Source organism: Novosphingobium profundi (genome assembly GCF_018491765.1).
In the GTDB taxonomy this organism is placed as follows: domain Bacteria; phylum Pseudomonadota; class Alphaproteobacteria; order Sphingomonadales; family Sphingomonadaceae; genus Novosphingobium; species Novosphingobium profundi.
The window spans coordinates 228,125-337,500 of record NZ_JABWCU010000001.1 but is presented as its reverse complement, the minus strand read 5'-3'; the positions used below and the strand labels follow the sequence as shown (position 1 = coordinate 337,500).

At 64.3% G+C, this 109,376-nt stretch carries 129 protein-coding genes, 1 tRNA gene and 1 pseudogene (2 of these 131 running past the window's edge); 52 read left to right on the top strand and 79 right to left on the bottom strand.

Annotated elements, in window-relative coordinates; translation table 11 throughout:
- The 30 genes from HT136_RS01720 to HT136_RS01580 form a co-directional block, all read right to left on the bottom strand.
- Positions 1-369, bottom strand: partial view of a hypothetical protein gene (locus tag HT136_RS01720; protein ID WP_214197112.1) — the 5' portion only. 21 nt of this gene lie to the left of the window's left edge; the window shows 369 of its 390 coding nt (coding positions 1-369); the start codon lies at positions 367-369; the stop codon falls past the left edge of the window.
- A gap of 14 nt (positions 370-383) precedes the next feature.
- Complete coding sequence (locus HT136_RS01715; protein WP_214197109.1) at positions 384-632, bottom strand: hypothetical protein; 249 nt, start codon at positions 630-632, stop codon at positions 384-386.
- 2 nt (positions 633-634) lie between these two features.
- Positions 635-2,566 (bottom strand): hypothetical protein, encoded by a 1,932-nt coding sequence (locus HT136_RS01710; protein ID WP_214197108.1) that lies wholly within the window; start codon positions 2,564-2,566, stop codon positions 635-637.
- Between the two features lie 3 nt (positions 2,567-2,569).
- A complete protein-coding gene (locus tag HT136_RS01705; protein ID WP_214197106.1) occupies positions 2,570-2,980 on the bottom strand; it encodes a DUF6950 family protein in 411 nt (136 codons plus the stop codon).
- Positions 2,980-3,570 carry a hypothetical protein gene (locus HT136_RS01700; protein WP_214197104.1) on the bottom strand — a complete coding sequence of 197 codons (591 nt, stop codon included), beginning with the start codon at positions 3,568-3,570 and terminating at the stop codon, positions 2,980-2,982. The genes HT136_RS01705 and HT136_RS01700 overlap by 1 nt, the downstream gene beginning before the upstream one ends.
- Positions 3,567-4,157, bottom strand: a complete 591-nt coding sequence (locus tag HT136_RS01695) for a hypothetical protein (RefSeq protein WP_214197102.1) — start codon at positions 4,155-4,157, stop codon at positions 3,567-3,569. The genes HT136_RS01700 and HT136_RS01695 overlap by 4 nt, the downstream gene beginning before the upstream one ends.
- Entirely contained in the window at positions 4,154-7,141 is a 2,988-nt protein-coding gene (locus tag HT136_RS01690) for a phage tail tape measure protein (protein ID WP_214197100.1), read from the bottom strand. The genes HT136_RS01695 and HT136_RS01690 overlap by 4 nt, the downstream gene beginning before the upstream one ends.
- 54 nt (positions 7,142-7,195) lie before the next feature.
- The gene (locus tag HT136_RS01685) at positions 7,196-7,342 is read right to left on the bottom strand and encodes a hypothetical protein (protein ID WP_214197098.1); all 147 of its coding nucleotides are present in this window, start codon (positions 7,340-7,342) and stop codon (positions 7,196-7,198) included.
- A gap of 113 nt (positions 7,343-7,455) precedes the next feature.
- The gene (locus HT136_RS01680; protein ID WP_214197096.1) at positions 7,456-7,959 is read right to left on the bottom strand and encodes a hypothetical protein; all 504 of its coding nucleotides are present in this window, start codon (positions 7,957-7,959) and stop codon (positions 7,456-7,458) included.
- On the bottom strand, positions 7,956-8,390 hold the full coding sequence (locus tag HT136_RS01675; protein ID WP_214197094.1) for a phage tail protein: 435 nt from the start codon (positions 8,388-8,390) through the stop codon (positions 7,956-7,958). Before HT136_RS01675 ends, HT136_RS01680 begins: the two co-directional genes overlap by 4 nt.
- Positions 8,391-8,400: 10 nt before the next feature.
- Positions 8,401-8,829 carry a hypothetical protein gene (locus HT136_RS01670; protein ID WP_214197092.1) on the bottom strand — a complete coding sequence of 143 codons (429 nt, stop codon included), beginning with the start codon at positions 8,827-8,829 and terminating at the stop codon, positions 8,401-8,403.
- 1 nt (position 8,830) lies between these two features.
- The gene (locus HT136_RS01665) at positions 8,831-9,259 is read right to left on the bottom strand and encodes an HK97-gp10 family putative phage morphogenesis protein (protein WP_214197090.1); all 429 of its coding nucleotides are present in this window, start codon (positions 9,257-9,259) and stop codon (positions 8,831-8,833) included.
- Positions 9,259-9,525 (bottom strand): hypothetical protein, encoded by a 267-nt coding sequence (locus tag HT136_RS01660; RefSeq protein ID WP_214197088.1) that lies wholly within the window; start codon positions 9,523-9,525, stop codon positions 9,259-9,261. The genes HT136_RS01665 and HT136_RS01660 overlap by 1 nt, the downstream gene beginning before the upstream one ends.
- A gap of 65 nt (positions 9,526-9,590) precedes the next feature.
- Positions 9,591-10,172 (bottom strand): head-tail connector protein, encoded by a 582-nt coding sequence (locus HT136_RS01655; protein ID WP_214197070.1) that lies wholly within the window; start codon positions 10,170-10,172, stop codon positions 9,591-9,593.
- 23 nt (positions 10,173-10,195) lie between these two features.
- Entirely contained in the window at positions 10,196-10,534 is a 339-nt protein-coding gene (locus HT136_RS01650; protein ID WP_214197068.1) for a hypothetical protein, read from the bottom strand.
- A 63-nt stretch (positions 10,535-10,597) separates the two neighbouring features.
- The gene (locus HT136_RS01645; protein ID WP_214197066.1) at positions 10,598-11,905 is read right to left on the bottom strand and encodes a phage major capsid protein; all 1,308 of its coding nucleotides are present in this window, start codon (positions 11,903-11,905) and stop codon (positions 10,598-10,600) included.
- A 36-nt stretch (positions 11,906-11,941) separates the two neighbouring features.
- On the bottom strand, positions 11,942-12,619 hold the full coding sequence (locus tag HT136_RS01640) for an HK97 family phage prohead protease (RefSeq protein ID WP_214197064.1): 678 nt from the start codon (positions 12,617-12,619) through the stop codon (positions 11,942-11,944).
- Positions 12,609-12,899: a hypothetical protein gene (locus HT136_RS01635; RefSeq protein ID WP_246543242.1), complete on the bottom strand. Its 291-nt coding sequence runs from the start codon at positions 12,897-12,899 to the stop codon at positions 12,609-12,611. The genes HT136_RS01640 and HT136_RS01635 overlap by 11 nt, the downstream gene beginning before the upstream one ends.
- Positions 12,896-14,179, bottom strand: a complete 1,284-nt coding sequence (locus HT136_RS01630) for a phage portal protein (RefSeq protein ID WP_214197062.1) — start codon at positions 14,177-14,179, stop codon at positions 12,896-12,898. Before HT136_RS01630 ends, HT136_RS01635 begins: the two co-directional genes overlap by 4 nt.
- Positions 14,176-15,771, bottom strand: a complete 1,596-nt coding sequence (locus HT136_RS01625; protein ID WP_343222078.1) for a terminase large subunit — start codon at positions 15,769-15,771, stop codon at positions 14,176-14,178. The genes HT136_RS01630 and HT136_RS01625 overlap by 4 nt, the downstream gene beginning before the upstream one ends.
- 110 nt (positions 15,772-15,881) lie before the next feature.
- Positions 15,882-16,397, bottom strand: a complete 516-nt coding sequence (locus HT136_RS01620) for a hypothetical protein (protein ID WP_214197060.1) — start codon at positions 16,395-16,397, stop codon at positions 15,882-15,884.
- Positions 16,398-16,469: 72 nt separating this feature from the next.
- Entirely contained in the window at positions 16,470-16,709 is a 240-nt protein-coding gene (locus tag HT136_RS26695) for an HNH endonuclease signature motif containing protein (protein ID WP_425516870.1), read from the bottom strand.
- 281 nt (positions 16,710-16,990) lie between these two features.
- On the bottom strand, positions 16,991-17,464 hold the full coding sequence (locus tag HT136_RS01610; protein ID WP_214197057.1) for a hypothetical protein: 474 nt from the start codon (positions 17,462-17,464) through the stop codon (positions 16,991-16,993).
- Positions 17,465-17,821: 357 nt separating this feature from the next.
- Positions 17,822-19,501: a DNA primase family protein gene (locus HT136_RS01605; protein WP_214197055.1), complete on the bottom strand. Its 1,680-nt coding sequence runs from the start codon at positions 19,499-19,501 to the stop codon at positions 17,822-17,824.
- Positions 19,502-19,526: 25 nt separating this feature from the next.
- Positions 19,527-20,219 (bottom strand): GapR family DNA-binding domain-containing protein, encoded by a 693-nt coding sequence (locus HT136_RS01600; protein ID WP_214197053.1) that lies wholly within the window; start codon positions 20,217-20,219, stop codon positions 19,527-19,529.
- Complete coding sequence (locus HT136_RS01595) at positions 20,216-21,499, bottom strand: CHC2 zinc finger domain-containing protein (protein WP_214197051.1); 1,284 nt, start codon at positions 21,497-21,499, stop codon at positions 20,216-20,218. The genes HT136_RS01600 and HT136_RS01595 overlap by 4 nt, the downstream gene beginning before the upstream one ends.
- Positions 21,486-21,659, bottom strand: a complete 174-nt coding sequence (locus HT136_RS01590) for a hypothetical protein (RefSeq protein WP_214197049.1) — start codon at positions 21,657-21,659, stop codon at positions 21,486-21,488. The genes HT136_RS01595 and HT136_RS01590 overlap by 14 nt, the downstream gene beginning before the upstream one ends.
- Before the next feature lie 41 nt (positions 21,660-21,700).
- The gene (gene dnaN / locus HT136_RS01585; protein WP_214197047.1) at positions 21,701-22,942 is read right to left on the bottom strand and encodes a DNA polymerase III subunit beta; all 1,242 of its coding nucleotides are present in this window, start codon (positions 22,940-22,942) and stop codon (positions 21,701-21,703) included.
- Between the two features lie 50 nt (positions 22,943-22,992).
- A complete protein-coding gene (locus HT136_RS26455) occupies positions 22,993-23,121 on the bottom strand; it encodes a hypothetical protein (RefSeq protein ID WP_281423352.1) in 129 nt (42 codons plus the stop codon).
- The gene (locus HT136_RS01580) at positions 23,118-23,645 is read right to left on the bottom strand and encodes a hypothetical protein (protein ID WP_214197045.1); all 528 of its coding nucleotides are present in this window, start codon (positions 23,643-23,645) and stop codon (positions 23,118-23,120) included. The genes HT136_RS26455 and HT136_RS01580 overlap by 4 nt, the downstream gene beginning before the upstream one ends.
- An 89-nt stretch (positions 23,646-23,734) precedes the next feature.
- Here HT136_RS01580 and HT136_RS01575 point away from each other — a divergent pair, with 89 nt between their 5' ends.
- On the top strand, positions 23,735-23,911 hold the full coding sequence (locus HT136_RS01575; RefSeq protein WP_214197043.1) for a hypothetical protein: 177 nt from the start codon (positions 23,735-23,737) through the stop codon (positions 23,909-23,911).
- A gap of 1 nt (position 23,912) precedes the next feature.
- Here the strand turns inward: HT136_RS01575 and HT136_RS01570 are convergent, their stop codons facing one another.
- Together HT136_RS01570 and HT136_RS01565 are read right to left on the bottom strand one after the other, a co-directional pair.
- Positions 23,913-24,116: a hypothetical protein gene (locus HT136_RS01570; RefSeq protein WP_214197041.1), complete on the bottom strand. Its 204-nt coding sequence runs from the start codon at positions 24,114-24,116 to the stop codon at positions 23,913-23,915.
- Positions 24,116-24,547, bottom strand: a complete 432-nt coding sequence (locus tag HT136_RS01565; protein ID WP_214197039.1) for a phage regulatory CII family protein — start codon at positions 24,545-24,547, stop codon at positions 24,116-24,118. Before HT136_RS01565 ends, HT136_RS01570 begins: the two co-directional genes overlap by 1 nt.
- Before the next feature lie 382 nt (positions 24,548-24,929).
- Between HT136_RS01565 and HT136_RS01560 the strand changes: the two genes are divergently transcribed.
- On the top strand, positions 24,930-25,292 hold the full coding sequence (locus HT136_RS01560; RefSeq protein WP_214197037.1) for a helix-turn-helix domain-containing protein: 363 nt from the start codon (positions 24,930-24,932) through the stop codon (positions 25,290-25,292).
- Here HT136_RS01560 and HT136_RS26690 read toward each other — a convergent pair.
- The gene (locus tag HT136_RS26690; RefSeq protein ID WP_425516869.1) at positions 25,289-25,663 is read right to left on the bottom strand and encodes an NINE protein; all 375 of its coding nucleotides are present in this window, start codon (positions 25,661-25,663) and stop codon (positions 25,289-25,291) included. The two genes, HT136_RS01560 and HT136_RS26690, sit on opposite strands and share 4 nt — an antisense overlap.
- A gap of 243 nt (positions 25,664-25,906) precedes the next feature.
- On the opposite strand from HT136_RS26690, the gene HT136_RS01550 reads away from it, so the two are divergent.
- The 15 genes from HT136_RS01550 to HT136_RS01480 all read left to right on the top strand — a co-directional run bounded on the left by HT136_RS01550 (position 25,907) and on the right by HT136_RS01480 (position 34,855).
- The gene (locus HT136_RS01550; protein ID WP_214197035.1) at positions 25,907-26,179 is read left to right on the top strand and encodes a hypothetical protein; all 273 of its coding nucleotides are present in this window, start codon (positions 25,907-25,909) and stop codon (positions 26,177-26,179) included.
- The gene (locus HT136_RS01545; protein WP_214197033.1) at positions 26,176-26,673 is read left to right on the top strand and encodes a hypothetical protein; all 498 of its coding nucleotides are present in this window, start codon (positions 26,176-26,178) and stop codon (positions 26,671-26,673) included. The genes HT136_RS01550 and HT136_RS01545 overlap by 4 nt, the downstream gene beginning before the upstream one ends.
- Positions 26,666-27,133 carry a hypothetical protein gene (locus HT136_RS01540; RefSeq protein WP_214197031.1) on the top strand — a complete coding sequence of 156 codons (468 nt, stop codon included), beginning with the start codon at positions 26,666-26,668 and terminating at the stop codon, positions 27,131-27,133. The genes HT136_RS01545 and HT136_RS01540 overlap by 8 nt, the downstream gene beginning before the upstream one ends.
- Complete coding sequence (locus HT136_RS01535) at positions 27,130-27,324, top strand: hypothetical protein (RefSeq protein WP_214197030.1); 195 nt, start codon at positions 27,130-27,132, stop codon at positions 27,322-27,324. Before HT136_RS01540 ends, HT136_RS01535 begins: the two co-directional genes overlap by 4 nt.
- Before the next feature lie 236 nt (positions 27,325-27,560).
- Positions 27,561-28,577, top strand: a complete 1,017-nt coding sequence (locus HT136_RS01530) for a DUF6551 family protein (RefSeq protein WP_214197028.1) — start codon at positions 27,561-27,563, stop codon at positions 28,575-28,577.
- Between the two features lie 184 nt (positions 28,578-28,761).
- The gene (locus HT136_RS01525; protein ID WP_214197025.1) at positions 28,762-28,944 is read left to right on the top strand and encodes a hypothetical protein; all 183 of its coding nucleotides are present in this window, start codon (positions 28,762-28,764) and stop codon (positions 28,942-28,944) included.
- Between the two features lie 3 nt (positions 28,945-28,947).
- On the top strand, positions 28,948-30,378 hold the full coding sequence (locus HT136_RS01520) for a ParB/RepB/Spo0J family partition protein (RefSeq protein ID WP_214197024.1): 1,431 nt from the start codon (positions 28,948-28,950) through the stop codon (positions 30,376-30,378).
- Positions 30,375-31,073, top strand: a complete 699-nt coding sequence (locus tag HT136_RS01515) for a DNA methyltransferase (RefSeq protein WP_214197022.1) — start codon at positions 30,375-30,377, stop codon at positions 31,071-31,073. Before HT136_RS01520 ends, HT136_RS01515 begins: the two co-directional genes overlap by 4 nt.
- Positions 31,066-31,380 carry a hypothetical protein gene (locus tag HT136_RS01510; protein ID WP_214197020.1) on the top strand — a complete coding sequence of 105 codons (315 nt, stop codon included), beginning with the start codon at positions 31,066-31,068 and terminating at the stop codon, positions 31,378-31,380. Before HT136_RS01515 ends, HT136_RS01510 begins: the two co-directional genes overlap by 8 nt.
- On the top strand, positions 31,377-31,676 hold the full coding sequence (locus tag HT136_RS01505) for an HNH endonuclease (RefSeq protein ID WP_214197018.1): 300 nt from the start codon (positions 31,377-31,379) through the stop codon (positions 31,674-31,676). Before HT136_RS01510 ends, HT136_RS01505 begins: the two co-directional genes overlap by 4 nt.
- On the top strand, positions 31,673-31,978 hold the full coding sequence (locus HT136_RS01500) for a hypothetical protein (RefSeq protein WP_214197017.1): 306 nt from the start codon (positions 31,673-31,675) through the stop codon (positions 31,976-31,978). Before HT136_RS01505 ends, HT136_RS01500 begins: the two co-directional genes overlap by 4 nt.
- The gene (locus tag HT136_RS01495; RefSeq protein WP_214197015.1) at positions 31,971-32,981 is read left to right on the top strand and encodes a phage Gp37/Gp68 family protein; all 1,011 of its coding nucleotides are present in this window, start codon (positions 31,971-31,973) and stop codon (positions 32,979-32,981) included. Before HT136_RS01500 ends, HT136_RS01495 begins: the two co-directional genes overlap by 8 nt.
- Positions 32,974-33,678 (top strand): hypothetical protein, encoded by a 705-nt coding sequence (locus tag HT136_RS01490; RefSeq protein ID WP_214197014.1) that lies wholly within the window; start codon positions 32,974-32,976, stop codon positions 33,676-33,678. Before HT136_RS01495 ends, HT136_RS01490 begins: the two co-directional genes overlap by 8 nt.
- Complete coding sequence (locus HT136_RS26685) at positions 33,570-33,959, top strand: helix-turn-helix domain-containing protein (protein WP_425516867.1); 390 nt, start codon at positions 33,570-33,572, stop codon at positions 33,957-33,959. The genes HT136_RS01490 and HT136_RS26685 overlap by 109 nt, the downstream gene beginning before the upstream one ends.
- A complete protein-coding gene (locus HT136_RS01480) occupies positions 33,845-34,855 on the top strand; it encodes a tyrosine-type recombinase/integrase (RefSeq protein WP_214197010.1) in 1,011 nt (336 codons plus the stop codon). The genes HT136_RS26685 and HT136_RS01480 overlap by 115 nt, the downstream gene beginning before the upstream one ends.
- A gap of 162 nt (positions 34,856-35,017) precedes the next feature.
- Here HT136_RS01480 and HT136_RS01475 read toward each other — a convergent pair whose 3' ends face one another.
- From HT136_RS01475 to HT136_RS01370, 22 genes are all read right to left on the bottom strand, one after another.
- Complete coding sequence (locus HT136_RS01475; protein WP_214197008.1) at positions 35,018-35,608, bottom strand: hypothetical protein; 591 nt, start codon at positions 35,606-35,608, stop codon at positions 35,018-35,020.
- Complete coding sequence (locus HT136_RS01470) at positions 35,605-36,111, bottom strand: glycoside hydrolase family protein (RefSeq protein WP_214197006.1); 507 nt, start codon at positions 36,109-36,111, stop codon at positions 35,605-35,607. The genes HT136_RS01475 and HT136_RS01470 overlap by 4 nt, the downstream gene beginning before the upstream one ends.
- 25 nt (positions 36,112-36,136) lie before the next feature.
- A complete protein-coding gene (locus HT136_RS01465) occupies positions 36,137-36,400 on the bottom strand; it encodes a DUF7940 domain-containing protein (protein WP_214197004.1) in 264 nt (87 codons plus the stop codon).
- Complete coding sequence (locus HT136_RS01460) at positions 36,397-36,729, bottom strand: hypothetical protein (RefSeq protein WP_343222077.1); 333 nt, start codon at positions 36,727-36,729, stop codon at positions 36,397-36,399. The genes HT136_RS01465 and HT136_RS01460 overlap by 4 nt, the downstream gene beginning before the upstream one ends.
- The gene (locus tag HT136_RS01455) at positions 36,726-39,446 is read right to left on the bottom strand and encodes a hypothetical protein (RefSeq protein ID WP_214197002.1); all 2,721 of its coding nucleotides are present in this window, start codon (positions 39,444-39,446) and stop codon (positions 36,726-36,728) included. Before HT136_RS01455 ends, HT136_RS01460 begins: the two co-directional genes overlap by 4 nt.
- The gene (locus tag HT136_RS01450; RefSeq protein ID WP_214197001.1) at positions 39,443-41,881 is read right to left on the bottom strand and encodes a hypothetical protein; all 2,439 of its coding nucleotides are present in this window, start codon (positions 41,879-41,881) and stop codon (positions 39,443-39,445) included. The genes HT136_RS01455 and HT136_RS01450 overlap by 4 nt, the downstream gene beginning before the upstream one ends.
- Positions 41,878-44,562 carry a transglycosylase SLT domain-containing protein gene (locus tag HT136_RS01445; protein WP_214196999.1) on the bottom strand — a complete coding sequence of 895 codons (2,685 nt, stop codon included), beginning with the start codon at positions 44,560-44,562 and terminating at the stop codon, positions 41,878-41,880. The genes HT136_RS01450 and HT136_RS01445 overlap by 4 nt, the downstream gene beginning before the upstream one ends.
- Positions 44,559-46,520 carry a hypothetical protein gene (locus HT136_RS01440; RefSeq protein ID WP_214196996.1) on the bottom strand — a complete coding sequence of 654 codons (1,962 nt, stop codon included), beginning with the start codon at positions 46,518-46,520 and terminating at the stop codon, positions 44,559-44,561. The genes HT136_RS01445 and HT136_RS01440 overlap by 4 nt, the downstream gene beginning before the upstream one ends.
- Positions 46,520-46,969, bottom strand: a complete 450-nt coding sequence (locus HT136_RS01435; protein ID WP_214196994.1) for a hypothetical protein — start codon at positions 46,967-46,969, stop codon at positions 46,520-46,522. The genes HT136_RS01440 and HT136_RS01435 overlap by 1 nt, the downstream gene beginning before the upstream one ends.
- The gene (locus HT136_RS01430) at positions 46,956-47,510 is read right to left on the bottom strand and encodes a hypothetical protein (RefSeq protein ID WP_214196993.1); all 555 of its coding nucleotides are present in this window, start codon (positions 47,508-47,510) and stop codon (positions 46,956-46,958) included. Before HT136_RS01430 ends, HT136_RS01435 begins: the two co-directional genes overlap by 14 nt.
- On the bottom strand, positions 47,503-49,764 hold the full coding sequence (locus tag HT136_RS01425; RefSeq protein WP_214196991.1) for a phage tail protein: 2,262 nt from the start codon (positions 49,762-49,764) through the stop codon (positions 47,503-47,505). Before HT136_RS01425 ends, HT136_RS01430 begins: the two co-directional genes overlap by 8 nt.
- Complete coding sequence (locus tag HT136_RS01420; protein WP_214196989.1) at positions 49,764-50,384, bottom strand: phage connector family protein; 621 nt, start codon at positions 50,382-50,384, stop codon at positions 49,764-49,766. Before HT136_RS01420 ends, HT136_RS01425 begins: the two co-directional genes overlap by 1 nt.
- Before the next feature lie 19 nt (positions 50,385-50,403).
- Complete coding sequence (locus tag HT136_RS01415; RefSeq protein WP_214196988.1) at positions 50,404-50,607, bottom strand: hypothetical protein; 204 nt, start codon at positions 50,605-50,607, stop codon at positions 50,404-50,406.
- Between the two features lie 113 nt (positions 50,608-50,720).
- On the bottom strand, positions 50,721-51,161 hold the full coding sequence (locus HT136_RS01410) for a hypothetical protein (protein WP_214196986.1): 441 nt from the start codon (positions 51,159-51,161) through the stop codon (positions 50,721-50,723).
- Positions 51,162-51,229: 68 nt separating this feature from the next.
- Entirely contained in the window at positions 51,230-52,147 is a 918-nt protein-coding gene (locus tag HT136_RS01405) for a phage capsid protein (RefSeq protein ID WP_214196984.1), read from the bottom strand.
- A gap of 253 nt (positions 52,148-52,400) precedes the next feature.
- Positions 52,401-53,420 (bottom strand): hypothetical protein, encoded by a 1,020-nt coding sequence (locus HT136_RS01400; protein ID WP_214196982.1) that lies wholly within the window; start codon positions 53,418-53,420, stop codon positions 52,401-52,403.
- Positions 53,410-53,748, bottom strand: coding sequence for a Bbp19 family protein (locus HT136_RS01395; protein ID WP_214196980.1), 339 nt, complete (start codon positions 53,746-53,748; stop codon positions 53,410-53,412). Before HT136_RS01395 ends, HT136_RS01400 begins: the two co-directional genes overlap by 11 nt.
- Positions 53,749-55,398 carry a portal protein gene (locus HT136_RS01390; protein ID WP_214196978.1) on the bottom strand — a complete coding sequence of 550 codons (1,650 nt, stop codon included), beginning with the start codon at positions 55,396-55,398 and terminating at the stop codon, positions 53,749-53,751. It lies immediately after the preceding gene.
- Positions 55,399-55,468: 70 nt separating this feature from the next.
- Positions 55,469-56,152: a hypothetical protein gene (locus tag HT136_RS01385; RefSeq protein ID WP_214196976.1), complete on the bottom strand. Its 684-nt coding sequence runs from the start codon at positions 56,150-56,152 to the stop codon at positions 55,469-55,471.
- Positions 56,153-56,167: 15 nt separating this feature from the next.
- Positions 56,168-56,875, bottom strand: a complete 708-nt coding sequence (locus HT136_RS01380; RefSeq protein WP_214196975.1) for a hypothetical protein — start codon at positions 56,873-56,875, stop codon at positions 56,168-56,170.
- Between the two features lie 15 nt (positions 56,876-56,890).
- Positions 56,891-58,495 (bottom strand): hypothetical protein, encoded by a 1,605-nt coding sequence (locus tag HT136_RS01375; protein ID WP_214196973.1) that lies wholly within the window; start codon positions 58,493-58,495, stop codon positions 56,891-56,893.
- Positions 58,492-59,031 (bottom strand): hypothetical protein, encoded by a 540-nt coding sequence (locus HT136_RS01370; RefSeq protein WP_214196971.1) that lies wholly within the window; start codon positions 59,029-59,031, stop codon positions 58,492-58,494. The genes HT136_RS01375 and HT136_RS01370 overlap by 4 nt, the downstream gene beginning before the upstream one ends.
- Before the next feature lie 1,441 nt (positions 59,032-60,472).
- Here HT136_RS01370 and HT136_RS01365 point away from each other — a divergent pair.
- Positions 60,473-60,628: a hypothetical protein gene (locus tag HT136_RS01365; RefSeq protein WP_214196969.1), complete on the top strand. Its 156-nt coding sequence runs from the start codon at positions 60,473-60,475 to the stop codon at positions 60,626-60,628.
- A gap of 77 nt (positions 60,629-60,705) precedes the next feature.
- On the opposite strand, the gene HT136_RS01360 is transcribed toward HT136_RS01365, so the two are convergent.
- The 4 genes from HT136_RS01360 to HT136_RS01345 form a co-directional block, all read right to left on the bottom strand.
- Positions 60,706-62,691, bottom strand: coding sequence for a hypothetical protein (locus HT136_RS01360; protein WP_214196967.1), 1,986 nt, complete (start codon positions 62,689-62,691; stop codon positions 60,706-60,708).
- A gap of 607 nt (positions 62,692-63,298) precedes the next feature.
- Positions 63,299-63,538, bottom strand: coding sequence for a hypothetical protein (locus HT136_RS01355; protein ID WP_214196965.1), 240 nt, complete (start codon positions 63,536-63,538; stop codon positions 63,299-63,301).
- The gene (locus HT136_RS01350) at positions 63,535-64,668 is read right to left on the bottom strand and encodes a DUF7146 domain-containing protein (protein ID WP_214196963.1); all 1,134 of its coding nucleotides are present in this window, start codon (positions 64,666-64,668) and stop codon (positions 63,535-63,537) included. Before HT136_RS01350 ends, HT136_RS01355 begins: the two co-directional genes overlap by 4 nt.
- A gap of 166 nt (positions 64,669-64,834) precedes the next feature.
- Positions 64,835-65,059: a helix-turn-helix domain-containing protein gene (locus HT136_RS01345; RefSeq protein ID WP_214196961.1), complete on the bottom strand. Its 225-nt coding sequence runs from the start codon at positions 65,057-65,059 to the stop codon at positions 64,835-64,837.
- A gap of 93 nt (positions 65,060-65,152) precedes the next feature.
- Here HT136_RS01345 and HT136_RS01340 point away from each other — a divergent pair, with 93 nt between their 5' ends.
- The 24 genes from HT136_RS01340 (at position 65,153) to recF (ending at position 78,218) form a co-directional block, all read left to right on the top strand.
- Positions 65,153-65,506 (top strand): helix-turn-helix domain-containing protein, encoded by a 354-nt coding sequence (locus HT136_RS01340; protein ID WP_214196959.1) that lies wholly within the window; start codon positions 65,153-65,155, stop codon positions 65,504-65,506.
- Positions 65,503-66,246, top strand: coding sequence for a hypothetical protein (locus HT136_RS01335; protein WP_214196958.1), 744 nt, complete (start codon positions 65,503-65,505; stop codon positions 66,244-66,246). The genes HT136_RS01340 and HT136_RS01335 overlap by 4 nt, the downstream gene beginning before the upstream one ends.
- Positions 66,247-66,309: 63 nt before the next feature.
- Positions 66,310-66,660 (top strand): hypothetical protein, encoded by a 351-nt coding sequence (locus tag HT136_RS01330; protein WP_214196956.1) that lies wholly within the window; start codon positions 66,310-66,312, stop codon positions 66,658-66,660.
- Positions 66,657-67,010 carry a hypothetical protein gene (locus HT136_RS01325; RefSeq protein ID WP_214196955.1) on the top strand — a complete coding sequence of 118 codons (354 nt, stop codon included), beginning with the start codon at positions 66,657-66,659 and terminating at the stop codon, positions 67,008-67,010. Before HT136_RS01330 ends, HT136_RS01325 begins: the two co-directional genes overlap by 4 nt.
- Positions 67,007-67,180, top strand: a complete 174-nt coding sequence (locus HT136_RS01320) for a hypothetical protein (RefSeq protein WP_214196953.1) — start codon at positions 67,007-67,009, stop codon at positions 67,178-67,180. The genes HT136_RS01325 and HT136_RS01320 overlap by 4 nt, the downstream gene beginning before the upstream one ends.
- Positions 67,177-67,365: a hypothetical protein gene (locus HT136_RS01315; protein ID WP_214196951.1), complete on the top strand. Its 189-nt coding sequence runs from the start codon at positions 67,177-67,179 to the stop codon at positions 67,363-67,365. The genes HT136_RS01320 and HT136_RS01315 overlap by 4 nt, the downstream gene beginning before the upstream one ends.
- A gap of 385 nt (positions 67,366-67,750) precedes the next feature.
- On the top strand, positions 67,751-68,029 hold the full coding sequence (locus tag HT136_RS01310) for a hypothetical protein (RefSeq protein WP_214196949.1): 279 nt from the start codon (positions 67,751-67,753) through the stop codon (positions 68,027-68,029).
- 114 nt (positions 68,030-68,143) lie between these two features.
- Positions 68,144-68,482 (top strand): hypothetical protein, encoded by a 339-nt coding sequence (locus HT136_RS01305; RefSeq protein ID WP_214196947.1) that lies wholly within the window; start codon positions 68,144-68,146, stop codon positions 68,480-68,482.
- A gap of 260 nt (positions 68,483-68,742) precedes the next feature.
- Positions 68,743-68,994 carry a GapR family DNA-binding domain-containing protein gene (locus HT136_RS01300; RefSeq protein ID WP_214197204.1) on the top strand — a complete coding sequence of 84 codons (252 nt, stop codon included), beginning with the start codon at positions 68,743-68,745 and terminating at the stop codon, positions 68,992-68,994.
- Positions 68,994-69,338 (top strand): hypothetical protein, encoded by a 345-nt coding sequence (locus HT136_RS01295; protein WP_214196946.1) that lies wholly within the window; start codon positions 68,994-68,996, stop codon positions 69,336-69,338. The genes HT136_RS01300 and HT136_RS01295 overlap by 1 nt, the downstream gene beginning before the upstream one ends.
- On the top strand, positions 69,338-70,348 hold the full coding sequence (locus HT136_RS01290) for a DUF6551 family protein (protein WP_214196944.1): 1,011 nt from the start codon (positions 69,338-69,340) through the stop codon (positions 70,346-70,348). The genes HT136_RS01295 and HT136_RS01290 overlap by 1 nt, the downstream gene beginning before the upstream one ends.
- Positions 70,348-70,581 carry a hypothetical protein gene (locus tag HT136_RS01285; protein WP_214196942.1) on the top strand — a complete coding sequence of 78 codons (234 nt, stop codon included), beginning with the start codon at positions 70,348-70,350 and terminating at the stop codon, positions 70,579-70,581. The genes HT136_RS01290 and HT136_RS01285 overlap by 1 nt, the downstream gene beginning before the upstream one ends.
- Positions 70,578-71,075, top strand: coding sequence for a hypothetical protein (locus HT136_RS01280; protein ID WP_214196940.1), 498 nt, complete (start codon positions 70,578-70,580; stop codon positions 71,073-71,075). Before HT136_RS01285 ends, HT136_RS01280 begins: the two co-directional genes overlap by 4 nt.
- Complete coding sequence (locus tag HT136_RS01275) at positions 71,072-71,617, top strand: hypothetical protein (RefSeq protein ID WP_214196939.1); 546 nt, start codon at positions 71,072-71,074, stop codon at positions 71,615-71,617. Before HT136_RS01280 ends, HT136_RS01275 begins: the two co-directional genes overlap by 4 nt.
- On the top strand, positions 71,614-72,168 hold the full coding sequence (locus tag HT136_RS01270) for a hypothetical protein (RefSeq protein ID WP_214196937.1): 555 nt from the start codon (positions 71,614-71,616) through the stop codon (positions 72,166-72,168). Before HT136_RS01275 ends, HT136_RS01270 begins: the two co-directional genes overlap by 4 nt.
- Positions 72,169-72,299: 131 nt before the next feature.
- Positions 72,300-72,758, top strand: coding sequence for a DUF2829 domain-containing protein (locus HT136_RS01265; protein ID WP_214196935.1), 459 nt, complete (start codon positions 72,300-72,302; stop codon positions 72,756-72,758).
- Positions 72,755-72,994: a hypothetical protein gene (locus HT136_RS01260; protein ID WP_214196933.1), complete on the top strand. Its 240-nt coding sequence runs from the start codon at positions 72,755-72,757 to the stop codon at positions 72,992-72,994. The genes HT136_RS01265 and HT136_RS01260 overlap by 4 nt, the downstream gene beginning before the upstream one ends.
- On the top strand, positions 72,991-73,200 hold the full coding sequence (locus tag HT136_RS01255; protein WP_214196931.1) for a crAss001_48 related protein: 210 nt from the start codon (positions 72,991-72,993) through the stop codon (positions 73,198-73,200). The genes HT136_RS01260 and HT136_RS01255 overlap by 4 nt, the downstream gene beginning before the upstream one ends.
- 443 nt (positions 73,201-73,643) lie before the next feature.
- Complete coding sequence (locus HT136_RS01250; protein WP_214196929.1) at positions 73,644-73,868, top strand: hypothetical protein; 225 nt, start codon at positions 73,644-73,646, stop codon at positions 73,866-73,868.
- Positions 73,869-73,974: 106 nt separating this feature from the next.
- Positions 73,975-74,511 carry a hypothetical protein gene (locus tag HT136_RS01245; protein WP_214196927.1) on the top strand — a complete coding sequence of 179 codons (537 nt, stop codon included), beginning with the start codon at positions 73,975-73,977 and terminating at the stop codon, positions 74,509-74,511.
- 2 nt (positions 74,512-74,513) lie between these two features.
- Positions 74,514-75,806, top strand: a complete 1,293-nt coding sequence (locus HT136_RS01240) for a site-specific integrase (protein ID WP_214196925.1) — start codon at positions 74,514-74,516, stop codon at positions 75,804-75,806.
- Positions 75,803-76,063: a hypothetical protein gene (locus HT136_RS01235; protein WP_214196923.1), complete on the top strand. Its 261-nt coding sequence runs from the start codon at positions 75,803-75,805 to the stop codon at positions 76,061-76,063. Before HT136_RS01240 ends, HT136_RS01235 begins: the two co-directional genes overlap by 4 nt.
- A 197-nt stretch (positions 76,064-76,260) precedes the next feature.
- Complete coding sequence (locus HT136_RS01230) at positions 76,261-77,067, top strand: queuosine precursor transporter (protein WP_214196922.1); 807 nt, start codon at positions 76,261-76,263, stop codon at positions 77,065-77,067.
- A gap of 47 nt (positions 77,068-77,114) precedes the next feature.
- On the top strand, positions 77,115-78,218 hold the full coding sequence (gene recF / locus HT136_RS01225) for a DNA replication/repair protein RecF (RefSeq protein WP_214196920.1): 1,104 nt from the start codon (positions 77,115-77,117) through the stop codon (positions 78,216-78,218).
- Positions 78,219-78,263: 45 nt separating this feature from the next.
- Here recF and HT136_RS01220 read toward each other — a convergent pair whose 3' ends face one another.
- Positions 78,264-78,701, bottom strand: a complete 438-nt coding sequence (locus tag HT136_RS01220) for an FKBP-type peptidyl-prolyl cis-trans isomerase (RefSeq protein ID WP_214196918.1) — start codon at positions 78,699-78,701, stop codon at positions 78,264-78,266.
- A 157-nt stretch (positions 78,702-78,858) separates the two neighbouring features.
- Positions 78,859-79,569 (bottom strand): arylesterase, encoded by a 711-nt coding sequence (locus HT136_RS01215; protein ID WP_246543240.1) that lies wholly within the window; start codon positions 79,567-79,569, stop codon positions 78,859-78,861.
- A gap of 50 nt (positions 79,570-79,619) precedes the next feature.
- Between HT136_RS01215 and HT136_RS01210 the strand changes: the two genes are divergently transcribed.
- Both HT136_RS01210 and HT136_RS01205 read left to right on the top strand, forming a co-directional pair.
- Complete coding sequence (locus tag HT136_RS01210) at positions 79,620-80,351, top strand: ABC transporter ATP-binding protein (RefSeq protein WP_214196916.1); 732 nt, start codon at positions 79,620-79,622, stop codon at positions 80,349-80,351.
- 1 nt (position 80,352) lies between these two features.
- On the top strand, positions 80,353-82,896 hold the full coding sequence (locus tag HT136_RS01205) for an ABC transporter permease (protein ID WP_214197201.1): 2,544 nt from the start codon (positions 80,353-80,355) through the stop codon (positions 82,894-82,896).
- A gap of 7 nt (positions 82,897-82,903) precedes the next feature.
- Here HT136_RS01205 and HT136_RS01200 read toward each other — a convergent pair whose 3' ends face one another.
- Positions 82,904-83,386 (bottom strand): RDD family protein, encoded by a 483-nt coding sequence (locus tag HT136_RS01200; protein ID WP_214196915.1) that lies wholly within the window; start codon positions 83,384-83,386, stop codon positions 82,904-82,906.
- 262 nt (positions 83,387-83,648) lie between these two features.
- Here HT136_RS01200 and typA point away from each other — a divergent pair, with 262 nt between their 5' ends.
- Complete coding sequence (typA, locus tag HT136_RS01195) at positions 83,649-85,481, top strand: translational GTPase TypA (RefSeq protein WP_214196913.1); 1,833 nt, start codon at positions 83,649-83,651, stop codon at positions 85,479-85,481.
- 76 nt (positions 85,482-85,557) lie between these two features.
- Here typA and HT136_RS01190 read toward each other — a convergent pair whose 3' ends face one another.
- From HT136_RS01190 to HT136_RS01165, 6 genes are all read right to left on the bottom strand, one after another.
- Positions 85,558-86,787 (bottom strand): glycosyltransferase family 4 protein, encoded by a 1,230-nt coding sequence (locus HT136_RS01190; protein ID WP_214196911.1) that lies wholly within the window; start codon positions 86,785-86,787, stop codon positions 85,558-85,560.
- A gap of 124 nt (positions 86,788-86,911) precedes the next feature.
- Complete coding sequence (locus tag HT136_RS01185) at positions 86,912-87,463, bottom strand: polysaccharide biosynthesis/export family protein (protein ID WP_246543239.1); 552 nt, start codon at positions 87,461-87,463, stop codon at positions 86,912-86,914.
- Positions 87,464-87,556: 93 nt separating this feature from the next.
- Positions 87,557-89,791, bottom strand: a complete 2,235-nt coding sequence (locus HT136_RS01180) for a GumC family protein (protein ID WP_214196910.1) — start codon at positions 89,789-89,791, stop codon at positions 87,557-87,559.
- Between the two features lie 31 nt (positions 89,792-89,822).
- The gene (locus HT136_RS01175; RefSeq protein ID WP_214196908.1) at positions 89,823-91,103 is read right to left on the bottom strand and encodes an outer membrane beta-barrel protein; all 1,281 of its coding nucleotides are present in this window, start codon (positions 91,101-91,103) and stop codon (positions 89,823-89,825) included.
- Between the two features lie 112 nt (positions 91,104-91,215).
- Positions 91,216-92,592 carry an HlyD family type I secretion periplasmic adaptor subunit gene (locus HT136_RS01170; RefSeq protein WP_246543238.1) on the bottom strand — a complete coding sequence of 459 codons (1,377 nt, stop codon included), beginning with the start codon at positions 92,590-92,592 and terminating at the stop codon, positions 91,216-91,218.
- Positions 92,589-94,403 (bottom strand): type I secretion system permease/ATPase, encoded by a 1,815-nt coding sequence (locus HT136_RS01165; RefSeq protein WP_214196906.1) that lies wholly within the window; start codon positions 94,401-94,403, stop codon positions 92,589-92,591. The genes HT136_RS01170 and HT136_RS01165 overlap by 4 nt, the downstream gene beginning before the upstream one ends.
- 252 nt (positions 94,404-94,655) lie before the next feature.
- On the opposite strand from HT136_RS01165, the gene HT136_RS01160 reads away from it, so the two are divergent.
- Both HT136_RS01160 and HT136_RS01155 read left to right on the top strand, forming a co-directional pair.
- Positions 94,656-96,119 (top strand): TolC family outer membrane protein, encoded by a 1,464-nt coding sequence (locus HT136_RS01160; RefSeq protein ID WP_214196904.1) that lies wholly within the window; start codon positions 94,656-94,658, stop codon positions 96,117-96,119.
- Between the two features lie 29 nt (positions 96,120-96,148).
- The gene (locus HT136_RS01155; protein ID WP_214196902.1) at positions 96,149-97,426 is read left to right on the top strand and encodes a cell wall hydrolase; all 1,278 of its coding nucleotides are present in this window, start codon (positions 96,149-96,151) and stop codon (positions 97,424-97,426) included.
- Positions 97,427-97,522: 96 nt separating this feature from the next.
- Here the strand turns inward: HT136_RS01155 and rplA are convergent, their stop codons facing one another.
- Together rplA and rplK are read right to left on the bottom strand one after the other, a co-directional pair.
- A complete protein-coding gene (gene rplA / locus HT136_RS01150; protein WP_214196900.1) occupies positions 97,523-98,224 on the bottom strand; it encodes a 50S ribosomal protein L1 in 702 nt (233 codons plus the stop codon).
- Between the two features lie 4 nt (positions 98,225-98,228).
- Positions 98,229-98,660 carry a 50S ribosomal protein L11 gene (gene rplK, locus HT136_RS01145; protein ID WP_214196898.1) on the bottom strand — a complete coding sequence of 144 codons (432 nt, stop codon included), beginning with the start codon at positions 98,658-98,660 and terminating at the stop codon, positions 98,229-98,231.
- 236 nt (positions 98,661-98,896) lie between these two features.
- Between rplK and HT136_RS01140 the strand changes: the two genes are divergently transcribed.
- Entirely contained in the window at positions 98,897-99,445 is a 549-nt protein-coding gene (locus HT136_RS01140; protein ID WP_214196896.1) for a MarR family winged helix-turn-helix transcriptional regulator, read from the top strand.
- Positions 99,442-100,209: a GNAT family N-acetyltransferase gene (locus tag HT136_RS01135; RefSeq protein ID WP_214196894.1), complete on the top strand. Its 768-nt coding sequence runs from the start codon at positions 99,442-99,444 to the stop codon at positions 100,207-100,209. Before HT136_RS01140 ends, HT136_RS01135 begins: the two co-directional genes overlap by 4 nt.
- Positions 100,210-100,307: 98 nt before the next feature.
- Here the strand turns inward: HT136_RS01135 and nusG are convergent, their stop codons facing one another.
- From nusG to HT136_RS01115, 4 genes are all read right to left on the bottom strand, one after another.
- Positions 100,308-100,844, bottom strand: a complete 537-nt coding sequence (nusG, locus tag HT136_RS01130) for a transcription termination/antitermination protein NusG (RefSeq protein ID WP_214196892.1) — start codon at positions 100,842-100,844, stop codon at positions 100,308-100,310.
- A 32-nt stretch (positions 100,845-100,876) separates the two neighbouring features.
- Positions 100,877-101,071: a preprotein translocase subunit SecE gene (secE, locus tag HT136_RS01125; protein ID WP_214196890.1), complete on the bottom strand. Its 195-nt coding sequence runs from the start codon at positions 101,069-101,071 to the stop codon at positions 100,877-100,879.
- A gap of 143 nt (positions 101,072-101,214) precedes the next feature.
- The gene (locus HT136_RS01120; protein ID WP_214196888.1) at positions 101,215-102,750 is read right to left on the bottom strand and encodes a hypothetical protein; all 1,536 of its coding nucleotides are present in this window, start codon (positions 102,748-102,750) and stop codon (positions 101,215-101,217) included.
- A gap of 226 nt (positions 102,751-102,976) precedes the next feature.
- Positions 102,977-103,052 (bottom strand) — tRNA-Trp (locus HT136_RS01115).
- A gap of 71 nt (positions 103,053-103,123) precedes the next feature.
- Between HT136_RS01115 and aat the strand changes: the two genes are divergently transcribed.
- A complete protein-coding gene (gene aat / locus HT136_RS01110; protein WP_214196886.1) occupies positions 103,124-104,059 on the top strand; it encodes a leucyl/phenylalanyl-tRNA--protein transferase in 936 nt (311 codons plus the stop codon).
- Between the two features lie 35 nt (positions 104,060-104,094).
- Here the strand turns inward: aat and HT136_RS26120 are convergent.
- Positions 104,095-104,277, bottom strand: a pseudogene (locus HT136_RS26120) (DUF2155 domain-containing protein); the annotation flags it as partial.
- Positions 104,278-104,537: 260 nt separating this feature from the next.
- A complete protein-coding gene (locus HT136_RS01100; RefSeq protein WP_214196884.1) occupies positions 104,538-104,939 on the bottom strand; it encodes an NADH:ubiquinone oxidoreductase subunit NDUFA12 in 402 nt (133 codons plus the stop codon).
- Between the two features lie 244 nt (positions 104,940-105,183).
- Between HT136_RS01100 and HT136_RS01095 the strand changes: the two genes are divergently transcribed.
- Positions 105,184-105,516 carry a glycine zipper 2TM domain-containing protein gene (locus HT136_RS01095; RefSeq protein ID WP_214196882.1) on the top strand — a complete coding sequence of 111 codons (333 nt, stop codon included), beginning with the start codon at positions 105,184-105,186 and terminating at the stop codon, positions 105,514-105,516.
- A 121-nt stretch (positions 105,517-105,637) separates the two neighbouring features.
- Here HT136_RS01095 and HT136_RS01090 read toward each other — a convergent pair whose 3' ends face one another.
- The gene (locus tag HT136_RS01090) at positions 105,638-106,183 is read right to left on the bottom strand and encodes a regulatory protein RecX (RefSeq protein ID WP_214196880.1); all 546 of its coding nucleotides are present in this window, start codon (positions 106,181-106,183) and stop codon (positions 105,638-105,640) included.
- 152 nt (positions 106,184-106,335) lie between these two features.
- On the opposite strand from HT136_RS01090, the gene HT136_RS01085 reads away from it, so the two are divergent.
- Positions 106,336-108,096, top strand: coding sequence for a fatty acyl-AMP ligase (locus tag HT136_RS01085; RefSeq protein WP_214196878.1), 1,761 nt, complete (start codon positions 106,336-106,338; stop codon positions 108,094-108,096).
- Between the two features lie 86 nt (positions 108,097-108,182).
- On the opposite strand, the gene HT136_RS01080 is transcribed toward HT136_RS01085, so the two are convergent.
- Together HT136_RS01080 and HT136_RS01075 are read right to left on the bottom strand one after the other, a co-directional pair.
- Positions 108,183-108,623 carry a DUF2721 domain-containing protein gene (locus HT136_RS01080; RefSeq protein WP_214196876.1) on the bottom strand — a complete coding sequence of 147 codons (441 nt, stop codon included), beginning with the start codon at positions 108,621-108,623 and terminating at the stop codon, positions 108,183-108,185.
- Between the two features lie 80 nt (positions 108,624-108,703).
- Positions 108,704-109,376, bottom strand: partial view of a TonB family protein gene (locus HT136_RS01075; RefSeq protein ID WP_214196874.1) — the 3' portion only. The gene runs 101 nt beyond the window's last position; 673 of the gene's 774 nt are visible here — the last part of the coding sequence; the start codon falls outside the window, past its right edge — the gene reads right to left on this strand; the stop codon is at positions 108,704-108,706.

Sequence of the window (109,376 nt, the reverse complement as noted above, 5' to 3'; positions counted from 1 at the left end):
GGCGAGGATGAAATCACCCGACAGCAAACTGTCCTGCCCGCTATCGGCGTAGGTAATCTTGAACTCGTGGACGAAGGCCTGCGCGTCACCGGGATCGGGCTGGTTCTGCCCCGGCATCGCCGCCAGGTCGGCCTTGGCGATCGACGGCTCGAGCACCAGACGTCGCAGGTCGGGATCCGTGGGATGCGCGCCGTCCGTAAAGGTGACGCCCGTATCCTCGGCATCGGGATCACCTGCCGCGCCGGCGTACTGGCGGACCTGCATGGAAATCGTGGCCCCAATCAGCGGCAGTTCGTCGCCCGAATAGTCCACGTTGATGGTCGGCGCGAAATCGATGTTTCGCGCCGCATAAAGCGTCATTGTCGTCATGAAGAGGCCTCAGGTCACCAGGTGGAGAGAGCCGCGCGCTTCCAGGTATCGGGTGCCACGCAAACGTAGATGTAGTCGGCATCGTAAGCGACGAGCCCTGCCGCGCCGGTAGCGGTGGCGCTGGCCGGGACCGAAGTTCCGATCGTGCTTGCCGCCGCATAGAGCTCATCGAAATTGGCGTTGATCTTGTCCCCGCCTGCACGAATATTGTCGCCCGTCCCGTCGTTGCCGGACGAGCCCAGATTGATCGTCTGTTGCGCCATGATCACGCCCTATCGAAAGTCATGAAGGTGTTGTCGAAGGTCACCTGTTCGGTGTCCCAGGTCGTCGTGAAGAAACCGATTTCTTCGAAGACCAGGCGCAGTTCGGAATGGTAGCTGACCGCCACGTCCCACGCCTTCGAGGTGGAGAGGCCGTTGATCGAATAGGTTGTCGTGTTGATCGAGAGGCTCGCCGCCGAGATCCACTCGGTTGCCCCCGCCTCGCGGTATTCGACCAGCATCTGCTCGGCCGTGGGATCCTCTACGGCCCCCGTCAGGGTGATGGTACCCAGTGGAACACCTTCGACATACTGGATCGTGGTTGAAGCGGTCCATTCACCTTCTGGCGGCGCCTCTGCCACCGGCACCGCGCTTGCCGCCGTAGTCGTGGGGGCGGCTACGCCGACAAGGCCCAGCGCCCAGGCATGCTTGCTGCTCGTTTCCGTCCGAAAGGTCAGCACAACACTGCCTGTCTCGGGATCGAGCTGACGCTTGAGGACCAGCACGTCCTTGCCGGCAAGGTAGCCGAACTCCGGCGTGTCCTCGATCGTCAGGCAATCGCCCGACTTGTAGCCAAGCCAGCGCGGCTTGAGCGGAAACACCGCCGGCCCCGCCTCGCGCGCGTTGGCGATGTCATATCCGGCGATCTGGGCAACCTGATCGGGCGTCTCCCCGGCCTCGCACTGTATCATCGGATAGGTGACCGATTTGGTGCGCTCAATCCCGCCATCCTGCGCCAGGTAGGTGGAGTTGCGCACCACACCGGCCGGCACCTGCTCCCAGTAGTGATCCTCACTGCGATAGGTCGGAATGATCCCGTTGATCCGATCCCGCCGCGTCTGCGTCGTCGTAACCGAGGCATTGCCGATCAGATCATCGCGCGTGATCATACCGATCGAAACGCGTGGCGTGTTCACAATACACGAAAGCGTAGCACCAAGACGTACCGGCTCGCCGCCACCGGCTTGGCATAGGGACTTCAGCACCTCCCACTTGTTGTCTCCGGTAGAAATGCGCCCACCGGAAACCCAGCCATTGGCATCCGCAACGTTCGCGGCCTCGACAAAGGAATCAACATCGATCGACGTGATCGGCATGCCGACACCGCCGACCCGAATGCCGTTTTCGCCCTGATGCCAGGCAAGCGCGAAGGTGAGCGCCTGGATCCAACCGTTATAGCTCACCTCCCGGGTCGTCTCGTCGTCGGCCCTGTGGGAGCCGGAGCCACCTTCGTAGGTATCGTCAAGGCGCGGGTCGTAGCACTTAACACCATGCCAGACCCACAGCATGCCCGGCACCTGCGTGAAGGTCTCGTCGCCCTTCCCGTCAAAGACGAAGCAATTCATCACGGCGCCATGACCGGATGTCTTGTTTGCCGAGGTCCATTCCGGGATTGAGGGCCAGGGGCCCGCCGGAGCCAGCTCGGAAGCCTCGGGACATTCCCCCAGCTGGTGCGCCTGATAAACCCGGTTATGCAGGTCGCCGATCGCATTGTCGCTTGAGAACGATGTGTTCGCCTTGTCGACCAGCGTCTTCTCGAGCTGGTGCAGAGGCCCGCAGCCCGAAATATCGGAATAGATGAACTGGTACTTGTTCTGAGTGCTATGACCGGGCTGGCCACGGGTCTTGCGATAGCAAACGTCGCCCGCCACGCCGGTGCGCCCGAACAGGATCTTCGCATCCGTGTTCGGATCCGACGTCCACTGCGTCTGGCTTCCCTCGATCGCAGGAGCCTTGGCCGTCAACGCGCTCACCACGCCGGAAGCTACGCCCACGGCTGTCGCGATAAGGCTCGTGGTCACGGCACTCAGGGCCGCACCGCCCGCAGCGGTGACACCGGCGCTTGCCAGCCCCGCCCCGAGCAACGACGTGCCCCCAGACGGGATAGCCGCCGCGATGGCAACCACCACCGCAGCGACCCGCAACACTTTCGCCATCGCTCAGGTTCTCCAGGCCGCCTTGATGGGGAGCCCCTTGGGCTGAATGATCGCAGCGCCAATCACGTCCTCGTGAAATGCCAGCACACGCCCGTTCCCCACGGCGATGCCGAAGCTTCCGAAATCGGTCTCACCTTCCAGTTCCAAGATATCTCCCACAATGCGCGCGGCCGGCGGGATTCGGGGGATCCCCCAGCCATCGATACAGGCCGCACCGGTACCGCCGTTCTTGCGCAGCCAGCGCCTGAGCCCGAGGGCGCTCTTCCAGCCCCCCCCGGTCCGGACCTTCCAGCCCATCGCTTTCAGGTGTGCGATCACCATCTTTCCGCAATCACAGGACCCGAATTCAAACGGCTGTCCGGCGAAACGCTCGATCGTCGCGTTGACCACCTCGACACGTTCGACCAGGTTCATCAGACGGCACTCGTGGGCTTGTTGGTGCCCCAATAGATATTGTCCTGGATGCCGGTCACGTGGTTGAAGCCATTTTCGTCCGGCCATACCTGCTGATGAAACGTCGGCGCCAATTTGATGCCTTCATCCTCGAAAAACAGCCGCTCCATGCCGCCAACGCACTCCAGACTGACCTGAAGCATCTCCTTGCCGAATTCATGTTTGGGCATGTCGACTTCACCGTCGAACAGCAAAAGCGGATCCCCGATCACAGCGCCCGTGGTTTCGTTCATGACGCCGAAGTACAATTGAACGGCCTCGCCCTGCATGTCGGGTGACGAAAGAGCGAGGGCCGCACCATCATCTACCGGTCCAAGCGTGAACATCAGACCGGGCGCTTCATCGCCGGTCCCATCTTCGAAGGCATCGACACTCTCCCAGACCCCATAGACCGGGTCTTCCCCGCCAAACGCCTCTCCGGCGATCTCGAGATCCATCGATCCATCCAGAAGTCGGATTGTATCCTCGCCGACCGTGAGCTTGATCGCCGTGAACAATGTCACGCGATCATTCGCAAGCTCCGCATCCAGAGCAGGAGAAAGAACCGTCATGCTCGCTCCGCCACACTGAAAGCAAAGTTGATGTTGCCGTCGGTGCGCGGCTGCCAGGAGAGGTTGTTCCCGCTCAACCAGCCCTCGATGCAGGGCTTCGCCAACTCGACATGTTCGCCCCCCGCCATGTGCTTGCGCATCGGTGTCGTAAGCCCGATCTCGCCCGCACCGCTTCCATCCAGAAGTGCCGCGGCGCTGGCAAAATACAGGTAGTAGCGACCATTCACGATGAGGTTGAGCGCCTGCCCTTCGCGCACGGCATAGCGCGGCGTGGCCCCCTCGATCAGCAAGGTCATCCCGCCCGTGTGCGCACCACTGACGAGCGGCGCGCCCGGCGATCCAACCTTGAACCCGGGCTGCCGGATACGCACCCGCCCGCCTTCTCTCTGGGCGCGCTGCAGCCGGGCTGAAGTCCGCCGGCCTTCGCTTTCATACTCCATGTCGGGAGTCTCGAAATCCAGCGAAAAGCGGGTCCCAACGCGCGCCACCTTCTGCGTTACCCCGCCAAGCGCCGGCTCCATCAACGCCGCCCATTCAAGCATCGTCGGATCAGCGACAGAGCACTTGAGATCGGTAAGGTCGATCATCGGCCGAGCCCCCTTCGGCGACGGCGAGCATTGATCGACCTCTCATTGGAAACCGCCCTGCCGGCCTGGCTGGCGCCGCGACCGTCAACCTCGGCCCAGAACTGATCTGAAGGCATGGTGTAGTAGTTGTAGGTATCCCCTGCCTGCCCGTTGTCATTGGCCATCGAAATGGCCCCCTTGCGCACATTCACGATCTCCCCTTGGCTCACTTGGGCAATCGGGTTGCCATTCAGGCTGAGAAGGTTCTGATCGACGCCGGGGAATCCCTTGATCTGGAATTCGCCACCCGTATCGAAACCGATCGAGCCGCCACGCGTGACGACGATGTCACTCCCCGTCGTTGCGGAACCGGTGGACGAAGACGTTCCAAACACGGATCCCAGCGCCGAACCGATCGAGCCAAGAAAGCCTCCGCTGCTACCACTTTGCGAAAACAGCCGGGCGATGGCATCGGCAAGCCGGTCCAGAACCGAAGAGAGCGCGTTGTAGGCCCGATCCTTCATCCAGCCCTCGAAGAAATCACCAAGATTGCCTTCGAGAGCCGCGCGCAGGCCGCTGCGAAAGCTCTCCCGGAACGTGCCGGTAATTGTCGCCTGTTCGCGCTCCATGCCTTCTCGCACCGCCTGCGCCCGAGCATCACTCTCGGACATGTGGCCATCGGACTGCAGTTCCTCGATCCGCTGGCGCAGGCGTTCCGCTTCTTCAAGCGCGGTCACGAAGGCATCGGTATCACCGCGCAGCCGCGCCAGTTCGATCTCGTGCGCCGCCTTCTGATCCTCCAGGCGCCTCTGGATTGCATCGGCGCGCGCGGCTTCAAGCTCCTGCAGGTTGCTTTGTGCCTTGGCCTCGGCTTCAGTCGTCGAAAGGCCAAGCTCCTTCAGATGCGCAATCTCGCGCTCAAGCTCCTCCGAACGCTCCAGCTGGCGTACACGGTCATAGTCACCGCGCAGCTGGGCAACCTGAAGCGCAAGCTGGCGATCATCACTGGCCAGCGCCTTCACCCGCGCTTCAGCACGCGCCTGTTCAAGCTCGGCAAGATCCTTTTCCGCCGCCACTTTCGCCTTTGCAGTGCTGAGACCGGCCCGCTCGTAGGCGTGAATGCGATCATTCAGATCCAGCTGCCGCTCGATACGGCGCTCGGCATCGACGTCTCCCGATTCGCGCGCAACGTTCAACTGCTGTTGCAGCTTCAACTCCTCTCGGCGCTCTTCCAACTCTGCCGCCGATGGGCCTGTTCTACGGCTGCCAGTAGTCCTCGCCTTCTTCGGCTTCCCGCCGCTGTCAGGCTCGGCATAGCTTTTGCCTTCACCAGAAACCGGCAGGTTCTGCAGCATGTCTTCTGCCGTCAGCGCCGTCATCTTGCCCAGGTGCGAATTGGGATTGATCCCGCTCCCGCCCGAATTTGCAGGGGCCTTCGGCTTGATCCACCCGGCGTACTCCATCAGCGCAATAACTTGCCGCATACCGGGCATCATACTCGCGACAGAGCGCAGCATAGCCGCAACGGAGCTGTCGACTGTCTGCGCAGCCTGCCGCCAAGCATCTGCCCAGTCGCCCTTCAGCACGCTCGAGATGACCGAGCCGATACCTTCGATCGCTTCCAGGACAGCGGTTATGCCATCAAGCAGCGTCCCGATTGCCTGGACAACCGCCATGCCGCCAAGCTGGATAAATACCTGAATCCATTCGCCGACGCGGTCGATCATTTCCGAGATCCATTGCCCGAGCTCGCTCGAAGCCAGATCGTCGAAAATCTGCATCAACGAATTTACGGTTTCGCCAAGCTGCCCAAAGAGAGCATCCAGCTTTGGCCCCAGCGTTGCCTGCGCGTACTCGAATACGTTCTTCAGCGCCGCAATAACATCGTCCTTGAAGGTCAGGAACAGCGCGATAGCTACCCCGATTGGACCAGCCAGGCGGAGGAAAAACGTCGCAAACCTTGTTAAGGCCGTCGTCACGACGCCGAATTCGAGTGCCAGCTTGGTGAGGACCACAACCGCAGTGCCAACCGGATTGATGAAGGCAGACAGCAACATCATGACCCGGCCCATCCGGGTAATGAACAAGGGAAGGACAACGGCAGCTATGCCGGCGATCGCCACCATCAGCGGCCCCATGGCAGCGGTGAGAACCGCAAGCTTCACGGCCGCGTCTTTCACCCATTCCGGCAGTGCTTTCATCCGCGCGACTAGCTCATGTAGCCAACTCACAGCCTCTTTCGCATAGGGTTTCAAGCGATCGCCAAATTCCTTCGCCAGCTCGCTCAACTCATCCTTCAGAGCACGAGTTTGGTTCGCCAGGCTATCCGACGTCCGCTTAAGATCCCCATTCGCGTCCGACAAGCTCTCCACGATCAAGGCAGCGCGCGCCATGATCTTGCCCTGCTCGTTCAGCTCCTGCCCGGCCGAAATCAAACCCATCTCCAGCCCCTTGGCTTTGACGGCGGCCTCATCCAGGAATACACCGAAATCGCGCAGCGGCTCGGATTCGCCGGTCAGGCCGGAACGAAGCTTCTGCAGGGCAACATCGAACGAAACGTTGTAGAATGAGCTGGCATCCTGCGCGAGCTCGGTGAACCTTTGCGACAAGCTCGCAAGGGCGTCTCCGGTTGGCGCCGCGCTTTTGAACAGCTGACCGAACGCAAGCGCCCCCTTCTGCATTTCTCCAGTGGCGCGCCCCATCGCATTGCCAGTTTCTTCAGCCCATGCGTTCATCCGATCAGCCATCGCGCCAAAGGTGTAGTCGAAGGCGGACTGCATCTCCTCGGCATCCGATGCCACACTTGCCAGATACCCCCCGAAGGCGAGCAGAGGCCCGGTCACCGCCAACGTCATCTTCCGCCCTGCATCGGCAAAGGCATCACCAAGGCCGGTGACCATCTCCCGTACCCGGGCAAAAGTCGCGCCGATACGCGACGTGCCCCGGTCGAAATCGTCCAGGTCCCACGTCACCGCGGCGTTCAGCCGTGCGATCGTTCCCGTCATTCTTCACTCCGAAACAAGTCGCCATCGGCATCTCGGCCACTGGCGGGTGAAACTTCAGTCAGTTGTCGGAGGCTTTGCCGCCGACTTGCGGTTGACCGCCTTCAGCCAGACACCCCACATCCGCAGGTTCTGTTTGGCCTCGGCGGGATCGGTCCGTTGTGGTTCCGAAGCCTTGGCATCATCGCCAATCAGCGATTCCAACGTGGGATAGCTCCGGGGATCTGACTGGCTCAGCAGGCCGGTCAGCCAGGCAGATGTGGCCAGATTGCGGAAGGCGGCCTTCTCACGCGCCCGCGCCCCACGAAGCATGAGGATTACCGAGCGCGGGGTTTCTTCCCAGAACTCTTGCGCGCCGCCGCCGGCTTGCCGGTACGATTGGAAGACCCGCTCCCAGTTCCAACCTTGCTCTTGCCCCCCCGGGGGGCCTGCACGTTTCCCTGCTGCACGTCCTCCTCATCAGGGATATCCGGCAACTGCGCGCCGCGCATGGCCTGGAGAACCCCAGCCTTGAACGCAGGATCGCCGGACAAGAACATGTCGACGATCATGTCTTCGGTGACGTCGGGATGATTCTGCTTGAGCCCGCCATAGACGATTGCGCACATGGTCTTGAGCCGGGGATTCCGGCCGCTCTCCAGGGCGGCGCGTAGCTCCTCCACCGCATCGAGGATCGAATAGCCAAGCACCGCCTCCGCCTCGATCCACACACGGTTGTTGAGCACCAGGTGAAATTCCTGGCGCCCTTCCGCTGCGGGATCGGACGGAAAGACGAACGTTGCCGTCCCCAGCAAGGGATTGTTACGAACGGCCGAGGTCATGCGCTCGGAGCCTGCGTCAGCGGGCCGGGCTGGCCGGTCAGCGTTGCCGTGCGAATGCCGCCCAGCGGGGCATTGTCAGGCGCATAGGTCATGAGGAACATCGTCCCTTCATTGTCTTCGGTCGTACCGTCTTCGGAAACGGTAACCACCTTGAACGCGCGCTTCTCGCGGCTCGTAAGGTGCTCGAGGATCAGCGCATCCGTGGGACTTCCGGGCTCATACTTGAGCGTTGCCGACAGCTCCGGCACATCGCCGTGGCCAGGAATGTATTCCTTGGTCTTGTTGCTGTCATGGTCGGTACTTTCGACCTTGGCCACCGACAGGGTCGGGCGGTTGACGTTCATCAAGCCCTTGAGCTTGGTCAGCGTGCCCTGATCGTCGGTCAGCCACAGTTCACTGCCGTCACCAAGGACGCCATCACCTTCGGCCATCGTCTATCTCCTATGTGCGGGTTGATGGGATTGAAATGTCAACAAGTGTCCGGAAAATCTTCAGGCCGCCGCCAAGGTCTTCCGGTGGGAAATCGCGATCGAACATCACTTTCGATCGATGGAACCGCACGCCGCCGATGACGGCCGTGGCCTCCATCTCGGCAATCGCGGCATCGGCGAGAAGGCGCGCCCCCTCGTATGTCAGCCCGTAGCTTTCGAAGCGGATACGGCGAATCTGCAGGCCGTCCGCCCCGTCCTGGTCGTATCCGCGCGGCGCCGATATCGTCTGCAAGGTCATCGCCGGGAACGCCGTTCGGTCGTCGGACTTGCGCTCGATCCAGTCGATGGCGGGGCGAGTGGCGCCACCATTGGGCACAACGCCTGTCCGAGCCGTCACGCCTGGCGATGCTCGCAATCGAGAGATCAGTTCTGCCTGCATGTCAGACCGCCGAAAACAGCGCCTCGCCAACCTTCACCCCCAGCGCGGCCTCGACATTGCCGATCTCCGCATCCCATGCCGGAGCAAGAAACGGCTGTGCCCGCATCTTGACCGTACCCAGTTCGATGAACCCGGCGTAGTAGGCATCGCGATGTCCGGCCCGGCCGGCGACACCTGCCGCCAGCGGCCCCACGAACACGGTTCGACCGTCAAAAGCTGCAGCGCTCTCGTCCGAGAACGCTTCACTCGTGACAACGATACTGTCCCGCAGATCGCCACTGTCCACTGGCGCAAGGGAGCGCGCGGCTTCAGCAACAGGCTCAAGAGCACTCATCGTCGCATCGCGCATGAAATGATCATTGATCGCGTGCCCGACCTTCGCGACATTCGCGAACGCTTCATCAAATCCGGACATGCTGAAATTGAACATCAGCGCGACCTCCGGATTGCAGTAAACTCGATCTCGACGCGCCCCAGCGGAGCAACATTGACGATGTCCCAGAAGTCACCATCGAACATCACCAGATTCTTCGTACCCACCTGGCGTGTACCGCTGTTGGACAAGGCGATGAACGTGGCCGGCTGATCCGCGCCCTCTATCGCCGCAGCCCGGCGCTCACTTCCTCGGCCGTAGATGATCTGGACGAACTCACGGCAGATCTGCGGATAGGTTTCATCGTCGGTCGGCTCACCCATCGAATTTTCACTGGTCGCAATGGAGTGGAACGTGACGCAACGGTCCCGCTTTCCCACAGACCGCATCAGATCAGCACCCGGCTGAAAGGCGCGCATAGTTGACGCACACCGAACGGGACTTCGCCCATCGAACCGCTATCGATCACCGCTTCGCGATGCATCCACAAATGGCCGAGGAACATCTTGGCAGCCATCAGCAGCGACTTTGGTGCCGATCCGCTCGGATATCCCGCCTCGAATTCGATTTTGACCATACCACCAACTGCAGAGGGCCAACGGCTGCTGATGGCCGGAAGAACATCGCCGCGTGATGTGACCCGATAGTCATCAGGTGAGCCGGTCACCTCGCCCCCATCGGTATCCAGCCAGGAAACCGATGTGATCGCAGTGACCGGCGCCACACTGAGCGGCAACGGAACAGATGCAGCCACGGGAAATCGCTGCGCCTGCCACTGCAGCCCAGTCATAGGCGCAAGCCGAACGCCGCAATATTGCTCAACGAACTCTATCGCCGCATCACGTAGCACCTGGATCAATTCATCCTCGTCATCGCTGGTGATGCGCAGATGCCTTTTGCATTGCTCCAGAGGCAAAAGCCCCTCCCCGTACCCATCGGGAAACGGCACATGCAAAAGCTCGAAGATCATCGCTCAGGTCCGTATCGCTTGGATCAACCAGCCTTGTTCTTGGCCTCGGGGGCCTTCTTGTTCAAAGCCTCCGACCCGCGCTTTTCAGCGGCTTCCTTGTCCGCTTCGGACTTCTCCGCTTCGGACTTCTCCGCTTCGGCCTTCTCCGCGGCGGCCTTCTCTGCGGCGGCCTTCTCTGCGGCGGCCTTCTCCGCGGCGGCCTTCTCTGCGGCGGCCTTGCGCGCGGCAGTCTCCGATGCCGCTTCCACCGCACCTCGCCCAGCAAGGCGCTCGAAATCCGCTTTGGAATATTCGACAGTCTGACCGACCGTCCGGCCATTCAGCGGACGAAGCAAGGTCGCCTTGATCTTGTCTGCCATCATTACATCCTTCCAGTGATTTGCCCGGTTACCGGGGACGGCCGATCAGACCGTCCCCAAGAACGATCAGGCCACGAAACCAAGGTCGCCGGTGACGAAAGCTTCCGGACGGTAGATCGCCAACGCCAGGCGTTCTTCTGCGCGGATCGTCACCTTGTTGGTCCGAAAATTGTCGCCGTCTTCGGTCGAGACTTCCACCGTGGCATCCTGCCGATCGAAGATCTGCGCGCCCATGTTGAAGGCACCGGTCAGGAACGTATCGACGGTCATTGCCTGGGTCGGAACTACCGGAAGCCCCCAAAGCGTCGGCGAAAGCGAGCCCGCCGGGTTGCCGATAATGTACCGCCCCTCGCTGTCTTTGGTCAGCTCGATGCGCGCCCAGTCGATCGGATTGAGCACGAAGCCACTGGCTCCGTACTCAGCCAGTGCAACCTGCAGGGCCCCCAGGCGAAGCGTATCGATGGCCGTAGCGCCGGCAATCGTGAATGCCGCAGAGAATGCCGCCGCTTCTGCCATGAGACCGGTCAGGTTCTGCCCCGTGCCATCGCCATTCAGCAGTTGCTGCTCTTCGGCATAAGCCAAGCCATAGCGCAGACGCTGGTCGATGATGGACCGCAGCGCCGGCGCATCGGCCAGCACCTGGACAGACGCACGCATCCAGTGCGCAATCGTGCGCACCGGCGCACTTGCATCTTCGAACTGGATTTCGGACTGCGGCTTGGCAGCGCCTTCGGCAACCGGCGCGGCATTGTTGGTGAAGCCGGTCTCCTTGTCATACTCGATCGCATTCGATGCGGTCGAACCCGGGGCCAGAAGCGCACGAATGGTCATGCGCCGCTGCGGCTGCATGACCGGCGCGGGCGAACGATCCGGATCGATCAGGGTGCCGACCGAACCGGCCGCATCGGTCGTCAGCGAAGAAATGTCCTTGACCTCGACGACATGGCGCCCTCGCGGTCGGGTCTGACCGGCAAATTCCTTGAAGCCTTCATCGTGGACGAAACGCTCACCCGCGGTTCGCGGCCCGGTTTCTTCGCCGCCGCCGCGCGCCATCTTCTGCTCGAGATCGTCCAGGCGCGCTTTGGTTTCGTTCATGCCGGTCAGCAGTTCGTCCGCTTTTTCCTTCAGATCACTGCCCAGCTGGTTGCCGTTCTTCGCCTCGGCAAGGGCCTGCTCGGCGATCTCCTTGACCTTGTCGTGCTTGCGTTCGAAGTCGGCTTTCACCTCGGCCGCCAGCTGCGCGGCGGTCTTCGGCGGATCGTCATGGCCTTCCGGTCCGCGCAGATAGCGCCCGGCCTTCATCTCGCGTGCGGTCATGGGGCCCACCGCGAACGCGGCTGCAGCTGCCCCGAAGAGCATCGATTTCGTCATCATTTGTTCCTTTGGATTGGCAGGCACCCTGCCCGTGTGTCAGTTCGCCAGCAGCGCCTTCAGAAAGTCGCTACCACTGGCATCGGAGGCTCCGCCGGACTCACTCCGGAGCAGATGCGGAAGGCCATGTGCAGCAACAACTGCCGCCTTCGTTTTCGAAAAGCCTGCCTCGCGCAGGAGCCGTTCGAATTCGGGAAGAGTAGGAAGCTCGCCATGGGCCAGCTTGAATTTGACCGCGTCAATCCGCGCTTCGTCATTGGCCGGGAATGTCACCAGGCTCACCTCGACAAGATCCAGCTCCAGCAGCGTGCGAATGCCAGTCTTCTCATCGTAGGATGACTTCCGGACCCAGTAGCCGATCGAAAGCCCGGTCACGGCACCCGCACGCATCAATGCGTGGGCCTCCTTCGCCTGGGACACGTGGTCCACCAGCAAGCGGCCCTCGACGCGAAGGCCCGTATCGTCCTCGCTCAGCGTGTCGTAAACCCCGATGGGCTCTCCGGAACGATGCTGCCACAGAACAGGCACCTTGCGCCGCTTCGCCTTCAGATCGGCAAGGCTCTTGCGAAACGCTCCCTTCGCGACAACCTCGTTGTAACTGTCGATCACACCCGCAACTGAGCCATAACCGGTGAAGAGGCCATCGTCGGTAATGTCCTCGGCCTTCACCGAAAGATCGAAGTCGCGCACCTTCAGCGCGGTCTGCTTAAATTGCATTCTCATCATCCTTCGACCGCTGAACAAACGGATCTTTTCCCGAAATCCAGATCGGCGGGTGCGTCTCGCCCCAAGAGCCGAACCAGGCGCAGCCAGTTCGATTGATTTCCTCAATCTCTTCAGGCGTGAACTCCCACTTGCTAAGCACGTGGGGACGGTTGTCGAGGTCGCGATATCGATGCACATGCAACGAATAGACCGTTCCCGCTACGCCATCTTCCGGTGTCGGCGGGCCAAGAACCATGTTCGCCTCGGGGAATGGAATGCCCTTGGCCATCATTCGTCTCCCGTCTGCTCTACAGCGGCTTCAAGAGGTACGTCCTGCATCTGCACCATCGCCACATCGCCCCCTGGTATCGGTGGCAAATTCTCGAGGCGCCGCGCCTCGTTTCGGGTCATCAGGCCAATCCTGACCATGATGTTGTAAAACGCTGCGCGGCCGGCACTGTCACCGCGAAGCAACCCCTCCAGGTTGAACTCGATCGTCATTCCAGCCTGCCGCTCGGCCCTGGTCAAAAGCTGCTTCATCAGCGCGCGCTCCATGCGCCGAAGACGCTTGCGCAACGTGAACTTGATAAAGCCCAGCACGTCGGCTTCCTTGCCGGTGCCCCAGTTCGAAGACTTGTCGCCGTAACCAACCATGGCCGGCGGCACGCCAAATATCCTGCAGATCTCCTCGCCGCTGAATTTCCGGCTGTCGAGCAGCTGCGCATCCTCGGGCGTGATGGTAAGCGCTTCCCATTTCAGCCCGCCATCCAACAGCATTGGCCGCCCGGCATTCATGGCTCCCATGAATTTGTCCTGCAGCAAGCTTTCCAGCTCAGCCCGCTGCGGTCCATCAAGCCGGGTCTCAGTGGAAAGCACACCGCTCGGAAGTGCGCTGTTGGCGAACATGCGACTGGCCGTCGAGTGCGTATCCATGGCCGAATGAAATGCCGACGCGCACATGGAAAGGGTGGATCCGCCCTTGAGACGATCCCCACCGAACCCCCGAATGTGAAGCATGCTCTCCTGGCTCCGCAACCAGGTCTGCCCGTCCTCTACCCACTCGTATTGCACCACGCCCGAAGACAGTCGGCGCACCTGCATTCCGATCGGCGACACGGGCGTAATGGCTGAAATCCGTCCGGCCCCGTTGCGATCGATCCGGGCATAACCGTTGCCCTGCAGTTCGACCGAGGCAGAGAGAAACTCCCAGAAATCATAATCACTGTCGTCAAAATTCGGATCGAGCTTCAGCAGCCAATAAAGGGGATGGCGCGTCGCTTCGCGGCGGACGCCATCCCCGTCCGCCTGAAAGACCGTCGCCGAAAGACTTGCAATCGTACCGGCGATCAGGTTCACGCAAGCGTATGTCGCCGAAAGGCCCAATGGGTTGCTCCGGGCAATGCGGTCACTCCACTCGGCCACCGATACCTGGTTCGTCCTGAAATTATCCCCATCGTGCATGGACACACGGCCACTCTCCGGCGTCCATGTCGCCTTCACAGGCGCAGCCCTGGTGCGATCCCAACTGGCTTGCGCCTCGCTGGCCGCACGGGACAACTTGTACCCGCTCACGCCGCCCGCATCCCGGCGATCCAATCACCGACCGAAACTTCGTTGCCGCCGGCCACTGGGTTACGCTCCATCAGCTTCACGGCATTGAACAAGGCGCAAAGCGGGTCGATCTTCGCTTTGCCCGCCGCTTCCTTGGTGATGTACACCGCGTTACCTCGCTGTTCGGCCTTCGCGTTGCCAACGCACCAGGCCATCATGTTCGATCCGTCATGGCGCAGTGTTCCGTCGCGCAGCTTTCGCTCGGAACTCCAGACCGCCGAAGACAACTTGAAACCTTGCCCAACCGCGACCAACTGCTCGTCGCTGAGGCCGTTGCCGATCAACTCGTCGACCAGGGCTCCCACGGCTAGCGGGTCCAGCCCTACTCCCCCCTTCTCGGGCAGGAGACCGCTCTCGCTAACTTTCGCCACGATCGCAGCGACCTCTTCGATATCCTGTGTGGCATCATCGCAAAGCGTCAGGGTGCCTTCCGCAGCGAAATCCATCAATCGGGGGGCAACATCCTTACGAAGCTCGAGGACTTCTCTCATCACCCAGGCTCTTGACCAGCAAAGCCAGATTCCGGTGTCGCGTTCACGCCCCACGACACTCAGCCCGAAAAGGTCATCCAGGCCGCCCCCGTCAATGCCGCAAACAGCAACTTCACAGCGTGCTAGCAGGTCATCCAGCGATAAGGCCGGCTCGGCCGCCGCCAGCCAGTGATCTGCCCCGCGCCAGCGCTGTGCGTGAAGCCCGAGTCCGATTTCGATGTTGAGGTGCTGCGAAGCCCAGCGGGCCAGTTCGGCATCGCCCTTCTCTATCGCCTCCAGGAACTGGGGCCGAAGTAGATCGACATAAACCGAACGGCCCAGATTCGGTAGAACCATGGGCCAGTATTGGGGATCCTTCCATGGCTGCTCTCGGTCGGTCTGAAACTCCTCGGGAAACTCGTATAGCACCGGCAGGACCGTAGCCCCTTCTCCGGTAACGCGCCCGTCCCGTACGCCGCGCGCCAACATCAATTCTTCGCGAAAAACGCCTGCAGGCGGCTCATCCGACTGTGTCGTGATCTCCAGCATGAAGGCGTCCGGCCTAGCGACCATACCGCCCCAGATCTGCCCCAGCACGCGGCTCGCGTAGTGCACCTTGCCCAGGATATGCAGCTCGTCGACGATCACCCCCTTCGGAATGCCTCCCGTGGCAATTCGCTCATCGAACGTCTGTACTTTCAGCGTGGATTCTGTGACCCGATCCACAATTGCCTTGCGGTGCGCTTGGATATGGAAGCGCTCACGCAAGACCGGATCGGCTCCAATCATGCCGCTCGCCTGCTCAAACCCTCGAAGTGCGATTTCCTGCGTCGGCCCATAGATGAAGTAAGACTGTCGCGGAGCCGCATCCATGAGCAGCGCCGTAACGCCTATCGCGCCCGCCCCTGTCGTCTTTGAATTTTTCTTGGGCACAAGGCAAAGTACCTTGCGCACCATCCGCCGCCCCCCGACCACCGACCCGAAGATCGCGGCGACAAGATCGCGCTGCCAGTCGCCTGCCGCATCGCGTAGCTCCGGCTGCCCCGCCACGTCCGGCAGGCGTAGCTTGTTGAAGATCTTCACCGCCCGGCTTGCAAGCGGCCTATCTAACGGCAGATCGGGAACCAGGCTCCCCCCCCGCCGCAGTCGCTCCTTCCAGTCGGGGCAAGCAAAGCTCCAGGGCTCAATGTGCATCAGTTGGGAAGGGTCCGGCCTATTTCACCATGCAAGAGCGGCCCCCAGCCATCATCCCCACGGCCCGCGTCATATGCGGCATCGCGGCGCTCTTCCTTCACGCCCTTGCGCTTGCTAGCCCTCGTCTGGGCCGTTGGGACGGGTCCCAGCCTTGCCTTGTCCAGACGCTTCAGCAGCTTTTCGGTCGCGGACGTCTTACCTGCCAGCGACTGTTCATTGAGCCGGGCCAGAAGTTCGGCTTCCAGAACCAGACCGGCATGGCGCTTCGCCTTGCGGACCTCGGCATGTGAAAAATAGTGCTTCTTCATCGTCGGCACTGACAGCCCGATTGCTGCCGCGCAGTCCGCCTCGCTCCTTCCCATCCCAAGCAGTATGATGATTTTCTCTAGGTTTTCTGCGGTTGGCGCATGCTGCGGGCGCGCCTTCGCCCCCTTGTTCGCGGGCACGGGATGGCCAAGCAAGTCGAATGGCAGCCACGCCGGCGCCCCGCCCTTGCCTGAAACTTCATCCGACACGAAAAAAATCTCCGAATGAGAGGGACGGCGGTCCGGAGGCCACCAGCCCTGTGAACTTTCGACCTCCCCCCGTCAGCGACCGCCACGCGCTCGCTTCGCCCTCGCCTCAGCCGTCTTCCGGTTGTGGCAGGGTTGGCACAGCCATTCGAGATTGGCTGGATCGAAGTCGGCTCCGCCGTCCTTGCGCTCAACCTTGTGGTCGAGGATCAGCCGCTTGGTAGAACCACACACCGCACACCACTTGTCAGGCTGCAGTCGCCTTGCCTCAGCCCACTCTGCCGATTGGTAGAACCGATCCGCCACCTTCGGCATCGCCTTCACCCTCGAGGACAACGCGCCGAGGCGAGAGGGCATGGACTTGAGACGACCCATCATGGCTCCAAACAGAAACGGGCGGCAGTAGCGAAAGCCACCACCGCCCGCCATTCCAGGGAGAGAAAGCCGAACGCCGCCCGGCATACGTCGATCAGCGTGCCCACTGGCTAACCCGAAAACCTGTTCAAACGGACACCCTTTATTTTCGTGTTCAAAATCTTCGACTCTTGACCGATTGAACAAAGGACTTGAGCCGAGTCGCGAACCTTACGCTCTGTTCAAAGCGCCACCGGCTCTCGATCCAGCGCCACAGTCAGCCGCCCGATTGCCCTCTCGTACGCCTTGCGCATGCCATCACTGGTAGTCGGCAATACGGCCCGACGCGCAAGATTGTAGAGCTCGCCTCCTAAGGCCCGATACACACGATCCCATCCGAAGCCATCAGGCCCAGGCCAGCGCTTCATGATGATCACAAGCCCCACCAAGGGGCGGTGTCCTTCGGGGATCGCATTCGCAAGCGGCCGATCACCGGTCAGCATCCGCTCCACAAGGCCCGCACAGCGCCTGGTCAGCTGAGGAGAAGGGCTCGCCTCATCATCGGCATAGTCAGCCCACCGATCGCGTACGATGGCGGGCCACGCCGTGCGCTGCCCTGCCGCCAGCCACGCTCGCTCCCGGTCAGGCATGGCGCCCAGGTACTCGACTGCGGCCATCAGCATGTCTTCGGCCTCTTGCCATGTCACCACGGTCATAATTTTCCCCATAATATTTAAGCTTGGAGTTGAGGTTGAGAAGGTGACGGACGGTAAACGGGTGCATAGGTCCGAAAAGCCTGCGCACGCGGGGGCACATGGGCATCATGGGCTATGCGAACCGTCCGTAACCGTCCGTTACTTGTCTGAAGCCCAGCGTTTCTGCCGAGCCGGGCAACGGACTGTTGATCTCGAAACAATCCGGTAACAATCCGTTCCAACCGTCCGGCGCGGTGTAGCTGAGTGCAAAAATCACACCTCGCAAGTGTGCCATTTGCCCCCGCACCCCGCAATAACGGACGGTAGAGGCCAAACAGTCCGTAACCGTCCGTATTACAGTCCGTATTCCAAGCCATCTCAATCATCGCCGAGCATGTCGTCGTCGAACTGCGGGCCGTCCCAGTCCCCCAGATTGCTCTCGCCACTGGCCCGATCAGCGCCAAAATTCGCGGTCGGCTCCGCCGACCCATGGCTTGACCTATCGGCAGGGCTATAAGCCTCCACCGCCGCGAACGGGTCTTCCACGCGCAGCTTGATGCCTTTGCGCACCTTGTTGCCCTTGCCATCCTTCACACCGATGATCTGGCGCTGTGTCAGATCACGGCCGAACTTGGTCGCGTTCCACTTCTTGCGCTGCTCCTCGTCAAACTCATTGCGCTCCATCCATTGCTTGAAGTCCTCGAGCAGCACCTTCGAACTGGTGGAGGCATCGCGGTCGGTCAGGTCAGCCCTGGCATCGATCCACTCGCCCAGCGGGCTTGCTTGCGCCCAGAAGTCGGTCAGGGCCTCCATCTCGACATGCGGCATGGGCACGCGCCGATCGCCAAGCCATTCCAGGCACCCCCGGATCATCCAGTTCAGGATACCACTCTTTTCGCTCAGCAATCGCTCTCGCAGCTGCGCAGGCGGCTCGAAGCCGGCAGGTGACAGCCTGATGTCCACCTCCCACAGGATCAGGCGGAATCGCCGCCGGAAGCCCTTGTCGTCGCTGGGCATCGAAGGCAGCGGGTTCACCTCTACGAACAGCTTCCATCTCGGCTTGAACGTCACTTCGGTTTTCTCGCCGGATCCGCGCGCGGTCAACGTGCCGCCGCCGGTCACCTGCTTGATCGTCTCGCCGTCCCACGTCACGCGCGGCGGCGGCTCGTCACAAAGCACGAAACGGACGTCGCCAGACAGGCGCACAAGGTCGGATCGGTGCTCGCTGCCCGATTTCTGGAAGCTCGCCTGAAGGAACGTCTTCACCGGGCTGTGCCGGTAATAATCGCCATGCAGGTCGCAGATGATCTCGTGCGTCTTGGTCTTGCCGTCGCCGCCACGTCCCTTGTGAACGTAGAATTCCTCGCAGTCGGTCAGCCCTGTCAGGGTCTGCCCGTACATGCGCGGGAACACGGCCCGCATCTCTGCATTCGGCTGCACGAACTCCAGGCGCTCGGTCCACTGCGGGCACTCGGCCTTGGGATCGTATTCCACATTGGCGATCTGCATCAGCATGTCGCGCGGCTCATGTCCCTTTTGGAACTTGGCTACCCACTTGCCGGCATCGTTTTGCCTGAAGCGAATGGTTCCGTTCTGCACGTTGTAGGTAAGCGGATCCTTGTCGAAATCCTCGGACCACGCGCGCATACTGGAAAGATCCTTCGCCTGAAGCAGCATGTTCGTGGTCGCACTGGCGTTGCCGGACTTGATCGCCCACTTGTGCAGCTGGGTCAAACGGTCCAACGCGCGCGAAGGCGTGCACCACTCCCCAAACCGTTCGAGCAGGGCCTGCGCATCAGGTGATTTGGGATCCCCGATCAGCTCGCCCAGCGCTGCGGCTTCGTCATGCAGATGCATCGCCACTTCGTGCGCCACCTGCCGCGCGCGGTGCGGGCCCTCGCGATCGGACCACCGCTTGTCGTCCCAGGCGATCCACGCCTTGTCGTCCACCCACTTCAGCTTGCCCTTGGCCAGCGCCTCGAGGCGGCGACCGTTCCCGTAATCGTTGCACTCGAACCATGCCAGGCGCAGCGGATCGTCAACGGGCACCGGAACCATCGGCCCGTCATTATCTGAACTCACCCTAGTTCCCCCTCATCATGCGACTGATCTGCGCCGCCGCCAAGGCATCGTTCACCTGGCGAAGTTTCTGGGATGCCGGCTTCTTCTCACCCTCGGCCGAGGATGGACCGGCAAACATGGCAACAAGCTTGCTGTCGCCGTCGACCTTGGGCGCGGGCTGCGGCCCATCACCGATATCACGGTAGATCTGGAACAGCTCTTCACTGGCCAGCATCATGTCGCGGCCGTGCCGGTCGCACTTTTCCAGCCAAAGGCACGCCTCCTGGATCTTGCGCGGGTCGAAACCTGCTGCCTTTGCCTTCTTCAGCTCCAGCTTGATGGTATCGTTCACCTCGCCGCGATCGCCGCGCAGCTCGAGCACACGGCTGATGATCGCGCGTAGCTGCTGCTCGCTCGATGCCCCCTTCGGCGCCACGAACTTCTCGCGCTTGGCCGGCCGCCCCGCATCGGCATGTGCTGGCGCGCTACCGGCGATCCCCATATCGGCCTCGTACTGGGCAAGCAGTTCGTCGGCTGCATCGCGGTCCGCACCGTTCATCCGCATGCGCCGCACCAGGTTGCGGATTGTCTTCGTGTCATAGCCCATGGCCTTGGCCTGCTCGTACACGCCACGCCGGCCGTCGATCGCATCGCCGATCTCAATATTGTAGGCCTGAATGGCACGGACCAGATTGCGAAGGCGATCGTCGCTCATCTTGCGTCCTCCTGAATCGCATCGTTGAAATCGAGGCCGATCGGCGCACGCACCGCCTCGGCCGGACACCCGGCCGCCCGCCAGCCTTTCACGAACAGCTGCGCGCACACGTCCGCTCTCTCGGCACCGGTAATCTCGCGCCGCACGATCGGTCCGCCGCGATGCTCGACCACGGCTTCACCTGCCCGCATTCCGGTGCGCCGGTTCAGCTGCCCTTTCAGCGGGCTCATATCGGCATCCACCAATCCAACCACCGGACCGCGGTGGCCCGGCACCAGAAAGCACGGCCGCTCGGGATCGGGCTTGATCGCAAACAGCGGCCACACGCCGCCGCGCCACTTGGCGATGCCGCCCTGCAGGTTGTCGAGGCTCAGCGTTGCAACGCCCACATCGCCACCATCAGCCTTTCCGATCGCCATGCCGGAAAGCACTGTCTCATTGCCCTCCCCGATCCACAGCCGAGCATCCTGGCGATACTCCCCCAGAAGCACGCACCCGCGCCCGACCGGGCCAAGCATCCTGCGCTTCGGCAGCCACGGATCCGGCGCATCGGCAGGCGCCCATGGCGCCCGGCGCCTCATCGTGTCCGTGCCCTCGGGATTGAGATAGGTGACATGCACCCCCACCGGCACCCATTCCAGGGCCGGTGGATCGCCCATCATCGTAGGCACCCGCACCAACGCGATCACTGCAGGGGCGTGCAACGCCTTGCGCGGATCGGTACCTTGCGGCCAGCTCACGCACGGGCAGTTGGAGATGTAGCGAAATTGCGCGAGGCGCTCCGCGCCTAACTCAGACTGCGGTACGCCACGCCCCATGAAATACCGGCGCACGGCGCGATCATCGCGCACCGCGTGCTTCCAGATCCATCGCCCCATGTCGATCGGCTCGATCGGCTCACGTTGCCGCCTCGGTCGCTTGGGCTGTTCAACTTTCTGCCGTGTCCTGGTGCCCCGCGCCGCGCGGTCGTCGCCGCCTGTCTCGCAGATCCCGGCCATGCGCTCCAGCTCGGCCAGCGCCTCCATGAACGGCCAGCCCTTCAGCTCCATCAGGAACGTGAACATGTCACCGTGCCATCCGCAGCCAAAGCAATGCCCGAAGCCTTCACCGGAATTCGCCCGCTTGACCGAAAATGATAGCGAGGAGCTTCCATGGAACTCGCATTTGCCGCGCCGTCTGTCGCTGGTCGCGGATCCAGTCAGCTTGACGAATCGCTCGATCACCGCGCCGATCGTCAGCTGCCGGCGGACCTCGGCCTTGCGTTCGTCAACCGTCGGCATCGCGATCGCTCCCACCAACGGCGCTTTGGGCCAAGATCTCGGCCGCCTTGCCCAGCGCCCGCATCGCCCGCGCAACGTCCAGCCCTGGCCCGGCGGTCGAAAGCTCCCGCGCCATGCTGGCCATACGGATCACTTCGGTGGCGGTGGCGTAGACCTCCATGCGTGTCGGCCCCTGCGGCCCAATGTCGGAATAGGCCGACATCACACACGCACCGGCATAATGACCTGAAGAAGCGCCCCGACCTCCTCGCCATCCTCCCACCCGGCCAATCGCACCGGCAGGTCACCCTGCGCGTCCCACTGCAGGGCGATGGTGTCGCTGGCAATCGCGCCCAGGGCGGCCAGCAGGTACTTGCTGTTGAAGCCGACATCGAAAGCCGGGCCAAGATATGCGCAAGCAAGATCTTCACTCGCCTCGCCAAAATCGGGAGAGCGCGCAGAAACGTTCAGGCGGCTCTCCTCGAAGGAGATCTGCACGGTTCGCCTTTCGCCATCGGCCAACACCGCCACGCGCTTCACAACGCCAGCGAGCGCCGCTCGCGCCACCGTTGCGCGATACTGCGGCGCGCCGGGGATCACACGGCTGTAATCCGGGAATTCTCCATCCACGGTCTTCGCGATCAAGGTAACTTCGCCATCGCCTTCAGTCGGCATCGCAAAGCGCAGTCGCGAACCGCTGCCATTGGCCCAGATCTGCACCGCAGGAGGTTCGCCCTCCCCTCCCTCGGCCGATTTGCCCGCATGGTCCAGCAGCTTGCACAGCACCGCCACCGTCTTGGTGGCGACGATCGCAGCGGGAAAACTGGTTGACCCTACCGGCCCGTCCATTCTTACCCGGGCAAGGCGATGGCCATCCGTCGTCGCCAGGCGCAGGTCCAGATCGAACGGATGCACGTACACCCCGTTGAGGTAATACCGCGTCTCGTCCGTGGAGATCGCGTGCCGCACCGCCGCCAGAGCATCGCCCAGCTGGCTGCACGGCATTTCGAATTCGGCTTCGCATTCCATGATCGGTGCTGCCGGAAATTCCGCTGCCGGCAGCGCGTGCAACTTGAACCGTGCGGAACCGGCCGAAACGGTAATCTGCCCCGCCCACTGAGCCGACCAGTCAACCGGCGCCTCGATCCGCACCATCGCCTCGCCATCCAGCGCCGCCAGCACGCTGGCCAGCTTCTTTGCAGGAATGCAGACGGAAAACGGCTTCAGGCTTGCCAGCCAATCCCGGCTATCCGGCCCGTCGCGGTCGCCCGTCGCGCAATTGCGCGATGCCCAGTGGTCAAGGTCGCTGCAGGTCACTGTCAGAACCTGGTCGCACACCTCGATCAGAACGTGCGACAACATCGGGATCGTGTTGCGCGATTCGACGATTTCCAGAACGTCCTTCAGGGCGCCGTGCAGGACCGAAGCCTGGACGCGCGTCTTCGGACTACGTTTCGTAGCCATAATCACCTCATCATTTCAGACAGCATCGGGTCCCGGCAGGGCGCCGGGCGTCAGCGCTCGATCAGCAACTGGGCCAAGCCCCAGGCGTAACCCAGCGCCCCGCCGCCCAGCACCAACGCCAAGGCAACGGCATAGATCGGCAGCGCCCGCGGGCTGCGGTTGTCATCATCGTCCATCACTGTCCGGCCTCTTGCCTCAGGATGTCCACAAATCGGTTCGGGCCGTCACGCCGCACGCGCACGAACCCGCCGTCGATCAGCAGCCTCAGCCGGTAATCGGCCGAATTTCGCGTGGGCAGCCCTGCCAGATCGGCCAGCATGTCCAGGCTGGGCAATGCCCCTCCGCGCTCGGCCATGTCCTCCAGCACGTGCAGCAACTTCTCTTCCGGACGGCCACGGATCGCGGGGCCATCCGCTGCGTCATCAGCGCCTGCAACGGCCAGCTCGCGCTTCTGCACGAAATATCGGAACCCCCGGCCACCGCCTTCCCGTTCGCGCAACAGAAGGCACAACCCGGCATCGTGCCAGCTGCGCGCCAGCGCGGCGGTGGCCGCATTCAGGCTGACAGCCGGCCCGATCGCATAGGTTACCCGCTCACCAGCCACGGCACGCTCGAACTTCCGCTCCAGCTCGCGCGCATCCACATAGGTCGTCAAGGGCCCGATGCGATAATGCGCGTTACCCTGGTTGAGACGGCTAGACATGATCATGCCTCCCCTCCACGGGCGAGGCTTGACGCCCCGCCCGCTTCGGCCATCATGCCGCTGTCAACGTCAGCACGAAGGGACCTTGAATGGCGATTAGCGAAGATACGGCCGCGCTCGTTGCAGCGCAGCTGACCAACACCTGGGCAACCTGGTTTCAGCAGCGCGATGATGTCAAAGGCTGGGACACCGCCTTGATCAGTGATCACATCACGGACGCTTATCTTCATTTCAAGCAGGTAGCCGAAGCGAACAGGAAAATTTGATCTAGCCACGGGTATTCTCCCGCTTGCCCCAAGTGATGCCGCTTTCTCGCCTTGCCGCGCGGCGCTGGCGTTGCGCGGCAAAGGTTTCTGCGCCTGCGGACTCGATCCACACGGCATCCGCGTCAATTTCGCGCAGGACAATCTCGCGGATCTCCGCATCGCTCGGAACCCCGAGCCAGCGGCGAAGGACATTACGAATCCCCATCACAGATCCTTCCCACATGCGTTGACCACAGCACGCAGGCGGCCAAGCGAGGCCAGTGCCTCGTCGATCTGCAAGGTGATCCGCGCCTGATCGCGCTCACAGACCTTGCGGTCCTTCGTCGCCTCGCGGATCTCGGCGGAAATGTCGCCGAATTCGGCGCTCGCATCGATCAGCGCTGCGGCAAGCTCATCCTCGCCAACCTCGCACTTCGGCAACCGGATGCACACGTGGCCAAGGTCGGCCGCCATCGCGGACAGGATCGGCGGGCGATGCCCCTGCGCCACGGCAACGGCATCCAGCGCGAACGCATATTCGATGCGCGGCAGGTCAGGATGGTTCTCGTTGTCCCAGTTGTTGGTCAGTGTGCGGCTCTTCTCCACCGTGGCCGCGGCGCCATCGCACCCGCCAGAGATAGAGATCGACGCGCTCACGCCGCGCTGCAGCCGGGCAAGGACAGCCGGGGCAATCACGCCGAAACTCCGCTGGACTTTTCTTCGGTTTGTCCAGTGGACGGCACATGCCGCGGTGCGGCATTTATCAATCCATGACGAGCAGCCTTAACCTCATCGCTCAACTCCGCCGCATCGATCCGCCCATCGGAGAACTCTTCAATTCGCAGAGCGACTGCGAGAGAGCATCGGTTCTCACGCTCAATGACTGACATTCGCCCCCTTGATTGGAGGCCAACGTGGGCGGCAAATGTCTCAAGTGAGAGATTCAGCTCGCGTCGGAGATCGGCTATCTTCATGCCGGCCTTGTTTCATAAAATGAAACCGCTCGTCAAGAGGTCCTGTTTCATTTCAAGGAAACGACATGCCCTCGCGCCGTTTCTATAATCGAACCATGGCCACCACCCCCACTCATGATTGGTTTTTGCGGCAGTGGATTGAAACGCTGCAAACGACCCAAGCCGAGCTTGAGCGCCGAACAGGCTGGGACAAGCGCAAGGTGTCCTACCTCATCAATGGCAAGCAACCGTACAAACGGGATACGGTGAATGAAGCCGCTTTTGCTCTGAATATCGAGCCATTCGAATTGCTGATGCATCCTGAAGATGCTTTTGCACTGCGCCGCCTTCGAGAAAACGCAATGCGGATCGCTAGTCAATCTCACTCCCCCTATCGCCCGGCGCCTGTGCACGATGACACCAAGCGCCGGGTGAATGAGAATGGCTAGCCGTACTTTTCGTGAAATTTATCTTCCGGCATCAAGAGATAGATGATTGCCTCAAGAAATGCCACGCATGCTGGTATGAAAGTCCAGCAGAAAATTAGGTATATAGCGCCCCAGGCAGTCCGGCCGAGGTAGAATTTGTGAATGCCTATCCCGCCAAGCAGCAACGCTAGTACGATCGCGACAAGCTTGCTCTTGGGCGAACGATATGGGCCAGAATGCACTGCGGCATTCATATAGACATTCCCGGACCGCTCACTGGCCCTCAATGCATCTTCCGCCCGACGAAGTGCTATATCCAGCACTTCCCCACAGTGCCTGCACTTCTTGGCTGCGGCTCTGATTGGCTCCGCGCAGTACGGGCAATCGATCATTGCCACTTCTTCCTCTGCGCTACCGACAGTACGTTGATCTAGTTCCACATTGCCCCCTTTCTTGGCTTGCGGACAGACCCGTAACCGAGTCGTCACTGCCAAACACCTAAAATTTCTCATGCAACAATGTCCGCTCGGCCAGCGAACCTCTCCCTTCGCGCCCAAGGTTCATAAAATGAAACATTGGCATTGACATGAGGTTTCAAATTATGAAACAAACGGCCTCGTCAAGCAGGAGGCCACATGCTTCAAGTCCCAGCTCCATTCCCGCACAGCGGATCTTTCGCCTACATGGACGGTGTCGACGCTCAAGGTAACGATGTCGTCGAGAAGGTCCGCATTCTCGCCCACAAGGCGCCGGATCTCGTCCTGGTTGCGATCAAGTCGCACCGCTTCCCGCGAGAGATCGCCAGCGGCAATCGCACGGTGAATCTGCACCAGCTGCGCGAAACCGAACAGGCCGCGCCCGTTTCCACTCCCAAGCCCTCGGGTCGCACCAAGGGCCGCCGCCGGTGAGCCGCGCACTCACACCTGACGACGCCACCGGCGGCATCGTCTCGCCAGACCTCGCGCGCCTCGGCCTTCTGGCCGAGGAGGTGAAGGCCACGCACGAGCAGCGCCGACGCGCCAGCGAAGACCTGGTCGCTGCGCAGGAACGCCTGCGCAACGCCAACGCACAGGCCGAGGCAGCCGAAGCCCGCTTCCGCGAAGCCTGCCCCGTCGCCTTCGGCATCGCCGAACGCACGGTGAACAGCCACCCGGTTCAGGATTGGCTGGCCCAGCGCTGCGATCTGTCGGATCGCCTCGCCGCCACCCGCTCCACCACACTCTACCGGGATTTCATCGAATGGGCGGTCGGCACCGGCCTTCCGCAATGCAATCCATCGCGCTGGCCCCAGACCCGCTTTGGCCGCGAACTCAGCGACCGCGGCTACGCATCGCGCAAGGATCGGACCGGCTACGCCCTGCGCGTAGGGCTGCGGCTTCGTGGGAGCGCGCACGATGACTGACGATCCGATTACCGCGATCGCTCGGGATGAACTGACGCGCCGCACCGCTGCCGCGAACCGCCTGGTCAAGGAAGGCAAGATCCCCGCCGCTACCGCCGCCCGGCAGCTGGCGCCTTGGCGGGCAATCGCGCTCATCTGCGATGCACCTGAGGTCCTTGCGGCCGAGGTCGAGGACTATCGCCGCACCATCATTCACTACCCCGGCAACGGCGCACCTGCCGTTTACGGGCACCTCCTGCCTTTGTCCGAAGCCAGACGCGATCTCGCGGCAGACCTGTGCCCGGCTGCTGTTTGGCGGCAGGCGCTCGAGAAAGCCCGAGATGCCGCCCTGGCCAAGGCAACCACACCTGATCGGGTCGCCCGGGCGCGTAACCTTTGCATCCTCGCCCGCAGCCTCAACGTAGCTCTGACGGCAGCCTCGTGCACGCCGCCGCCCCAACCTGAAAGGATCGCGTCATGACGCATCGGCACGATCTCTATGTTCTTGATCTGACGCGGGATGCAAAGTCTGCCGCGAAGGAAGAAACACGCCTGCAGGCCCAGATTCAGGAATGGTATGCCGTTGCAAATGGCGTCTGGCGCATCCTCGTCGTGCTGATCGCAATCAGCCTTCCCGCCATGATCACCCTCGGCCTGGTGCGCGCGCTTTGAACCGAACGCCACCCCCCGCCGGTCCGGACCGGTTAACCCGGAACACGGACCGCACCCGGATCGCCGTCGCCGGCACCGCCATGTTGGTGGCGGCGATCCTCACGCTTGTCACGACCCTGCTCGATCACGGCTGACAGCCCGATCAAGCCCCGATCGCCTACGCGCGCCTCGCCCTTGGTTCCGATGAGCCGCGGCAGCGCCGCGTCACGCCCTTCACAGCCAAGGAAACAGGTCTGATGTCCACGCCAAAGCCCTCCAAACTGAAAATGCATCCGCCTCTTGGCCGCATGCCGGTGCTGCAGTTCCTGCCGCCATCTGAACTTTCGGTTGACAGCGCATATCAGCGTTCGGCGACGGGCGGCGACAGCCAGGCTCTCATCCGACGCATCGCCCAGAACTGGGATTGGGACCTCTGCCAGCCCCTCGTTGTCGCCCGGCGGCTCAACGATGATGGCGAGTCTTTCTTCGTCATCGATGGTCAACATCGCCTCGAGGCCGCAAAGTTGCGCGGAGACATCCCCCAACTCCCCTGCAATATCCGCTCTTACGCAAGCGTCTCGGCTGAAGCCGCGAACTTCGTGAAGCTGAACCAGCAGCGCAAGCCCCTCTCCAAGCTCGATCTGTTCAAGGCCGCCGTTGCCAGCGGCGATGAAGAAGCCTGCGCGATCCTCGATGCAATTACAGGGGCTGGCCTGTGCCTGGCACCCCACGGCAATCCCACCGCGTGGAAGCCCGGTATGATTTCGAACATTCCCGGCATCGAGGCTTCGTGGCGCAAGCATGGCAAGCACCGGACCACCACGGCGCTTCGCATTCTTGCCTCGGCCTTCTCTGGTCAGGTCCTGCAACTGGCCGGCACCATCTTTCCGGGCATCGCCGCTGTCTCCTTTGATGAACATGTCCGCAACCGGATCTTTGCTCACGATCGGCTCGAGAAATTCGTCACGATGCTGGCGATCCGCAGCCAGGATGACTGGCGAAAGGAAATTACCGCCCTTCGGGTGGAGAACACAGGGCTCACCCTTTCCGCAGCAAGCGAAACTGTCGTTCGCAATGCGTGGGCCAGGTCCAGCGGCAGTCCTGCGGCCCGGCCGGCGCCATCGCCACCGCCGTCAAAGGCCCAGCCCCGGCCTCAACCAGGCCCCGTGAACGTCTCTGGCAAACGCTGGTGCGACCAGTGCGACCGCAACGTAGATCACCGCGAAGGCGCGGCCTGCAGCGATAAGTTCTGCACGTTGAAAGGCGCCTGGTGATGTCGCGCCGCGCCCGTATGGCCCGCCTTCAGGCCGAAGGTCGCGATGCCATGATCGCAGCCTGGATCAGGGGCGCCCCTCAACCGCCCTGCCCTTACAGCAAGTCCAGCAAGAGCGCCCTGTTCTGGACCGATGGAGCCAGTCGCACGGCAACCCTTCTCGATCAGGTGAAAAGGATCGGGGCGTGACCACCCCTGTTTCGATCGAAGCTTTGCCGATCGATGACGCGGCGCGCGACGGGCGCTTCCAGCTCGTCTTCGTAGAGGGCCGCTACGCGCTTGTCCGCTTCGTCGCCGAACACTGGGTGTTTTCCAGCGGCGTCCCCTTCCCGGGGCACCCAACACACTATCAACCACGAAAGGACTGACGAATGCCCACCGCTGCCGCCACTGACTTCGCTGACCTCGCCGAAGGCTCAATCTCCACGATCCCCCTCGATCGGCTGATGCTTTCCGCCTTGAACGTGCGCCAGACCGAACGCGCGGCCGACGTCGATTCCCTGGCCGAGAACATCGCCGCGCGCGGCCTCAAACAGAACCTGGTCGTGATACCGGCGCACTTTGCCACCGGCGAAAGCCAGTCCACGCACGAAGGCGGCAAGGGCTGGGAAGGCCATTTCGAAGTCATCGCGGGTGGCCGTCGTTTCCAGGCCATGCAGCGGCTCGTTGAGCAGGAACGCCTCTCGCCCACATTTCCGGTGCCCTGCATGATCGAACCGCGCGACACTGCAGCCGAAACCTCGCTTTCGGAAAACCTCCACCGCGTTGCGATGAACCCGGCCGACGAATTCGAAGCATTCCGTGTAATCGTCGAAAAATTCGGATCGGACGAGGTCGCGGTCGGCATCTGCGCCAAGCGCTTCGGTGTAACCGTGAAGCACGTCAAAGGCCGCCTGCGCCTCGCCACGCTCGCACCCGCGATCCTCGAGGCCCTGCGCGCCAACCAGATCGGCGTGGAAAGCGCCAAAGCCTATGCCGGCACCGAAGATCATGCCTTGCAGCTTTCCGTCTACGCCGCCCAGCAGAAGGCCCACTGGCAGCCCCACAACGCGGCATCGGTACGCGGGGCTCTGCGCGGACACAGCCTCTCGCTTGATGACGGACTGGTGAAGTTCGTCGGTGTGGATGCCTATGTGGAGGCCGGCGGCCGCGTCGAAACCGAAATGTTCATGGGGACGGACGGGCAAGAGCGCATCATGGACCTGCAGCTGCTGGCCAAGCTGGGCCAGGAGAAGGCCCAGCCCATGGTAGAGCCGCAGGCAAAGAAGGACGGCTTCAAATCCGGCCTTCTCGCCAGCGGAGTCGGCAGCCAGGCGAAGTGGCCAAAGGCCCCGGCCGGAATGGAACGCTTCGTCAAATACTATGAAGACAAGGATCCCACCAAGGCACAGCTGAAGAAGTCCGTCGCCGTCTATGCGATCGCCTTCAACGGTGCCGGCATCGAAAAGATCGGCCACTTCCACACGCCCAAGCCCAGGGCCCCACGCGAAGGACGGGACTGGGAAGCCGAACGCCTGGCTCGCCAACACGAGGACAAGGTCGAGCGCCGCGCCGCCCAACTCGCCGTCTATGACGTCGGCAAGTTCACCGGGACACCCTTCGAAGGCCACGCATTCTGGCCCGGCCCGTACTGCAGCCCGGTCCAGCTCGACCCCCAGGACGAGAATTTTGCGCTTGTCGCCGTCCTCGTCCGCGTCCCTGCGGCCGAGATCGAGGCGAAGAAGGAAGAAGCCGAACGCCTGATCGCCGAGGAAGCGGCCGCTACCGCCGCTGAATCCCAAGGCCAGGAGAAGGGCGCATGACCCGCGTCGAACAGATCGGCAGCGCAACTCTGCATCTTGGCAACGCATACGAGATCCGCCCGACGCTTGGTTGGTTCGACGAAGACGTGATGGATCCGCAGTACCAGTTCGATAATTCGGGCGGGGGCGAATACCGCAAGGCGCGCGGCGCCAGCGACCAGATCGTCGCGGAAGGGCTGGATCAGGGGTTCGATCACAGGATCATCAATCCCTTGCTGTGCGGCGGCGTCGTGGTGTTCTGCCATAACGATCAGCTGCACGAGCTGCTTCCTTACATTGCAGGCCTGTTCCCGCGCTACGTCGTGAACTTCTGGGCAAAACCAAACCCCGCGCCGCATCGCAACAAGCACTACCTCGCCGATACAGAGCCTTACATCCATGCCTGGAAGGAGGGCTGCCACCCGGTTGGCGAGCATCATGACATGCACCGCTGGATCGAGGCAGGATCAATGCCCTCCAGGATCTACGGGCATCCCACCGTCAAGCCTGACGCGGTCATGACCAAGATCATCCGCAATCTTTCCGGTACCAGTGTCTGCGATCCTTTCATGGGCACCGGTTCAACCGGCGTGGCAGCCATCCGCGCTGGCAAGCGGTTCGTGGGCATTGAGCAAAATCCTGCGCACTTCGACACGGCCTGCAAGCGCATGGAACAAGCCGCCCTCAGCATCGCCAGGGAGGCCGCCGATGCCTGATCCCGGATTGCAGATCGCGCTGGACCTGATGGCAGACGGTGAAGCCTGCCGCGTCATCGGTGAACTTAGCTGCTGGTATGACGAAAAGATCCCTTACGCCCGCCAAGTCGCCCAGGATCTCGGTATCCCGGTCGAACAGCTGCACCGGATCCTTCGCCGCCTGATCGAAGGTGGATACGCCACCTATGGCCCACTCTACCGCGAGGATGACGGCATGCCCATGGGATCCAGCTATTGGCTCACCGAAGCGGGCGAGCAGCTGCGTTACCACATGCCCAAACTCGCCAGTGCGGTAACCGAGAAATGAGCAGCTCCGCCAAACGCAAGGCGCGCCAGCGCCGCGAGAAGGTCGCCATGCTCCGCCGCGCCCAGCGCAAGCGCTGCGGATCGTGCGGGCGTCGCCTGGCACCGGTTGGTGCACGCTGCTCGGCAGCCAACCGTCCGACGCTGGATCACGTGGTGTCCCGCGCCGCCGGCGGCGCCAACGCCCTTGGCAACCTGCTTGTCATGCATCACCGCTGCAACCACGCAAAGGCCGATCGCTCGCCCAACGGCTGCGAGCTGCTGATGCTTGCGGCCGCCAACGCGAGGCTCGGCCTGTGACTACGCCGCGCTGCCCCATCTGCCAGGACAGCGGCTTCAAGGACCACTCCGGCTTCGCGATGGATCCCTGCGACCATCAGGTCCAGCCACCTCAGCCGCTCCCGATCCTCCTCCAGCCAGCCACGGACTGGACCGGCCAGACGATCGAACAGCGCCTCGAGGAATGCGCCGCGGCGCTCACCATTCACGGCCTGCTTTCGCAAGCCGCCCATCAACGAACCCTCGACTGCATTCGCGCCCGAGGAAACTTTCAACGCGAGCAACACGCCACGTTAGCAGAGAGGACGACCAACGATGGCTGACGGAACCAGGATCGAATGGACCCAAGCAACGTGGAATCCCATCACGGGTTGCTCGATCGCCTCTCCCGGCTGCACGAACTGCTACGCTATGAAGCTCGCCGGCACGCGCATGAAGCGCCACGAAAGCCGTGCTGGTCTGACGCAGGATTCGAAGGCGGGGCCGGTTTGGACCGGAGAGGTTCGCTTCAACGAAAACTGGCTCGACCAGCCCTTCCGCTGGAAACGCGGCCGCATGATCTTCGTCTGCGCCCACGGCGACCTGTTCCACGAGAGCGTGCCTGATGCCTGGATCGACCGGGTGTTCTCGGTAATGGCCAATGCGCCGCAACACACCTTTCAGGTGCTCACGAAGCGATCAGGCCGGATGCGCAGATACCTTACAGCGTTGCCCGAGCGTATCAGGGACATGCGTTGCGACCCTGGCTTGGACTTCTCAAGCTTACCCCTCCCAAACGTGTGGTTAGGTGTCAGCGTCGAGGATCAGGCCCGCGCTGACGAGCGCGTAGCTGACCTGCGGGCAACACCAGCGGCAATGCGCTGGCTGTCGTGCGAGCCGCTGCTCGAAGAAATCTCGTTCGATCCGTGCGAATTATCAGCGATCGATTGGATCGTCGTGGGTGGCGAAAGCGGAAAGGGCGCTCGCCCCATGCATCCAGACTGGGTCCGATCCTTGCGCGACCAATGCGCGGTGGCTTGCGGTGTGCCATTCTTCTTCAAGCAATGGGGTGATTGGGCCCCGATCTGCGAAATGTCCGATGAAGCCATTGACGCAGCCTATCATCCGGCACCCGAGAGACGGCCCGACGCATCCCGCCGGTGCAAGGTCGATCAGTGCGTGCTCCATCGCAATGCAGATCGCTTTGACGGTCGCGCAATGTTCAACCGCCCGGCATTTGAACAAGGCAGCGGCGCCATGACGATGATGGCGATCGGCAAGCGTAAGGCTGGACGCGCCATCGATGGCCTAGAGCACGACGAATACCCGGAGGCGCACCGTGGCTGACAAGGGCATTATCTTCTCCGCACCGATGGTGCGCGCCTTGCTGGATGGCCGAAAGACACAAACGCGCCGCTTGCTTAAGCCGAAAGGAGGACTGCCCGCCCCGGTCAACCTCGCTGCGCACGGTGTGGGTACCTACTCCGGCGAGGATAGCGACCCTGCCTCGTGGGGTTGGCCGTTCGCCGAGGATGGCTCCGATGCGAGCCTAGCGCTATTCCCCGATCTCTCGGGCTATGCGCCCGGCGACCGGCTCTATGTGAGAGAGGCGTGGCGGACGAACTCGATGTGGGATGCGCGCTCAGGAGCGGAACTTGCGTCCGAAAATGCGCAGTTTGGTCGTGTGTCATTGCATTACGACGCTGATGGAGCGAGCGCCGCGAACTCTTGCGAGCGAGAGGGCTGCGGTCGCTATCGGCACGCTCGTTTCATGCCCCGCTGGGCCTCGCGCCTGTGGCTGGAAGTCACCGAAGTGCGCGTGCAGCGGGTGCGGGAGATCAGCGAGACGGACGCGATCGCCGAAGGATGCGTCCCTAACGACGGCTCCTTAAATCCCAATTATATTGGCCCAGCGATTTCGATTTTTTCGCATCTATGGAACCGCCTCCACACCAAGCCCGGAGAGACATGGCAAGACAATCCCTGGATTGTCGCGATCTCGTTCAAAGTCCACACCGGCAATATCGACGGATCACAAGCATGAGCGCCCCCGCCCTATTCACCGAACAGGAAGCCGCCCAGGCGCTGAAGGTCTGCACCCGCACCCTGCGCAAGGCCAGGCAGGACGGCGCGTTGTCATTTGTTCGGATTGGCCGCAACGTGCGCTATTCGGAAGCAGATCTGGCCCAGTTCATCGAAAGATCCCGCGAATGTCTCTCTACCAGCGCCCCGGCTCGCCGTTCTGGCAGTACTCGTTCACCGTCAACGGTGTTCGATTTCGAGGAAGTACGGGCTGCACGGGGAAACGCGAAGCGCGGATCGTAGAGGTCCAGGAACGCACCAAGGCGTCGGAGCGAAAAACGTACGCAGACGCCTGGCGCCTGCGCGATTGTCTTGGCGCATACTGGCAGGAACACGGCAAGCACCAGCAGTCCAGGGACTTCATCGAGCACAAGCTTGCCGTGATCTCGAAACATCTCGGCCCGAACACGATGATCGCGGATCTCACCAACGCCGATATGATCGAGTACCAGGCAAAGCGCCGGGGCGAAGGCCTCCAGGCGCACTCGGTCAACCGCGATTTCAACTGCCTGCGGGCCGCCCTCAATCACGCCCGGGTTCTGCACGGCCAGAAGGTGCCGGAGATCGCCTGGAATCGCATCCGAGCGAAGGAGCCCCCAAATCGCACCCGCTTCCTGTCCCAGGAAGAATATCACGAACTGCTGTCGGTCTGCGACGAAGCACTGGCCAGGATCGTGCGCTTTGCCGTCGCCACTGGCCTGCGCAAGGCGAACATCCTGAAGCTGGACTGGCGCGAAGTCGACCTGACAAGCGGCCTGATCACCGTCATCGTGAAGGGTGACAAGACGCACACCGTCAGAATGACCGGCAAGGTCCGCGCGATGCTGTCAACCGACACCACCCGCAAGGGCCGCGTCTTCGACACGAAGAACTTTCGAAAGAAGTGGGATAAGGCGGTGACCGACGCCGAGCTCGAGGATTTCACGTTTCACGATCTGCGGCATACTTTCGCCAGTTGGGCCCGAATGGCTGGCGCAGACTTGGCGGATATCTGCGAAGCCCTCGGCCACTCTTCAGTGACGGTCACAATGCGCTATGCCCACATTGAGCCAGCTCACCACAAGACAGCCTTCGATCGCGTGTCCGCAGATGTTTGGTCACAATCGGCGTCACAATCACGCCGCAAAGCCGCAGAATAGCTGGACTTTATGCATTCTTAGAAGGCTCGTGCTCTATCCAGCTGAGCTACGGGCGCGCACATGGTTTTTCAGTGGGTTAGGCGTTAAAAATCAAAACCCTTCCAACAAAGGCAAATGTTGGAATTCCAACAGCACCTCCTTGGACAGAGGTCGCTTACAAGATCAGTGTCCATCCGTCGAGACTGTTACCACTTGCGCAGCCATCCCCGCCTCGATCAGCTGCTCGCCCCAGGCATGGACCTTGAGCAGCCGCTCGGTGTTCCCGGTCAGGATGTCGAAGTCGGATCGGCTGAGAACGACGGGAGCGGGACCGGATCGGTCACCGCCCTGGGCAGTGTCAGCTTGGGTTGAGGCTGCGGCTCCGCTGGCTGCACTTCCAGAACAGGTTCCGGGTTGTGCCCGCAGGCCGCCAACATCAGCGAAGCGCTGAGCGCGAGCGCGCCAACCATCAGCTTGTTCATTCGCATCGTCAGCCTCCTTCGCCAGTCGTTCGGATTTCGATTCCCATGCCTCGCGCGCAGCTTTGGCCTTGGCTGTCGCCTCGACCTGCGCGGCCTGGTAATCGGCCTTGGTCTTTTGGTGCGCGGCTACCTCGGCCGAGGCCTTGCCCTGCCACGACACGGCCGAACGATGCTCGCGCCAGGCGTAGAGCGCGGCCAGCGCCAGCGCGATCTGCCAGGGGTACTTGACCAGCACGTTGAGAAGCTTGGCTCCCAGCGCCTTGAACAAGGCAAGGATCACGGCCACGCTCATGGCTGCGCCGCCAGACACTTACGGTTGCGCTCCTGCTGGCGCGTCCAGACGCCCCAGCATCGATTGTTCGGCTTACCATTGATCCGGGTACTGCAATCGTACCCGGCCGCGTAGCGGTATTTCAGAAGGTCGTTGCAGGCGGCTACGTACTTTCCCGCGATCAGATCACGGCGCATCGACGATCGCGCCCAGGTCCCGCTGCCGTATTGCCCGATGAAATCCATGTAGAGGTCAAATTCATCCTGCGTCAGCTCAACGTCGGGGATCGACTGCGCGAACTTGCGCTCCTCGGCCTTGTTGAGATTTCGCGCCAACTCAGCCGCCCGCTGGCGCGTAATGGTATCGCCCAGCTTCACCCGCGTCCCGTCTTCATAATAGGTCGAGCCGTGGCCGATGGTCGGCACGTCGCCCTTGGTTGGGATTACCGCGTGATCGGTAAAGCCCTCACTGGCCTGCCACGCGGCAAAGCCGGTCGCGCTCATCGTCAGGAGAGCGACGGCCATTCGAAGGCCGCTCCTTTTGCTGCTTTCAGCCACAGCGCTTATCCCCCTTCCCAGATTTCTTGACAATCCGCGCCAGGTGCGGCGCGCCAGCGATCAAAAGTGAGAGCACCAGGCGCGCGAATGGGCGCCACTGGGGCGGGATCATGTCCGCGATCGCCATGATGTCGCGCGCCGGCATGTTCATCAGCGCGAAGGCCAGCACCCCGGCCAACCAACTCAGCCGCACCGATGCCCAGCGCCACGAGTTGCGCCAGTCCTCGACCAGATGAATACGGAAAAAGTTCATCATTTGGCTCCTGCCGCGTGAAAAGCCTCGAGCTTGTTGAGGCGCCGGTTGATCTCTTCGAACTGGCTGCTCTGGTTGTCTGACTGGCTCACCATCCGCTCATCCATGCGGGCCAGGGTCATCTGCATGTCGTTGACCGTGGAGACCAACCAGAAGGCCAGAGCGGAGATGCCGGCAGTAAGAAGGGCCGAGACGACGCCAGCGGCCCACTTGAGACTTGGGGGAATTTCCTGCCTCCGCAGTTCGGGGTGCTCAGCCGTAAAGCGCGCGATAACTGCCTCTGCCGCCTGCTCGGCCGCTCGGCGCATCTGGATCGTTCCACCCTCGCTCACGCCAGTGCCCGCCGCAGGATCTGATAGCTGACGAGGCACGTGGCCGAAGCCGGATCGATAGCCGCCGCAGTCGGGTTGGTAAGCACCACCTTCCCCGCGCCAGCGGCATCACAGTATGCATCGGCCACGATCAAGCCGCCTAATCCCCCGGTCTTGTTGAACGCCGTGATCGCCGTAGAGCCCACGATCGCGCCCGGCATCGTGACCGTGACAGTCACCGACCCGCCAGCGGCGACGTTGGCGATGTCGATGGTCTGCGAATACGTCATCGCAACCACGTTGCCGGGCCGGGTGTATTTCGTCGCGGCCGTGGCCACCCGCACGAGGTGATCCGGGCTCGTATTGTCCCCGCCCAAATTCACCTGCTGGCGCAAGGCCACCTTTGCCCTGAGCTTGAGCACCTTGTCGGGCGTCAGCCCACCCGCTGCCAGCGTCACGATGCGCCACTTGAGATAGGTCGTGCGCATCTCCCAGAAGTCGCGCGTGTTGTCGGCGGTATTCCCCTGCGCGATCCGAAAGGCACACCAGGACCCTGGCGTAATCCCGGTGAACGTCCGGAAATTATAAGGGATGTTGGTTGCCCCAGCGCCGCGGCCGAGGAAGATATTGGTGATCTGCTCCGTGCCGGTCGCCCCGATCGTCACTCCGGCCGGCACCAACACCTCGGCGTCAACCAGGACGCCGGCAGGAAGCGCAACATCCTCGGTCAGTCCATCGGCCAACGGGAAGTCATATTCATACCACGCCGCGTTGTTGATGTCGTAATGCTCCACCACCTGGCCACCACTTGTGTCAGGCAAGCGGATCCAGTCGCGGACCTGCCACATGCGGATCTGGCGGGGCGTTCCGGCATAGGCTGCGTCCAGCCCACACACGGTGAAATCGCCCATGTACTTTGATGGCGTCGCCGCCCCACCCGGCGCGGTACCCAGGATCCAGCCTGATTTGCCACGAATGGTCATGTTCCGGTGGACCGTCGATCCTCCCGGATCGGCGCCGTCGACAAGGAATTGCCCCTGTGTCGCCCCGGCCGCCGCCTGCAGTGCACGCAGTTCATCCCGCGTCCAGGGCACAACGAACGTGCAGTTCTCCGTGATGATCTGGGCACGCCCCTCACCGCCAAGCCCCGCATAGCAGCCGACGAACTCCATATTGCGCACCAGGCCACCCCGGGCTTCCAGCAAGTTCAGCCCCCGGCCATCGCCCGTGACATTCTGGACCTGGGTGTATTCCACCCGGCCGCCCACGAACTCGGGGTTGATCGCATACTGCAAGGTGAAAGGGTTGGAGATGTTCTTCGACGTCAGGTTGATGAAGCGCCCGCCAGCGGAGTAGACCAGGCGCATCGCCTGATTGAGCGTCGATGTCTCGGGCCGAAAGTGGATATCGCGGATCGTGATATCTTCGAAGGTCGGCACCACCCGAAAGAAGAAGTTGGTGTCGTTATTGGCATCGGACTGGATGAAATTGTAGTTGATCGGCTTGTTGAAGCGCAGGACGTTTCCCGTGATGTCCACGATCCGAACGTAGTCGATCCATTCGGGCTCGGCCGTGTCGCCTGTGGAAAGGAGCATGTCCCCAAGCTGGATCCAGCCCTTCGTCCCGATTTGCAGCCCGGTCGCATCCGCAACTGTGACCTCATACGATCCGTAGGCAACGTCGGCCGTCACCGCATAGTCGGTCTGCAACCCGAACTCGGTACCCACGTACCGCAGGCCCTTGTAGCCTTCCTTGATGTGCAGCGTCGCGCCGTTGCCGTTCAATTCCTTGAAGCCCGGATAAGGAATGATGCAAGGCTTGGGCGCAACGCCGGGATAGGCGTCATTCTGGGAAATGAAGTAATCGGACTGCGTCAGGCTGATCCTCGAGGTCCGGGGCACGCCCGAAGAAGCCGACCAGTCGAAGGCGCCCTGAATGGCGGCGCGACTGTCGAAACCCGATGATACGCTGCCAGACTTCGCACCGAAGGCGTCCACGTCAACCGCATCGGTATAGGCGCGCAGCCACGCACCATTCGCGCCTGTAGTGTCGGTCGCCGGAGCGACTACGTTACCCTGCTGCGCGTCCAGGTCGACGAGCGAACTGCGGTCCCCGGACGACCAGAGGAATAGCCCCTTGCGGCCTTCCTCGCCCAGCATGACACTCTGCCCTTCGCTCATGCCGGAAAGCCCCGCCATGATCGTGCGGGTCTCGGCGACGATGGCTTGCGTGCCATCATAGACATTTCCGATGCTAGTCACCTGTGGCGCACCGGTGGCCGGGTCCCAGGTAAACACCTTACCCTTGCGATCCGCCACCGTCGGAACTGTCACGATGCTTTCGCCCTCGGGGACCCGCACCGCCTTTGTGCCCAGGTCTGACAGCAGCATGTCGCGCTCTTGCGCGATCAGCGTCAGCCGATCCAGCGCACGCTCATGGCTTTCCGCCGGGAACCGATCGTCGTCCAGGTAATCGGTCGACTGGCGCATGGGCGTGACCCGCCGGATGCGAAGACGTTTCCCCGAAATCGTCGCCTTCAGCGTCACGCTACCGCCATCAACGCTGTCGCCGTCCGATGCCGTCCATTCGGTTTCCGGCGCCAGCACCGTCGTCGAACCGTCCTCGACACGCGCCACCTCCAGATCCGAAGGGTCGAGATAGCGAAATCGCGTCGCGAAGGTCAGCGTCACACCATCTTCGTCATACTGCGCCTGCGGAACCTTGACTGGCACGGTCATCGGCCGTCTCCTGCGATGTTGGAAAATTCAGGCGCGCGATCGGGCTGCGCATCACCCGGCGCCCACCAGTAATCGGTGCCCTGCTCATCGGCCCACTTGTCCATGCGGCGCCAGGCCTGCCGGTAGTGGGGATCGATCTCTTCCTGGATCTGGTCCGCCACGGCGCGGTCGAACGCGGTGCGCAGATACCAAAGCGTGCCGCCGGGGATCTGCGATCGCGCGAACTTCAGGGCCGCGCTGGCGTGGTTCTTGGACCAATAGATATTCGCGAGGGAGGCGAAATCGCCCAAGACAGGACCGGCAACTGTTCCAGCCAACCCACCACCGGCGCGACTTTCGGTCGACTTTACGAAGTCCCCGAAAATGCCGAAGCCCCCACCCTGGATGATGGCCTGGCTCCAGAAGCTGGCGTCCGGTCGGCCATCCTCAAAGGCGGCGCGCGGATCGCGCCCCGCAGCCACGTCCTTCAGCCACATGGCAAGCGCACCCATCGCCGTCGTGCCGATCAGCAGGCCGCCGGCGTATTTCAGGCGCTGCGCGCCCGCCAGCTGCATCGTTCGGGCGCCATGCTGAAGCATCAGCGAGATTCCGAATGACTTGAACAGGAACGCGCTCTTGATGATCTCGCCATGCCAGGTACCGCGCGGCGCCACCGAACTGATTGTCGCGCGCGTCGCAACGTCCGGAGTGGGCACCGCGAAATCAGCCTCGCGCGCCGCCATCTCCAGCAGGCGATCCCCCAGCGCGCGATCCTCCACGTTCTGCGGGAAAATCCAGTCCACCCCGCGATCGCTCTCCACCGGCGTCTTGCGAATGGCATCCCACGCGTCCGAGCCGATGCCGTAACGCTCGAGCATCGCCGAAAATCCCTTGTCGAGCTCGCTGAAGCGTTTGCCGCGCGCATCGGTCAACGCCCCCATCAACTGCATTCCATGCGCCCAGCGGCCCGCCTGCGTCCATCTGGAGAGACCTGAAACACGAAGGACGCCTTCGGCCAGACGGCGCGATACCTCTCCGGTCAGTTCTTCACCCAGATATCGCCCCTGCGCGGCGGTGCGCTGGCTCCACTCGTCCGCGATCAGTCCCAGGCGAACGGCCAGCTTCTGGTCCTCGATCGAGCCGGGTCGAAACAGCTTCACGTAATCGCCCAGCATGCGCACCACGGGCAGACCGTTGAATGCCCGTGTCGTCGCACCAAAGGCCAGGTCCGTGACGGCCGAAAGCATCGCCCCACCCAGCTTCGCGGCCGTCTGCAGGCTCCGGATTGTCGAAAATACTAAGGCCAGCTCGCGGTTCTCCGGACGCTGGCTCGCTCCCGTGATCTCGTTGATCAGCCGGTCCATTTGCCGCGTGGCCCGATAGGCCGCATCGGGCGCCTTGCTGCTGGCCGCGCCATCCTCGGCCGCCGACTTGGTGATCACGTCTTTCAGCCAGCCCAGCGTCGCACTGGGGTTCGGCCCCAGGATCTCCAGCATGGCGATGTCACGCGCCATGCCATCGATGTGCCCCATCATCGCATCGAACGCCGTCGCCGCCCCGAACCGGGACTGGTATTCCATCCAGTCGTCCGCGCCCTTGAATACCAGGAAGCGGCTCTCCGCCCGGCGGTTCGCCAGGATCGATTGCCCCTGCACGCCCGGGTCACGCTTGCTCCACCCGTCAGATCGGATCCGGTCGAACGTCTCGCGAAGCATCGCCTCGAATTCGTCATCGTTCAGCGGGCGCCCGGTCTCCACGTCCAGGATCCGTCCCCGGTCAAGCCGATCGGCGATCGCTGCGCGCCAGGCATCGAAGCCCGCTTCGCGCACCAGGCGCGGATCGTGGTACTGGGGCAGGCCCCAGTCTTCCAGCTTGCCGATGTCGCCGCCCGCCGCATTGAAGCGCTGGCGCAGCATCTCCGCCGTCTGGCGCCAGGCATCGGCCATCTCGCGCGCGGCCAGGCTGCTCGAGGATCCCGGCTTGAACAGCTCGCGCACCAGCTCGGCCAGTTCCGCCGGCTTGCGAACCCGCCCCAGCAGGTTCGCCGAATGGCGCGCCAGGATCTCGTTCATCAGGCCATGCGAACGGCCGCGAATGGCCCGCATCCGGCCATCCACATTCGAATAGCGCGCGCGATCGCTCGCCGCCAGGAAGGCCGGCCCCGCGCGCGGATCGATCGGCGCCCCTGCCTGGCCGCCACCATCGAAGCTTGCCATATCGGCCAGGATCCGGGTCCGCGTCTGCACAGCCAGGCCGGCGATGTACTTCTTGCGATTAAGCTGCGCCTTCAGGCTGGCGATCGTGCGTTCGCTTGCCAGCGAAGCCGCCGCCATCATCGGCATGTCGCGCTGCAGCCCGGAAAGGTGCCGCCCATAAAGACGATCGGCTTCGGCCGCTTGCCCCTGCGGGATCTTCCCTTCCGCGATCAGCCCCGCCACGCAAACAGAGATACTCATGCCCCACCTCCCATCGGTCCGGGACGCAGGCAGCTCTCGATCGTGGATATCGCATCCTCGTCGGCGCGCAGCTCCGCCTCGATGTCGGCCAGCGTGCGCTCACCTTTCCCGTCGCCCAGATCGAAACTCAGTTGCTCGGGCATGCCGCGCGCCGCCTGCTCCAACTCGCGGTTCGACTGTTCCACCGCTTTGGGATCGATCTCGCGCAGCGCGGCATCCAGCTCGTCGATCGCGGCCTCGCTCTCGCGCACCATGTCCTGCCCGGCCTGAATGTCGTGCCACACCGTATCGGCGGCCTGCGCCACACCCTGCCCGCGCGGATCATCGAACGCCGCGCCAGCCTCGGCATCGTGCACCACCGGCCCGGCAAGCCCTTCGGCCTCCATCTCGTCGGCATGCGCCGGCGATCCTGCCCGCTCACGCGCACGGCCGATCTCGATGCGTTCGCGCGCACCGGCTTCCATCGTGCCCAGTTCACGCAGCCGCGCCGTGATGTCGGCCTCACTCAGCGGATCGAGGCCGATCTCGCCCGCGCGCTTGCGATAGGCTGCATTGGCGCTGTCCGCATCGGCGCCATCGGGCATCAACCGCTGGCGCTCCTGCCGCAGCTCCAGCACACGCGCGCGTTCACGCTCGACATGCGCAAGCACCGGATCTATATTGGCCTCGGCCCCGGCGTCGGTAGACCGGCCGTCTGGCGCATCATTCGAACCACGGCGGGTAGTCAGGTTCGACGGGGCCTTTTCCTCCCTTCGAAACGCAGTCAGCAGCCAACGCTGATCCTTGCCCTCCCAATCCAGGCGCACGATGGCCTTGTGGTCGGCGCTCTCCAGCGTGATGCGGTTGTTGCCGCTGCGCTCCGGGTTCACCTCCATTTCGTCCAGCAGGCGCGGCAGGTCCTCCAGCACCTCGGGATGGAACTTCACCAGCTTGGACAGGCCGAAACCATCGCTCTTACCGGTTCCCGGCACACCCCACTTCACGTCGATCGCGCCCACTTCGGGATGAAACAGTGCGCCCTTCACCTCGCCGCCCTGATCGGCGATCAGCTGATCGCGCGCTTCGATCCAGGTCGACGTCCGGGAGGCAAGCGGATCTCCACCCAGCGCCTCGGCATCCAGCTCGCCTTGTGTCCGGCGCCACTCCGCCTCGCTGCGGAACTGCGCTCGGTCGAGCTCGGGCATCTCGACGGCCGGCCTCTGCGCATCCAGCGCCTCGGGCCGCGCCGGCAAGCCGGCTTCGTCAAACGCCGGCGCATCGATCCGCGCATCGCCGGCCATCCCGGTCCGCCGCTGGAAATTGGCAACGTAGGCGCGCGTCTCGGCCGGCAGGAAGCTCGCCCATTCGCCCGGTACACCCGCACGCCGTGCGCGCGCCATGGCGCCGCGCACACCGGTTCCGCGCCGCGCGCTGCCCGGCCCTGCATTGTAAGCAGCCGCCGCCTTGACCGGGTCGCCGTCGAACTGGCGCAGCATCTCGCGATAGTACGCCTGGCCCAGCGCCTCGTTGTAGGCCGGATCGCTGCGATACTTCGCATCGCTCCATTCCAGCCCAGCAAGGCGCGCGGCCTCGGGCGCTGTCGCCGGCATCACTTGCGCGGGCCCGATCGCGCCGGCAGGCGAAGTCCGGAACGATCCATCCCGGTTGGTGCCGCCCTCGATGCCCAGCACCGCGCGCCAGGCCGTATCGAAGTCAGGCTGCAGACCGGCGGGCATCAGCGCGCGGGCGGGAGGCATGGCAGCCACCCGGGCTGGCTCGGGCCAGCGCGCCATAGCGGAAATCGTGTCGTCGATCCGCTGCGCGTGCGCTTCCAGGTTCTCCAGGCTGCGCACGAACGGGTTGCGGGCATCCACGTCAAGGCCGCGATCCAGGACATGCAGCGCAGCCGCCTCGTCGGGCGTGATCGCCTCGCGCGGCTTGGCGAAGCGCAAGGCCAGCGCGGCCTTGGCTTCCATCGGGATGGCGTCGATTGCCTTGCCTCCCGCGATACCAAGCCCTTTGAGCCCCGCGCCGCCCGCTCCGGCAAGTCCGATGTACCAGGCGGCCTCGCGCGCGGTCAGTTCGCCGCCTTGCTGTCCACGCTCGAGGGCGAGCAACGGCGTCTCCAGCGTTTGCACGCCTGCCTGCACGGCGCCCTCACTCAGGATCTTCATCGCGGCCGACTTTCCGAACCCGCCCAGGGGCAGGGTCGCCACGTTGATCGGATCACTGAAGGCCCCCACCAGGCCGCCCGCCAGGTTGCCCAGCCACCCCTGCCGCGCCATGCGCGCTCCGCGATCGGCGGTGCCCGTCTGAAACCGCTTCTGCAGCTTCGCATCATAGTCGGCGCGATCACGGGCGAAGTCCGTCAACGCATCAGGACGCATGCGCCGAAGTTCGGCCAGGTCGCGCCAGAACTGAGCTTCGTTCGCGCGCGGCACACCCACCGGCTCACCACGGGGAATGAACTGATACCGGCTCATCGACTGACCATTCAGTTCGGTCATCGCCGCCGCAGCCGTCAGGATATCGGCGTTGCGCGTTTCCTGCGCGCGACCTGGCACGTCCCACCAGGCCTGCGCGGCCGAGGCTTTCGTCGCGTCCCAGTCGAAATCGCTCCACGCCACCGGGGGCCGCGTGTCTGCCTGCCCCTGCGGGTTGGCGCGCGCCGCATCGAATTCGAAAGTGTCGGCAACGCTCATCGTGGGTCGACCCCAAGCGTGAACGGTTTGCCCTGATCGTTCATGATCTGGCGATCACCAACGAACCACTGGTAGCGGTTGCCACCGATCGCCACCGGCGTCGCATTGCGCAGGTTCGCCGGGCTCCCGTCCGGATTGACCGGCTTGGCCCCACTCTTCCCGCTCAGGTAGCGGCTCACCGCGCCATCGAAATCACGCTGCCGCACCCCTCCGGGGAGCAGATACATCCGCCCCGCCCACCAGCCCACGCCGCCACGCTTCTCGGCACCCTCTCCGGTCGACCCCAGCGCCACGTCCAGCGCGCGTGCCAGCATGCCGCCAGTCATCTGCTCGCTCAACTCACCGCGAAGCTCCAGTCCGCGCGCGGCGATGCTCTCGGCAACCTCCATGATCCCGTTTTTCTGGGCCGACGGCATGTTGCGCATCATCCGCGCAAAGCCGGACCGCAGGCCAGCAATCTGCTCCTTCTCGTCATCGTCCACGGGCTTCAGGATGGCGCCGTTCGCCTTCCGCGCCGCCTTTCCATCCAGCGCCTGCCGCTGGGCGATGGGATCAAGCGGAACGACCGCCGCTGCGAAATCATCCTTAGGCAGTGCCTGGCGCACAGCCTGCATCGCCGTCCGCCCGGAAAAGCCGGCGTGCAGCGAGCCCAGCACCTCGCGATAACCCTTGTCGGTCTGCGCCTGCTCACCCAGCGCCTGCGCCTCGGCACCGCTCAGCGGCTTCATGCTGCCATAGGCGCCAACTGCCTTGCGCATCCATGTCTCGCGCGCCTGCAGTTCCGCCGGGGACCAGTCGGCAATCGCCGGCGGCGCCATGCCGTCGGGTGCGCTCGCCGCCGCGAACGCCACCGGATCGTTGTTGAACTGGCTATCCAGCGATCCTTTCTTGTCGGTCAGCCACTTCAGCTCGGCCTGCTCGTTCTCGCTGCGCTGCCCCGCCGGCTTTCCCTTCAGGGCCAGCAAGCGCTGCTCGCGCGCCAACGGCGGCATCGCCCCCCAGGTGCGCGCGAACTCGCTATCGCGCGCCAGGCCCTGTAGCTCGGCAGCGGTGGAGGTATCGCCCATCGCCTGGGCCGCAGCGATCGCCTGGGGGATCTGCCCCGAAACGTCGATCCCCTGCGATGCCTTTTCCTTGAGGGTGGAGATCTCTTCGCGCGCGGCTGCCTTCTGCACGTTGGCGGCATGCTCGGCCGCCGCATCCGCCCGCCGGATCTCGACCTCAGAGCCATTGCGCAGCTGCTCGACCTGCTCGGGGCCTAGGAACTCGTCGAACACCCCCTTGTCCAGCAGTTGCAACGCCCCGGCCGGGTTGGTGTCGTTCAAATGGCCGATGTAGGCGATCGTCAAACGCTGCTCGCCCTCGCGCGCCAGGTTCTGTTTCTGCGCCGGCGTCAGGCCCTGCAAACCATCGACATAGCCGTACCAGTCGCCCAGTTCGCCCGTCCAGGTCTGGGCATCGCCCACGCGCCGCACCCGGTTCGCCGCCAGGTCCTGCGTCTGCTGGGCATCGCTTCGCACTTTCGCCACGCGCTGGCCCGCCGCGAACTCGCTCTCCTGCCCCGCCAGGCGCACGCGGTATTCGTCCAGCTGCTGCTCGGCGCGCCGCCGCACGCCCTCTTCCGTGATCCCCGAAAGCAGGCCATCGCGTGCGGCCTGGTCGGCCTGCTCGGCCTGCTGCACGTGCTCACCATAATCGGGACGGGTCGGGTTCGTCCGCAGCTGCTCCACGATCCCGTCCATGTTCTGGCGGTGTAGGGCGAAGCGATGCGCAAAGTCGCTCGTCTCCTGGTCAGCCACCTGCTGGCGATCCAGCTGGTACGCACGCAACTCGCGCCGATGCGCCTCATCGCCGGCCTGCGCCAGCTGCCTGCCAAACCCCGCACCGAACGCCTCGGCATTCGGAGCCGGCGCAACCTGCGCCGCCTGCGGCAGGATACGGCTTTCGTAACCGGCCATCAGGCTACTCTGCCCGCAGTCGTGCCGCGCCGTGCCTGGGCCCAGTCGTCACGCATCCCCGCCAATGCGCTGCCCGCTCCGAACACGCCCTCCAACAGCGACCACTGCCCCTGCGACCGCGCATTGCGGCCTTCGGTGCGAATAGCGCTGGCCTTCGCCGCAGCTTCGCGCCGCAGCGTCATCGCGTCGAGCTCGGCATTGATCTGGCTTTCCGTCAGCGCATCCAGCGCCGAACCGGATCCGCCCTGCATGCCGTTCGCGAATGACTGCGCGACCTGCTCGCCCATCGCCTTGCGCGCCTGGTGCCGCACGCGCAGCTCCTGCGCCGCCGCTGCGCTTTCCACTTCGCGCGCCTGCGCCCGGGCCTGCCGGTTCGCCGCGTTACCGGCGCGAAGTCCGCCAATGCCCTGGATCAACCGACCGGAGATGGCCATTTCAGGCGATTGCATCGCGCGTCTCCCACGGCAAGGGCGGCAGGATCCGCTCCATCAGCATGTAGGTTTCATCGCCCGCGCCGTATCGCCGCAGGACATGCGCTGGCGTGAAGCCCAGGCGCACCGCCCAGCGGCATTCGGCTGTGGGCGCCAGCATCGCCAGCGAAACCAGGTGCCCGCTGTCGAGGCCGGGCGATCGCGCCAGCAGGCCTTCCACGTCCACGCAGCGAACGAACGTCTCGATCCGGCGCAGCGGACATGCCGCCAGCTTCTCACGCACGAACCGGGTCAGCCGCAAATGCGCGCGACCCAGGCCTTGCGCCAGCATCGCCCAGGCCACGCCATGCTGCCCGGCAAACAGCTCGCTCACCCCGAAACAGGCAATCGGCTCGCTGCCGCGCCGCACCGCCCAGGCCTGGGGCATCGCCGCCAACGCCTCCGCCTCAGCCGGTGTGATCGTGCCATCGGCGCCCAGGAACAGCCGCTGCGATGGCTGGCGCTTCAGGCGCAGCAGATCGTCGGGCGACATCCGGGAAAGAGTGATCGGCTCAGACATCGCTGCCATCCATCTCGATCCGCATGAGTGCGGCGTTGACGATGGCCGGAAGCGGATCTTCACTCACCAGCTGCAGGCGGCCGTCGCGCGTGATAGAGCCGTCAACCTGTGCGCCGAAATCGCCGGACTGCAGGGCCGCTGGTTGCCCCATCGGCGTATCCGCCGGGCGCAGGATCAGGTTTTCCAGCAGGCGCCCCAGCTGCCCGCCCTTCAGGGCGAATGCCTCCAGGACGCGGAACATCACTTTCACGATGCGAAAGCGCAGGCCGATGCTCGGCCCGGCGTCGGTTGTGACGCTCGGTCGCAGCAAGGTTGCCGTCGCGGTATAGGGATGGCCCGCAATGAGGGTATAGGCCTCGTCCGGTACCTGGGCCGCCGGCAGGCTGAAACTGCCGTCGCTCGCCACCGCGATATTGTGGATCACCGCACCGCCCGCCAGCGCGACGATCGTCTGGCCCGCCCAGGGCGTTGCACCGGTGAAGTCGGTTTGCCCGGCGGTCGCCTCGAAGCGCGTACCGCCGTCGACGTAAAAGCTTTCGGCCTGGTCATCGCCCAGCTCGCGCCAGGGCATCTGGCGCCAGATCTCCTTGCGCACTTCCCCATCGCCGCCGGTCCGCTCGATCAGCGCCCACAGCTCGTCGGTCTTGCCGTCCTCGCCCACCACCGAAACGATCGACTTGGCCTGCGCCCCACCGCCCAGTACCGTGCGCGCGAAGCCCTTTACCTCGCCTCGGCTATCAGGATGCACAACCAACTGGCCATCGCCACGCAGTGCATAGGCCAAGCCATAGGGGATGCGCTGATAGGCCATCTGCAGGATGCCGCCCTTGGTCACGCTGCGCGCGGCCGCCGTCAGGTCGTTGGGGACATAGCGATCCGTCGCCAGGTCATATCCGGCCGCACGCAACCGACGCCCACCACGCTCCACGAAGATCGTGCTGATCCCGATCTGCAAGGGCGTCACCTGCTCGCTGCCGTAGAAGCTCTGCACTTCGGACTGGATGTTCTCGCCCGAAAGCGCTTCCTGAGTATTGAGCTGACCCACCATCAGCTCGCGGCTCGCCGTCCCGATCAGCAACTTGCGATCGGCCGTCGCCCACAGCACGGGATCCTCGGTCGCCAGGGTACGGCGAAAGCCCAGGTCCACCGCCGTGACGCCCGAACTGTCCAGCGTCTGGAAGTTCACCTTGCCCGCGCCGAAGTCACCCGCGACGCTGGCATAGATGTCAAATTCCTTCAGGTGGATCTGGCGCCCGTTCCAATGCAGCACGATCGAGGGATAGCCACGCTTTGGCGAGAACGCCCCGAACGCCCAGTGATAGCTGGCCACGCTCGTCAGCCCGCCCGGCAGGCGGCGCTTCACCGTGCCGGTCACTTCCGTTGCGCTGGTGAAGCCGGTAATTTCCACGATGCCATAGCGATCGTACAGGTAGTTCCACTTGACCCCGTACTGGTCGGCATAGCCGTCAGGCTTGCCCTTTTGCGATCCGTCCCACTCGGCCCCCTCGTCATGGGTCGGCACGATCGCACCGGTCGTGCCCGCCGTCAGCGCCTGGTAGGCCTTGCCGTCCGAACGCATGATTTCACCGATCGAAATATTCGCAACGCCCGTGTCCCAGGCCTTGATGTCGGAAAAATCCTTGGCCTCGATGCGGAACAGCCCGCCCACGTCACCGGCCTCGAACAGATCATCGCTCGCGGTAATCGTCACCACCCCGCCCAGCGTCAGCGTGCCGGCAACGGTCACCGTCTGGTTCTCGTCGGTGTTCTCGTCCAGAAACGGCCCATTGCTCAGGACGCTCGTCTCATGGACGAAGGTCACCGCATCGCTGCGCACCAGCGAACCGGGCCAGTAATCGGGGTGATCGATGTAGAGCCGGTCATAGCTCTGCTGGATGGATAGGGTCGAAACCGCGTCTGCGGGATAGGGTGTTGCCACTTCATAGGGCTCGCCCGTTCCTTCCACCACAATCTGCGCACCATTGGTGTAGAAGCGGGCCTTCTCCTCGCCCCATTCGATCACGTATTCCTGCGTGATCGAATAGCGAAAGGCCCCCAGCCAGGTTGCACTATCGTCGGCATCGCCGATCATCTCGAAGCCCGGGCGTTTGACTAATGGCCCCTCGTTCACCGGGACAAAGTTCTCGCAGGTCTCCAGGCCATAGCGATAGGGCTCACTGTCGATCCGAGCCCCCAGCAGGGGATCAACCTCGCCGGCGATGAACGCCACCTGGGAAACGCGATAGCCAGCCATCAGGACATTTCCCAACCCGGGCGCGCACCATAGACGTCATCACCCCAGCGCGCCTCGATCCAGCTGCTCTCTTCCTGCTCGATCGGCGGGTTTTCGCGTACGTCATGCCGCTTGGCCGCACTCAGCGCGTCCTTGTATGCGCTTTGCGCATCCGTCTTGCTGAAGGCCGACCCTGCGATCTTGGTGCCGCAGGTCCACGCCAGGCGCCAGGAGAAGGCATCGGCAAAGCTCTCGTCCCACTCCGCCGCCTCGGTCACGTCAACGGCATAGCGCACGTAAAGCGGCCCGCTCACATTGGCCAGGACGGCCTTGTTCTCGACCTGGTAACAGCTGCCCACCTCGCGGCTCAGCACCTCGATCAGGCGCAGCGCGCCGGCAGGTAGCGGGAACCGCTTCGCCCAGGGATAGATCGTGCCCGCGTCCACGCCCGCCTCGGCCGGCAGCCCCGCGCGGCGCGATGCAAAGTTCCAGTCGCCATCGCGGATCGTTGCACGCCGCTGTAACTGCCAGGCCTCGCGCAGCGTCCGCGCCACGAAACTTTCGTCCTGCAAGCTCAGGATACGGCTTTCCGCCCCGATATGGATCAGGGCGTTGTTCGCGATGACGGTTTCGTGCGACACGGGCCCGGCGCGCCTCCCGTCAGGCGTTCACGGGCCAGACGGCGGCGCTGATCGCGTGGCCCAGTTTCTCGACCAGCAAAAGCGCGTCGCCCTTGCTCATCTTGGTTGCGTCGATGTTCAGCGTCATCTGGTCACTCGCGGCTTCGGCCGCGCCGGCGCCAATGGTCACGTCGCCCTTGTCGCCGGCGCCCAGCTTGATCGTGAAGGATGCGGTGAAGGCCATGGGTGGATACTCCGGGATGAAGAAGGATCGGGGAGCGCCATCGGTGTCGACGCGGCGGCGCTCCCCATGGCGGGCCGGATTGCGCGCCCGGCCGCCAAAGGCTCACGGGGCCGTCAGGCCCCGCAAAGCTCGATTTCGAAGGTCAGAACGGTGGCCGCGGCAATCGCCGCAACGCCGATCGTCGCCCAGATTTCCTCGTCTTCGGTGGCCGGGCCATCGTCGAGGGTGGATGCCTTGGGGCCCAGTGCGGTCGGCACGTTCGTCGCGGTAAGCAGCGCGCCGTCAACGTACTTGTCGGCCGTGCTGTCGTTGCCCACGTCCACGGTCGCGGTGCCCAGCGAGGTATCGGTGCAAAGGCGAATGCCCACGATCGTCTCGCCCACGCGCTTCTTGCCCAGAAATACACGATCGGCGATGGCCCAGGCAACGCCCGTAACCTTGCTCGCCAGGATCGTGCGACGGTGCGCGCCCACCTGACGGCCATCGGCCCGGGCGGAGGGAACCTGGGTACCATCGGCCACGCCAACCTGCTGTGCCACATATCGGTCTGCCATGTGTTGTTACTCCCGAATTTCGAAATGGAAGATCAGGCGGCAGGACCACTGGCCCCGCCGCACAGCGATCAGTCCTTCAGATTGCGGATGATGCCGGTCATGCCTTCCTGCGTGCGCGAGGCCGCGCAGGTCGTGCCGGCCAGAACGCCGGGCATGAAGCGCTTCTGCGCAATCTTGCCCACCTCGGCGCGCAGCCGCTGCCAGTAGTTCAGCACCAGCCCGGGCTTCACCCAGAACGGGTTGAGGCGGTAGCCGTTGGCATCGGTCGCCAGGCCGGGAACCGGACCCAGCAGCGGATTGTCCAGCTCGAGGTGGATGAAGGTCCAGCCCAGCATCGACATGATCTTGCCGTTCATGAAGGTACCGCCGAACGCGCCCTTGAAATCCGAACTCGTCGCCGGAACTTCCTTCAGCAGCTTGGCGTTGTCCTGCGCGGTCAGGATCATGAAGCGCTCGGCCTCGTCGGGAACGTAGTTCTCGGTCAGAAACGTGTTCGCACCGATCAGCTTGTCGGTGTTCATCCCGGTCGCGGCCGCACCGCCCACGTCCACGTCGATGAAGCTCGAGGCCGGGAAGGCGTTGACGGTCGTACCGTCCTGGCCACTGATGCGGTTGCCGAAGAAACCTTCCAGGATGCGGCGGGTCTTCGAACGGTTGATCACGCCCGTCCCGTTCTTGGTCGCTGCGCCCTGCAGGCCGATCGAGGTCTGCAGCTGGTCCGAATTCTCGATGATCTCGGCGTAGTAGAGCTCATTCCGCTTGGGGATCCAGACACCATCGAAATCGGTGCGCTGCCACTTGGTGTCGCCCTCGCGCTCGTCGTCTTCCTGCGGCTCGCCGTTACCGACCAGATCCTTGATCTTGATCTTGCTGGAGCTCGCATCGTCGCTGACGGTGACGGCGGCCTCGAGAGGGCAGGTCTGTGCCTGCAGCTCCATCTCGAGGTTGTTCTGATATTTCAGCTGTTGAGTATTTTCGACAGACATACGCCATGCCCTTCGTTCGAAACAAAACCATAGGAGTTGCTGCGAAGGGCTTGGGGACGGATCGTCCGGCCTCTCTGCCGTTTAACGCCACGGGATCGGCGGTGCTTCCACACGGGGCCCGGGGCGTATCGAGGCTTGGCCAGGTCTTGAAAGCAGGTCCCGGAAAGATTTTACCTTCCCGGGCCTTGCAACGCGCAAAATGATTTACGCGACTCGTGGTGTCAAGCCACTTTACGTGTCAACTGTGGATGGATCAGGCTGCCTGGTCCTGGCGCTCCCTCCACTTGGCCGCCTCGTCCTGCAGACGGTTCCAGCGCATGTTTTCGGCGCTACCCTCGGTGCGTACCGCCTTGGCGAACACGGGATCGCTTCCCGCCTTGGCTTTCATCGCGTCGAGCTCCGACTGGGCTTCACGCCCGGTCACGCCGAACCGGCCCTGTCCGCCGGTGATCAGGGTATCTTCCGCCATGCCCTGGCCAAGGCGGGTGAACATGTCCAGCACCTTGCCGACGCCCGCCTCGGGGCCATGCAACTGGGCCATTGCGTTGCGCACCGCGATCAGGTCCTGCGAACTCAGCCCCAGCGCCTGCGCCGCGCTGGTGATCGCGGTCAGTTTCGCCTGGCCTTCCGCGCCCTGCCTGGCCACCCAGGCACCGGCAGCGTCGGTCGCGCCCTTGTCGAAGCCCACCTGCTCGTCAATCTGCATCTGGACGAAGTCGTTGATCAGCCCGTTCATGGCCTGTGCCGGAATCCCGTGCTCCAGCGCGCGCGGCAGGATGCGCCCCAGCAGCGTGTTGTCCAGCGGTACCGCGTTGCCATCACCGTCCTGTAGATGGGGCAGCGCATAGCCCTCCACCGTCTCGGGAACACCGATCGCGGTACGATAGCTCGCCAGTTCCTCGGCCGTGGCGCCTTCGCCGGGAACCTTGATGCGCCCGCCGTCGCGCAGCGCGCGCTCGGCTTCACGGTAGCTCTTGATCGCGTCGTCAGGCGTGCGCCAGCCTTTCGCCTTCACGTAATCGCGGTTTGCCGCGCTTTCACCCTCCGCCTGGTCGGACAGGCCGCCCCACCAGTCCGGGTCTACGCCCGCGCCGGCACCGGTCTCGCCACCCACATCGCCAGCACCAGAGTCTTCGCCAGCCCCCGCAGCGGCCGGCGCCGCGCCGCCCAGCAGGTCCGCTGCACTTCCGAACCCGGGCACGGCGCCGCCAGCACCTTCCGCGCCGCCTGCACCCGCGCCCTCGCCGCCCTGGCTCGCCCCGTTATTCTCCATCGTCCAACTCCATCAGCTGCTGGACGGCATCTTCGTCCAGGTTGAGAAAATTCTTGATCCGCACGAAAACCTCGCGCCGCCCTTCGCGCCGCGCCATCACCAGCGGATCGGTGTCGAAAATCGTGGCATCGCTCGCGTGGCAAAAGTCGCGAAGGTCGGCCAGGACCATCTGACCCGCCCCGTTCACCCCGCCTTCACCATCCGCGAAAAGCCAGCGGTAGAACCAGGCCGCCGGCAGCATCGCCACCAGCCTCGCCTTGAACAGGTCCTTGAACACCCGCGAAAGCGAGACTGCGCGCGCACGAAACTGGTTTACCTGGCTGCGCACTTAAGCAGCCTCGGTAAGCTGGTTGGCTTTCGCCAGGTTCAACGTCGCGCCCGAAGCCTGCTCAAGCTGCGCCAGTTGCGCGGCCTGGGCCTGCTGCTGCTGATCTTTTGCAACCAGTGCCGCCACTTCCTCGTCACTGCGCATGTAGCTGGGCTTCACGCCCATCTCGTCTGCCATGCCAACCGCGATCGCATCGGCATTCACGCGGTGGCGCACGCGCGGATCGAACTCGGTCAGCACCGGCAGCGCCTGGACGTAGCGCAGCGTCGTCGACGTGCTCTCGGCCCGGGCCATCTTGGCCAGCATGTTCTCGTATTCCATGATCGGCCAGGCGCCCGCTTCCAGCACTTCGGCCGGGAACGGGTCCAGCTGGCCATGGCGGATCGCCAGGTCCAGCTCGCGCTGCGACATCGGATATTGCTTTTCGGTCTGGTACTGGCTCGCAAAAGGCCGCACCAGGATCCCCTGCTTGCTCATGACCTCCAGCACTTCGGTCGTCGTCATGCGCGAATTGGGATCGGTCAGGATCTTGTAGAATTCCTCCAGGAACTCGGTCTTGATGATCTGCTGCTCGCCCCCGATCATCTCCATTGCATAGGGCAGCCCCTGCTCGCCGCCCGGCATGCGGTGAACCATCGGCATACCGCGGTCATCGACCATGCCCGGGTTCAGGCCGCCAGCCTTCGAGACCAGGCGATTGATGCCGTTGTCGTTGTTGAACAGCAGCGCGGGATCAACCGCCTTGTGCCCAGCGCGCAACGTGGTGCGCTTCATGGCGTTCACGCCCTTGATTGTGGGCATGACGTTGATCGCCGGTGACATGCCATAGATGTCCTCGGCCTCGGTCATATGGCGCGAGACGGCGATCGGCATCGAATGGTAGCCGCTGCGCCGCAGGTAGCTCTTCTCGTCCAGCGCCAGATAGCGCGAGGCGATCGGCATGCGCCGCCAGTCCAGCTTGTCCGTATCCCACTCGCGGTTGGGCGCCACCACGTGCAGGATCTCGAATTCGGTGTTTTCCTTGCCCGGCTGTTCCAGCGCCTTGCGCATCTTGGGCGTCAGCGCCTCCAGCCCGAATTCCTCTTCCAGCTGCGCGGCCGTGCGCTTGTAGCAGCGGTGCACCCGGTTCACGATCCCGGCATAGTCGACGTCGATGTAGACCTGGGAAAGGTGCAAGGTGCGGTAGATGAACCCGCGCCCAGGCTTGCCGTCGACGAAAACCGGCGATGTGCCGTAGCGGCCCAGCTGGCTCCAGTCTTCGTTAGCCGATGTTCCGAAGCCGGTCATCGCGGCATGGCGCATGCCGTACATGCGCCGGCTCGCTTTCTCGCACCACAGCTTCACGCTGCGCAGCGCCATCAGGTCGTCGTCGACAAAGCGGATCCGGATATAGTCCTTTTCCTCCGGCGTCGTGATTGCCACGCCGGCCGCCGCGAAACGGTTCTTCGCCGTGATGTGGGTCGGATCGAAATTGCGCTCGTTGCGCAGCGATCCCGGCGATGCGTTGGTGAACCCACCGGCAGCCCCGCTCGGGAAGCGATCGTCAACGTCGCGCCACACACTCTCCCACGGCGCGCGCAGCGACTTGAGGCGATCGTGATCGCGCAGATCGGCCTTGACCAGTTCCTCGTCCTGAATTCGATCATTCATCTCTCGTCACTCTCGCCTGGGAAAAGGGGAATGCCCCGGCGCGAACGCCCGCGCCGGGGCACATGCCGCGTCAGAGCAGCACGTCGTGGGTCAGGTTGAAGGATTGCCCAGCGCCGATCTGCAGCTGGCCGGCCGCGCGCTTACGGTACAAGATCAACTCGCCGTCGGCGTAGAGGCCCCATCCGTCCAGCTGCGCCGGGCCGGTCACCAGCCAGGTGTCGATCGCCAGCACTAGGCCGGCGCCGATCACCTTGAACGCCGCCATGCCCTTGCGCAGGGCCAGCGCCGGAATGGCGCCGACTTCCGCTTCGCCCATGAAGGCCACGAGCTCGAGCTCGTCGGCACCCTGGATGGTCTCGCACAGCTCAGCCAGAGCAAACTTGTCCTTGTTGTAGGCCGGCGGATCCCCTGGAAGCTTGCGCAGCTTTGCCTCCGGGTCTCGCGCCAGCGCTTCCGCCAGCGCCGCCTGCGTTTGCGCATGCGCGTTTCGCGCCTTGGTCACCTGGCTCTTCTGCCCGGAAAGCTGGCGCTTCGCCGCGGCCAGCTGCTCCTCGGCCTGGGCCGCGGCCGCCTGGACCATATCCAGGACCGTGCACGCGGTCTCTGCGATCACGCCACCTTCCGCGACGGGATAGCCCATCTCTTCCAGCTTCGCCGCGATCAGTGCCAGGCCATCAGCATTCAGTTCCGCATCCTTGACTTTCGCCAGTTCCTGCGCGTCTGCGCTGCTCTGCTGTTCCGGATTACCGGACATAACTCATACCCTCCTTCAGTTCCCGAGGACGAACTTGCCAAGGCTGGACGCGGCCGCCTCGGCCCCGCGAACGCCCGTCACGATATCAGCCGCCGATCCCTTGCGGCCGCGCAGCTCGCGCGCCTTCCGCGCGGCAATCTCGGCCTCGTCGCGGGTGGCCGGGCCGGGATTGGCATAGCCCTCCTGGCCGGGCGCCAGCAGCAGGCTCGCCCCGGTCGTCGCGGCCGTCGTGGCCGCCGATGTCCCGACGGTCTTGAGAGTGCTGCCCTTCTTTGGCGTCGTGGCCTGGGCTTCGCCCGAAGTCGTCTGCGCCGGCGCAGACGAGCCGCTGGCCGCCAGTTCCGTGCCCAGCGCGCCTGCCGTACCGGCAGCACCACCCGCAGCCGCCCCGGCTGCCGCGCCTCCAGCGCCAGCACCCGCCGTTCCCGTCACCACGATCGGTGCACCGGCCGCTGCCGCCGTACCCGCTGCCGCCGTACCCGCTGCCGCAGTCCCGGCAGCCGCCGTTCCAGCTGCTGCCGCCGTCGTACCGGCAGCGGCACCAGCAGCCCCGGCCGCACCGGCCGCACCGGCGGCCCCCGCCGCGCCCGCTGCACCGGCAGCGCCGGCCGCTCCACCCGAACCGGCCAGCGCCGCTCCACCCGCCAGGCCAAGTGGGCCCGCCGCCAGTACACCCAGCCCGATCCCAAGGGCCGGCAACGCAAATTTCTTCAAACCCGTCATCGCATAATACTCCCGTCAAACGCCCGAAAACTCGTCGAAATCACTCTCGTTCTGGATTGCTGGGCCGCCATTGTAGCCAATGTTCGCCTGGCCGGTCGGGGTCAGGTCGATGCCCTTGTCCAACTCGAAGCAGCCATACTGCAGGGCATCCATCAGATCGGCGTAGCCCAGCACCTTCTTGGGCACGTCGGAGTAATATCCGTCACCCGCCCCCTTCCCGATCCGCTGGTAGTAATACTTCGTTCGAAATGCCCTGCGGGTCATCGTGCAACGCTTGTGCACCAGCAGCGCTCGCTCGGCCCCGATCACCCGGTTCAGATACCCACGCACCGCCTTCAGACGCGGCTCCAGCGCATTGCGCGGCACACGCGCCTTGCGCACCTTGAAGCCCAGGCCTTTCTGGAAATCCTGCCGCCAGCTCTTGTAGTTGATCGCGTCCTCACCGGCCGCGCCGGCCGGATCGCAAATGGCATCCGCCAGCTCGAAGCCCGGAAACTTCAGCGCCAGCAGATCGCGAACCTGCCGCCCCAACGTCTCACCGCCCAGCTGCACCACCTCGATCTGGTCATCTTCGGTCTCGAAGACGCAGGCGATTTCCTCCAGGATGCGCAACTGGCCCTTCACCACCTGGCCAATCAGCACCGCCCCCAGCAGCCCCTGATCCGCCATCACGATCAGCGGGATCCCGGGGATGGCCTCGAAGATCGCCGAATGTATCTCGTCGATGTACTCAGGAAATACCGTCCGCCCTTCGGAAACCGGCGTGTACTTCGACCGCAACATGCGGTTGATATAGGTCAGGTTCCCACGCCGCTTGGCGAAGGCATACTGCTGAGCGTAGTAGTTCTTGGGCAGATTATCGACGTTCTCGGCCCGTGGATTGGGATTGCCGAATTCGTCAACCGCCTCAGGCTGCTCGAAGTACTCCACCAGAGGACGATCGCCCGCAAGGTCCGCCAGCGCGGGATCAAGGCCCAGGTTCTCTTCGATCAGGACCTTGTAGGTCCAGTTTTCGTCATCGGTCCCGTTGAGGTCGAGCAGGATTTGCGGGTCAACAACCAGGCCCGGATCGAAGTCGTCGCCAAAGCGGCCGATACGCCCGATCAGGTACGTCAGGATGTCCGGATGCGTACGGTCCGCCTCGTTGACGAGCGCGGCCGTGACCTCGAGGCCGCGCAGGGCATCCTGCACCGTCTGGTCGCCGATCGCGCGGAACTCCACTTCCACCTGGCAGAAATCGAGGATAGGCGCCGCCGTATCGGCAATGTGCCCATCGCGCTGCAGCGCGAACCCGAACTTGTGGATACGCGGGCTCGAATTGATGAAATTCCCGACATGGCGCGGGACGATCTTGTGGAACGACGGGATCGTGTTGCGATCAAGGTTGGGATAGGTGTCGCGAATGATCGCGAAGCGAGACTTGCGGATTTTCACGCCATTGTGGTCAAGCACGTAGTTCTGGCGCCGCGCCAGTTCCATGAACGCCTGAATACTCGCGATCGTCTTGCCCGATCCCACCGGCCCCATGATCCCCTTGACCACGGCGCGCGACGCCACATAGGCAGAGGCAACCGGCCCAATGGGCTTGAGCTCGCGCGGCTTGCCTACCTGCAGGCTCATTCGCCGTCCTCCCCATCCTCAAGCTCATCGTACTCGGCAAAGGGAATGGCACCGGTCTCGGTCACGCTGCGCGCGTCTTCCACCGAAAGGTTCACGCCGGGGATCAGCAGGTTGAAATCACCCTTCACGCCCAGGTCGACCGTGACCGGCATCTTACCTTCGACGAAGGGAGCCACCTCGGCCGCTGCGCGCACCTGGACTTGGGCCGCCTCCTTTTTCGAACAGCCAAGCTCTGCCGCAAGCGCGTCGACCGGTCGCGAATACATCTGCGCCAGAACCTCAAGCGGATGCGCATAGCGGCTCAGCAGGTAGCTGCGCACATCCTCGCGCCGCTTGTTGCCCGCACCCTTCGGGCGGCCACGACCGCGTCGTGCCAGGCCAACGTGATTGAAATTGACCTGGTCGCTTCCCGCTTCCTCGGCCAGCAGCGAAAGCTGCTGCTCGTCGCGCAGCGGAAGCAAGGGGCCCGCCTCGTCGATCGCCATGCGCATTCCCGTGCGCACACCGGCGCCCTCGGGATCCTCCAGGCTTTCCACCGCTGGATTTTTCCGATCAGTTGACACCTGCGCCTCCCAGCCTAGCCTGCATCCCGTCGACGCGGTTCTCCCGAACCACGCAGAACAACTTCCCCCGACCCGCGCCTGGCGTTCGGGGTTGCGTCGAAATCACCCCCAACCCCGACCCGGCATCAGCGCATTCCATTTTGCGACCTCGACCCTGCGCCGGCATCGATCCGAGATCGGAATGGCCCGATTGGGCCGACCTGTCAGAAATCCGGAATGCCTCGCGCGCGACCCTGCTCGGACGCGGCGCCGCCGCGAAGGGGGCAAGGGGGGGGCGGCCGGAGGCCGAGGAGGCCCCCCAGGCACCGCGCCAGGCACCGCGCCAGGCACCGCGATCGCGGCTCGCGCCGACCCAGCGCACAAGCCTGACAGGCCAACGACGAATGCATGAAACCGACGCATTTCCGCGCCCCTCGGCCATGCCTTCCAACATCGCCTTTCCAACACGAGCGCGCACGACGCGCGAAAGCCGCAGAAAACCGCCATTCACATCAATGGATGCCAAGGCACCCGATCCACCCACCTGGAGCGCCTCGAGCCCGCCCTGGCCGAGCTCGATCGAGACCGGCCGACGTCGACCAGGCGCAGCCCGATCGCCACCGCCCGCGCCAGGCGCGAAAGTTTTCGCGCCCCTCCCCCGAATTACGGTGCTGGGCGCCCCCAGGCCGAGGCCGAGGGCAGGCTGCGCGGAATATCCGCCCCCTAGTTTATTCGTTTTCGGCAGATTTCCGTCATTTACAGCCGACCGCGCCACGCCGGTTCCAGCTTGGAACCGCTCTGGAACTGAAATGGAACCAACAACTAACTGATTTACGTAGATAATCAGGAGTGGTTCCAAAGTTCCACCAATTCCCTCGCGTATATGCGCATGTGTGCGAGCGCACACGCGCACACGCGCATGACGCGCGAGGCCAAGCCGGAACTTCTGGAACCGGGCGCAAAACGACGCAATTTCAATGTGTTGATAGTTCCAGCGCGGTTCCGCATCGGTTCCGCTTGGAACCGCGTCCCCTGCCCCGTTGGAGCACCCCGACTGGACATCCAATGTCTTGGACTGCCAACGGGCCGGGGTCAAGTAACAGGTCGAGGCACGCAAGGCCGACGCGACCAGACAAGGCATCGCGCCAAGTCGAGCGGGTCGGGGCGAGAAGGAGAAGGAACGGCCGCGCACCGCGTCGCCTACGGCGCCGCTGCGGCCGTACGCGGGCAGGCAATCGAAAGCCATCGCGAACCCATCAAAGCCCAGCGAAACCGCCACCTTTCGCCCTGCAGCATGTCCGCGACGCGCGGACGCGACGACTGCGCAATCGGCAATCATCATTTTCCCACTTGACGCATTTTTCTGTGCCGCTTTATAGGTGCTGTAATGACGCCGGCAACGGGCCGCGTCGATGGTCAGAAAGGACCGCACATCATGAAGCAGATGCTCATCGACATGGGATGCTACAGCCTCGAGGTCGAAGTCGCCGACGACGTCGACCTGGACGACCGCTTCCCCGCAACGGATCTCCACACCGGCGAACAGCTCATGATCAATGGCTGGCTGATCGACAGCGCCGAAGAAATCTGAACCACCGTCCGGCGCACCACGAAGGGCCGGGGCAGCGATGCCTCGGCCCTTTCGCATGCGAGGTGCCGGCAAGCCCATCAGCCCACCTCGCGCAGCTGCTCGGCCACCCAAGCCGCCGTCGTGTCGGCCGAGCTCGAGGCGGGCAGGTCCGCCTCGTCGAAGATCTCGCACAGCGGCACCAGGACCGCGCGCGACTTCACATGGCCGAACTTCATGTCCACCCCGCCCTGCGCCCCCGGCACGCGCGTCAGCGACTGTTTCCAGCCCCCTGCGCGCCAGTTGCTGTCCCCAAAGACGGGATCCAGGCCACGGTGCGAATTCGCCACTGCCAGCCAGCCCGGCAAGGCCTGATCGAAGGCGCCAACGCCCCAACGGGCCGGGGCCTTGCCGGCGGCCGGCTTGCGCTCGGCGCGCACGATCTTCAGCCCGATCTGTGACAGGCGTTCATTGGCCTTGCGCGCCTGCTCGTTCTCGCTCTCGCCCGGCAGCAGCGCCTCGCACGACTTCTCCAGGGCGCGCCAGATCCAGGTGCCTACCTGCTCGCGCTCGTCGCCGCCTCGGGCCTGCTGCAGGCTCGTCAGCAGCCACTTGATGCACGCCACGTGGTCGGGATCGCTTTCGGCGATCTCGGCCATGCGCTGCGGTTTGCACTCCGCCACCCAGTGCGCAATGTCCTCGTCGCTGGGCACGCCGTGCACGTCGTCGCTGATCAACACGTCGGCGCAGGCCAGCAGCGTGCCGAACTGGTCGCAGGCGCGGCTGACGTGGCCCAGCTCGGCAAGCTGCGCGTGAAACTTCGCCTTGGTTGCCACCAGGCGCGGCCAGCCATCGATCATCCGGCGCAGCAGCTGGCGGCCCATCACCCCGAAATCAGTCGTCCGCAGCTCTTCTGGCTCCTTCGCCCCTTGCGGGATCGGGCCAAGCTCGAGGATCGCCAGGCGCGATCGGTCCTGCGGCTCCATCGGCGGAATGAGGATCGAGGAAAACCAGAACGAGCTCTGCAGCGTGAACTCGACGGCGCCGTGATCACTGCTGCCGCGCGTTGCCGTGTCGCCGCTCGAGGCGATGCGCGCCAGGCCCACGATCGCATCGGTATGCCGGCTGTCCTTGGCCGCCTCCAGCTCGTCGATCATCACCGGGACGGTCGAATTCTTCAGGCTCGATCGGATGCCCGCCGCGCTGGTGTCGCTGGTGCGGAACACCCCGTTGCCGAACAGGCGATGCACCAGGCCGTCCTTGCCGTTCAGCGTCGACTTGCCCGTGCCCGCCCCGCCGGTAATCCAGATATGCGGGCGCCAGGGCAACGCCCCGCCCACCATGCCTGCGCCGATCGCGCCCAGGCACAGCACGGGATCCAGCAACGGCCGCTTCCAGCTCCACGTCTGCAGCAGGGCCAGGAGCTTTTCTGCCGGCCGCGCATCGATCTCTTCATGCCAGGGGCGCGGGATCGGCTCGGCCGCCTGGTAGACGTAGCGCTCGTGCACCCCCGTCTCGCCGTACTTCCAGCCCTTCACGCTGCCGTCGACCTTGTGCGTACTGGCAAGGATCGTATCGCCGCAGTGAAGCACCAGGCCACCGGCCCCCTTCTCGGGCCGATGCGCACCGCGCCCGCGCAGCCGCCCTGCCGGATCGAACACGCCCTTGCGCACGCATTCCACGATCAGCGCCTGGGCGGACTTCGCCTGGTCGAAGCCGACGATCTCGGCTTCCTTCACGATCACCCACTTGCCGTCTTGCTGCTCGCGGATCGGCTTGGACCACTGCGGATAGTTCGCCTCGAGCCAGCCCAGCTGCGGACCGAACAGGGCGATAAGCCCGTTCTTGCCGTGCCGGTTTCCCGCTTCAAGGCCGACCAGCTGGCCGTTGAAATTGAGGTAATAGCAAGTCTGCTTGCCGGTCAGGTCCTGCTGGTTGCCCAGCGGCTTGATCGGGCAGCCCGGCGGAAAACGATCGTACTCGTCCTCGCCCTGCCGTCCCGTCTCGGGCCCCGTGTCGCCCGCCTGGGCGAACTCGGGCGCCGGCTGCGGATTGGCCAGCGCCTCCTCGATCGGGTTCGTGCTCATGCCGCCACCTCGCGCAGCGGGCATTGCGCCTCGATGCAGTCCCCCCCGAACCAGGCCGGCACACGGCCCTCGGGATGGCACTTGCAGTCAACCAGGACCTCGCGTGGCGGCACTGGCGCGGATGGGGCCACAGGGTGGACGAGCTCCTCCCGCGCCAGTGCACTCACGGATGCGGGGGCATTTGCATCCGCGATCTCGCAAACAGGTGCCGTCTCTCCGGCTGTCACGTCCATTATCTCAGACGTTGCAGGTGCGCTCCGCCGCGCACCGGGCCTACTCACGCGCTCCACCGCCGGGCTTTTCAGCTCTCCCCCGTCGGCTTCATCACACGCTTTCGCACAGGATCCTGAAATGGGTGCGCGCGCTGATCGGGATTTCGCAGGGCAATGTTTACCTCGGCCAGGGCCGCTCAAGCCCCTGGCCGACGGCTGCCGCCCCCCGCTCGATCCTTCCGGATCCCGAACTTCGCAGCCGAGGCTTTCGCCCCGCGCGCTTGCGGCTGTGGAAAAGCCGGCAGCAGCCGACAATTGCACAAATCGTCGGACCAACGGCGCCGGACGCACTGCGCGCCCCGCCGCCCGGTCGAACCCCCATCGGGTCAGCTGGCTCACGCCGCCCGGCTCCGGCTCCAGGCCGATCGCCAGTCGTGCGCGCCCTGCTTGTAACGGCGCTGCTCGGCCTGCTGGTCTGCCGCCAGAAGCTCGGCGCTGCCGCCTGGGGCAGCATGGCACATCACCCCGTTGAACTTGAACGCCACGGTCAGGTCCAGCTTGTCAGCCAGAGCCTGTGCCTGCTCGCTCGCTTCCTCGATCGTGGTACCCGCAAAGAATTCGACGGTAAGCCTCATGCTACCCCCCTCACGTTCGAACGCTGGCCCTGCGCCTTCAGCGCAAGCCACCAGTCGTTGATGTCCTTGATTGCCACGCCGCCGCAGCTCGCGGGCGGCATCACGATGCGCACGTCCAGCCCGCGCGCCTGCTGCTGCGCGATTGAACGCTCCAGCTGCTCCTGCGCCGCGGCCTTGCTGTCCCGGTCGCACACGATCACCAGGCGCCTGGCCGCCGCCGGCAGCACGATCGCGCCCACGTTGCCCAGCGAATAGGCCGCCACGATCCGCGCCGCCGGCATCATCATGCGCACCACCAGCGCGTCCTCGATGCCTTCGGTCACGTAGACCGGCTCGCCCTCGGGCATGTCCCGCATCGATTTGCGGCTCGATCCCTTGGAGATCGGGATGAACCCGCCCCACACGCTGCCCAGCACGCGCTTGGGCCGATCGACCCGCGCCTTGATGATCCGGCCACCCTCGTTCGCCAGGAACGTGCGGTGCGTGCCGATCTGCTCGCCATCGGCGCGATAGACTGCCGCCAGCATCGCCGGCACCTTGCAGCCTTCCTCGCGCAAATAGACTTCGGGGTGAAAGCGCAGCACGCCGGGCCACTTGTCGCCCTCCTCGATGCCGCGCGCCTTTAGGTAGCGATCCGCCCAGGTCGCCGCGATCGGCCCGCCGCGCAGATAGAGCGCTTTTGCGCCGCGCGCCTTGGCGGCCCGGTCCTTCTCCGCCGCCGCCTCGCGCGCCTCGGCACGGGCCCGGGCCTCGTCGGCACGGCGCTGCAGTTCTTCGGGCGAAAGCCGCGCCGGCTTGCCCGGCTTCCAGTCGTCCTGGATGCCCAGGCGCGCCTTGGCTTCCTCGATCGCGGCGCGCTTGTCGGCCAGCCCCAGCTTCAGCTGCAGCAGGTCCAGGATGTCGCCCTTGTCCTCGCCGGGCGCCGCATTGCCCATGTCGAACCACTTGCCGATCTTGGGCCCCGCCAGGTGCACCCAGGCGCTCTCGCTCTTGCCCGTGTCGGGAATGCCGGAGAACATCCACTTGGTACGGCACTGGGAAAAACGGCCGTTGGGCAGCAGGTCGGGCGCGATCTCGCGCGCCTGCCCGTTGATCTTCTCGGCGATCTCGGCAACCGAATGGAAGGCCATCACGAAGCCCTCCCGAATACGGCAGGCATTCCCGTCACCGGTAAATTCCTTCACCGGAAACGTTAACCTCTGCGAAAATATTGGCCATCATCAATGGTTTGCAACCGCCAGTCGCATCGATTGCGGGACCAGGGACAAAGAGGCAGAGATGAACAGAGACGCGCATTCAGGCGGCCTCACGACGGAACGTGAGCTGCGGCAGGGCGTAAAAATCGTTCGGCTGCACTCGACCGCACGACATGACGTAGATTTGGACCATGATGACAGGGCCCGGGATCATCGGATCGCTGGAGCGCTCCATTTGGCTCACGTAGCTTTGCGAACACCCCAGCTCATCTGCCAGCTGGGCCTGTGTCATTTCTTCTTCACGGCGCCAAGCTGCCAGCTTCATCGCCCACCTTCCGTCGCAATCTGGATCAGATATTGCAGAAGCTTATATTTTATCAATGGACATAAGCAAGTAGCGGGCTCAAAATATCACCAGATGCAATATCTTCTCCGCATGAACCCCAGCAATCGTGTCCGCGAACTCCGAAAAAAGGCAGGCCTGAGCCAGCTTCAGCTCGCCAACCTCGCCGGCATCTCACAACCGGCCGTAAGCCAGATCGAAAACGACACACGCCCGCTTACGATTGACTGGATGCGCACGATTGCCCGCATCATCGGCTGCACACCCGCAGACCTCCTCAGTTCCGAAGACAATCCCGACCGCCTGGACGACACCGAACGCTCCCTCGTCGACGACTACCGACACGCAACCGAGCCCCAGCGAGAAATGGTTCGCCGCGTGGCAGCACCAATACCCGACCACGCACAGCGCAACAGCGACGCCGCATGATCGCCCTCCTAGCCGCACTGGTGGTCCAGGCCTTTGACATCCCTGCAGACGTACAAAGATCAATCGATGAACGCAGCGCCGCAAGCTTGCCAACAGAAGTCTACGCCAAGCCAGAAACACCTCCGCAAGACGACAAGCGCAAGCACCTTGAAGAGCTCAAAGAAGAACTTCAGAAAGCAGACAAACCAACGACGTCCGCGTTGTGGAACAAAAGTCCCGCAGACATTGAGGCAGAATTCCGCGCTGCAGCAGAGCAAGCAGCTACAAAATCGACCCTCACCGAGGCACCACCCCCTCTCTCGTTCAAGCCGCTTGACACCTCAAGCCCCCTTGACGAACCACACCATCAGTCAAAGGCCGAAGTCGAGGCCGAACAACTAGCACAAGCAGAAATGCGCGCCCAGAACGAGCGGTGGCTGGCCGAAACCCGCAAGGCACGATTTTTAGACAAGGCATTCAACTTTCTTGCCATTTGCGCCGTAATTGCCTGCATTACCCTACTAAGAAAGCGATGGCTCCCCGCAGCCAAGAGGACACTTGGCCACTTCAAGCGAAATCCCGCAATCCCTACGTGCGCCGGACTCAGCATCATCGCCGTCGACAAGCTGATGCTCTCCGATCTCGATCCGGGTACAGTTCGAAATCTACATGACGAAAACTGGATAATGATAGCGGGATGCGCAGCCGCCATCCTCGGCCTTTATTGCTGGATGACCGCAAGACTGCGACCCAAAATATAAGCTATTGACATAATATAAGCCTGAGCAATATATCTGCCCCCGTTCACACGAACGGAGGTCGCTTTGTCCTACCATTCCCATATCCATACCGAGGCTTCGACGATCGGCATCTATGCCATCGCGAAGGCCCTGGGTCGCTCTGACTACAAGGCGCGCCGCCTTGTCAGCTATGTCTCCGCCTTGGTGCGCGAGGCCAGCTTCCCGCCGCCGCTCCCCGTCCTGGTCGCCCAGCGCCTGGAACATGGCGTCACCCTGAAAAGCCAGTGGCAGCGCGATGCCGTCGACGCCTGGCTCGACAATTTCCTTCCGCCCGACAACGCTCTTGCAGTCGACCAGGCCGCCAAGAACGCGGCCGCCGCCGAGATGGATCAGGCCGCCATGGGCCTGCGCCTGGTCGCCGGAGGCCGCTCATGATCCCGCGTGCCCATATCACAACCGATCAGGCGCAGATCTTCGGTCAGGGCGACGGCATGCACGTTCCCAATCCGGGACCGGTGTTCATGAACGATCGACTGCTGATCCCGGCGCAGGGCATCTCGATGTCAGTCGACAACTGCAAGAACGTACGGACGGATGCAGTTCAGCACTTCATCTCAGTCCAGCTCTTCAACAGGTCGTCCGGCCTTTCCTTCCTGCTCACTCCGGATGGCGCCCGCGCCTTTGCAGAAGGACTCATCGAAGGTGCGGGCATGGTCGATGCGGAGATCGCCCGCCAAGCCGCCGCCGCGATCAACAAGGCCCGTCGCGCGGGAGGCGATGCATGACCATCACCGAAACCGCCGACGGCCTTGAGCCGATCCTGCCCGATGACAGCGACGCCAGCCTCGCCATGCGCGCCGAGCTTTCCAAGGCCCGCAGCATGAAGCGTATCGCCGATGCGCTCGAACAGTTGGTCGACGTCTACTCGAATGCCATCGCGGACACGGCGGCATGAACCGCCGCCTACTCCTTTGGCTGGCGCGCCTCGATGCCGGTGACCACCGCGCCCGCGCGCAGTTCCACCAGCTCGAGGCACTCACCGGCGGCCTCGCCGGCGCGCTCGCCGGCACCGCGATCGCCGTGATCATCGCCCCGGCTGTGGTCGCGCTCTTCGCCCACTTCGGGGCCGGGTGGCGATGACCCGGGCGCTGCTTGCCTTCTTCCTCGCGCTCTATCTCAGCGCGGCCCTGGGCGCGATCGTCGCGCTCGCTCGGCTCTCGCTCCAGGCGAAAGGCTGATCGCCATGAATTCGCATACGCCCCCTGCATCTGCGGCACATCGCTCCCCGGAGGAGCCACGTGAGAGGCAGGGGGCGGCAGATCCCCACGGCGGCGCCGCAGCGCCGGGTGGATCGCCCGTTACCAGTTCCCCCTCGGCCAGTTCCCCCTCGGGTCGCACCCCGCCAATGAGCGGGGCCGAGGTCGGCGCGTCCTCCCCGTCCTCTCCTCCCATCCCCACCCGGGACGGGTCTGAGGACGCGCCGCAAACTTTCGCCGGTGTTCCCGTACGCGCGATGGAAGACGTGATGGCCGCCCGGGCCGAACAGATCCTGCGCTTCGGACACACGCCCGAAGCGGACCGCGAAACGCCCGTGTGGTGCCCGCGCCCCTTCACACCCGATGGCGGCCGCTCGTTTCTCTGGCTGATCTCCAGCCACCTGCGCGCCGCCACCGATCACGCCTCCTTCGGCCGCGGTCACCTCGCGATCGTGCGCCGCAAGCTCGTCAAGACCGCCGCCCTCATCCTCGCCGCGATCGATCGTATCGACGCCGAACTGGCCCAGGATGATCGCGGCCAACCCTGAAAGGTACCGCCCCATGGCGTCCCTTCCGCCCCACCGCGTCCCGCCCGAAGCCTGGCTGATCGCGGCCATCGTTCTCGTCACCTGGCTCATCGCCATCTTCTGAAAGGAAAGCCCATGTACGACCCCCTCGATACCTGCCCCGTCAAGCCGCTCGGCGTCAGCGCGGACCTCGGCGAATGCCACTTCCGCTTGCCCGGTGGCCGCGAGGTCACCTTGCCCACCAACGGCCTCCACAAGCTGCGCATCATCGCCCTCTTCCAGGGCGACACGTCCTGGCTGGAGCAGCACTTCCCGATCATCCGCGAGACCTTCACTCGCAACGAGCCCTTCGTGGTGCGCCACAAGTACCCCGACGGGTTCGACCAGGCCGAAGCCGCCGAATGGCTCGTCGCCCACTGCGCCCGCGCCGGCATCGTGAGCAATCCGGAACCCAAGCTCGCGATCATTGCATAATGGCCGGCCCAACGACCGATGAGCTGCGTAATCTTCTTGAGGAGGTCGACAAGCTCATCACGGACCAAGACGCCACTCCCGAAGCGATAATCTCTCATCTGGTTGAGAAGCATTCGGGAAAACTGAACACCTCCGGCCACACGAACACGCTTCGTTGCGCCGGCGTTACTGGCAGCTGCACCTATTCGACCACAAATGGCCTACTGGGTAGCTGGCGCCGGAACGTTGAAAAGCGCCTGGCTCCCGAGCAGCGCGCCACGATCGGCCACAACAGCCGGAACGGCAACGCCGACGATCGCCTTCGCCAGCTCATCGAACGCATCGAGCGGCTCGAGGAGGAGAAGAAGGGGATCTCGGACGACATCCGCGACGTTTACAGCGAGGCGAAGGCCGTAGGCTATGACGCCAGGCTCATGCGCCAGATCGTCCGCCTTCGGAAAATGAAGCCGGATGACCGCCGAGAGCAGGACATGGTTCTCGAAACGTACCGCAGCGCGCTGGGGCTGGACTGATGGGCCTCATCGATCCCGCCGCCGATCTCGCCCAGGCGCACCGCAGCACCCTGCTCGCCGCCAGCCTCGCTGGCGACGCCGTGGCCGAGCTGCTCCGCTTCCACATTGAAGGGCCCATCTGCAACTGGCCCTTCAACGAAGAAGCGCACCCCGTGGCCAGGCTCGCCGAAGCCTTGCTGCGCACCGCCCGTGTCGAAGCCAGCTGCCTCGACATCCAACCCCTCGCCAAGGACTATTGCGAAAGCCTCGGCCAGCTGGCCGCCGCCTGCAGCAAGTTCCTGGATGACCAGGCCAACGGCGATCCCCTCGAAACCGAGATTGAAGAAGAGGAGCTTCCCTTCTGATGGCCCAGCAAACCACGTCCCGCATCAAGCTCAATGCCCCGCTCGGCCGAATGCCGGTCCTGCAGTTCATCCCCCCGGCCGAGCTCGCCGTCGATCGCACCTACCAGCGCTCGATCGAGGCGAGCGACAGCCAGACGCTGATCCGCCAGATTGCCCAGCACTGGAACTGGGACTTGTGCCAGCCCCTCGTCGTCGCCCGCCGCGAAACCGACCAGGGCGAGCGCCTCTTCGTCATCGATGGACAGCACCGGCTCGAGGCCGCCCGCCTGCGCGGTGATATCGGCCAGCTGCCCTGCGTCGTCGTCGCCTACGCCAGCGCGGCGGACGAGGCCGCCAGCTTCGTCCACCTCAACCAGCGCCGGCGCCCGCTGAAAGCGCTCGACTTGTTCAAGGCCGCGCTCGCCAGCGAGGACAAGGAAGCCGTCGCGATTGCCGAAGCACTCAGGGACAATGCCCTCACGCTGGCCCCGCACACCAACTACGCCAACTGGGAACCGGGTATGGTCTCCAACATCGGCGGGATCCAGGTGGCCTGGCGCAAGAGCGGAGAGCGCGCCTCGCGCTACGCCATGCGCGCCATGGCCCAGGCCTTCCAGGGCCAGGTGCTGCGTTACGCCGGCACGATCTACCCCGGTATCGTCGCCGTCTGCCTGCGCGAAACGAAGGAGGCCGATCGCTTCGATGAGCGCCGCCTGGAACGCTTCATCACCATGCTCGCCCTGCGTTCGCAGGAAGACTGGCGCAAGACCATCATGCTCTTCCACGCCGATGCCCCGGGCGGCTATGCCGATAGCGCGGCCAGCGCCCTCCTGCTGGCGTGGAAGGATGCCGCCGGCACGCCCGCTCCGATCGGCCGTCCGCGCCCCGCCCTCACCGCGCCCGAACCGAAGCTGCCCCTTGCGCCCTTCCCCGGCCGCCAGTGGTGCGACCAGTGCGACCGCCGCGTCAGCTTCGCCGAAGCCGGCGGCTGCCGTGACAAGCGCTGCTCGATCCGGAAGGAGGCCGCGTGATGTCCGGCATCACCCCGCAGGAAGAGCGCATCATGGACATGCGCGAGGCTGGCAACTCGGTCCACACGATCGCCCGTGCCCTCGGCATCAGCCTCACCGTCGTCACCCGCACCACCGGCCAGTACGGCTACACCGGCCCCGACAAGCGCCACGAAGCCGCGATGGCCCGGGGCAGCCGCCGCCTCGCCATCGCGATCGCGCTGGCCCGCAAGACTTCGGAGATGGTGGCATGAGCACCTACACTGCCATTGAGGCATGGCAAGAATTGGTCGAGTACGACGACCGCACAAGCCCTGCCGAGTACCCCAACATGGCGCTGATAACCTTCGAGGAACTGCGCATGTTCATGGCTGCTGCTCACCCGAACGGCTGCACTTGCGGGGAAATTGCCGGCGAAGATCCGCACTGCCCTCTGCATGGTGAGCCGGATGAATGCTTGGTCGACCAGATGGCACTGGCGCTGCTGAATGAGAAATCTCGTTTTTCCGGCGGCAAGGAATATCTCACCCTTGCAGGCTTGCCGGACCACCTGTGGCGCGATCAACGTAGACAAGCTCGCGTGGCGCTCGCCAGCCTCAACATTCAACCGTTGATCGAAGCAGTGCGTGGCATCGATGACGACTATCAGACGAGCAAAACGCATCACCCGGCGCACGTGCTGATCCCCGCCGCAAAATTCCATGCGATCATCGATGCCCTCGCCTTGTTAGAGGAAAGTGGGCGATGAATGACATTGCCGACAATTTGCGAAAAGTCTCCAAGGCTTTACAGACGATCATCAATCTCGGGATCGTGAGTGAACACGAGGAGGCATCGAAGAAAGCCAATGAAACCTTCAAGGTTCTGGCTGGAATCCCCCTCTTAGGGGCCGATCGCATCGAAGAGCTACAAGCCGCGCTCACAGCAGCCCAGGTTGAAATCGGTCGTCTTCGTGGACGCCAACACATCCCACTGGTTGACCAGAATGGGAGAGAGGTTGGAAGAGAGTTCCTTTCGTTCGGCGAACTCCACCGCCACGAAGTACATGTCGACGATGATGGAACCACATGGACTCGCCCGACCGCGTGGGCATACCGACAGGCTTGTATAGCCCTCACCGCCAAGACTGCGCAGGCTGAGGAACTTGCGGAGGCGTTAGAAGCTCTGCTGGATGATGAACCGTGTCAATACGACCATCACGGTTACTGCCAATCTCATTTCATTTCTAATCCCTGCGAAATGGCTACGGCCCGCGCCGTCCATGCCAAGTACAAGGAGGGCGGGCGTTGACATGCCCCCACCACGCCTACCCCGACGTGTCCTGGTCGGACTTGCGCACCGAGATCCTGCGCGAGATCGCCACCCGCAAGGTCAACCTCTTTGCCCTGGTCACCAAGGGCCGGATCACGCGCGAGGAAGCGGACTACGAACAGGACGTGATGAACGCGATCCTGGAAGATGCAGAGCGCTTCCGCAAAGCATTGGCTCCGGTTGACCAGGGCAAGCCCATGATCAATCCGCTGCGGGTAGAGCGTGCCGAGGGCTCGAGCCAGCACGACTACACCTGGCACCAGCGCCGCGCGGCGCTGACGCGCGAGCTTGAATACCGCCAGCGCCTCTACCCCGAGATGATCCGCAAGGGCCGTCTCACGCAGGACCAGGCCAATCTCTACACCCGCCGCCTCACCGCCATGCGCGGCCTCTACGAGTACGGCTACGACTACGCCCCCAGCTTCCCCGACGATCGCGCTCCCAGCGGCACCTGGAGCGAATGGCTGGCGATCCTCACCGACATCGATGCCCGCGACGGCACCACCCTCGCCGGGCCAAGGCCGTCATGAACCTGCCCACACCGGATCCCGATTGCGCGATCTGCCAAGGCACCGGCGCGGCCGACCATTCCCACTTCGCGATGGACCCATGCCCTCGCTGCGCACCGGACGCCTTCCGGCATTTCAAATGGAGAAATACGTTGACGTCATTTATCGGCACCAAGCGGCTCGAAGCCAGGCCGCTCTCGCTGGGCGACTATAACAACTACCGTGGCTGGACGATCCCCGCCGGCCAGGATCCGGCGCAGCCGGGCTACCTCGTGAAATACGAAGATGGCTACGAAAGCTGGTCGCCCAAGCAGATCTTCGACGCGGCCTATAATCCGCTCGACGCAATGACCTTTGGCCATGCTGTCGAAATGATGAAGGCGGGCCTTCGGGTCACTCGCGCGGGCTGGAATGGCGCCGGCATGTTCGCCTATCTCGTTCCCGAAGCGAGCTATCCGGTCCAGACGGGCGCCGCGAAGGAACACTTCGGCGAGGGAGCCATGGTCCCCTATCGCGCATACCTCGCGCTCAAGACCGCGCAGGGCGACGTCGCGACGTGGCAGCCCAGCGCCTCGGATGTTCTGGCAACTGACTGGAGTGTGGCCGCATGACCGACCAGATCCACCCCGCACCGCAGGAATTCAGTGATCTGGAACTGAGCCAGGACCATATCCTGCGCTACTTCCACTACAGCCACCTGCCCGAAAAGCTGCAGGCCGCAAGCAAGCCGTTCTGCGACCTGGCCGCGCACATCGTCACCACGCTGCCCCGTAACCCCGAACGCACCGTGGCCCTGCGCAAGCTGCTCGAGGCGAAGGATGCGGCCGTGCGGGCGAACGTTCAGTGAGCGCCCCTCACATTGAGCGCATGATCGAGGAGGCCGATCAGCTCTCAGGCCGTATCGAAAAACTTGGCGCGTTCCTCGCCGGGCAGATCTACCCACTCCTTCCGGAAGAAGAACAGACGCTGCTCAGCGCCCAGTGCGGCGCGATGACGGCCTACTTGCAGATCCTCACCTTACGCGTCTCGCGCGCAACCGGCGTCCCGCTCTAGAATGATAGCTTCCTCGGGTGGCAAGCAACTGTCACCCGAGACTATCCCCTCCGCTGCGCCAGATATTCGGCAAGCTCGCGAACACGCCGCCACTCACCCCACGCTGCGGAACCTCCGAATAGGATCATATAGAGCAACGTTGAGACCACACGATTTGGGGTAAAAAATCCATGCCCCCGGTGCCAGATCGAAGGATAGGCACCGCTTCCGATCAGAATTGCAATTCCGATCAGGATGCCCAAAGCGACCCATCCGAACCGTCCACTTTCATGGGCAGCCACGTAGCTGAAAAGCATGCCCTAGAATGCGATGCCAACGAAATAAATCCAACTCAAGTCGCAGCTCCAAATGTGATCGATGGATGCGGGCATCTAATGCTTTAACCCCTATCGCCAAGCCAGCAAAATTTACCTATTCATGTCGACCAATGGCTGGAGAACACGATGTCAACGAAGAAAGAATTGCTCGCTGAAAATATCGTCGAGATTTGCGAACGTGAAAACATTGCACTGGTCTACTTTGACGGACAAATGATCCCACTGACAAAGGCCACGCAGCACCCTGAATACCCTGGACTCATTATCGGGGAGCTCAAAAACGAAGACCCGATCATGATTAACCTCGATGCCATCACTGCCGTTGTCGAAAAAGTCCGGTACAACGCATAATGACTTTCCTAGTTTGACAATCACCAGGGGCGGGAGCAACCTCTCGCCCCACATTCCCGCGTCGGCATCCGGCCGCGCGATCGGTCACCTGAAAGGACCCATGGCCATGGCCGCCCAAGATCCCTCCACCCAGCTCACCTACTGGAACGAAGCCGTCCAGCTCCTCGGCGGCCAGCGCCCTGCGGCGCGCACGCTCGGCTGCAACGAACGCACCATCCGCGCCCTGTGCTCGGGCGAACGCAACTTGCACGATGGCTGGCTCAAGGACATCTCCAGCGCCCTGCTCCAGCACGCGAGCGCCTGCCGCAACCTGGAACGCAAGCTCTCCCCCGACTTCAGCGGCAATCTCACGGCCGATCAGGCCAAGGGCAAGGACCACAACTGGCGCCGCGACCACATACCCAAAGAAGAAGCCAGCCTCATCCGACTGATGCAGATCGATCACTTCCAGAAGATGGAGGCTCATTGGGAGGGCGCGCGCTGGAAGATCGGCCGTTCATTCTGGGCAAGACTTTGTGCGGAGGCGGCGCAAGTGCAAAGCGTCAAGGTAACGAACCGGTCAGTGCTCGGCCTCCCTTACGAAATCGTGGAAGACGACATGGTCGACCACCGGAAGGGCTTCCTCCTCGAGGAGGCAGTCTAACCATGGCCCAGATCCGCATCCCCTGCCTCGTGCCCAAGACCAACAAGGCCGGCATCACCAGCTGGTACTGGCAACCCAGCAAGACCCTGAAGGAAGCAGGCTGGCGCCCGCTCTCGCTGGGCAAGGACCAGGCGCTGGCGATCCAGGCCGCCAACTTGCGCAACGCTGAAGTCAAGCGCTGGAAGGCGGGCGAAGGTACGCTCGAGCATATCCAGAAGCGCGCGCAGGCAGGAACCCTCTCAGCCCTGATCGCCCGCTACCGCCGCGATCGGCTCGACAAGGTCGAAGGCGGCAAGCGCGTGATCGCGCAGAGCACCGCCGGCACCTACAATACCAGCCTCCGCCGGCTCGAGGCCTGGGCAGGAAAGCACCCCCTCGCCTTCATCACGCGCCAGCGGGTCTTGCGCCTGCGCGATATCATGATGGGGCCCGAGGATCAGGGCGGCATCGGCCATCATGCCGCGCACCAGACGCTCAAGATGGGGCGCACTCTGTTCAAGTTTGCGCTCGACAACGAAATGGTGGAGCGCAACCCGTTCGAAAAGTTCGGCCTCGATGCGCCTGCCCCGCGTGATGTCGTCTGGTCAGCGCCGGCGCGCGAAGCCATGATCCTTGCCGCCTACGAATGCGGCCGCCCCAGCATGGCCCTGGCGATCATGCTGGGCTTTGCCACTGGTCAGCGCGAACAGGATTACCTGGCGCTCTCCCAGCGCCAGTATGTTGCCATCCCCGAACACAAGATGCAGCCAGAAGACTTCGCGACCCTCGCGGCCATGGCCCCCAACGGGATCCCCATGGGCATCCGCGTGCGCCAGAAGAAGACCAACGCCTGGGTGGAGGTTCCCGTGGTCGGCAACGTGCGCTGGGCGATCGAAGACAACATTCGCGTGGCCCAGGCTGGTGGCGCCGCCACGATCCTTCTCGATGATACCCGGGGCAATGACGGCAAAGCCGCCGTGTTCCACGGCCCCAATGGCCAGAAGCGCTTCCAGCATGACTTCGCCGATATCCGCGATGAAGCGATCCAGGCCGCAATCTTCGATGGCGAAACGGAACTCGCGACCGAGCTCGCCCGCCTCCACTTCTCGGACCTGCGCCGCACCTGCGTGGTCTACCTGGGCGAGCTGGGCATGGATGCCCACCTGATCGCCGGCGTCACGGGCCACGATATCGATGAGACCCAGCGGATCCTGAGGGTCTACATGCCCCGCACCACCGGCCGCGCCGCCCGCGCGATCGCCCTGGCCAGCGTCCGCGAAGCCAAGCGCAACGAGAAGAAGGCTAAGAGCGCATGACGGATCACATTTGGATTAAGATCGGAGGGCTTCGCCAGGGCCGCATGCATGCCCAAGCCTTGAAGTTCCTCGATAAGCTTGAGAGCCCGACAGAGACAGATCTGGAACAAGCCTTTGCCGATCTGAGAACCCACGGTATTGCCATCGCCAAGGATGGAAAAAGAATAGACCCCGCTGAATTCCAAGGAGGAAAGGACGCCGAAGTTCTAGGCGTGGACGAGTGGCCTGTAGATCGTTCCAACAAATCTCCCAAATAGGGGCAATGTTGGAACGATTTACGCCGGAAAAACCGCAGAAACCCGTTATTATTTAACCTTAGAAGGCTCGTGCTCTATCCAGCTGAGCTACGGGCGCGCACCTCGGCGCTCATAGCGCGCTTCGTCTTCCGCGCAAACCGCTTGGTGGATGCAATCAACGCTTTGTTTGGACTGCAAGGCAGGTTAGGCAAAGCGCCATGGAACAGCCGCCGCACCACGCTTCCCCTTCCCTCTCCCGCATCGATGGCCAAACCGGCGCCCGGCGCCACTTTCGCTATTTCGACTATGCCATGGCGGCGTTCGTCGCGATCCTGCTGTTGTCCAACCTTATCGGGGCGGCCAAGCTCTCGACCGTTGGAGGATGGACCTTCGGGGCCGGAATCCTTTTCTTTCCGGTAAGTTACGTCCTGGGCGACGTACTGACCGAGGTCTACGGCTATGCCAACGCGCGGCGCTGCGTGTGGGTCGGCTTCTTCGCGCTCATCTTCATGGCGTTCATGAGCTTCGTCGTCGTCGCCATGCCGCAATCGGCCGACTGGGGTTGTTCGGCGAGCGCCGATCCCCTGCTGGCCGACGCCGTCGCGCGCAGCAATGCCGGCACCATCTGCCAGGCTACCTATGTCTCGGTCTTCGGCAGCACCTGGCGCATCGTCGCCGCCTCGGTGATCGCCTTCTGGGCCGGCGAATTCGTCAATTCCTACGTCATGGCCAAAATGAAGGTGTGGACCAAGGGTCGCCACCTGTGGACGCGCACCATCGGATCGACCGTGTTCGGACAGGCCATGGACAGCGCGATCTTCTATCCGGTCGCCTTCCTCGGCGTCTGGACCGGGCAGTCGATCCTGACCGTGATGCTCACCAACTGGGCGCTCAAGGTGCTGTGGGAAGTGGTCCTAACCCCCCTCACCTACCTCGTCGTCAACTGGCTCAAGCGGCGCGAGGGCGTCGACGTCTTCGACGACAACCTCGACTTCTCGCCCTTCGCCAAGACCGAGGCCGTCTGACCCGCGACTTGGCAAGAGGCCCCATCAGCGGCTAGGCCGCGGCTTCGATGCTAGACCGCCTGCTCCTTTCCCGCTTCCGCAACCACCGCGAGACCGTGCTCGAGGGAGCCGCGCAGTTCAACCTGCTGGTCGGCGAGAACGGCGCGGGCAAGACCAACGTGCTCGAGGCGATCAGCCTGCTCGCTCCGGGGCGGGGTCTGCGGCGCGCCGCGCTGACCGACATTCCCGCCCGCGATGGCACGCGGCGGGACGAAGGGGCGGGCTTTGCGGTCAGCGCCGACCTCCTGTTCCGCGATGCGGGTACGGTGCGCCTGGGCACGGGGGCCTCGGCCGATCGGCCTACCCGCCGGCTGGTGCAGGTGAACGGCGCGCAGGCGAGCGCTGCGTCGCTCGCCGAATGGCTCTCGATCGGGTGGCTGACCCCGGCGATGGATCGCCTCTTCACCGAGAGCGCGGGCGGCCGGCGCCGCTTTCTCGATCGCCTCGTCCTTGCTCTGCGGCCCGGGCACGCGAGCCACTGTGCGCGGCTCGAGAACGCACTTCGGGAACGCAACCGCATGCTTTGTGACCCGCGCACGCCCGATCCCTGGTGGCTCGATGCCATCGAATTGCAGATTGCCGAAGCCGGCAGCGCCGTCGCGCAGGCCCGCAGCGAACTGATCGAACGGCTCGAGGCCGTCCTCGCCACGCTTCCCGACAGCCCTTTCGCGCGGCCCAGGCTCACCTATCGTCCAGGAGGTCCGATCGAGGCCGAACCGCTGGCCGCAGACTTGCGCGAGGGGCGTGCCCGCGAGCGCGCCGCGCAGCGCACGCTGATCGGCCCCCACCGCGACGAGATCGAAGTCACCATGGCCAGCAAGGGCCAGGCCGCGGCCGAATGCTCGACCGGTGAGCAGAAGGCCATGCTGATCGCGTTGGTGCTCGCCCATTCGCATCTGCTCGAAAGCAATGGCGAGACCCGGCCAAGGCTGCTCCTGCTCGACGAAGTGGCCGCGCATCTCGATCCCGTCCGGCGCGAGGCACTGTTCGATCGCCTGCGCCAGGGCGCGGCGCAAGTCTGGCTGACGGGCACCGAGACGGCGCCCTTTGCGCCGATCCTGGGGGAAGCCGCCGTCTGGCGAGTCGAGAACGGCACGGTCGCCCGGTCGTGACGCCGCCACGCCGATCTCATCGGCGTGGCGGCGTCACAACGAAAGTCAGGCCGCGTCCTTGATCTCGACGAGCGTGAGCCCGAAGTGGAGGTCCTCGCCCGCCAGCGGGTGATTACCGTCCACGGTCACCGCGTCCTCGCCGATTTCCGTGATCACCAGATTTACGGTCGAGCCGTCCTGCTGACGCGCGCCCAGTTCCATGCCGACCTGCGGTTCAGGCTCGGGCGGCAGGTTCACGCGCGGGATCTGCACGACCATTTCCTCGCGGCGCGGCCCGAAGGCATCGGCTGCGGCCACCATCACATCCTGCTCGCCGCCCACTTCCATGCCGATGAGCGCGGCCTCGACCTGGGGAAAGATTTCCGTCCCCCCGATGACGACCGTCTGGGGCCCCTGTTCCTCGGTGCTGCCGACAACCTGGCCCGCACTGGTACGCACCACGAAGTTGATGAGCACGGTGTCCCCGTTTTTTGCGATCTGCATAGATGTTCCTTCAGAATTCGTCATTGGGATGCGGCGCACCCAAGGCAGCGCGCATCGCTCGTTCGACACCGGGAATGCCCCGCGCCGGCGTGAGGGCAAGGTCGCGGCTGCAAGCACGCCCTTGCCCGAAGACTACTTGGGAGCTTTCGCGTGATCTTCAACCGCCGGCTTGCGCGACGGGCGGCAGCGCAGCCACCACGTCGTCGAGGGTCGCCGCGACGATCGCGTCGACACCGATCGCCGTGGGATGCACGTGATCGCCCTGGAGCAGATCGGGCTTGTCGATTACCGGCTGGAGGAAAAAGGGCACCAGGGCGACGTGCTGTTCCTGTGCGATCTGCGGGTATATCGGATTGAATTGCGCGGCATAGTCCTTGCCGAGGTTGGGCGCGGCCAGCATGCCCAGCAGCAGGACGCGGATATCGTCCTTCTTCAGCCGCTCGACGATGGCGGAAAGATTGCGGCGCGTTTCCTCCGGCGGGAGCGAGCGCAACATGTCGTTGCCGCCCAGGCTGATGATCGCCAGTTCGGGCTTCTCGGACTGGCTCTGAAGCGTGAAATCGAGCCTCTGCAGCCCCGCCGCCGTGGTATCCCCGGAGACGCCTGCATTGGCGATCCGCGCGTTCACGCCCCGCGCGCGCAGCGCCTGTTCCAGCCGCGCGGGATAACTCTCGCCGTCCTTCAGGCCATAGCCCGCGAGGAGCGAATCCCCGAAGGCCAGGATCGCGTGTTCGCGGCCCATGACCGGCATGTCCGCCGGCAGGTCGGCGGAAACCTGCGTCGGCTCGGCCGCTGGCGGGCTGGAGGAATTGCAGGCCGCAAGCAACGCCAGCGGCAACACGGTCAGCGCGAATTTCAGGCGGCTCAAGGGCTTCTCCGTCGACGACAGGCTTGTGGAACAGCAATTTACCCCCCCATATGGGGCACGTGACGCCAACTTCCCACTCCCCCTCGCCCGGACTTCGTTCCCAAACCGCAATCGACGCGCGCGACGTGCGCCTGACGTTGGGAGAAGGGACAAGCGCCGTCGAAATCCTCAAGGGCATCGACCTCGCCGTGCCGCAGGGGCAGACCCTCGCGCTGCTCGGCCCTTCGGGTTCGGGCAAGTCCTCGCTGATGTCGGTGCTCTGCGGCCTCGAGCGCGCCACCTCGGGCACGCTGCAGGTTGCGGGCGAGGATTTTGGAGGCATGGACGAGGATGGCCTCGCCCGCGCGCGCCGGGGCCGCATCGGCGTGGTCCTCCAGGCCTTTCACCTGCTGCCCACGATGACCGCGCTGGAAAACGTTGCCACCCCGCTCGAGCTGGCCGGCCTGCCCCAGCCGCGCGCACGCGCCGAAGAGGAACTGCACGCGGTCGGCCTAGGCCATCGCCTCTCGCACTATCCCGCACAACTTTCCGGCGGCGAGCAGCAACGCGTGGCGATCGCCCGCGCGCTGGCGCCGCGCCCCGTCCTCGTCTTCGCCGACGAGCCGACCGGAAACCTCGACCATGCCACCGGCGAAGCCATCGTCGAACTGCTTTTCGCGCGCCGTGCCGAAGCCCGCGCGACGCTGGTCATGATCACCCACGACGAAGCCCTCGCCCGGCGCTGCGAGCGCGTGGTGACGATTGCCGACGGAATGATCGCGAGCGACGTTCTTGGCCACTGACATGCGCGCCGACCTGCCCGCAGGCACGTTGCCCTGGCGCACGGCCTGGACAATCGCCCGGCGCGACCTGAACGCGCGCTTCAAGGGCCTGCGGCTTTTGCTGGTCTGCCTGTTCCTGGGCGTCGGCGCGCTCGCCGCGATCGGCACGCTGACCGGCTCGGTCGAGCATGAGCTCACCGCGCGCGGCCGCGAGGTGCTGGGCGGCGACCTGGAACTGCGCATGTGGCAGCGCGGACCGACCCCGGCGGAACGCGCGGCTCTGAAGCGGATGGGAACGGTTTCCGAAGGCACCCGCATGCAGGCGATCGCGCGCAAGGGCGACCGCACCGCCCCCGTCGCGCTCAAGGCCGTCGACGCGCGCTGGCCGCTCTACGGCAAGCTTCTGCTTACCGATGGCCGCCGCGTGGGTGCGCCCAAGGCAGGTACGGTCTGGATCGCGCGCGGAACCGCCGCCCGCCTCGGTATTGCCAGGGGCGACCGCTTCACGCTCGGCGGCGAGCCGGTCACCGTCGGCGGCATCATCCAGAGCGATCCCGAACAGCTGTCCGAAGGCTTCGCACTGGGCGATCTGACGATCGCACCGGAAAATCTGCCACAAGAGGCCGGGCTCACCACGCCCGGCGCGATGTACCGCAGCGCCGTTCGCGTGCGCTTCGCCGATCCCGCGCGCGATGCGGCCAAGGCCGCCGATGCGCTGACCGGCCAATTCGGCAAGGACGCCTTCGAAGTGCGCACCCACGAGGCCGCCTCGCCTTCGACCGCGCGCTTCGTCGAACGCATGGGACAATTCCTGATCCTGGTCGGACTGGCCGCGCTCGTGATCGCCGGCATCGGCATTGGCGGCGGTGTCTCGTCCTACCTCGAGGCGCGTCGCACCTCGATCGCCACGCTCAAGGTTCTGGGCGCGACGAGCCGCGACATCGCGCGCATCTACATCCTCCAGATCGGCAGCGCGGCGCTCGCCGGAAGCCTCGCCGGGCTCCTCGCCGGGGTCCTCGCCACGCCCCTGCTCGCCCGCGCATTGGCAGGGCTGCTTCCGGTCGACACCGGCTACACGGTGTCGCTGCCCGCGCTCGCCACCGCAGGCGCCTATGGATTGCTGGTGGCGCTGGTCTTTGCCGCCCCGCCCCTTGCCAGGGCGCGCGAATACCCCGCGATGGCGCTGATGCGCGCGCGCGTTGCTCCCCTTTCCGCCGGCCTTCGCGCAATCGCCCTGCCGGTGGGGCTCGGACTTCTGGCCATCGTCGCGCTTGCCCTCGTCAATGCCGCGCAGCCGCTCGTCTCGCTCGGCTTCCTGGGCGGCGCGGCGCTCATGCTTGGGCTGCTCGCCGTGCTCGGCCTGGCCATTCGCAAGGTGGCCGCGCGCCTGCCTCGCCCGCGCGATCCGATGGTCCGCGCCGGATTGGCCAACCTCTCGCGCCCCGGCGCGCAGACCGGCGCGATGGTCACCGCGCTGGGCTTCGGTCTTTCCGCCTTCGTCCTGATCGCGGCCGTCCAGACCAGCCTCGATGCCAACATGCGCCGCACGGTCCCCCAGCGCGCGCCCGACTACTTCGTGCTCGACATTCCTCAGGCAGGTGCCGAGGCTTTCCGCGCGACGGTAACCCGGACATTGCCCGGCGCCAGCCTTCGCATGGTTCCCAACTTGCGTGGCCGGATCGTCGCCTATGGCCCCAAGGGCGCCATGACCCGCGTCGCCGATCTCGGCGATGACCAGCCCGACGGAGCCTGGGCGCTCAAGGGCGAGCGCGGCCTCACATATGCCGACACCGTTCCCGAGGGCAGTACGGTGACCCAAGGCGCCTGGTGGCCCCGCAATTACGCGGGCGAGCCCCTGGTCTCGATCGACGAGAAATTTGCCGAAGCCGTCGGACTGAAACCGGGAGACTACCTCACGGTCAGCCTGCTGGGCGTCGAGCGCACCGCGCGCATCGCCTCGCTGCGCCGGATCGATTGGGACACGATGGGCTTCAACTTCGTGATGGTGTTCTCCCCCAACACGCTGGCCGCTGCGCCGCACAACCTGGCCGCCACCATCGAGACCGCCAAGCCCGATGCCTCATCCGACTTCCTGCCGGTGCTCGCCCGCGAATTTCCCTCCAGCTCGGTCATCGAAACCGGCGCCCTGCTTACCGAAGCGCGTGGGCTGCTCGACCAGATGACGCTGGCGATCCTGGCCACCGCCTCGGTCGCGGTGCTTGCCGGACTGGCCGTGCTCCTGGGCGCCATCGCCGCCGCACGCGCCAGCCGCACTTACGACAACGTGATCTTGCGCGTGCTGGGTGCCAGCCGCCGCCAATTGCTGGTGTTGCAGGTCACCGAATACGGCATTCTGGCCGCCGTACTCGGTCTCGTCGCGCTGGGGCTGGGCAGCGCCATGGCGTGGCTGGTGATCACCCGCCTGTTCGAATTCGACTGGCTTCCCGACTGGCCCCGCGTCCTGCTGGTGCTGGCCGCGGGGCTGGCCCTCGTCCTCGTCTTCGCGCTGGGCGGCTCGCTGCCCTTGCTCCGGGCGAGGCCCGCAAGCGCCCTGCGCGAACTCTAGGTTCCGGTCAGGCGAAGATGTCGGCCCCTTCGGCCACTTCGTGCGGATCACGGGTCTTGTAGACCAGTGTTCCCGCAAGAATGTCGTGCAGGCCCTGCTTGCGCTCGGTGAACGCCACCATGATATAGCCGATGCACAGGATGAGGCCGGACAGGATCTTGCCAAAATAGCGCCCCGTGGCCCGGCCGAAGCTGATGCGTTGCCCCGCGACGTCCGTCACGATGAGACCGATCGCGAGCTTGCCCACCGTCCCCTGGAACTTGGAGCTCTCCATCAACGCGAAATAGAGCCACTGCGCGATGAACATGAAACCAAACAACCCGGCAAACGCGGGACCGAAGGCATCCGGATCCTGCATGTCGGCCATGTAGGTCGAGACCGACAGGCCGAAACCGAAGATTCCCCCCAGCACGGACAAGGCCACCTGCAGGATGATGTAATCGATGAGATAGGCGAGAACCCGCCACCAAAAGCCGCCAAACGGTACCATAGACCCCCCAATACATTTCCAACGACCCGGGAAACGACCGGGTCTCGTGGCCCGACGATCACACGTAGGCCGCACATTTTCAAAGATTATCTTCGAAAATCTCGGCATTTTGCCAAGGCAAACATTTGCAGCACGACGTGTCCCGCCCACGAACTGCAAAGCGCACGGAGCTTGCCGCGGTGCGACATTTCCGTTAAGGGCGCGCGGATTCTGTGAGGCGATTGGGCCTTGCACGACGCCCCTCTTATTCGAAGGCCCACGCATGTCCGCCCCGCTTCCCTTGCGCAATATCGCGATCATTGCGCACGTCGACCATGGCAAGACCACGCTCGTCGACCAGCTTTTCCGCCAGTCCGGCACCTTCCGTGACAACCAGCGCATCGAAGAACGCGCCATGGACTCCAACGACCTCGAAAAGGAACGCGGGATCACCATTCTCGCGAAGCCGACCTCGATCGAGTGGAACGGTTACCGCATCAACATCGTCGACACCCCCGGCCACGCCGACTTCGGCGCCGAGGTGGAACGCATTCTCTCGATGGTCGACGGCGTCGTCCTGCTCGTGGACTCGTCGGAAGGCGCCATGCCGCAGACCAAGTTCGTGACCGGCAAGGCGCTCGGCCTCGGCCTCAAGCCGATCGTCGTCGTCAACAAGATCGACCGTCCCGACGGCCGCGCCGACGAAGTGCTCAACGAAGTCTTCGACCTCTTCGTCAGCCTCGATGCCAACGACGAGCAGCTCGACTTCCCGGTGCTCTACGCCTCAGGCCGCAACGGCTACGCCAGCGATGACATCGAAGCGCGCGAAGGCACGCTGGAGCCGCTGTTCCAGCTCATCACCAAGCACGTGCCCGCGCCCGCGCTCGAAGTCGACGCGCCCTTCTCGTTCCTTGCAACGCTGCTCGACCGCGACAACTTCATGGGCCGCGTGCTGACCGGCCGCGTGCAGTCGGGCGTCGTCAAGATCAACGACCCGATCCGCGCGCTCGACCGTGACGGCAAGGTGATCGAAGTGGGCCGCGCCTCCAAGCTCATGACCTTCCGCGGTCTCGAGCGCGTTCCCGTCGAGGAAGCGCGCGCGGGTGACATCATCGCGCTCGCCGGTCTCGAGAAGGCGACCGTCGCCAACACCATCGCCGCCCCCGAAGTGGTCGACCCGATCGCCGCGCAGCCGATCGACCCGCCGACGCTGGCGATGCGCTTTGCCGTCAACGACAGCCCGCTCGCGGGCCGCGAAGGCGACAAGGTGACGAGCCGCCTGATCCGTGACCGCCTGATGCGCGAAGCGGAAACCAACGTCGCCATCCGCGTCACCGAGAGCGAGGACAAGGACAGCTTCGAAGTCGCCGGTCGCGGCGAACTGCAGCTGGGCGTCGTGATCGAAACGATGCGCCGCGAAGGCTTCGAACTGGGCATCTCGCGTCCGCGCGTGCTGTTCAAGGAAGACGAGAACGGTGGCCGCACCGAGCCTTACGAAACCGTCGTGATCGACGTCGACGACGAGCACTCGGGCACGGTCGTCGAGAAGATGCAACGCCGCAAGGCCGAGCTGACCGACATGCGTCCCTCGGGCCTGGGCAAGACCCGCATCACCTTCTCGGCGCCTTCGCGCGGCCTCATCGGCTACCACGGCGAGTTCCTCTCGGACACGCGCGGCACCGGCATCATGAACCGCCTCTTCGAGAAGTACGGCCCCTACAAGGGCGCCATCGAAGGCCGCCTCAACGGCGTGCTGATCTCGAACGGCGACGGTGAAGCCAACGCGTACGCGCTCAACAACCTGGAAGACCGCGGCATCCTCTTCGTCGGTCCTTCGGAAAAGCTCTACGAGGGCATGATCATCGGCGAAAACGCCAAGCCCGATGACCTCGAAGTGAACCCGATGAAGGCCAAGCAGCTGAGCAACGTACGCTCGTCGGGCAAGGACGACGCCATCCGCCTCACCCCGCCCAAGATCATGACGCTCGAGCAGGCGATCGCCTATATCGACGACGACGAAATGGTCGAAGTGACCCCGCAGTCGATCCGCCTGCGCAAGGTCTACCTCGACCCCAACGAGCGCAAGCGCATGAGCCGCAAGAAGGCCGACGCCTAAATCTCCGCATGCGCGCAGATTGACGCAAGATCAGGAAACCCCGCCGCGCCTCATGCGTAGCGGGGTTTCCTCGTTTTCACGCCGAACACGCATCCTGGAAAGCCACCTCGCGGTAGTGGCCGAGAATGGCCTCGGCCCAGCTGTCCTCGCTATGGCACAATTCCCGATAGCGGCTGAAGCCAGCTTCGGAGAAGGAACGGGCCAGGCTATCGTCGGCGTGGAGACGCGCGATTGCCGCCGCGAACGCCGCGATGTCGCCCGTGTCGAGCGCCAGGCCGAAGCCGGCCCCCGCGATCTCGGCCCCGACAAGCGACTTGCGATCGACGATCACCGGAACGCCCGAACCGATCGCCTCGAAGGCGACCAGCCCGAACGGCTCCGCCCAACGGCTGGGCATGACCGCCACCCGCGCCTCTTGCAGCGCCTGCGCCACCCCCTTTCGATCGAGACGCCCGAGAAAGCGCGCGTCGGGATTGAGAGCACGCACTCTCGCGCACTCGGCGCCATCCCCGACGAAGGTGATCGCAACCCCCGCCGCGCGGGCGGCAAGCGCCGCCAGATCCGCCCCCTTCTCGCGTGATATTCGCCCGACGAACACCACGCCCGCGCACCTCTCTACCTCGACCCGTACCGAGCAAGGCGGGGATACCGGGTTGCGTACCGCGAAAAGCTTCTCGGGAGACCAACCGCCCTGACGAAACAGACGATCCTGGCGCGGATGGATCAGCAGGGCCCGATTGGCCCAGTCGACGCCCCCCAGCCAATGCCGGCGCAGGCGCTCGCGCCCCGACCGCCAGGCCTTGAAGAGGCCCGAGGACTTGTCGCACTGGGTGACGAGACATTCGCGCCCGAGAGGCGCCCGCGAACAGGCACGTTCGCGCCGAAAATCGAAGAAGGCGCCATTGGGGCAGGTGTTGAAATAGTCGTGCCCGTGCAGGATCAGCCGCGCGGCGACCGGTCGCAGGGCCGCGAACACGGCGGGAGACAGTGTCTGCGCCCAACCGTGGAGGTGATAGACCGTGCGCGGCGTGTCGTTCGCCGTGATCCATTCGCGCACACGGCGCGCCACCAAGGGGTTGTGAAGGCCCTTTGTCAGGGCCTCGAGCCTGGGCTGCTGCAACAGCGCCTTGCCCCCAAGCGCCACGAATTCCACGTCCTTCCGGATGAAATTGGCCCCCGCATCGCCAGCAATGAAGGTGACCGGCACCGATCGGGCCCTTAGCTGCGCGATCAGAACCTGGACGAGATGGGACGCGCCACCAAGCGCTTCGCTGAAATCGTGCAGGATGACGACGCGATCGGGCATGGGACCCACGCTTCTGCCAGGCCCCCCCGGCGCCACTCTCCGCCTCGCGCCCTTCTCGCCCCTGGCATCGCTCGTACTTGCGGCATACCCGCCGTCCACGCCCCCGAGCCCCCTGATCTCGCCGCTAGAAATAGCGCGCTCCGATCCGCACCGTATCGCCAGGCATGACCGAGGCCGCGCTGGTCAAGGCGTAGGCACGTTCTTCGGCATCGCGCGCATGGCGGATGTAGACGACCTTCTCGTTCGCGCGATAGGTAAAGCCCCCCGCCTTGGCCACGAGCGCGTGAACCGACATGCGCTGTGCATAGCCATATTCACCGGGCCGCGACACTTCGCCCAGAATGAACACCGGCCGGAATTCGATCATCGTCAGGCTGAGGCGCGCGTCGCGCACGTATTGCGCACCGAGCACCGCGGTGAGCTCCTCGCGGGCCTGTTCGAGCGATTTGCCCACGATCGCAAAGTCTCCCAGCATCGGAATGACGATGTTGCCCTGGTCATTGACGACGTAGTCTCCCGAAAGGCTTTCCTCGCGGAACACCTGCAACTTGACCTTGTCGCCCGGTTCGAGGCGATATTCGACCCGATTTGCCGGAGGAAGTGTTTGATCGGTAAGCTGCCCACTACAGCCCATCAAAGCCAGCGTGCCCGCCAGCAGCAGCATTCGAAGCGACATGGTACTTCCTTTCGTTCGCGGAAAAATCGTGGACTTGTGCCTATTCCGGAGCGGCAGGTCCCACGTGCCCTAGCGGCGGCTGCAATCGAGACGTCACTGGTAGTAACCTGCGTATTGCTTGTAGAAGCTGGCGGCATCGTCGCCCCCGAAGCGCACCTGCTTGGCCATGTCGACCTTGTTGAGGACGACACCCAGGTCCTTGAGATAGCGGGATGACAACAACCGCATGGCCGCCTTGACCACCCGGTCGGTCGTCTTGCGCCAACTGACGACCAGAACGGCCGCATCCGCGCTCGCGATTATCTCGCGCGTCTCGGCGATCGGGAGAATGGGAGGGCAATCGAGGATGACGACGTCGTACTCCGCTCTCAACCGCTCGACGATCCGCGCGAAGCGCCCCCGTTCGGTCAATCGCTCGCCTTTGGCCACCGCACTGGTGATCGGCACGATGCGCATGGTGGACTCGGGTTCCTCATAGCAGGCTATGTCGGTGCCCTGCGCATGAAGCGCCTCCATCAAGCCTGGTTCGCTTTCCTGGAAACCGAACATTCGGCTGAGCTGCGCCCGTATCACGTCGCAATCGACCACGATCACGCGCTCTCCGGCCGAGGCCAATGAGCGCCCGAGGCAGGCCGAAAGCGTCGACTTGCCTTCCCCGGGGATCGCTGAGGTCATGGCGATGACCCGGCTTCCCGATCCAGAAAGATGCCGGACCGAAACGATCACGTTGCGCAGGGCTTCCGAGAACGCGCCGTCAGGGAACTCCTTCACGGTCTCCAGCGGCGATCCGGCGTGGGGGTGCACCGAGCGGAAGGCCGGGATCGAGCCGAGACCCTGGATACCCAACCGGCGCTCGACGTCCTCCATGGTCGTGAAGCCGCGATAGGAAATCTCCGAAACGATCGCGAGCATCGCACCCGCGAACAGGCCTACGACGAATCCCAGAGCCAGGTTCAGCGCGAGATTGGGCGTTACGGGCCCCGAAGGCACGCTCGCGGCGGATATCAGGCGCGCGGCGGGCTGCTCGGTGCCCGTCCCTGCGACCACCTTGTTGAGCTGCTCGAGATAGTTGCGATAGAGAAGCTGCGCGGCGTCGGCCTTCTTTTCAAGGTCGGCGAGTTCGACGAGGGCGGTATTGTCGAGGCTCAGTTGCGCACGGGTTCCGTTACGGCTTGCGAGGAGCGATGCCAGCCGCTGCGCGGACGCCCCCGCTTCCGCAGCAAGGCCTTGTACGCTGCGGTTGACTTCCGCCTCAATCTGTCGCTCGACATCGCCGATCTGGCGCCGGACCGTGACAAGGTCGGGGTTGTCGTCGAAATAGCGCTGCGAAAGCTCGCGCTCCTTCGCGACCAGTTGCGTGCGCTGAGCGATCAGCGAACCAACGACCGGGGACGAGGCGGCCGAACCGACATTGCCCGCACCGCCCGCTCGCAATTGCCCTTGCGCGCTGGCGAGGCTCGCCGCGTCGCGCGCGGCTTGCGCACGAGCGCTCGCGACTTGCTGGTTGTACGTCGAAATTTCCTGCTCGGTCAGGCCCGTGGCCGCCGAACTGATGAGGCCGTGCGCCACGCGATAGGCCTGGACTTTGGCGAAGGCCGCATTCGAGGCCCGGCTCAGTTCATCCACTTTGCCCCGCAGCGTGCGCGCTGCCTCCGCGCTGTGTTCAGCCCGCTCGCGAATGTCGTCCAATGTATAGAGACGGGCATAGGCGTTTGCGATCTGGGCCGAGCGGGCGGGCGTCAGATCGAGATAGCCGATGCGCAGATTAAGGGAATTCCCGATGCGCGTAACCGTAATCCGCTTGGTGAGGTACGTGATCGCGCGTTCACGCAATTCGCCTTGCCCGACAGCACCTGTTGCCCCTCGCCCGCTCCGTTCGACACCGAGGGCACCAAGGATGTTGTCGAGCAACGTGCGCGGATCCATAATATCGCCGCGAAACGACGCATCCCTCTCGAGCCCGGTTGCATCCAGCACTTGCCCGGCCATTTCGCGCGAACGGATGAGCTGCATCTGGGTCTCGACCTCTTCCGGACGGGTAGGACCCTCGCGCGTGGCTTCCGCATCGTCGGGAGCGACCTGTGCCGCCCCCGTGATCATCACCACATCCGCGCTTGCCGCGTAGATGCGTGGCTGCGCCGTGGTAAACACCAGCGCGAGAACGACGCATAAGGCAAGGGTCAGAACCACGACCTCGCGTCGTCGCGAGAGCATGGCCCAGAGAAGGCGCATCGTGATCGCTTCTTCGTCCTCGCGGTAGGGGCCGTCGTCTCGATGCAGCAGTTGGGGTGGCCGAGCTTGCGGCTCATAGATGGCAGGCAGGTTCACGCGACATGCTCCCTGGAATTCGGCACCGGGGTCACGGTGTCCAAACGATGCCCACGCCGGCACCAAGCGAAGTGTACGGATTGACCAGACGCGCCCCTGAAACATCCTGCTGCGTCCGGTAGAGCTGGCCCGAAACGGAAACGTGCCTGTCCAGGCGATACTGGACCTGAAGCTCGATCCGAGACCTGCGGGCCTCGCTCGCGACGTCCCGGTAGCGATCCCAGCGCATTTCCATCGCGCCGGAAATCCGCAGCCTGCGGGTCGGGTCATAATAGGCGCTGATCGCCAGCGTATCTTCGAGAATGGCTGGGACCTCAGGATTTCCGCTGTTGCGGAAGGCTCGGCTCGCCACCAGTTTCGTGGTCAGAAGCGGCGTGCAGTACCATTCCGCCTGCACCGAAAAGCTTGCTCCTGCAAAATCTCGGTAGAACGCGTTGCCATAGTTCCTGTCCTGGTATCCCAGCGCCAGTTCGACATGGAACAGGGGTGTCACCTCCCCCTCCAGGCCAAGCGCAACCGAACTCTCCCGAAAATCCCGCTCGCGTCCTTGTGCCGGGCGTATCGAAGCGTGCTCTTCCCCGGCGATCGATGCCACGACCGAAAGAAACCCCGAGAGATCGTATGCCAGTCGCACCTTCGCGCCATGCGAACGCATGTCGCGAAAGGCCTGGCTCAACCGGCCCCCATCGCCTGCGGCAAGGGGATTGAAGGTGACCCGCTGGTAGCCGGCTCCCGCCTGCAACTGGAGCCGGCCCAGATCGAATGTCAGGATTGGCGCGGCGGATATGCGATCGTAGCTCGCCGGTTCACGCGCATCGAGCGCCCCTCCCGAACTGCTACGGGGCTCGATCCGGCGCGCAAGGTCCGCCGAAAGTGCGAAGGAGAGGTTGTTCGTGATCGGCAAGCCACTGCGCCCTGCCAACCGAAACTCCTCGCTGTTCTCGCTTTCCTGGTTCGCGAAGCGACGCAGGCGTCCGGATACCGAAAGCGCCAAGGTCCGCCTTGGATCATCCAGGCTCAACGCCATTTCCGGCGTCAGGAGCAGGACACCGTCCGACCGCGCAGCCGGGGTGTTGAAGACATTGCCATCGTAGCCGGTGATGACTGCCAGGCGGGAAGCAAGAAGGAAGGGGCCGAAGCGATCCGGAGCGACCTCCAGGTCGGGCTCCGAACGGTTGCCGGCCACATCCGAGCGGGACAGCTCGGGTACGCCGCCGAACACCCAGCCGGCCCCAAGTCCTTGTGCACAGGCCGAGTAGGGGCTTGTCGATGCAAGTACCGCCAAGGCCGGGACGGCCAATGGCCGTCTCATGCCCGGCGCCCATGCCAAAGTTCGCACAAGGCATGCAGACAGGCTGCCAGTTCAAGCATGCGGATAGGCCTTTCGGTTTAACCCTAGGAAATCTCGCTAGAGAATATCCCGACTACTCCTGCAGCGCGCGCCTCAGTTGATCGGAAAGCGGCCTAATAATGTATTGCAAAATCGTCTTCTGCTGCGTCTGCACGAAGACTTCGACAGGCATTCCCACGCTAATCCGGGCGTTTCCAATCTTGCCCAGCTCGTCATCCGATATGGATATTAAGACTGGATAATACGCAGCTCCAGTAAGCGGATCGACCGAGCGGTCGGCGGCAACTTGGTCGACCTTCCCCGCCACCTCGGGCGTCGTGCGCATATTGAAGGCCGTAAACCGGACATGAGCCACGCCGCCGGCCAGAACCTGGTCGATGTCGGTCGGACGGATGTGCGCCCGAATGACGAGGCTGTCCGCCCGCGGCACGATCTCCAGCAGCGATTCGCCCGCCGGCACGACGCTGCCCAAGGTCCTCACCTTCAACTTGTCGACCACCCCGTCGAGGGGCGCGCGAATGATCGAACGATCCGCCCGATCGCGTGATTCCGCCCGTTCCTTGCGGCGCTCGGCCAGTGCCGCTTCAACCTGCCCCAGTTCGAGTGCCGCCTCGCTGCGTGTCTGGCTCTCGAGCCCGCTCATCTGCACCTCGAGTTCGCCTATCCGTGCCTTGGCTTGCGCATACCCCGCCAACGCAGCCTCGCGTTGCGCACGCACACCCACGGCGGAGCGTTCGAGCGCATTGAGCCGGTCCAGCGTCGTCAGCCTCTCGCGATAGAGGTCACGGGTCTGCTCGAGCTCCTTCTGGATGAAGCCCTGCTGTTCCGCAAAAGCGTGAATTTGACTCTCATACGTCTGCGCATCCGCCCGCGTCTGGACGATGCGCGCCTGCAACTGACGCAGCTGATCCCCGCGTGCCCGGCGCGCCAGGGCAAGGCTCGCCCGCTCATCCCGCAGCGTCGCGGCGACGTCGGCCTTACCCGCCCGCCGCATGAGTTCGGCAGGAAAGGAAATCGCGGCCCTACCCTCCTGAACCGCCCGCAGACGCGCCGCACGCGCCTCCAACTGGTCGACCCCAAGTCCCGCATAGCTCGCCAGCGCGCCTACGACTGTGCTGTCCAGACGGATCAAGGGATCGCCGGCGCGAACATGATCACCGTCCTTGACCAGGATCGCCGCCGCGACCCCGCCAAAAGGATGGGATATTTCCTTGACGTTGCCTTCCACGGTCACCTCCCCCGGAGCGATCACCGCGCCAGCGAGAGGCAGTAACGCGACCAGGCACAATACACCGAGAACAAGAACCAGGATCGCTCCCAGTCCAACGCGCACCAGGCTGGCAATGCCACGCGCATGCAATTCATCACTAGTGCATGGCAGCTCCTGGATTGCGGTGGCACTCCCCGAAAATGGCAACGTGACCGAAGGCATCGCAAGCGTCGCGTTCATAGATCCAGCTCCTCGCTGACGCGCGCCTCGGAAGGCGATGCCTGGTCCTTCTCCGATGCCTTTTGAGCTGCGCCATTGACGCGCTGCTCCGCTCGAGCCGCATCGGACCTGGACGCGTCGCCCCCGGATTGACGCAACCGCGCCTCGAATTCCTGGCGCGTTTCGAAGCTCTGCACTTTGCCGGTGTTCATCACCAGGAGATGACTGACTTGCGAGACGATGGCGGGTCGGTGTGCGATGACGATCGCGATCCCGCCGCGTTGGCGGTGCTGGCCGATCGCGTGCGCCAGCGCCTGTTCTCCCTCGTGATCGAGATTGCTGTTGGGCTCGTCGAGGACGACGAGAAACGGATCCCCGTAGAGCGCCCGGGCAAGAGCGATACGCTGCTGCTGCCCTGCCGAAAGCCCACCGCCGCCCGCCGCGATCACCCCATCGTAACCGCCATCGAGACGCACGATCAAATCATGGCAATCGGCGGCGCGGGCCGCGGCAAGAATCTTGTCGCGATCCGCGTCCGGTCGAAAGCGCGCGATGTTCTGCGCGACGGTCCCTTCGAACAGTTCGATCTTCTGCGGAACATAGCCCATGAACTGGGCAAGTTGCGTGACGGGCCACTGGTCGAGCGTCGCCCCATCGAGACGGACCGCCCCACGCGCCACGGGCCAGACCCCGCACAGCGCGCGCGCAAGGGTGGTCTTCCCCGATCCGCTACGGCCGACCACGGCAAGGGCATCCCCCGCCTTCAATTCGAAGCTCACGTCAGCCAAGGTCAGACGCTTCGATCCCGGCGGGGCGCAGGCCAGCGATCGCACGCTCAGCATGGCGCGCGGAAGCTCGAGGCCCAGAGGCTCCGGCTCGGCCGGTGCAGCCGCCATCAGATCATGCATCCGGCTCATGGCCTGCGCACAGGAAACCGCCGATTTCCAATGAGCAATCACCTGCTCCACCGGCGCAAGCGCCCGCGATGACAGGATCGAACTGGCGATGATGATGCCGCCGGTCGCCGATCCGCGGATGACAAGGTACGCGCCAAGCGCAAGCGTTGCCGACTGCAGGAACATCCGGAAGGCCTTGGTTGCACCCGACAGGGTGCTCGAGCGGGCCGAGAAGCGATCGTTCGCCTGCAAATACTCGGCCTCGGCGTCCTGCCACTGTGCCATTCGCGCGGGGCCCATGCCCAGCGCCCGCAATGTCTCGGCGTTGCGCAAGGTCGCTTCCGCAAGTCCCATGCGTCGTGCCCCCGCCTTCATCGTGTCCAGCGCGAGCGGCCCTGTCGCCTGGTTGCTGGCGATCATGAGCCCCACGAGAACCGCGACCCCCGCCAGGGCGAGAAGGCCCAGGCTCCAATGGAACACGCTCAGGATAAGCAGGTAGACCGGCACCCAGGGAAGATCGACGATCGCGAGCGGACCTGCGCCCGACAGGAAGCCGCGTACGGTATCGGCATCGCGCACGATCTGCGTGCCGTTGGGCAAGGGCCCGCGTCGCAGTTCATGGGTCGCGACCACGTTGAGCACCCGCGCGCTCGTCGCGGCAAGAAAGCGCGATCCGACATGGACCATTATCCGCCCACGAATGACGTCGAGGACCGCCTGGAAGCCATAAGCCACCATGACCAGAACGAGCAGGCTCACGAGCGAGGGGACACTGCGACTGGGCAAGACGTCGTCGTAGACAAGAAGCATGAAGAACGAGCCGGACAGAAGCAGCACGTTGAAGACACCGCTGATCGCCACCACCGGAACGATCACCAGGCCAAGCGAGCCGATCGCTTCGCGCAAGCCATCGCGAAGGCACCGTAACAGGTTCATCGCGGCGATCTCCCGCATTGCCGTGCGCCAGCGCGTGCCCGGAGCGTCAAAGCCTGACCATGCATAGTTGCGTCCTGTCTGGAACTATCTCGCGCTGCATTAGACCAGCGCACGACCTAGACCGACACAGCGAACAGCTCTGTTCCGGAGTGATTAGCAGGCAGCCAGTCCCCTCCATCGCCAATAACACGGGTAATCGACATGAGACCTTCGAGGAAAATCGGCCTTTCCCTCGCAGTCGCAACGGCGCTCATGCCGTCGCTTTCGGTCGCCGAGACACTCGGCGATGCAATCGCAGCGGCCTATTCGGGCAATCCGGAACTCCAAGGCAACCGGGACCTTGTCGCCGCATCGGACGAACAGGTCGCGCAGGCGAGAGCCGCCTATGGCCCCAGCCTTGCGCTGTCGGCCAGCCACGAATTCACCTCGGCGCGCATCCGCGGCACTCTGTTCCCGTCCAGTGACGCGGGATTTGCATCGAGTGTCGAGCTTTCACTGAACCAGCCCCTGTTCACTTCCGGGCGCATTTCCGCGGGCATCGATGGGGCGCAGGCGGCCAGCCTTTCCTTGCGCGAGGGCCTGCGCGCGCAGGGCCAGCAGCTCCTCCTCGACGTCGTGAACGCCTACGTCTCGCTGCAGCGCGACATCACGCTCCAGGCCATCGCCGTCGAGAACTACGACATCCTGCGCCAGCAGAACCAGGTCACGGCCGCGCGCTTCGCGCTGCGCGACCTGACCGAGCCGGATCTGGAGCAGACCAGCAACCGGCTCGAACTCGCCGCCGGTCGCGTGCTCGAAGCCCGTTCGGCGGTCGAGATCAGTGCCGCGCGGTACCGCCACCTCGTCGGCCATTTTCCCGACGATCTGGCACCGCTTCCCGGCCTGCCCGAACTGCCCACGCTCGAAACGCTTTACGTCGCCGCCGAGCGCTTCAACCCGCAACTGGCGAAAGCCCATCTCGTCGAGGAAGCCTCCCGCGCGAACGTCCGGGCGGCGCGTGCCGAAATGCGTCCCCAGGTCAGCGCCTTCTCGACACTCGGGCGAACGCCGCTCAGCGATTACCAGAACACCGTGCGCGAAGAAGCCGTCTCGGCCGGGATTCGCGTTTCGCTCCAGCTCTACTCGGGAGGCCTCCAGACCTCGGCCTTGCGCGAGGCCATCGCCCGCAACCTGGCGGACCAGCAGTTCACCGAGGAAACGCGCCGGGCCATGCGCGAATCGCTCGCGGCGAACTGGAGCTTCTTGCGCACGGCTCAAGCGACATTGCCGCGCTACAGGGCCGCCGTCGAGGCCGCGAAAAAGGCCGTGGATGGTGTCAAGAAGCAGGAAACGTCGGGCTATCGAACCCTGCGCGACGTGCTCGACGTCACGAACGACCTGTTGAACGCGCGAATTGCCGCCGCACGGGCGGAAGCCGACATCTATATGCGCCATGTCGCGATCCTGCGCGACATTGGTACATTGTCGATCGAAACCCTCGCCGACCTCCCCCCTTATGACCCGGATTCGCGCCGGTCCGGAGTTGCACGTTACGCCGGTCTGCCGATGCGCCTCGTGCTCGGCCCGCTCGACAGAACCTTTCTGCCTCCTGCAGGTGACGGGGCCAGGATCGACGTTGAGCAATCCGCGATCTTCGAATGGGATGGGCAGCAGGTCGATCTGCTCCAACCCGTCCTCCCGGGTTCGCCGACGACTTCGCCGGTTGTCGCGCCTTGAACGCCTCCACACATCGGCTCGAACCTTGCGTGCGCATCACGTGCGCGCAAGCGGCGCTGTGCATTCGCGATGTCACCGTCGCCGCGGCGCGCCGGTTGCGGAAAGCCACGCTTGTGATGGCCTCAGTGGCGCTACTCACCTCGAGCACGGCACCAGGCCTGACCAGCCAAGTGCAACCGCTCACCCGGGAGATTTCCTTCGTCGATCCGCTTTTCGCAGAAAGATCGCGCAGCCCGGACGTAGCCGACGCGATGCCCCTGCCCCCGCTTGCCCAGCGCGAGCAGGCCCTGGCGGTCAATGCAGCCGTACCATTCGCCGTCGGCCCGCTGACCCCGCCGCGCCCCCTGCACTGGCGGGGCTACCCACACGATCTCGAGCGGGCGATCGACTGTCTGGCCAGCGCCGAATACTACGAGGCCGGCCAGGACGAGGAAGGGCAGCGCGCGGTGGCCCAGGTCGTGCTCAACCGCGTTCGGCACCCCGCCTTCCCCAACTCGGTCTGCGCCGTCGTCTATGAAGGCGCCGCTCGCACGACCGGTTGCCAGTTCACCTTCACCTGCGACGGTTCGCTGCGACGACGGCCGATACCCGCCGCCTGGGACAAGGCACGCGGCATCGCCCGCGCGGCCCTGGGTGGCGCGGTGTTCACCGCCGTCGGCCTCGCCACCCATTACCACACGGACTGGGTCCATCCTGCATGGAGTTCGCAGCTCGCCAAGATCGCCCAAGTCCGGACCCACATCTTCCTGCGCTGGCCGGGGGCCTGGGGGCGCCCCGCTGCGTTCTCCCAAACCCCCTCGGCGAACGAACCACGCGAAGCCAAGCTTGCGCCCTACTCACCCGTGCATCGCATCGGCCTCGCGGATGGAGCGGCAGGCCCCGCGCCTGCAACCGCGCTGCGAAGCGATCATCCCGCGGTCATGGACACCCTCCCAAACGCCTTGCCCGGTCTGAACCTGCGGGGAAGCAAGCTCGCGCTCGTTCACCCGCAAGGCGATGCCTTCGGCTTCCTGCTGCCCTCGACTTATCCCGGAGCGTTCGGGCTCCTCGCCCTCGACGTGTGCCGCGCGCGGGATTTCTGCAAGGTCATGGGCTGGACCCAGCCCGATGCCATTCCCAAGGGCTTTCCGGTTCCGCTCGACAGCCGACGACGGCTGGCGTTTCTCTACGTGCACGATCGCGCCAGCCATCGTGAAGTCCTGGGCTGGGACTGCACGCTTTTCCCACGCAAGGACCCCGGGGAATGCCTGGACGAGGCGGCCACGCGCTGGGACGCGGTGATGCCCGGCCTGCATTCCTCGGACTGATGGCGCCTGCACGCACGAAAAAGGCCGGCAGGAAAACCTGCCGGCCTTTGTCTGTTTCGCGACCTTTCGGTCAGCTCGCGGGGGTGCCCCTGGCGCTTACGCGCCGGCAACCTGCGCGGTGTCGATCTTGAGGCCCGGGCCCATCGACGAGCTCATCGAGATCTTCTGGACGTACTTGCCCTTGGCGCCCGAGGGCTTCGCCTTGACGATCGCGTCGACGAATGCCGAGAAGTTCTTCTGGAGATCTTCGTCCGAGAACGACATCTTGCCGATGCCGGCGTGGATGATGCCCTGCTTTTCCACGCGGAACTCGATCTGGCCGCCCTTGGCGTCCTTCACGGCCTGCGCGACGTTCGGGGTCACGGTGCCCAGCTTCGGGTTCGGCATGAGGCCCTTGGGGCCCAGCAGCTTGCCGAGACGGCCGACGACGCCCATCATGTCCGGGGTGGCGATGACGCGGTCGTAGTCGAGGTTGCCGGCCTGCATGTCTTCCATGAGGTCTTCCGCACCGACCTTGTCGGCACCGGCGGCGAGAGCTTCCTCAGCCTTGTCACCCTTGGCGAACACGGCGACCTTGACGGTCTTGCCGGTACCGGCGGGGAGCGAGACCATGCCGCGGACCATCTGGTCGGCGTGGCGGGGATCGACGCCCAGGTTCATCGCGATTTCGATGGTCTCGTCGAACTTGGTGGTCTTGAGGTCACGCAGGGCCTGGAGCGCTTCGCCAACGGCGTAGAGCTTCATGTTGTCACCCAGCTTCGCGTTCAGCGACTTCTGCTTCTTGGTAATCTTGGCCATCAGATCAGCCCTCCACCACTTCGAGGCCCATCGCGCGGGCCGAACCTTCGATGATGCGGGTAGCCGCTTCGATGTCGTTGGCGTTGAGATCCTTCATCTTGACTTCGGCGATCTCGCTCAGCTTCGAGCGCGCGATCTTGCCGGCCGAGATCTTGCCGGGCTCCTTCGAGCCGGACTTGAGGTTCGCGGCCTTCTTGATGAGGAAGCTGGCGGGCGGGGTCTTGGTGACGAAGGTGAAGCTGCGATCCGCATAGACCGTGATGATGGTCGGGATCGGCATGCCCTTTTCCATCTCCTGCGTCGACGCGTTGAACGCCTTGCAGAATTCCATGATGTTCACGCCGCGCTGACCCAGCGCCGGACCGATCGGCGGCGAGGGGTTTGCAGCGCCCGCGGGCACCTGCAGCTTGATGTAGCCGGTAATCTTCTTGGCCATGATGGCCTCCTTTCACACTGTCGGGCGCCATCGTGACGCCCTCATGTTTAGCGGTTCGACGAGGGTGATGCCGGGGCACGCCCCTCTCCCGCCGGGAATCGCACCGGGACGGACCCGATCCAAAGGCGCGGCCATTACGCGAAAACGCCCCGAAAGAAAAGGGCCCGCGTGATCCCCCTGCAAATTCCCGCCCGCTCCCCTTCCCGCAAGGCCCATCGCAAGGTATATAACACGGTATGAATAGTCCCGCCCCCCCGTCGAATGGCGCGCCCCCTTCCGATCTCATCGCGGATCTGGGTTACATGACGCTGGGCAGCCGGTTCCGGCGCCTCGGCGAACGCCTGCAGGCGGGCGTGGCCGAAGCCTTCCGCTCCGCCGGCTACACCGTGCAACCCTCGCAAGTCCCGCTCCTTTGCGCCTTGCGCGAGGGGCCTGCGACCGTCGGCGGCCTGGTGACGCGGCTCGACATCAGCCAACCGGCGGTCACCCGCAGCCTGGGCCAGCTCGTTCGCGACGGCCTCGTGCACTCATCGGCCTCACCGCACGACGCGCGTCAACGCGAAATCCGGCTCACCCAACAAGGCACGAGCGTGATCGACGCGCTCGACGCGCGCTTCTTCCGCCACGTCGAGGCGGCGGTGGCTTCGATCTGCGCACCGCCCGCCGCGAACCTCCTCGCCTATCTCGATCGCCTTGACGCCGCGCTTGCCCGATCCCCGCTCGCCGAGCGCATCGCACAGGCGAGCGCCAACCCACCAAACGACATGCAAAGCCCCGACACATGATCGATACCGCCCTGCCCCTCCCATCCGCGCGCCCTCATTGGCAGGGCGCACAAGCCGATCTCGAGGGGCCCCTCGTGTGGAACGCGCTTCCGGGCAGGCAAGCCGCCTTCGCGGTGGGCGATGGCGATGCACGCCGCTTCCACCCCGACATCGGGCCGCTTGCCGGACTGCGCGAAAACAGTCGGGAATGCCGCCAAGCGCTTTCGCGCCTGATCCACCAGACCGGCCCACTGGCGCTTATGCAACCCGGCGCCGCACCGCATATCCCGCGCAGCGAAATCCTGCGCCAGGCCGCCGGTGTACGCATGGTGCTCTCGCCCGAAGGCGCCGCACGCATGGCGGGAGACTTCGCGCGCCGTCGCGACATGGCCGGCGTCGTGCTCGAGACGCTTGGCCCGATCGATTTCCCCGAGATGCTCACGCTCGCCACGCTGACCGAACCGGGGCCATTTTCCACGCGAACGGGTGAACTCGGGTCGTTCTGGGGTGTGCGCGAACAGGGGCACCTGATCGCGATGGCCGGCCAGCGCATCGCAACCGATGCGCTTGTCGAAGTGAGCGCGGTGTGTACCCACCCCGAGGCGCGCGGAAGGGGCCTGGCTCCCCTGCTCTCACAGCGCGTCGCACTTGCGGTGCTCGCGGACGGCCGCCTCCCGATCCTTCATTCCTACGCCGACAACCGCGCCGCACTCGCGGTCTATGCCCGCCTCGGCTTCGTGGAACAGGCGCGGCTCACACTCACGCTGTACGGCCCGGCCACCTGAAGCACGCCCCGGCCACATCAAAAAGGGCCGCGCCATGCCGGCGCGGCCCTTTTTCTGTTCGGCTAGAAGTCGCCCCGCCGATGGCAGGACGGCTCGCCTTACTTGCTGAGCTCGACGTGCTCGAAGTCGAGTTCGACCGGCGTCGCGCGGCCGAAGATCGAAACCGAGACCTTGACGCGGCTCTTGTCGAAATCGAGTTCCTCGACGATGCCGTTGAAGCTCGCGAAGGGACCTTCGAGCACCTTGACCGAATCGCCGATCTCGTAATCGACGTTGACCTGCTTGCGCGGCTCGGCAGCGGCGGCCTCGGCGGCGCCGAAGTAGCGCGCGGCCTCGGTCTCGCTGATCGCCTGCGGCTTGCCGTTGACGCCCAGGAAGCCCGAAACCTTCGGGGTGTTCTTGATCAGGTGGTAGACGTCGTCGTTGAGGCCCAGCTTGGCGAGCACGTAGCCCGGCATGGTCTTGCGTTCGACCTGGACCTTCTTGCCGCGCTTGACTTCGGTCACCGTCTCGGACGGGACCTGGATGTCCTCGACCAGTTGCGAAAGGCCCATGCGCTCGGCCTCGGCGATGATGGATTCCTTCACCTTGTTCTCGAAGCCGGAATAGGCGTGGATGATGTACCAGCGAGCCATGATTCTCTCTTTGGGTCTAAAGGTTCAGGCGATCACAGGAACGACAGCAGCGAGCTGACGACCCAACCGAAAAGCGCGTCGATGCCCAGGAAGAACGTCGCGAGCAGCACCGTCATGATGCCGACGAAAATCGCGGTCGTCACCGTCTCCTGGCGCGAAGGCCAATGGATCTTGCGCGTTTCTGCCTGAACCTGGCGCATGAATTCGCCGGGATTGATCTTGGCCATGTCCGTCGCTCTCGTGTCTCTTGCCTGATTGCGTGAACGCAATTGAATGAACTGTTCCGTGTCTTCCGGCTAGGGCTCATCGCCGTCCCGACCGGGGTCGGGATGGGCGAGCGAGCGATCTTCATGTCGGAAGAAGGGGTGATTTAGCTTCCGTTCGCCGGATTTGCAAGGTCCACCGCGTCGGGCATGCGCGCAAGGAAGGAATTGTCCGTCTCGTAGACGATATGCGCCCCGTCCGGCAGCGCCACGGGCTGTGAATTTCCTATGTACCACAAGTAGTCGGCGTGGAGCGCAGGACGGAACTTGCGCAAGTCGATCCTCTGGTAGGACGCGTAGAGAATGCGCTGGGAAGGATCGGCGAAGCTGTAGTCCTGCTCGCGCATCGAAAGCATGTGCACGTCGGGCAGCGCGAAGTTCGAGTTCTCCATCGCGCCGCGCCGCACAACGGCGTAGCTTCCGAAGTGCTCGAAGGGCCCGAAGAACCACTGGCGGATCGGGATCGCCACGGCGGTCGCCACTTTTGCGCCCTCGGGCACGTATTCGAGCGCCTTGATCAGCTGGCGCGCGGTCTGCGCGTCGCGGTACCAGACGACGGATGTAAGCGTCGTGCGCGAGACGAACAGCAGCGAGCTTGCCGCCAACAACCACACCGGCACGCGCGAACGGAAGTCGACGGCCATCAGAAGGATCATGAGCGCCGCGGTGCTGAGGCGGTAGTCCGCGTAATCGCCCCCAAAGATCTGGCGCGGCACCGCCATGGTGAGGCCGAACATGATCAGCGCCGCCCAGCCCAGGCGCGCATCGATACGGCGCACGGCGAGAGCAGCAAGCGCCACCAGCAGCACCGCGATGAGGGTCCCTATGTCGAAGATGTAGTCGTAGCTGCGAAGCGCCTTGTAGAGAATGCCCCACTTGTACTCGAGCACGCCCCAGCGGCCATAGGTGACCTTCGAATTTGCCCCCATCCCCGCCAGCATCGGCAACAGAGGGAAGATGAGCGGCCAAGGTGCCAGGAACGGGCGCCAGTCACGCCAGTTGCTGCGCCGCGACCATTCGTAGCCGAAGACCATGACGCCCAGGATGCCCCAGCCCGAGACGTGGCAAAGCCAGACCACGAAGCCGAGCGGGATCATGACGACGCGCCGCCAGGGCGAGCCCTGCATCTGCACCCACAAGGCGAAGGTGAACAGCGCGATGGCCAACGAGAGCGAATAGTTGAGGAAGCCCATCAGCAACGAGGGCGACCAGATCGTGACCATGGCGAGGATCGGGCCGAGCCCGACCCGCTTGCGCAAGGCCCAGGACACCGAGACGATGCCCAGTCCCGTCAGCGCCGGGATCAGGATGACGATGATCCGCCCCGCCATCTCGAGCCCGAACAATGGGGCCAGCGGCACCATGAGCAACTCGACGCCCAGGTTGCCGGTCCACTCCCAGTGGAACAGGAAATACCAGGTCAGGAAGGGATCGTGGCCATGGTCGAGCATGACCTTGTAGCCAGCCAGATGCGAAGGGTAGTCCGTCATCTGCGGCGCCCAGGCGACGAGCCCGGGTAAGGCTGCGAACAGCGAAAGCGCAATGCCGATCCAGAACACGAGATCGCGACTGGCCCTTGGCCCCTCTCGATTCGCGTTGGCCGCCTCCTCGGGAAGGGCTTCGGCCTGCGTGCTATCGTCCATCTGCGACTTTTCCGTCATAAACCCAAGACTGGTCCCATTCGCCTTTTGCGCCGTTCGGCCCGGCCAGAGCCCTCTTTTCAAAAGGCTGGCGCCGGCCATACGGCACTTTGCGTCGATGCCATAGTAGCGCGGGCACAATTGGCAAGTGGCGCCGCGCCAACGCACCGCGCTCGCCAGGGCACTGCACCGAAACCCCGTACGGGGAAGATCTCGCGATGTGGGAAAATGGCAGGAGTGGCAGGATTCGAACCCGCGGCCCTCGGTTTTGGAGACCGATGCTCTACCAACTGAGCTACACTCCTGTGGGGTGGCGAGCCTCTAGATGGTGCCGAGGAGGATTACAAGGACCTAATTCGCATCTTTGCGCGCGAAGATGTCGAAAAGTGTTTCCGCCCGCCGCCGCTTTGCCTATCTGAACCTCGTGCACGCTCCTCGATCCAACGATCTCATCGAGCCTGAAATCCTCATGCTCGCCTACCGCAGCGGGATATTCCCCATGGCGGACAGCCGTGATGATCCCGAAATCTTCTGGATCGAGCCACGTCAACGCGCGATCCTCCCCCTCGATGGACTTCGCGTCTCGCGCTCGCTGGCCCGATCCTTGCGGCGCGGCCGCTTCGAAGTCACCTGCAACGAGGCCTTCTCGCGCGTCATGGACGCCTGCGCTGCGCCGCGTCCGGCCCATTCCGCGGGAAACGACGCTGTGGACCCGACCGACGACGAGCACGACGGCGGAAGCTGGATCAGCCACCGCATCCAGCGCAGCTACGAAGAGCTCCACCGGCTCGGCTCGGCGCATTCCATCGAATGCTGGCGGCGCGCGCCCGAAACCGGCGAGCGCGTGCTCGTCGGCGGCCTTTACGGCGTCGGCTTCGACGGGGTGTTCTGCGGGGAAAGCATGTTCTCGCGCGAGCGCGACGCCTCGAAAGTCGCCTTGTGCTGGCTGGTCGCGGCGCTGCAGCGGTCCGGAGCGCAACTGCTCGACTGCCAATTCATCACCTCGCACTTGGCCTCGCTCGGCGCGGTGGAGATCCCCCAGGCGCAATACCTGCGCCTGCTCGGCACAGCCCAGCATACGTCCGGCACGCCTGCGGTCGCGTCGGCCAATCACGGCCGCGCGAATGCTCAGTTGGGGCTGCGCTCTTCGACGACCGGTTCGTCCTCGGGCTCCGCCTCATCCTCGGCGGGCTCGGGCGAGGCCGTTTGCGTGGCGACCGGATTTGCCGCCCTGCTCGGCGATGCGGGCGCGGCCGGAATGGCGTCTTCGCCCGGGAACTTCATCGCGCAGTCCTTGACCCAGACGTCATAGACGGGGTGCTCGACCACGTTGAGCGCCGGCGAATTCTTGAACAGCCAGCCCGAGAAGACCTTGTGCCAGGCCAGCTTCTGGTCCGTGTTCACCCGCTCCTCGACGAAGACCTGCACGAAGGCACCTTCTTCCTGGGGATGCTCCCAAGGAAGCGACTTCTCGCACGTCGCCAGCTTCACCACGAGATTGCCCAGGCGACGCGACTCGCCGGGCTTCATGGTAATGTCCTGGGTCAGGTTGTTGCGCTTGTTGAGGATGCCAAGCGTCGCCACCCGATCCTTGTTCGGCGTGCCGAGCTCCTGCCCCTGGGCGGCCTGGGCAGGCCCGGCCTGCATGCCGGCAATCGCATCGGGCACTTCGGTCTCGGCAGGCGCGGGCTCGGGAGCACCACCGCAAGCCGACAGCCCGGCCGTCATGACCAGGGCCGCGAGCGGACCACCGAAACGAATCGCAACAGGAGGCATCGTACGCAGAACGATCAGGCGTCCGGGGACCATGCCTCGTAGTCGCCGGTCGCCGCGGCACGGCGACCGCCGCGCTCCAATGCGCCCTGGGGGCGATAGGCCGTGGGGGTACCGGTTGCGTTGGGGGTGTAGTCCACTTCCCAGATGCGGGCCGGCGGGAGGTGGCTTTCGGGCACGTCATCGTACGAATGATGCAACCAGCCATGCCATTCGGCCGGGACGCGGCTTGCGTCGTTGGCGCCGACATAGATGACCCAGCGGCGTTCGTAGCCTTCGGTCGTCTTGGCCTTCTTCGCGCGGTAATACTTGTTACCCTGCGCGTCGGTGCCGACGTGCTCGCCATTGCGCGAGGACCAGAGCGAGGTGCCGATGGTCGCGCCATCCCACCAGGTGAAGATATTGGACAGGATTCCCATGAGCCGCGCGTTAGCCCTCTTTGCTGCCGATGCCAAGCGTGTTGGATCTAAATACCCGCATGATTTGCGAGCGCAATGTGCGTTGCGACATGCATGTTCCGCAAATCGGACGCTTCATCGCAGTGCAGCAACGGCTCACCCTGCCCAGGCGCCAAAATCGGTTCGTTCATCTGAGGTTGGGGATCAGATGAACAAGAAGCGCGTTTCCACCGCAACCGATTTACAGATTTCAAGGAGATCGCCCATGCGCAAGCTCATTCTCGCCGCCACCATGGCGGCCGTCGCCGCCCCGACCATGATCGTGGCGACCGCCACCCCCGCCCTGGCGCGCGACCATCATTCCTACCACCGCACCGACAACGGTATCCGCTACTGGCGCGACGATCGCGGACGCTACCGCTGCAAGAAGTCGGACGGCACCACTGGCCTGCTGATCGGCGGCGTCGCCGGTGCCCTTGCCGGCCGTGCGGTCGACACCCGCGGTGACCGCACCACCGGCACGCTGATCGGAGCTGCGGCCGGCGCGCTTCTTGGTCGCGAAGTTGACCGCAGCTCCAGCTCGCCGCGCTGCCGCTAAAAACGCAGCCCGGCATCGCCGGATTGCACGAATGAAAAAGGCGGCGCCGCTCCTCCGGGAACGGCGCCGCCTTTTTTCGTTCCGCATTTGGGCGGTACGACCACCACCCGCGTGCCGGCATTCAGACGTCTTCGCCTGCTTCGGCCACCCAGTTCTCGGCCGCCTCGATGCCGTCAGCCTCGATAATGGCTCGGGCAATGTCGAGCCGGTGGCCCGCGCGCAGCATCGCGGCCAGGTGCTTTTCGCGCAGGCTCCGATCCACCTCGTCGCGCGCAAAAGGCCCCAGCCGCCGCCGCCGCGCCAGCGCGAGCGCTGCCTCGCGCGCCTGCGCTTCGTCAGGCTGCATCTCGCAGCGAACCTCGTCGGCGACCCCGGCTTGCCCCAGCGCCTCGCTGACCCGCCGCGCCCCATAGCCGCGGCGCAGCAAGCTTCCCGCCTTCATCCGCGCCCAGGACTCGTCGTCGACGTAACCCAGCTCGGCGTAGCGCTCGACCAGCGCCTCGAGGGCGGGACGTTCGTCGCCCTCCCACCCCCTCTCGCGCAGCTTGCGTTGCAGGTAGGCGAGCAGTTTGGCTTGCGTTGTGGCGAATCGCGCGACATAGGCGAGCGCCATTTCCTCGAGTCGAGGCGTGTCGAGCGGACGGGGATTGCGACGCTTGGCGGACATCTTGCCCTATTCGTGCCACACTCGGCGCAGAATGGGGAGTGCTTATGGAACCTTGGAGGAGGAAACCATGGCCATTTCCGGTTCACATTCGAACCACTAGGCCATGTTGGAATCCCACGGGATAGTTAGAACAGACAACGGGTTACGATATAATGAGCGACACCATCAGCATGGTGACGAAGGCGGACCAGGCACTGGTCCCGACCCCCAACGACGACGCTCTCGAGCGCCGTTACGCGGACTTCGACACCTTCTGCGACGCCCTTGATTATGCGGCCCAGGGCCAGCGCGGCTTCAATTTCCACGATCCGCGTGGAAAACTGACGCGCGCCTATTCGTTCCGCGAACTGCGCGAAGACTCTCTCAAGGTCGCCTACGCCCTTGTCGCGCGCGGCGTGAAGCCGGGCGAGCGCATTGCCCTCATCGCCGAGACCGGCCCCGACTTCGCCGCGCTGTTCTGCGCGACGATCTACGCGGGCGCCTGGCCGGTGCCGCTGCCGCTGCCGACCAGCTTCGGCGGCAAGGACAACTACATCGAGCAGCTCGCCGTCCAGCTTTCCAGCGCGGACCCGGTCCTTCTGATCGGCCCCGACGAGATCGCCCACCTGACCGCCGCTGCCGCCGAGCGCCAGAGCTGCGGCCACGCGACCTGGACCGACTTCGCCGCCAAGGACGTTGCCGAGACCGCGCTGCCCAAGGCCTCGCCCGACGACATCTGCTACCTGCAGTACTCGAGCGGTTCGACGCGCTTCCCGCATGGCGTGGCGGTCACCCACCGCTCGCTCATGTCGAACCTCGCGGCGCACAGCCACGGCATGGAAGTGCGCGAAGGCGACCGCTGCATTTCCTGGCTGCCCTGGTATCACGACATGGGCTTGGTCGGCTGCTTCCTCTCGCTGATCGCGAACCAGGTCTCGGGCGACTACCTCAAGACCGAAGACTTCGCCCGCCGTCCGCTCGCCTGGCTCGACCTGATCACGCGCAACGAGGGCACTTCGATCTCGTACTCGCCGACCTTCGGCTACGATATCTGCGCGCGCCGCATCTCGAGCCAGACCAAGCTGGACGAGCGCTTCGACCTGTCGCGCTGGCGCCTCGCCGGCAACGGCGCGGACATGATCCGTCCCGACGTCATGCAGAGCTTCGTCAACGCCTTTGCCGCCGCCGGGTTCAAGGCCAGCGCCTTCCTGCCCAGCTACGGCCTTGCCGAAGCGACGCTTGCGGTCACCATCATGCCACCGGGCGAAGGCATTCGCGTCGAGCTGGTCGAGGAAGAACGTCTCTCGGGCTCCCCGCGCGACCTCAGCCGCCCGGCCCGCTACCGTGCCATCGTCAACTGCGGCAAGCCCGTGCTCGACATGGAAGTGGTGATCCGCGGCGAGAGCGGCAAGCCGCTTTCCGACCACCAGATCGGCAAAGTCTGGTGCCGCGGCACGAGCGTGATGCACTCCTACTTCCGCGACCCCGAATCGACGGCCGAGTGCCTCGTCGACGGTTGGCTGGACACCGGCGACATGGGCTACATGGCGCAAGGCTACCTGTTCATCGTGGGCCGCGCGAAGGACATGATCATCATCAACGGCAAGAACCACTGGCCCCAGGACATCGAGTGGGCGGTGGAACAGTTGCCCGGCTTCAACCACGGCGACATTGCCGCCTTCTCGGTCGAGACCGAGGGCGGCGAGGAAGCCCCGGCGGTGCTCGTCCACTGCCGCGTCTCGGACCCGGCCAAGCGCATCGAACTGCGCGACCTCATCCGCGACAAGGTGCGCTCGATCACCGGCATGAACTGCGTGGTCGAACTGGTGCCGCCCAAGAGCCTGCCGCGCACCAGCTCGGGCAAGCTCAGCCGCGCAAAGGCCAAGAAGCTCTACCTCTCGGGCGAGATCGCCCCGCTCGACCTCGCCGCCTGATCGCGGCGAAGTCCAGAACGGCACGAAACGAAGGGCCGGTCCGCGCGACCGGCCCTTTCCTTTTGGGCGAGAGCGGCCCGCTCCGGTCAGATATTGCGGTGCAGCTCCAGAAGGTTGCTCGGCACCTTCAGCGCATCGGCGGCCACCTGGGTCTCCTGCAGGAACAGGATCAGCGCGATCAGCAGGAGCAGGATCGAGGCGAGGAAGATGATCGCCGCCACGACGTGAAGGTCGAACCCCGCCAGCCCCTGGAGGAAAAGGATCGCGACGGTCGAGCCGATCGCGAGCGCCGAGAGCACCATCAGGCGAATGGCCCGGGTGATGATCGTGATGCGCCGGTCGACCAGGCGGATTTCGCGCACGACGAGATCGTGTTCGGCGTCCTGCGTCTCGAAATAGAGCCGCTGGAGCATGCGCGCCCGGTCCACCACCCGGCCGAGCCGGGAGGAGAGGATATTGAGGATGTTGCCGATCGCGACCAGCACGAAGACCGGCGTCAGGGCAAGCTGTATCGTCTCGACAATCATGCCCACTCTCCTGCCTGCAACGCGAGAACCGCACAAGCCGGCTCGACGTTTGCAACGCTCACCCCACATGCCCGCAACGATCAACGCACGAACCACCTCTGCTGCCAATGGTAGATCGAAGGCACCGCCCGGCCCGCAGCATCGGTGGCGGGCCGAAAGCGAAAGCGCTGCTGGGCGAGCGCGCATGTGATGCGATCCGCCTCGGCGTCCGGACTGGCCCGGTAGACCCGGCAACTCGACACCCGCCCGTCCGCGCCCACGCCCAGTTCGACAACGACGGAATGCCCGATGCGCAGGTCCCGCGAAGCGCGCGGATAATCCCGCGCCGAATTGATGTCGCCCGCAATCTTGACCGTAGGACTGCCCCCGCCGCCACCGCCCTGCCCCGTTCCGCTGCGTCCGGCCCCCGTACCCAATCCCGTTCCCGAGGCCCCCGTTCCGTCCCCGGACTGCGCCGCACCGGACAGGGCGTCCTTGCCCTCGCCCGCCACCGGCGGGACGGGACGGGTTTCCTTGACGACGACCTTGGGCGCGGGAGCAGCCTGTTCGGCCGGTTCAGCCGCCTTTCCGGCGGCGGCCTGAGCGCCCTCCGGTTCGGGCAATCTGCCCGGATTGGGTGCGGGTTCGACGGGCTCCTCGGGGGGTGGAGGCGGCTGCGGCGTGAAAGTGACAGCCAGGCCGTCGTATGCGGCCTGGGCGACCGAGCCTGCAAGCTCGGGCGCAAACGCCCTTACCAGGAGAACGCCGAGCACG

Excerpts from the sequence above, each read along its gene's own strand:
- HT136_RS01240 (WP_214196925.1), top strand. The coding sequence starts at position 74,514 with ATGGCCCAGATCCGCATCCCCTGCCTCGTGCCCAAGACCAACAAGGCC.
- HT136_RS01205 (WP_214197201.1), top strand. The coding sequence starts at position 80,353 with ATGCGCGCCGACCTGCCCGCAGGCACGTTGCCCTGGCGCACGGCCTGG.
- HT136_RS01280 (WP_214196940.1), top strand. The coding sequence starts at position 70,578 with ATGAGCACCTACACTGCCATTGAGGCATGGCAAGAATTGGTCGAGTAC.
- HT136_RS01635 (WP_246543242.1), bottom strand. The coding sequence starts at position 12,899 with ATGATGGCCAAGGGCATTCCATTCCCCGAGGCGAACATGGTTCTTGGC.
- HT136_RS01325 (WP_214196955.1), top strand. The coding sequence starts at position 66,657 with ATGATCCCGCGTGCCCATATCACAACCGATCAGGCGCAGATCTTCGGT.
- HT136_RS01250 (WP_214196929.1), top strand. The coding sequence starts at position 73,644 with ATGTCAACGAAGAAAGAATTGCTCGCTGAAAATATCGTCGAGATTTGC.
- HT136_RS01570 (WP_214197041.1), bottom strand. The coding sequence starts at position 24,116 with ATGGGGATTCGTAATGTCCTTCGCCGCTGGCTCGGGGTTCCGAGCGAT.
- rplA (WP_214196900.1), bottom strand. The coding sequence starts at position 98,224 with ATGGCCAAGATTACCAAGAAGCAGAAGTCGCTGAACGCGAAGCTGGGT.
- rplK (WP_214196898.1), bottom strand. The coding sequence starts at position 98,660 with ATGGCCAAGAAGATTACCGGCTACATCAAGCTGCAGGTGCCCGCGGGC.
- HT136_RS01305 (WP_214196947.1), top strand. The coding sequence starts at position 68,144 with ATGTACGACCCCCTCGATACCTGCCCCGTCAAGCCGCTCGGCGTCAGC.
- HT136_RS26695 (WP_425516870.1), bottom strand. The coding sequence starts at position 16,709 with ATGCCGAAGGTGGCGGATCGGTTCTACCAATCGGCAGAGTGGGCTGAG.
- secE (WP_214196890.1), bottom strand. The coding sequence starts at position 101,071 with ATGGCCAAGATCAATCCCGGCGAATTCATGCGCCAGGTTCAGGCAGAA.
- HT136_RS01580 (WP_214197045.1), bottom strand. The coding sequence starts at position 23,645 with ATGTCTAGCCGTCTCAACCAGGGTAACGCGCATTATCGCATCGGGCCC.
- HT136_RS01715 (WP_214197109.1), bottom strand. The coding sequence starts at position 632 with ATGGCGCAACAGACGATCAATCTGGGCTCGTCCGGCAACGACGGGACG.
- HT136_RS01710 (WP_214197108.1), bottom strand. The coding sequence starts at position 2,566 with ATGGCGAAAGTGTTGCGGGTCGCTGCGGTGGTGGTTGCCATCGCGGCG.
- HT136_RS26690 (WP_425516869.1), bottom strand. The coding sequence starts at position 25,663 with ATGATCGATTGCCCGTACTGCGCGGAGCCAATCAGAGCCGCAGCCAAG.
- HT136_RS01375 (WP_214196973.1), bottom strand. The coding sequence starts at position 58,495 with ATGAGCCTGCAGGTAGGCAAGCCGCGCGAGCTCAAGCCCATTGGGCCG.
- HT136_RS01345 (WP_214196961.1), bottom strand. The coding sequence starts at position 65,059 with ATGAAGCTGGCAGCTTGGCGCCGTGAAGAAGAAATGACACAGGCCCAG.
- HT136_RS01235 (WP_214196923.1), top strand. The coding sequence starts at position 75,803 with ATGACGGATCACATTTGGATTAAGATCGGAGGGCTTCGCCAGGGCCGC.
- HT136_RS01690 (WP_214197100.1), bottom strand. The coding sequence starts at position 7,141 with ATGACGGGAACGATCGCACGGCTGAACGCCGCGGTGACGTGGGACCTG.
- HT136_RS01450 (WP_214197001.1), bottom strand. The coding sequence starts at position 41,881 with ATGAGTATCTCTGTTTGCGTGGCGGGGCTGATCGCGGAAGGGAAGATC.
- HT136_RS01455 (WP_214197002.1), bottom strand. The coding sequence starts at position 39,446 with ATGACCGTGCCAGTCAAGGTTCCGCAGGCGCAGTATGACGAAGATGGT.
- HT136_RS01700 (WP_214197104.1), bottom strand. The coding sequence starts at position 3,570 with ATGACGGTTCTTTCTCCTGCTCTGGATGCGGAGCTTGCGAATGATCGC.
- HT136_RS01645 (WP_214197066.1), bottom strand. The coding sequence starts at position 11,905 with ATGATGACGAAATCGATGCTCTTCGGGGCAGCTGCAGCCGCGTTCGCG.
- HT136_RS01445 (WP_214196999.1), bottom strand. The coding sequence starts at position 44,562 with ATGAGCGTTGCCGACACTTTCGAATTCGATGCGGCGCGCGCCAACCCG.
- HT136_RS01335 (WP_214196958.1), top strand. The coding sequence starts at position 65,503 with ATGATCGCCCTCCTAGCCGCACTGGTGGTCCAGGCCTTTGACATCCCT.
- HT136_RS01430 (WP_214196993.1), bottom strand. The coding sequence starts at position 47,510 with ATGTCTGAGCCGATCACTCTTTCCCGGATGTCGCCCGACGATCTGCTG.
- HT136_RS01135 (WP_214196894.1), top strand. The coding sequence starts at position 99,442 with ATGATCGATACCGCCCTGCCCCTCCCATCCGCGCGCCCTCATTGGCAG.
- HT136_RS01210 (WP_214196916.1), top strand. The coding sequence starts at position 79,620 with ATGGGGCACGTGACGCCAACTTCCCACTCCCCCTCGCCCGGACTTCGT.
- HT136_RS26685 (WP_425516867.1), top strand. The coding sequence starts at position 33,570 with ATGGAACCGCCTCCACACCAAGCCCGGAGAGACATGGCAAGACAATCC.
- HT136_RS01655 (WP_214197070.1), bottom strand. The coding sequence starts at position 10,172 with ATGATCTTCGAGCTTTTGCATGTGCCGTTTCCCGATGGGTACGGGGAG.
- typA (WP_214196913.1), top strand. The coding sequence starts at position 83,649 with ATGTCCGCCCCGCTTCCCTTGCGCAATATCGCGATCATTGCGCACGTC.
- HT136_RS01230 (WP_214196922.1), top strand. The coding sequence starts at position 76,261 with ATGGAACAGCCGCCGCACCACGCTTCCCCTTCCCTCTCCCGCATCGAT.
- HT136_RS01400 (WP_214196982.1), bottom strand. The coding sequence starts at position 53,420 with ATGGAGAATAACGGGGCGAGCCAGGGCGGCGAGGGCGCGGGTGCAGGC.
- HT136_RS01695 (WP_214197102.1), bottom strand. The coding sequence starts at position 4,157 with ATGATCGACCTTACCGATCTCAAGTGCTCTGTCGCTGATCCGACGATG.
- HT136_RS01285 (WP_214196942.1), top strand. The coding sequence starts at position 70,348 with ATGTCCGGCATCACCCCGCAGGAAGAGCGCATCATGGACATGCGCGAG.
- HT136_RS01415 (WP_214196988.1), bottom strand. The coding sequence starts at position 50,607 with ATGGCCTTCACCGCATCCTTCACGATCAAGCTGGGCGCCGGCGACAAG.
- HT136_RS01520 (WP_214197024.1), top strand. The coding sequence starts at position 28,948 with ATGCCCACCGCTGCCGCCACTGACTTCGCTGACCTCGCCGAAGGCTCA.
- HT136_RS01310 (WP_214196949.1), top strand. The coding sequence starts at position 67,751 with ATGGCCGCCCGGGCCGAACAGATCCTGCGCTTCGGACACACGCCCGAA.
- HT136_RS01190 (WP_214196911.1), bottom strand. The coding sequence starts at position 86,787 with ATGCCCGATCGCGTCGTCATCCTGCACGATTTCAGCGAAGCGCTTGGT.
- HT136_RS01170 (WP_246543238.1), bottom strand. The coding sequence starts at position 92,592 with ATGAACGCGACGCTTGCGATGCCTTCGGTCACGTTGCCATTTTCGGGG.
- HT136_RS01365 (WP_214196969.1), top strand. The coding sequence starts at position 60,473 with ATGAAGCAGATGCTCATCGACATGGGATGCTACAGCCTCGAGGTCGAA.
- HT136_RS01090 (WP_214196880.1), bottom strand. The coding sequence starts at position 106,183 with ATGTCCGCCAAGCGTCGCAATCCCCGTCCGCTCGACACGCCTCGACTC.
- HT136_RS01405 (WP_214196984.1), bottom strand. The coding sequence starts at position 52,147 with ATGTCTGTCGAAAATACTCAACAGCTGAAATATCAGAACAACCTCGAG.
- HT136_RS01100 (WP_214196884.1), bottom strand. The coding sequence starts at position 104,939 with ATGGGAATCCTGTCCAATATCTTCACCTGGTGGGATGGCGCGACCATC.
- HT136_RS01495 (WP_214197015.1), top strand. The coding sequence starts at position 31,971 with ATGGCTGACGGAACCAGGATCGAATGGACCCAAGCAACGTGGAATCCC.
- HT136_RS01510 (WP_214197020.1), top strand. The coding sequence starts at position 31,066 with ATGCCTGATCCCGGATTGCAGATCGCGCTGGACCTGATGGCAGACGGT.
- HT136_RS01560 (WP_214197037.1), top strand. The coding sequence starts at position 24,930 with ATGCCCTCGCGCCGTTTCTATAATCGAACCATGGCCACCACCCCCACT.
- HT136_RS01610 (WP_214197057.1), bottom strand. The coding sequence starts at position 17,464 with ATGACCGTGGTGACATGGCAAGAGGCCGAAGACATGCTGATGGCCGCA.
- HT136_RS01275 (WP_214196939.1), top strand. The coding sequence starts at position 71,072 with ATGAATGACATTGCCGACAATTTGCGAAAAGTCTCCAAGGCTTTACAG.
- HT136_RS01200 (WP_214196915.1), bottom strand. The coding sequence starts at position 83,386 with ATGGTACCGTTTGGCGGCTTTTGGTGGCGGGTTCTCGCCTATCTCATC.
- HT136_RS01390 (WP_214196978.1), bottom strand. The coding sequence starts at position 55,398 with ATGAATGATCGAATTCAGGACGAGGAACTGGTCAAGGCCGATCTGCGC.
- HT136_RS01315 (WP_214196951.1), top strand. The coding sequence starts at position 67,177 with ATGAACCGCCGCCTACTCCTTTGGCTGGCGCGCCTCGATGCCGGTGAC.
- HT136_RS01530 (WP_214197028.1), top strand. The coding sequence starts at position 27,561 with ATGTCCACGCCAAAGCCCTCCAAACTGAAAATGCATCCGCCTCTTGGC.
- recF (WP_214196920.1), top strand. The coding sequence starts at position 77,115 with ATGCTAGACCGCCTGCTCCTTTCCCGCTTCCGCAACCACCGCGAGACC.
- HT136_RS01350 (WP_214196963.1), bottom strand. The coding sequence starts at position 64,668 with ATGGCCTTCCATTCGGTTGCCGAGATCGCCGAGAAGATCAACGGGCAG.
- HT136_RS01665 (WP_214197090.1), bottom strand. The coding sequence starts at position 9,259 with ATGTTCAATTTCAGCATGTCCGGATTTGATGAAGCGTTCGCGAATGTC.
- HT136_RS01590 (WP_214197049.1), bottom strand. The coding sequence starts at position 21,659 with ATGGAGGTCTACGCCACCGCCACCGAAGTGATCCGTATGGCCAGCATG.
- HT136_RS01095 (WP_214196882.1), top strand. The coding sequence starts at position 105,184 with ATGCGCAAGCTCATTCTCGCCGCCACCATGGCGGCCGTCGCCGCCCCG.
- HT136_RS01605 (WP_214197055.1), bottom strand. The coding sequence starts at position 19,501 with ATGGTTCCGGTGCCCGTTGACGATCCGCTGCGCCTGGCATGGTTCGAG.
- HT136_RS01465 (WP_214197004.1), bottom strand. The coding sequence starts at position 36,400 with ATGATGAACTTTTTCCGTATTCATCTGGTCGAGGACTGGCGCAACTCG.
- HT136_RS01220 (WP_214196918.1), bottom strand. The coding sequence starts at position 78,701 with ATGCAGATCGCAAAAAACGGGGACACCGTGCTCATCAACTTCGTGGTG.
- HT136_RS01320 (WP_214196953.1), top strand. The coding sequence starts at position 67,007 with ATGACCATCACCGAAACCGCCGACGGCCTTGAGCCGATCCTGCCCGAT.
- dnaN (WP_214197047.1), bottom strand. The coding sequence starts at position 22,942 with ATGGCTACGAAACGTAGTCCGAAGACGCGCGTCCAGGCTTCGGTCCTG.
- HT136_RS01505 (WP_214197018.1), top strand. The coding sequence starts at position 31,377 with ATGAGCAGCTCCGCCAAACGCAAGGCGCGCCAGCGCCGCGAGAAGGTC.
- nusG (WP_214196892.1), bottom strand. The coding sequence starts at position 100,844 with ATGGCTCGCTGGTACATCATCCACGCCTATTCCGGCTTCGAGAACAAG.
- HT136_RS01290 (WP_214196944.1), top strand. The coding sequence starts at position 69,338 with ATGGCCCAGCAAACCACGTCCCGCATCAAGCTCAATGCCCCGCTCGGC.
- HT136_RS01515 (WP_214197022.1), top strand. The coding sequence starts at position 30,375 with ATGACCCGCGTCGAACAGATCGGCAGCGCAACTCTGCATCTTGGCAAC.
- HT136_RS01650 (WP_214197068.1), bottom strand. The coding sequence starts at position 10,534 with ATGATGGCAGACAAGATCAAGGCGACCTTGCTTCGTCCGCTGAATGGC.
- HT136_RS01595 (WP_214197051.1), bottom strand. The coding sequence starts at position 21,499 with ATGCCGACGGTTGACGAACGCAAGGCCGAGGTCCGCCGGCAGCTGACG.
- HT136_RS01165 (WP_214196906.1), bottom strand. The coding sequence starts at position 94,403 with ATGAACCTGTTACGGTGCCTTCGCGATGGCTTGCGCGAAGCGATCGGC.
- HT136_RS01440 (WP_214196996.1), bottom strand. The coding sequence starts at position 46,520 with ATGGCCGGTTACGAAAGCCGTATCCTGCCGCAGGCGGCGCAGGTTGCG.
- HT136_RS01470 (WP_214197006.1), bottom strand. The coding sequence starts at position 36,111 with ATGGCCGTCGCTCTCCTGACGATGAGCGCGACCGGCTTTGCCGCGTGG.
- HT136_RS01475 (WP_214197008.1), bottom strand. The coding sequence starts at position 35,608 with ATGAGCGTGGCCGTGATCCTTGCCTTGTTCAAGGCGCTGGGAGCCAAG.
- HT136_RS01480 (WP_214197010.1), top strand. The coding sequence starts at position 33,845 with ATGTCTCTCTACCAGCGCCCCGGCTCGCCGTTCTGGCAGTACTCGTTC.
- HT136_RS01425 (WP_214196991.1), bottom strand. The coding sequence starts at position 49,764 with ATGGCTGGCTATCGCGTTTCCCAGGTGGCGTTCATCGCCGGCGAGGTT.
- HT136_RS01380 (WP_214196975.1), bottom strand. The coding sequence starts at position 56,875 with ATGACGGGTTTGAAGAAATTTGCGTTGCCGGCCCTTGGGATCGGGCTG.
- HT136_RS01160 (WP_214196904.1), top strand. The coding sequence starts at position 94,656 with ATGCCGTCGCTTTCGGTCGCCGAGACACTCGGCGATGCAATCGCAGCG.
- HT136_RS01080 (WP_214196876.1), bottom strand. The coding sequence starts at position 108,623 with ATGATTGTCGAGACGATACAGCTTGCCCTGACGCCGGTCTTCGTGCTG.
- HT136_RS01295 (WP_214196946.1), top strand. The coding sequence starts at position 68,994 with ATGGGCCTCATCGATCCCGCCGCCGATCTCGCCCAGGCGCACCGCAGC.
- HT136_RS01185 (WP_246543239.1), bottom strand. The coding sequence starts at position 87,463 with ATGTCGCTTCGAATGCTGCTGCTGGCGGGCACGCTGGCTTTGATGGGC.
- HT136_RS01385 (WP_214196976.1), bottom strand. The coding sequence starts at position 56,152 with ATGTCCGGTAATCCGGAACAGCAGAGCAGCGCAGACGCGCAGGAACTG.
- HT136_RS01260 (WP_214196933.1), top strand. The coding sequence starts at position 72,755 with ATGACCGACCAGATCCACCCCGCACCGCAGGAATTCAGTGATCTGGAA.
- HT136_RS01360 (WP_214196967.1), bottom strand. The coding sequence starts at position 62,691 with ATGAGCACGAACCCGATCGAGGAGGCGCTGGCCAATCCGCAGCCGGCG.
- HT136_RS01120 (WP_214196888.1), bottom strand. The coding sequence starts at position 102,750 with ATGGACGATAGCACGCAGGCCGAAGCCCTTCCCGAGGAGGCGGCCAAC.
- HT136_RS01140 (WP_214196896.1), top strand. The coding sequence starts at position 98,897 with ATGAATAGTCCCGCCCCCCCGTCGAATGGCGCGCCCCCTTCCGATCTC.
- HT136_RS01660 (WP_214197088.1), bottom strand. The coding sequence starts at position 9,525 with ATGGGTGAGCCGACCGACGATGAAACCTATCCGCAGATCTGCCGTGAG.
- HT136_RS01245 (WP_214196927.1), top strand. The coding sequence starts at position 73,975 with ATGGCCGCCCAAGATCCCTCCACCCAGCTCACCTACTGGAACGAAGCC.
- HT136_RS01550 (WP_214197035.1), top strand. The coding sequence starts at position 25,907 with ATGCTTCAAGTCCCAGCTCCATTCCCGCACAGCGGATCTTTCGCCTAC.
- HT136_RS01535 (WP_214197030.1), top strand. The coding sequence starts at position 27,130 with ATGACGCATCGGCACGATCTCTATGTTCTTGATCTGACGCGGGATGCA.
- HT136_RS01575 (WP_214197043.1), top strand. The coding sequence starts at position 23,735 with ATGGCGATTAGCGAAGATACGGCCGCGCTCGTTGCAGCGCAGCTGACC.
- HT136_RS01355 (WP_214196965.1), bottom strand. The coding sequence starts at position 63,538 with ATGAGGCTTACCGTCGAATTCTTTGCGGGTACCACGATCGAGGAAGCG.
- HT136_RS01540 (WP_214197031.1), top strand. The coding sequence starts at position 26,666 with ATGACTGACGATCCGATTACCGCGATCGCTCGGGATGAACTGACGCGC.
- HT136_RS01600 (WP_214197053.1), bottom strand. The coding sequence starts at position 20,219 with ATGAGCGACGATCGCCTTCGCAATCTGGTCCGTGCCATTCAGGCCTAC.
- HT136_RS01705 (WP_214197106.1), bottom strand. The coding sequence starts at position 2,980 with ATGAACCTGGTCGAACGTGTCGAGGTGGTCAACGCGACGATCGAGCGT.
- HT136_RS01085 (WP_214196878.1), top strand. The coding sequence starts at position 106,336 with ATGAGCGACACCATCAGCATGGTGACGAAGGCGGACCAGGCACTGGTC.
- HT136_RS01175 (WP_214196908.1), bottom strand. The coding sequence starts at position 91,103 with ATGAGACGGCCATTGGCCGTCCCGGCCTTGGCGGTACTTGCATCGACA.
- HT136_RS01680 (WP_214197096.1), bottom strand. The coding sequence starts at position 7,959 with ATGACCTCGGCCGTTCGTAACAATCCCTTGCTGGGGACGGCAACGTTC.
- HT136_RS01340 (WP_214196959.1), top strand. The coding sequence starts at position 65,153 with ATGCAATATCTTCTCCGCATGAACCCCAGCAATCGTGTCCGCGAACTC.
- HT136_RS01640 (WP_214197064.1), bottom strand. The coding sequence starts at position 12,619 with ATGCAATTTAAGCAGACCGCGCTGAAGGTGCGCGACTTCGATCTTTCG.
- HT136_RS01670 (WP_214197092.1), bottom strand. The coding sequence starts at position 8,829 with ATGCAGGCAGAACTGATCTCTCGATTGCGAGCATCGCCAGGCGTGACG.
- aat (WP_214196886.1), top strand. The coding sequence starts at position 103,124 with ATGTCGAAAAGTGTTTCCGCCCGCCGCCGCTTTGCCTATCTGAACCTC.
- HT136_RS01675 (WP_214197094.1), bottom strand. The coding sequence starts at position 8,390 with ATGGCCGAAGGTGATGGCGTCCTTGGTGACGGCAGTGAACTGTGGCTG.
- HT136_RS01410 (WP_214196986.1), bottom strand. The coding sequence starts at position 51,161 with ATGGCAGACCGATATGTGGCACAGCAGGTTGGCGTGGCCGATGGTACC.
- HT136_RS01435 (WP_214196994.1), bottom strand. The coding sequence starts at position 46,969 with ATGCAATCGCCTGAAATGGCCATCTCCGGTCGGTTGATCCAGGGCATT.